At 63.3% G+C, this 113362-nt stretch carries 107 protein-coding genes and 1 tRNA gene (1 of these 108 cut by a window edge); 60 read left to right on the top strand and 48 right to left on the bottom strand.

The window, feature by feature from the left end; translation table 11 throughout:
- The 6 genes from BLR25_RS07405 to BLR25_RS07430 form a co-directional block, all read right to left on the bottom strand.
- The coding region (locus tag BLR25_RS07405) for an ABC transporter permease (RefSeq protein WP_143009799.1) at nt 1-488 on the bottom strand (488 nt) is incomplete at its 3' end.
- Between the two features lie 181 nt (nt 489-669).
- Nucleotides 670-1614, bottom strand: a complete 945-nt coding sequence (locus BLR25_RS07410; RefSeq protein WP_091936093.1) for a sugar ABC transporter substrate-binding protein — start codon at nt 1612-1614, stop codon at nt 670-672.
- A 130-nt stretch (nt 1615-1744) separates the two neighbouring features.
- Nucleotides 1745-3007 carry a Tm-1-like ATP-binding domain-containing protein gene (locus BLR25_RS07415; RefSeq protein ID WP_091936096.1) on the bottom strand — a complete coding sequence of 421 codons (1263 nt, stop codon included), beginning with the start codon at nt 3005-3007 and terminating at the stop codon, nt 1745-1747.
- Between the two features lie 20 nt (nt 3008-3027).
- The gene (locus tag BLR25_RS07420) at nt 3028-3831 is read right to left on the bottom strand and encodes an N-acyl homoserine lactonase family protein (protein ID WP_091936099.1); all 804 of its coding nucleotides are present in this window, start codon (nt 3829-3831) and stop codon (nt 3028-3030) included.
- Between the two features lie 50 nt (nt 3832-3881).
- Complete coding sequence (locus BLR25_RS07425; RefSeq protein WP_176785796.1) at nt 3882-4493, bottom strand: class II aldolase/adducin family protein; 612 nt, start codon at nt 4491-4493, stop codon at nt 3882-3884.
- A gap of 169 nt (nt 4494-4662) precedes the next feature.
- Nucleotides 4663-5397, bottom strand: a complete 735-nt coding sequence (locus BLR25_RS07430) for a FadR/GntR family transcriptional regulator (RefSeq protein ID WP_091936104.1) — start codon at nt 5395-5397, stop codon at nt 4663-4665.
- Nucleotides 5398-5523: 126 nt separating this feature from the next.
- On the opposite strand from BLR25_RS07430, the gene BLR25_RS07435 reads away from it, so the two are divergent.
- Together BLR25_RS07435 and derI are read left to right on the top strand one after the other, a co-directional pair.
- Nucleotides 5524-5817, top strand: coding sequence for a YciI family protein (locus tag BLR25_RS07435; protein ID WP_091936106.1), 294 nt, complete (start codon nt 5524-5526; stop codon nt 5815-5817).
- A 41-nt stretch (nt 5818-5858) separates the two neighbouring features.
- Nucleotides 5859-6317, top strand: a complete 459-nt coding sequence (gene derI, locus BLR25_RS07440; protein ID WP_091936109.1) for a D-erythrulose-4-phosphate isomerase — start codon at nt 5859-5861, stop codon at nt 6315-6317.
- A gap of 93 nt (nt 6318-6410) precedes the next feature.
- Here the strand turns inward: derI and BLR25_RS07445 are convergent, their stop codons facing one another.
- A complete protein-coding gene (locus BLR25_RS07445; RefSeq protein WP_143009800.1) occupies nt 6411-7070 on the bottom strand; it encodes an aspartate/glutamate racemase family protein in 660 nt (219 codons plus the stop codon).
- A gap of 37 nt (nt 7071-7107) precedes the next feature.
- On the bottom strand, nt 7108-8139 hold the full coding sequence (locus BLR25_RS07450; protein ID WP_091936114.1) for a zinc-dependent alcohol dehydrogenase: 1032 nt from the start codon (nt 8137-8139) through the stop codon (nt 7108-7110).
- Nucleotides 8140-8411: 272 nt separating this feature from the next.
- Here BLR25_RS07450 and BLR25_RS07455 point away from each other — a divergent pair, with 272 nt between their 5' ends.
- Nucleotides 8412-9377, top strand: coding sequence for a LysR family transcriptional regulator (locus BLR25_RS07455; RefSeq protein WP_091936116.1), 966 nt, complete (start codon nt 8412-8414; stop codon nt 9375-9377).
- A gap of 16 nt (nt 9378-9393) precedes the next feature.
- On the opposite strand, the gene BLR25_RS07460 is transcribed toward BLR25_RS07455, so the two are convergent.
- Nucleotides 9394-11622: a PAS domain-containing hybrid sensor histidine kinase/response regulator gene (locus tag BLR25_RS07460; RefSeq protein WP_091936119.1), complete on the bottom strand. Its 2229-nt coding sequence runs from the start codon at nt 11620-11622 to the stop codon at nt 9394-9396.
- 48 nt (nt 11623-11670) lie between these two features.
- Entirely contained in the window at nt 11671-12822 is a 1152-nt protein-coding gene (locus BLR25_RS07465; RefSeq protein WP_091936121.1) for an FIST N-terminal domain-containing protein, read from the bottom strand.
- A gap of 197 nt (nt 12823-13019) precedes the next feature.
- Between BLR25_RS07465 and BLR25_RS07470 the strand changes: the two genes are divergently transcribed.
- The 8 genes from BLR25_RS07470 (at nt 13020) to BLR25_RS07505 (ending at nt 22322) form a co-directional block, all read left to right on the top strand.
- Nucleotides 13020-13343: a HesB/IscA family protein gene (locus BLR25_RS07470; RefSeq protein WP_091936538.1), complete on the top strand. Its 324-nt coding sequence runs from the start codon at nt 13020-13022 to the stop codon at nt 13341-13343.
- 131 nt (nt 13344-13474) lie between these two features.
- On the top strand, nt 13475-14392 hold the full coding sequence (locus BLR25_RS07475) for a ketopantoate reductase family protein (RefSeq protein WP_091936123.1): 918 nt from the start codon (nt 13475-13477) through the stop codon (nt 14390-14392).
- A gap of 52 nt (nt 14393-14444) precedes the next feature.
- A complete protein-coding gene (locus BLR25_RS07480; RefSeq protein WP_218122661.1) occupies nt 14445-16010 on the top strand; it encodes a sigma-54 interaction domain-containing protein in 1566 nt (521 codons plus the stop codon).
- Nucleotides 16011-16218: 208 nt separating this feature from the next.
- The gene (locus tag BLR25_RS07485; RefSeq protein WP_091936132.1) at nt 16219-17046 is read left to right on the top strand and encodes a beta-keto acid cleavage family enzyme; all 828 of its coding nucleotides are present in this window, start codon (nt 16219-16221) and stop codon (nt 17044-17046) included.
- A complete protein-coding gene (locus tag BLR25_RS07490; protein ID WP_218122662.1) occupies nt 17043-17990 on the top strand; it encodes a 3-hydroxyacyl-CoA dehydrogenase family protein in 948 nt (315 codons plus the stop codon). The genes BLR25_RS07485 and BLR25_RS07490 overlap by 4 nt, the downstream gene beginning before the upstream one ends.
- A 78-nt stretch (nt 17991-18068) precedes the next feature.
- Nucleotides 18069-19391: a short-chain fatty acid transporter gene (locus tag BLR25_RS07495; protein ID WP_091936135.1), complete on the top strand. Its 1323-nt coding sequence runs from the start codon at nt 18069-18071 to the stop codon at nt 19389-19391.
- Between the two features lie 235 nt (nt 19392-19626).
- Nucleotides 19627-21054, top strand: coding sequence for an SLC13 family permease (locus tag BLR25_RS07500; RefSeq protein ID WP_091936137.1), 1428 nt, complete (start codon nt 19627-19629; stop codon nt 21052-21054).
- A gap of 128 nt (nt 21055-21182) precedes the next feature.
- On the top strand, nt 21183-22322 hold the full coding sequence (locus tag BLR25_RS07505; protein ID WP_143009801.1) for an FIST C-terminal domain-containing protein: 1140 nt from the start codon (nt 21183-21185) through the stop codon (nt 22320-22322).
- A gap of 27 nt (nt 22323-22349) precedes the next feature.
- On the opposite strand, the gene BLR25_RS07510 is transcribed toward BLR25_RS07505, so the two are convergent.
- Together BLR25_RS07510 and nosP are read right to left on the bottom strand one after the other, a co-directional pair.
- Nucleotides 22350-23498: an ATP-binding protein gene (locus BLR25_RS07510; RefSeq protein WP_218122663.1), complete on the bottom strand. Its 1149-nt coding sequence runs from the start codon at nt 23496-23498 to the stop codon at nt 22350-22352.
- A 2-nt stretch (nt 23499-23500) separates the two neighbouring features.
- Nucleotides 23501-24652, bottom strand: a complete 1152-nt coding sequence (nosP, locus tag BLR25_RS07515; RefSeq protein ID WP_091936142.1) for a nitric oxide-sensing protein NosP — start codon at nt 24650-24652, stop codon at nt 23501-23503.
- 399 nt (nt 24653-25051) lie between these two features.
- On the opposite strand from nosP, the gene BLR25_RS07520 reads away from it, so the two are divergent.
- Both BLR25_RS07520 and BLR25_RS07525 read left to right on the top strand, forming a co-directional pair.
- A complete protein-coding gene (locus BLR25_RS07520; RefSeq protein ID WP_091936145.1) occupies nt 25052-28090 on the top strand; it encodes a PAS domain S-box protein in 3039 nt (1012 codons plus the stop codon).
- A 173-nt stretch (nt 28091-28263) separates the two neighbouring features.
- Entirely contained in the window at nt 28264-29001 is a 738-nt protein-coding gene (locus BLR25_RS07525; RefSeq protein ID WP_091936147.1) for a substrate-binding periplasmic protein, read from the top strand.
- A gap of 2 nt (nt 29002-29003) precedes the next feature.
- Here BLR25_RS07525 and BLR25_RS07530 read toward each other — a convergent pair whose 3' ends face one another.
- Nucleotides 29004-30734, bottom strand: coding sequence for a methyl-accepting chemotaxis protein (locus BLR25_RS07530; RefSeq protein WP_091936150.1), 1731 nt, complete (start codon nt 30732-30734; stop codon nt 29004-29006).
- Nucleotides 30735-30739: 5 nt separating this feature from the next.
- Here BLR25_RS07530 and BLR25_RS20940 point away from each other — a divergent pair, with 5 nt between their 5' ends.
- Entirely contained in the window at nt 30740-30976 is a 237-nt protein-coding gene (locus BLR25_RS20940) for a hypothetical protein (RefSeq protein ID WP_143009802.1), read from the top strand.
- Here BLR25_RS20940 and BLR25_RS07535 read toward each other — a convergent pair.
- Nucleotides 30954-32369 carry an ATP-binding protein gene (locus BLR25_RS07535; RefSeq protein ID WP_091936153.1) on the bottom strand — a complete coding sequence of 472 codons (1416 nt, stop codon included), beginning with the start codon at nt 32367-32369 and terminating at the stop codon, nt 30954-30956. The two genes, BLR25_RS20940 and BLR25_RS07535, sit on opposite strands and share 23 nt — an antisense overlap.
- Nucleotides 32370-32753: 384 nt before the next feature.
- On the opposite strand from BLR25_RS07535, the gene BLR25_RS07540 reads away from it, so the two are divergent.
- Together BLR25_RS07540 and BLR25_RS07545 are read left to right on the top strand one after the other, a co-directional pair.
- Nucleotides 32754-33143: a hypothetical protein gene (locus BLR25_RS07540; RefSeq protein WP_218122677.1), complete on the top strand. Its 390-nt coding sequence runs from the start codon at nt 32754-32756 to the stop codon at nt 33141-33143.
- A gap of 108 nt (nt 33144-33251) precedes the next feature.
- A complete protein-coding gene (locus BLR25_RS07545) occupies nt 33252-33875 on the top strand; it encodes a LysE family translocator (protein WP_091936155.1) in 624 nt (207 codons plus the stop codon).
- A 60-nt stretch (nt 33876-33935) separates the two neighbouring features.
- On the opposite strand, the gene BLR25_RS07550 is transcribed toward BLR25_RS07545, so the two are convergent.
- Nucleotides 33936-35246: a caspase family protein gene (locus BLR25_RS07550; RefSeq protein WP_176785797.1), complete on the bottom strand. Its 1311-nt coding sequence runs from the start codon at nt 35244-35246 to the stop codon at nt 33936-33938.
- Nucleotides 35247-35792: 546 nt separating this feature from the next.
- Between BLR25_RS07550 and nhaD the strand changes: the two genes are divergently transcribed.
- Complete coding sequence (nhaD, locus tag BLR25_RS07555; protein WP_091936160.1) at nt 35793-37076, top strand: sodium:proton antiporter NhaD; 1284 nt, start codon at nt 35793-35795, stop codon at nt 37074-37076.
- 127 nt (nt 37077-37203) lie between these two features.
- On the opposite strand, the gene BLR25_RS07560 is transcribed toward nhaD, so the two are convergent.
- Both BLR25_RS07560 and xseA read right to left on the bottom strand, forming a co-directional pair.
- Nucleotides 37204-37788 (bottom strand): superoxide dismutase, encoded by a 585-nt coding sequence (locus tag BLR25_RS07560; protein ID WP_091936163.1) that lies wholly within the window; start codon nt 37786-37788, stop codon nt 37204-37206.
- Between the two features lie 50 nt (nt 37789-37838).
- Complete coding sequence (gene xseA / locus BLR25_RS07565) at nt 37839-39215, bottom strand: exodeoxyribonuclease VII large subunit (protein ID WP_091936165.1); 1377 nt, start codon at nt 39213-39215, stop codon at nt 37839-37841.
- A gap of 316 nt (nt 39216-39531) precedes the next feature.
- On the opposite strand from xseA, the gene BLR25_RS07570 reads away from it, so the two are divergent.
- The 7 genes from BLR25_RS07570 to BLR25_RS07600 all read left to right on the top strand — a co-directional run bounded on the left by BLR25_RS07570 (nt 39532) and on the right by BLR25_RS07600 (nt 45492).
- Nucleotides 39532-40140, top strand: coding sequence for a MotA/TolQ/ExbB proton channel family protein (locus BLR25_RS07570; protein WP_091936545.1), 609 nt, complete (start codon nt 39532-39534; stop codon nt 40138-40140).
- 9 nt (nt 40141-40149) lie between these two features.
- Nucleotides 40150-40566 (top strand): ExbD/TolR family protein, encoded by a 417-nt coding sequence (locus tag BLR25_RS07575; protein WP_091936167.1) that lies wholly within the window; start codon nt 40150-40152, stop codon nt 40564-40566.
- Between the two features lie 18 nt (nt 40567-40584).
- Nucleotides 40585-41625: a tetraacyldisaccharide 4'-kinase gene (lpxK, locus tag BLR25_RS07580; RefSeq protein ID WP_091936169.1), complete on the top strand. Its 1041-nt coding sequence runs from the start codon at nt 40585-40587 to the stop codon at nt 41623-41625.
- Entirely contained in the window at nt 41606-41782 is a 177-nt protein-coding gene (locus tag BLR25_RS07585) for a Trm112 family protein (protein WP_091936171.1), read from the top strand. The genes lpxK and BLR25_RS07585 overlap by 20 nt, the downstream gene beginning before the upstream one ends.
- Nucleotides 41783-42568: a 3-deoxy-manno-octulosonate cytidylyltransferase gene (gene kdsB / locus BLR25_RS07590; RefSeq protein WP_091936175.1), complete on the top strand. Its 786-nt coding sequence runs from the start codon at nt 41783-41785 to the stop codon at nt 42566-42568.
- A gap of 18 nt (nt 42569-42586) precedes the next feature.
- Nucleotides 42587-43237, top strand: a complete 651-nt coding sequence (adk, locus tag BLR25_RS07595; protein WP_091936177.1) for an adenylate kinase — start codon at nt 42587-42589, stop codon at nt 43235-43237.
- 194 nt (nt 43238-43431) lie between these two features.
- Entirely contained in the window at nt 43432-45492 is a 2061-nt protein-coding gene (locus tag BLR25_RS07600) for a sodium-translocating pyrophosphatase (protein ID WP_176785798.1), read from the top strand.
- Nucleotides 45493-45597: 105 nt separating this feature from the next.
- Here the strand turns inward: BLR25_RS07600 and BLR25_RS07605 are convergent, their stop codons facing one another.
- Together BLR25_RS07605 and murJ are read right to left on the bottom strand one after the other, a co-directional pair.
- Nucleotides 45598-46227: a YbhB/YbcL family Raf kinase inhibitor-like protein gene (locus tag BLR25_RS07605; RefSeq protein WP_091936183.1), complete on the bottom strand. Its 630-nt coding sequence runs from the start codon at nt 46225-46227 to the stop codon at nt 45598-45600.
- Nucleotides 46228-46257: 30 nt separating this feature from the next.
- Nucleotides 46258-47796 carry a murein biosynthesis integral membrane protein MurJ gene (gene murJ, locus BLR25_RS07610; protein WP_091936185.1) on the bottom strand — a complete coding sequence of 513 codons (1539 nt, stop codon included), beginning with the start codon at nt 47794-47796 and terminating at the stop codon, nt 46258-46260.
- Nucleotides 47797-47956: 160 nt separating this feature from the next.
- Between murJ and rpsT the strand changes: the two genes are divergently transcribed.
- Both rpsT and BLR25_RS07620 read left to right on the top strand, forming a co-directional pair.
- The gene (gene rpsT, locus BLR25_RS07615; RefSeq protein ID WP_091936188.1) at nt 47957-48223 is read left to right on the top strand and encodes a 30S ribosomal protein S20; all 267 of its coding nucleotides are present in this window, start codon (nt 47957-47959) and stop codon (nt 48221-48223) included.
- A gap of 165 nt (nt 48224-48388) precedes the next feature.
- Complete coding sequence (locus BLR25_RS07620) at nt 48389-48625, top strand: hypothetical protein (RefSeq protein ID WP_091936190.1); 237 nt, start codon at nt 48389-48391, stop codon at nt 48623-48625.
- On the opposite strand, the gene BLR25_RS07625 is transcribed toward BLR25_RS07620, so the two are convergent.
- Nucleotides 48622-49428, bottom strand: a complete 807-nt coding sequence (locus tag BLR25_RS07625) for a ParA family protein (protein WP_091936193.1) — start codon at nt 49426-49428, stop codon at nt 48622-48624. The two genes, BLR25_RS07620 and BLR25_RS07625, sit on opposite strands and share 4 nt — an antisense overlap.
- Before the next feature lie 201 nt (nt 49429-49629).
- Here BLR25_RS07625 and BLR25_RS07630 point away from each other — a divergent pair, with 201 nt between their 5' ends.
- The 7 genes from BLR25_RS07630 (at nt 49630) to rquA (ending at nt 57031) form a co-directional block, all read left to right on the top strand.
- Nucleotides 49630-50802 (top strand): aspartate aminotransferase family protein, encoded by a 1173-nt coding sequence (locus BLR25_RS07630; RefSeq protein WP_091936195.1) that lies wholly within the window; start codon nt 49630-49632, stop codon nt 50800-50802.
- Nucleotides 50803-50816: 14 nt separating this feature from the next.
- On the top strand, nt 50817-51752 hold the full coding sequence (argF, locus tag BLR25_RS07635) for an ornithine carbamoyltransferase (protein ID WP_091936197.1): 936 nt from the start codon (nt 50817-50819) through the stop codon (nt 51750-51752).
- Between the two features lie 42 nt (nt 51753-51794).
- Nucleotides 51795-52004 (top strand): DUF2788 domain-containing protein, encoded by a 210-nt coding sequence (locus tag BLR25_RS07640; RefSeq protein WP_091936199.1) that lies wholly within the window; start codon nt 51795-51797, stop codon nt 52002-52004.
- A gap of 2 nt (nt 52005-52006) precedes the next feature.
- Nucleotides 52007-52318: a pyrimidine/purine nucleoside phosphorylase gene (ppnP, locus tag BLR25_RS07645; RefSeq protein WP_091936201.1), complete on the top strand. Its 312-nt coding sequence runs from the start codon at nt 52007-52009 to the stop codon at nt 52316-52318.
- 110 nt (nt 52319-52428) lie between these two features.
- The gene (locus tag BLR25_RS07650; protein WP_091936204.1) at nt 52429-52923 is read left to right on the top strand and encodes a YajQ family cyclic di-GMP-binding protein; all 495 of its coding nucleotides are present in this window, start codon (nt 52429-52431) and stop codon (nt 52921-52923) included.
- 50 nt (nt 52924-52973) lie between these two features.
- On the top strand, nt 52974-55988 hold the full coding sequence (locus tag BLR25_RS07655) for a DEAD/DEAH box helicase (RefSeq protein WP_218122664.1): 3015 nt from the start codon (nt 52974-52976) through the stop codon (nt 55986-55988).
- A 332-nt stretch (nt 55989-56320) separates the two neighbouring features.
- A complete protein-coding gene (rquA, locus tag BLR25_RS07660; protein WP_091936206.1) occupies nt 56321-57031 on the top strand; it encodes a rhodoquinone biosynthesis methyltransferase RquA in 711 nt (236 codons plus the stop codon).
- Nucleotides 57032-57105: 74 nt separating this feature from the next.
- Here rquA and BLR25_RS21240 read toward each other — a convergent pair whose 3' ends face one another.
- Nucleotides 57106-57342, bottom strand: a complete 237-nt coding sequence (locus BLR25_RS21240; RefSeq protein ID WP_176785795.1) for a hypothetical protein — start codon at nt 57340-57342, stop codon at nt 57106-57108.
- Nucleotides 57343-57359: 17 nt separating this feature from the next.
- On the opposite strand from BLR25_RS21240, the gene BLR25_RS07665 reads away from it, so the two are divergent.
- The 3 genes from BLR25_RS07665 to BLR25_RS07675 are packed head-to-tail and all read left to right on the top strand — an operon-like array spanning nt 57360 to nt 58875.
- A complete protein-coding gene (locus BLR25_RS07665; protein ID WP_245715494.1) occupies nt 57360-57983 on the top strand; it encodes a retropepsin-like aspartic protease family protein in 624 nt (207 codons plus the stop codon).
- Nucleotides 57984-57994: 11 nt separating this feature from the next.
- The gene (locus tag BLR25_RS07670; protein WP_091936209.1) at nt 57995-58255 is read left to right on the top strand and encodes a hypothetical protein; all 261 of its coding nucleotides are present in this window, start codon (nt 57995-57997) and stop codon (nt 58253-58255) included.
- Complete coding sequence (locus BLR25_RS07675) at nt 58252-58875, top strand: CoA pyrophosphatase (protein ID WP_091936211.1); 624 nt, start codon at nt 58252-58254, stop codon at nt 58873-58875. The genes BLR25_RS07670 and BLR25_RS07675 overlap by 4 nt, the downstream gene beginning before the upstream one ends.
- Before the next feature lie 31 nt (nt 58876-58906).
- Here BLR25_RS07675 and BLR25_RS07680 read toward each other — a convergent pair whose 3' ends face one another.
- Together BLR25_RS07680 and BLR25_RS07685 are read right to left on the bottom strand one after the other, a co-directional pair.
- Nucleotides 58907-60115 (bottom strand): exo-beta-N-acetylmuramidase NamZ family protein, encoded by a 1209-nt coding sequence (locus BLR25_RS07680; RefSeq protein ID WP_091936213.1) that lies wholly within the window; start codon nt 60113-60115, stop codon nt 58907-58909.
- Between the two features lie 18 nt (nt 60116-60133).
- Entirely contained in the window at nt 60134-60700 is a 567-nt protein-coding gene (locus BLR25_RS07685; RefSeq protein ID WP_245715495.1) for a DOMON-like domain-containing protein, read from the bottom strand.
- A gap of 282 nt (nt 60701-60982) precedes the next feature.
- Here BLR25_RS07685 and BLR25_RS07690 point away from each other — a divergent pair, with 282 nt between their 5' ends.
- Complete coding sequence (locus BLR25_RS07690) at nt 60983-63139, top strand: methyl-accepting chemotaxis protein (protein ID WP_091936218.1); 2157 nt, start codon at nt 60983-60985, stop codon at nt 63137-63139.
- Between the two features lie 15 nt (nt 63140-63154).
- Here BLR25_RS07690 and BLR25_RS07695 read toward each other — a convergent pair whose 3' ends face one another.
- The 6 genes from BLR25_RS07695 to BLR25_RS07720 all read right to left on the bottom strand — a co-directional run bounded on the left by BLR25_RS07695 (nt 63155) and on the right by BLR25_RS07720 (nt 68289).
- On the bottom strand, nt 63155-64417 hold the full coding sequence (locus BLR25_RS07695; RefSeq protein ID WP_091936221.1) for an EAL and HDOD domain-containing protein: 1263 nt from the start codon (nt 64415-64417) through the stop codon (nt 63155-63157).
- 146 nt (nt 64418-64563) lie between these two features.
- Nucleotides 64564-65523, bottom strand: coding sequence for a hydrolase (locus BLR25_RS07700; RefSeq protein ID WP_091936223.1), 960 nt, complete (start codon nt 65521-65523; stop codon nt 64564-64566).
- Nucleotides 65523-65963, bottom strand: a complete 441-nt coding sequence (locus BLR25_RS07705; protein WP_091936225.1) for a YybH family protein — start codon at nt 65961-65963, stop codon at nt 65523-65525. The genes BLR25_RS07700 and BLR25_RS07705 overlap by 1 nt, the downstream gene beginning before the upstream one ends.
- A complete protein-coding gene (gene waaF / locus BLR25_RS07710; protein ID WP_091936227.1) occupies nt 65960-67009 on the bottom strand; it encodes a lipopolysaccharide heptosyltransferase II in 1050 nt (349 codons plus the stop codon). The genes BLR25_RS07705 and waaF overlap by 4 nt, the downstream gene beginning before the upstream one ends.
- Before the next feature lie 23 nt (nt 67010-67032).
- A complete protein-coding gene (locus BLR25_RS07715) occupies nt 67033-67227 on the bottom strand; it encodes a zinc-finger domain-containing protein (protein WP_091936230.1) in 195 nt (64 codons plus the stop codon).
- 60 nt (nt 67228-67287) lie between these two features.
- The gene (locus tag BLR25_RS07720; protein WP_091936232.1) at nt 67288-68289 is read right to left on the bottom strand and encodes a branched-chain amino acid transaminase; all 1002 of its coding nucleotides are present in this window, start codon (nt 68287-68289) and stop codon (nt 67288-67290) included.
- Nucleotides 68290-68416: 127 nt separating this feature from the next.
- Here BLR25_RS07720 and BLR25_RS07725 point away from each other — a divergent pair, with 127 nt between their 5' ends.
- From BLR25_RS07725 to BLR25_RS07735, 3 genes are all read left to right on the top strand, one after another.
- Nucleotides 68417-68869: an NUDIX hydrolase gene (locus BLR25_RS07725; protein WP_091936551.1), complete on the top strand. Its 453-nt coding sequence runs from the start codon at nt 68417-68419 to the stop codon at nt 68867-68869.
- Nucleotides 68870-68871: 2 nt separating this feature from the next.
- Nucleotides 68872-69978, top strand: a complete 1107-nt coding sequence (gene mnmA, locus BLR25_RS07730; protein WP_091936553.1) for a tRNA 2-thiouridine(34) synthase MnmA — start codon at nt 68872-68874, stop codon at nt 69976-69978.
- A gap of 1220 nt (nt 69979-71198) precedes the next feature.
- Nucleotides 71199-71504 (top strand): hypothetical protein, encoded by a 306-nt coding sequence (locus BLR25_RS07735; protein WP_091936234.1) that lies wholly within the window; start codon nt 71199-71201, stop codon nt 71502-71504.
- Nucleotides 71505-71567: 63 nt separating this feature from the next.
- Here BLR25_RS07735 and BLR25_RS07740 read toward each other — a convergent pair whose 3' ends face one another.
- The 3 genes from BLR25_RS07740 to BLR25_RS07750 form a co-directional block, all read right to left on the bottom strand.
- On the bottom strand, nt 71568-73106 hold the full coding sequence (locus tag BLR25_RS07740) for an ArnT family glycosyltransferase (RefSeq protein WP_218122666.1): 1539 nt from the start codon (nt 73104-73106) through the stop codon (nt 71568-71570).
- A gap of 11 nt (nt 73107-73117) precedes the next feature.
- The gene (locus BLR25_RS07745; protein WP_218122667.1) at nt 73118-73501 is read right to left on the bottom strand and encodes a DMT family transporter; all 384 of its coding nucleotides are present in this window, start codon (nt 73499-73501) and stop codon (nt 73118-73120) included.
- A 192-nt stretch (nt 73502-73693) separates the two neighbouring features.
- Nucleotides 73694-74545 (bottom strand): 3-hydroxybutyryl-CoA dehydrogenase, encoded by an 852-nt coding sequence (locus tag BLR25_RS07750; RefSeq protein ID WP_091936236.1) that lies wholly within the window; start codon nt 74543-74545, stop codon nt 73694-73696.
- A 292-nt stretch (nt 74546-74837) separates the two neighbouring features.
- Between BLR25_RS07750 and BLR25_RS07755 the strand changes: the two genes are divergently transcribed.
- From BLR25_RS07755 to BLR25_RS07780, 6 genes are all read left to right on the top strand, one after another.
- Nucleotides 74838-75935 (top strand): branched-chain amino acid ABC transporter substrate-binding protein, encoded by a 1098-nt coding sequence (locus BLR25_RS07755; protein ID WP_091936238.1) that lies wholly within the window; start codon nt 74838-74840, stop codon nt 75933-75935.
- A 140-nt stretch (nt 75936-76075) separates the two neighbouring features.
- Nucleotides 76076-76990 (top strand): ABC transporter permease subunit, encoded by a 915-nt coding sequence (locus BLR25_RS07760; RefSeq protein ID WP_091936241.1) that lies wholly within the window; start codon nt 76076-76078, stop codon nt 76988-76990.
- The gene (livM, locus tag BLR25_RS07765; protein ID WP_091936243.1) at nt 76990-78291 is read left to right on the top strand and encodes a high-affinity branched-chain amino acid ABC transporter permease LivM; all 1302 of its coding nucleotides are present in this window, start codon (nt 76990-76992) and stop codon (nt 78289-78291) included. The genes BLR25_RS07760 and livM overlap by 1 nt, the downstream gene beginning before the upstream one ends.
- Nucleotides 78288-79133, top strand: a complete 846-nt coding sequence (locus BLR25_RS07770) for an ABC transporter ATP-binding protein (RefSeq protein ID WP_091936246.1) — start codon at nt 78288-78290, stop codon at nt 79131-79133. The genes livM and BLR25_RS07770 overlap by 4 nt, the downstream gene beginning before the upstream one ends.
- Nucleotides 79133-79864 (top strand): ABC transporter ATP-binding protein, encoded by a 732-nt coding sequence (locus BLR25_RS07775; protein ID WP_091936559.1) that lies wholly within the window; start codon nt 79133-79135, stop codon nt 79862-79864. Before BLR25_RS07770 ends, BLR25_RS07775 begins: the two co-directional genes overlap by 1 nt.
- Nucleotides 79861-80763 (top strand): DMT family transporter, encoded by a 903-nt coding sequence (locus BLR25_RS07780; RefSeq protein WP_091936248.1) that lies wholly within the window; start codon nt 79861-79863, stop codon nt 80761-80763. The genes BLR25_RS07775 and BLR25_RS07780 overlap by 4 nt, the downstream gene beginning before the upstream one ends.
- On the opposite strand, the gene BLR25_RS07785 is transcribed toward BLR25_RS07780, so the two are convergent.
- The gene (locus BLR25_RS07785) at nt 80760-83747 is read right to left on the bottom strand and encodes a PAS domain-containing hybrid sensor histidine kinase/response regulator (RefSeq protein WP_091936260.1); all 2988 of its coding nucleotides are present in this window, start codon (nt 83745-83747) and stop codon (nt 80760-80762) included. The genes BLR25_RS07780 and BLR25_RS07785 overlap by 4 nt on opposite strands.
- 231 nt (nt 83748-83978) lie before the next feature.
- Nucleotides 83979-84587, bottom strand: coding sequence for a glutathione S-transferase (locus BLR25_RS07790; RefSeq protein WP_091936262.1), 609 nt, complete (start codon nt 84585-84587; stop codon nt 83979-83981).
- A 150-nt stretch (nt 84588-84737) separates the two neighbouring features.
- Here BLR25_RS07790 and purB point away from each other — a divergent pair, with 150 nt between their 5' ends.
- From purB to BLR25_RS07805, 3 genes are all read left to right on the top strand, one after another.
- Nucleotides 84738-86105, top strand: coding sequence for an adenylosuccinate lyase (gene purB, locus BLR25_RS07795; protein WP_091936561.1), 1368 nt, complete (start codon nt 84738-84740; stop codon nt 86103-86105).
- A gap of 10 nt (nt 86106-86115) precedes the next feature.
- Nucleotides 86116-86433, top strand: coding sequence for a DUF2322 family protein (locus tag BLR25_RS07800; protein ID WP_091936264.1), 318 nt, complete (start codon nt 86116-86118; stop codon nt 86431-86433).
- Nucleotides 86434-86737: 304 nt separating this feature from the next.
- Nucleotides 86738-87193 (top strand): c-type cytochrome, encoded by a 456-nt coding sequence (locus BLR25_RS07805; protein ID WP_091936563.1) that lies wholly within the window; start codon nt 86738-86740, stop codon nt 87191-87193.
- A 61-nt stretch (nt 87194-87254) separates the two neighbouring features.
- Here the strand turns inward: BLR25_RS07805 and BLR25_RS07810 are convergent, their stop codons facing one another.
- From BLR25_RS07810 to queA, 10 genes are all read right to left on the bottom strand, one after another.
- A complete protein-coding gene (locus tag BLR25_RS07810) occupies nt 87255-87944 on the bottom strand; it encodes a cytochrome b/b6 domain-containing protein (protein WP_091936566.1) in 690 nt (229 codons plus the stop codon).
- An 86-nt stretch (nt 87945-88030) separates the two neighbouring features.
- On the bottom strand, nt 88031-88759 hold the full coding sequence (locus BLR25_RS07815) for an amino acid ABC transporter ATP-binding protein (RefSeq protein ID WP_091936568.1): 729 nt from the start codon (nt 88757-88759) through the stop codon (nt 88031-88033).
- Nucleotides 88760-88796: 37 nt separating this feature from the next.
- Nucleotides 88797-89492, bottom strand: coding sequence for an amino acid ABC transporter permease (locus BLR25_RS07820; protein ID WP_091936266.1), 696 nt, complete (start codon nt 89490-89492; stop codon nt 88797-88799).
- 27 nt (nt 89493-89519) lie between these two features.
- Entirely contained in the window at nt 89520-90272 is a 753-nt protein-coding gene (locus BLR25_RS07825; protein ID WP_091936269.1) for an amino acid ABC transporter permease, read from the bottom strand.
- 71 nt (nt 90273-90343) lie between these two features.
- Nucleotides 90344-91255: an amino acid ABC transporter substrate-binding protein gene (locus BLR25_RS07830; RefSeq protein WP_091936271.1), complete on the bottom strand. Its 912-nt coding sequence runs from the start codon at nt 91253-91255 to the stop codon at nt 90344-90346.
- Nucleotides 91256-91532: 277 nt separating this feature from the next.
- Complete coding sequence (gene secF, locus BLR25_RS07835) at nt 91533-92477, bottom strand: protein translocase subunit SecF (RefSeq protein WP_091936273.1); 945 nt, start codon at nt 92475-92477, stop codon at nt 91533-91535.
- A gap of 12 nt (nt 92478-92489) precedes the next feature.
- Nucleotides 92490-94367 (bottom strand): protein translocase subunit SecD, encoded by a 1878-nt coding sequence (gene secD, locus BLR25_RS07840; protein WP_091936275.1) that lies wholly within the window; start codon nt 94365-94367, stop codon nt 92490-92492.
- A 90-nt stretch (nt 94368-94457) separates the two neighbouring features.
- Complete coding sequence (gene yajC, locus BLR25_RS07845; protein ID WP_091936277.1) at nt 94458-94784, bottom strand: preprotein translocase subunit YajC; 327 nt, start codon at nt 94782-94784, stop codon at nt 94458-94460.
- A gap of 60 nt (nt 94785-94844) precedes the next feature.
- The gene (gene tgt / locus BLR25_RS07850; RefSeq protein WP_091936279.1) at nt 94845-95954 is read right to left on the bottom strand and encodes a tRNA guanosine(34) transglycosylase Tgt; all 1110 of its coding nucleotides are present in this window, start codon (nt 95952-95954) and stop codon (nt 94845-94847) included.
- Nucleotides 95951-96985 carry a tRNA preQ1(34) S-adenosylmethionine ribosyltransferase-isomerase QueA gene (gene queA / locus BLR25_RS07855; RefSeq protein ID WP_091936281.1) on the bottom strand — a complete coding sequence of 345 codons (1035 nt, stop codon included), beginning with the start codon at nt 96983-96985 and terminating at the stop codon, nt 95951-95953. The genes tgt and queA overlap by 4 nt, the downstream gene beginning before the upstream one ends.
- An 86-nt stretch (nt 96986-97071) precedes the next feature.
- Between queA and BLR25_RS07860 the strand changes: the two genes are divergently transcribed.
- Nucleotides 97072-97156: transfer RNA gene (locus BLR25_RS07860), tRNA-Leu, on the top strand.
- Nucleotides 97157-97262: 106 nt separating this feature from the next.
- On the opposite strand, the gene BLR25_RS07865 is transcribed toward BLR25_RS07860, so the two are convergent.
- Nucleotides 97263-98147, bottom strand: a complete 885-nt coding sequence (locus BLR25_RS07865) for a LysR family transcriptional regulator (protein ID WP_091936283.1) — start codon at nt 98145-98147, stop codon at nt 97263-97265.
- Between the two features lie 179 nt (nt 98148-98326).
- Between BLR25_RS07865 and BLR25_RS07870 the strand changes: the two genes are divergently transcribed.
- The 3 genes from BLR25_RS07870 to BLR25_RS07880 are packed head-to-tail and all read left to right on the top strand — an operon-like array spanning nt 98327 to nt 101023.
- Complete coding sequence (locus tag BLR25_RS07870; protein WP_143009803.1) at nt 98327-99049, top strand: sulfite exporter TauE/SafE family protein; 723 nt, start codon at nt 98327-98329, stop codon at nt 99047-99049.
- 12 nt (nt 99050-99061) lie between these two features.
- Nucleotides 99062-100549 carry a pyridoxal phosphate-dependent decarboxylase family protein gene (locus BLR25_RS07875; protein WP_091936287.1) on the top strand — a complete coding sequence of 496 codons (1488 nt, stop codon included), beginning with the start codon at nt 99062-99064 and terminating at the stop codon, nt 100547-100549.
- A 30-nt stretch (nt 100550-100579) separates the two neighbouring features.
- Nucleotides 100580-101023 carry a hypothetical protein gene (locus tag BLR25_RS07880; RefSeq protein ID WP_091936289.1) on the top strand — a complete coding sequence of 148 codons (444 nt, stop codon included), beginning with the start codon at nt 100580-100582 and terminating at the stop codon, nt 101021-101023.
- A gap of 33 nt (nt 101024-101056) precedes the next feature.
- Here BLR25_RS07880 and ubiG read toward each other — a convergent pair whose 3' ends face one another.
- The 3 genes from ubiG to BLR25_RS07895 form a co-directional block, all read right to left on the bottom strand.
- On the bottom strand, nt 101057-101755 hold the full coding sequence (gene ubiG, locus BLR25_RS07885) for a bifunctional 2-polyprenyl-6-hydroxyphenol methylase/3-demethylubiquinol 3-O-methyltransferase UbiG (protein ID WP_176785799.1): 699 nt from the start codon (nt 101753-101755) through the stop codon (nt 101057-101059).
- A 76-nt stretch (nt 101756-101831) separates the two neighbouring features.
- Entirely contained in the window at nt 101832-102509 is a 678-nt protein-coding gene (locus BLR25_RS07890) for an OmpA family protein (protein ID WP_091936293.1), read from the bottom strand.
- An 81-nt stretch (nt 102510-102590) separates the two neighbouring features.
- Complete coding sequence (locus tag BLR25_RS07895; protein ID WP_091936295.1) at nt 102591-103931, bottom strand: TRZ/ATZ family hydrolase; 1341 nt, start codon at nt 103929-103931, stop codon at nt 102591-102593.
- Nucleotides 103932-104144: 213 nt separating this feature from the next.
- Here BLR25_RS07895 and gyrA point away from each other — a divergent pair, with 213 nt between their 5' ends.
- The 7 genes from gyrA to lapB all read left to right on the top strand — a co-directional run.
- Nucleotides 104145-106757: a DNA gyrase subunit A gene (gene gyrA / locus BLR25_RS07900; RefSeq protein ID WP_091936297.1), complete on the top strand. Its 2613-nt coding sequence runs from the start codon at nt 104145-104147 to the stop codon at nt 106755-106757.
- Nucleotides 106758-106789: 32 nt separating this feature from the next.
- Entirely contained in the window at nt 106790-107881 is a 1092-nt protein-coding gene (gene pheA, locus BLR25_RS07905; RefSeq protein ID WP_091936299.1) for a prephenate dehydratase, read from the top strand.
- Between the two features lie 10 nt (nt 107882-107891).
- Nucleotides 107892-108779 (top strand): prephenate dehydrogenase, encoded by an 888-nt coding sequence (locus tag BLR25_RS07910; protein ID WP_245715496.1) that lies wholly within the window; start codon nt 107892-107894, stop codon nt 108777-108779.
- Between the two features lies 1 nt (nt 108780).
- Nucleotides 108781-110718 (top strand): bifunctional 3-phosphoshikimate 1-carboxyvinyltransferase/cytidylate kinase, encoded by a 1938-nt coding sequence (locus BLR25_RS07915; RefSeq protein ID WP_091936304.1) that lies wholly within the window; start codon nt 108781-108783, stop codon nt 110716-110718.
- A gap of 127 nt (nt 110719-110845) precedes the next feature.
- Complete coding sequence (rpsA, locus tag BLR25_RS07920) at nt 110846-112543, top strand: 30S ribosomal protein S1 (RefSeq protein ID WP_176785800.1); 1698 nt, start codon at nt 110846-110848, stop codon at nt 112541-112543.
- 9 nt (nt 112544-112552) lie between these two features.
- On the top strand, nt 112553-112846 hold the full coding sequence (locus BLR25_RS07925; RefSeq protein WP_091936308.1) for an integration host factor subunit beta: 294 nt from the start codon (nt 112553-112555) through the stop codon (nt 112844-112846).
- A gap of 194 nt (nt 112847-113040) precedes the next feature.
- Nucleotides 113041-113362, top strand: the start of a protein-coding gene (lapB, locus tag BLR25_RS07930; protein ID WP_091936570.1) for a lipopolysaccharide assembly protein LapB. The gene runs 845 nt beyond the window's last position; 322 of the gene's 1167 nt are visible here — the first part of the coding sequence; its start codon is at nt 113041-113043; its stop codon lies off the right edge, out of view.

Below are 113362 nucleotides of genomic sequence, written 5' to 3' on the forward strand. Positions count from 1 at the left end.
ACCGGCCCGACCGTCTCGCCGAAGGAGAGAAAGACCTCGTCCTGGATGAAGACGTTCTTGACGAAGCCCTGTTCGTCCTTGACCGCCGCGATCAGCGCCAACCCCGCGAGAATGCCCCGCGTCGCCAGCGTGACAATGAATTCAGGCAGCTCGAAGTAGGTGATGAAGAAGCCGTTCACCCAGCCGATCAGGCAGCCTCCGGCCAGCGCGATCGGAATGTAGATATACGCCGGCAGTTGCGTGTAGGAAATGAAATTGATGCAGACCATCGAGGTGATGGCCACCACGGCGCCGATCGACATGTCGATCCCCGCCGTGATCAGCACCAGCGTGAAACCGATCGCGATGATCCCCGTCAGCGACGCTTCCTGCAGCAGCGTCATGATGTTGTCCAGCGTCAGGAATGCCGGCGTGATGACCGACATGGCAAGCGAGATGACCAGCAGCAAGCCGATCAGGATGAGTCGTCGTATGGCACTGACCGACACGATGGGTTCTCCTGTGTTTCGAGGACGTCGAAGGTGACCGGGGGCGTTCCCGGCAGCGCGTGTGCGCGCCGGGCCGCGTGTCACCGCGTCGTCGCGATGAATGCGTTCAGCATGAGTAGCGCGGCGGCGTGGGTGTCGGGCGGGCGGCGGCACCGGCCGGTGCCGCCGCGTGCGCCGTGGCTTACCAGCGATCCTCGCTCTTGATCTGGGCGACCGTGTCGCGCGTGGCGGCGAACGGCGGGACGGTGATCACCTCGGTCTTGGCCGCTTTCTTCTTGGCGCCGGTCAATAGATCAAACGCATATTGCGCGGCGGTGGCGCCCTGGTTGTAGGCGTTGGTGTAGGCAGTGCCGGTGATCTTGCCCTGCTCGATCAGCGCCAGCGTGCTCTTCTGCCCGTTGAAGCCCCAGATCTGGATCTTGCCAAGGCGGCCGGCGGCCTCGGCGGCAATCATCGCGCCTTCGGCCATGTTGTCATTGACGGCGAAGACGGCGTCGAGATCCTTGTTGATCTGCAGGAAGCTGTTCATGATTTCGATGCCCTTGTCCTTGATCCACATGCCGTTCTGGGCGCCGACGATCTTGATGCCGGGGAAGTTTTTCGTCATCACGGCGCGGAATCCCTTCTCGCGCTCGACGCCGGCCTGTGCGCCCGGAGGCGACTGGATCAGCGCGACGCTACCTTTGCCACCGAGCGCATTGCCGATGCGCTCGCCGACCATGGCGCCGGCGCCTTCGTCGTCCATCGTCACGCAAGCGGCATGAGGCAGCAGCGTGTCGGTATTGAGCGTGATGACGTGAATGCCCTTGCCTTCGGCCTTCCGGACGCTCGCGGTGAGCGCGGCGGCGTCGGCCGGTTGCAGGATGATGGCGTTGTAGCCCTGGTTGATCAGGTCGTCCATCAGCGTGACCTGAATCTCGGCTTTCATCTGCGCATCGAAGGACTGCAGCGTCGATCCCGGATAGCTCTTCATGACATTTTCGACGCCGGTTTTCCAGGCCTGCGTCAGCGCCTGGCCGATCGATGTCGGTACATAGCCGACTTTGTAAGCGGTTTGCGCATAGCTGCAGCCGATCGATGAAAACAGCAGACCCAGGCCCAGCAACATCAACTTCGTTCTGTTCATTGCGACCTCCCAAGGGTGAATGGAATTTACCTCATTACTGCGTTCGTTCTACATCCGGATTGCATTGGTGCTGCGACGACAATTCCTTGTGTCTGATTTGTGTCTGATGACTGTCTGACGTGTGCCTGATTCATGCCGAGTCCATCGCCAGCGCGACCGGCTGAGCTTGCAGGTAGGCCTGCAATTCGGCGGCGGCGAGTTCGCCGAACTCGGGCTGGCTGATGTTGAGATCGGCCTCGACCCAGCGGATCGAGCGCTTGAGGCCGCGACGCAGCGTGTCGATGAAGGCGGCGTCGATGGCTGCGTCATGGAGCGGCCGTCCGGGTGCGCCGGCCTCGCAGAAGCCGCGTTTCGGGATCAGCACCGTCAGCGGTCCGGTCGCCTGGTTGAGGCGTTCGGCGATGACGGTGGCAACCTGGGCGATTTCGGCGGCGCTGAGCTTGACGTGATACAGGCTGGCGTTGTGCGCGATCGATTTGCGTGCGCGCCAGTTCGACGGAAAGCTGTCGACGCCGAAGTCGGTGCTGCAACTCAGGATATCCACGGCGCCCGGTGCGACGACCTGCGGAATGCCGGCCGCCGCCGCGGCGAGCAGCCGGTCGTTGGCGCCGGCGCAGTAGCCGCCGAACACTTCCGACGAGATCTCGTGCAGCGTCAGGTCGAGCGAAGCGCCGATCACCTTGTCGGCGATGAAGTGCTCCATGGCGCGACCGCCGACGCCGGTGGCATGAAACGAGATCGTTTCGTAGCCGGCGTCTTGCAAGCGCGCTGTTGCCGCCGAGACGCCGCCGCTCGTCACGCCGAGCATCGTTGCGCCGATGACGAGCGCATCGGACGCCTCGATGCGCCGGTTGCCGTACATCGCCATGCCGACGATGGCGCCGACGGCGTTGGCGATGACGCTGCGGGTGATGCGGTTGATGCCCGAGATGTCGGCGACCGAGTGCATGACGACGATGTCCTTGGCGCCGACGAAGGGACCGAACAGGCGCTTGCCGCTGGCCATCGTCGACAGGATCAGCTTCGGCACGCCGACCGGCAGCGCGCGCATCGCGGTTGCCGCCATGATCGTGTTCTGGATGCCCCCGAGCGAGAGGATCGCGTCGAAGTCCTTGCGTTTGAAACATTCGGCGACGGCGATCGCCGCCGCGCTGGCCATGGTTTCGATGCGCGCGCCCTTGTCCATGCGCGTCAGCGTTTCGAGGCTCAGGCCGGCCGCGTGCAACACCTCACCGGCCTGGATTTCGATGGCTCCGGCGCCCTCGGCAGGCTTGCCCGAGACGCCGATATCGATGACGCGGACGGCGTGGCCGAGCGTTTCGATCAGGTTTCTGGCATAGGACACCTCGATGTGCTTGGTGTCCATTGTCGCCAGGATGGCGATGGTTTTCATCGTGCCGGCCCCGATCGCGCTCAGGCCTTCTTGCCGAGGACGATGCCCTTCTCGTAGAGCTCGATCATGGCGGCCTCATGCGTGAGCAGGATGAATTCCTGGCTCTTGGCGCGGCGCTTGATCGTCTCAATGCTGCGCCACGATTCGGTGATGTTCTCGAAGCGGGCCGGCGGCGTGATCGTGTAGTGGATCTTCGGGATCGGCTTGAGATTGTCATAGGTGAACATCGCGTCGCCGCAGCAGTGGTACTCACCGGCCTCGGTGTTGACGACGACGACCTGGTGGCCGATCGAATGGCCCGGCGTCGGATAGACGCTGATGCCGTCGATGATTTCGGCCTCGCCGTCGAGCAGCTCGAACTTGGTGTCCTTGAATTGCGGTTCGAGACCGAGCACCGGGTATTCGTAGGACTTGTAGTAGAGCGGAATCGGATTCATCGCGAATTCGTATTCGGCGCGCTGCACGTAGAACTTGGCATTCTTGAATTTCGCCAGGTGATAGACGTGGTCCCAGTGCAGGTGCGTGAAGATGACGATGTCGATTTCCTCGGGCGTGATGCCCATCTTCGCGAGCTGCTCATGCACGGCGTAGCCCTCGGGCTGGTAGGAGCCGGGGTGATGGTATTTGTGCGCGATCTCGGTGTTGCTCATGCCGCTGTCGACGAGGATCTTCTTGCCGGCACCTTCGATCAGGAAAATCGTCACCGGCAGTTCGGCATAGCCTTCGGTGTCGTAATAGGCATGCGTGCTGTGGTGGTAGATGTAGGTGCCTTTGTGGGTATGGGTGAAACCGGTGACGATGGCGCGGAGGGTATAGGTGTTCATGGTGTGGACCTGTGGGTGAAAAAGTGAGTTGAAGCGTTTTGAATAAGGCGTCAGGCGATGAGGCCGGCATTGCGGCCGATGGCGGCGAGCCAGGCGACCTGCGCCGTTTCCTCGACGAATTCGGCGAGGTGTTCGGCTTCGGCAGCGCTGCGGCCGAGGGCGACGATGCCGTGCCCCTGCAGCACGAAGGCGAGGCGCTTGGGGTTTTCCTTCAGCAGCGCGCAGATCTTCGGAATGTCGGCCGTCGTCACTTCGGGCGTGTCGACCGGGACGACCGGGATCGGCCCCGGCAGCTTGAGCAGCGACTGCTTGGTGATCGGCGGGATGTCCTTGCCGCTCAGCGACCAGGCGATGGCATAGGGCGAATGGGTATGCACGATCGCGTCGAAATGGCTGAACTCGCGGTACAGCACGCTGTGCAGCAGCAGTTCGCGGGTCGGCGAACGATCGCCTTCGATGACACGTCCTTCGAGGTCGGTGACGACCACCGTGTCGGGCGCCGAGTCGACGAAGCTGACGCCGCTGGCCTTGACCACCATCATGCCGGTGTTGCCGATACGCACGCTGAGATTGCCGCCGTTGCCGGTTTGTATTCTTGCGTCATAGGCGCGGCGGGCGGCGAGGATGAAGTCGGCGATGGCTTTTTCGATCAGGTCGTTCATGGGTTCTCCTGTTGAGGCGATGTTTGGCGCGATACTTGACATGACTTGAGATATGACGAACTCAGAGATCAGGAGGTCTGACAACAGAAATTAAAAGACAGTGGCGACATGCCGGATCTCTCTTGTTGAACTTGAAGGATGCGTGGCCCGAGGGCGTCGGGATGCGTGCCTATTTCTTTCTTGGCTTCTGTTCCGCCTTGGCCTTCTTGGCGCTTTCGGCGACGAGTTCCTCGACGCGGCGGATGTGGCTTTCCATGACATTCGCCGCCTTGACCGGGCTGTGCTCGGCGATGGCAGCCAGGATGCCCTGGTGGAAGTCCATGACCTCGTCGTGATGCACGGATTCGCGGAGGCTCAGGAACTGATGGAAGTGCAGCGTCTGGTGGATCGAGTGGATGAACTTGACATAAATGCCGTTGTGCGAGGCTTCGGCGACGGCCAAGTGGAACTTGAGGTCGGCGGCGAAGAAGGCGTTGTCCTTGCCTTCGCGGTGCTTGAGGATTTCGGTGCGGGCGAAGGCTTCGCTCTCGCGGATCCTGGCGATGTCGGCCTCGCTCGCATGCTCGGCGGCGAGTCGCGCCGCTTCGCCTTCGATAAGACGGCGCAATTGCAGGATCTCGATCAGCGACTGGTCCTGGAAGAACATGAAGGTGTCGAACTCGTTGCCGAGGATGTCCGGGCTCACCACATTGACGAAGGTGCCGATGCCATGTTTGGTGACGAGAAAACCGGCCTGGCGCAGCGCTCGCAGCGCTTCGCGCACCGGTGCGCGGCTGACGCCGAACATCTCCGCCAGCTGGGTTTCCGTCGGCAGGCGTTCGCCGACCTTGAAGGACCCCTTGACGATCAGGTTCTTGATTTCCTCGGCTACCTGGTCACAGGCGTTCGTGCGGTTGATCACCATGAAATTCGCGTCGCGTCTCGATGTTGTTTGTGGATGTTATGTTGTCTAACAACTAGGCTTGGGTGTAATGTATCCGCGTTTATTTCAAAAAACAAGTCTTTCGACATTTTCACGGAGAAGATCCGAATGTTCATCGTTTTGCTCGATTATCTCAAGCCCCTGTCGGAGGTCGATCGCTTCGTCGCCGAGCACCGGGCCTATCTTAAAACACAGTACGACGCCGGCCGATTTCTGCTCTCGGGCCGGCGCGAACCGCGCACCGGCGGCGTCATCATCGCCCGTGCGGCGACACGTGCCGAACTCGAAGCCCTTCTCGCCGGCGACCCATTCTGGCGCGAAGGCATTGCGCATTATGACATCGTCGAGTTCGTGCCGTCGATGGCCAGCGCCGGTCTGGCGCATCTCGTCGACGGCGCCTAGCGCGGCAGCGCTGCAAAGTTTCCAACCCAGGGAGAATCCCAATGAAAATCGCGATCGCCGGCGACAGCGTCGGCATCAGTCTTTCCGAAGTCCTGGCCAAGCACCTCAGCGATGTCCCCGGCATCGAGGTGTCCGAACTGAGCCGTTCGCCGGCCGGCAGCGGCGAGTATTACGCCAACATCGCCGAACGGGTGGCGAAGGCCATCCTCGCCGGCGAGTATGATCGCGGCATCCTCTGTTGCGGCACCGGCATCGGCATGGCGATTTCGGCCAACAAGGTGCCGGGCATCCGCGCGGCGCAGACGCATGACACGTTCTCGGCCGAGCGTGCCGCCAAGAGCAACAATGCGCACATCATCACGCTGGGCGCGCGCGTGGTCGGGTCGGAGCTGGCGAAGACGATCGTCAATGCCTGGCTGTGTTCCGAGTTCGATCCGAAGGGCGCGTCGGCGGCGAATGTCGCCGCCATCGACGCGCTCGACGCGTCTTATCGCCGCTAGTGTCTGCAGCAAGGCGCCCCGTGCGGGGCGCCATTCGCTTCAAGACATTGTCACGATACGGGCTGCGCCCCGGTTATCGATGACGAACCGGTATCAGTTGCCGAGAAGGAGCTGACGCGCCTTGATGACGCCGCGTTTCGGGCTGGTCAGGACCGGCACCTTGATCTCGCCGAGGAGCGGTTCGATCGTCACCATGCTGCCCTGTGCCAGGACGATGACATCGTTTTCCTGTTCTGCACGCTTGAGCAGGTCGATGATCAGGCGGTCGTGCTTGTCGCGGTTGCGCTCTTTCATCAGCACGTCGAGGGCGCCGTCGGCGAGGTAGGTCTTTATTTCGATGTCCTTGCCCTGCGCCGCGGCCGCGCTTCTCAGCGCCGCCGACGTCGGTTTCAGCGTTGCCGCTGCGGTGGCGGCAACGCCGATCCGGCTGCCCGCAGCGACGGCCTGTTCGGCCATGGCGTCGTCGACCATGAGGATCGGGATGTTCACCATCTTGCGCGCGCATTCGATGCCTTCGCGCGTCGACGAACATTGGCTGAAGATCAGGTCGGCGCCGGCCGCTTCGGCGGCGACGCAGTACTGGCAGATGCGCTGGATGATCGACGGCGTGATGCCGCGGTTGCGGTTCAGCGTGTCGAGCAGATCTTCGTCGACCAGATTCGAGACCTGCGCTTCCGGGATGATTTCCTGAAACAGGCGGTTGAACACGTCGAATGACACCATGCTGGTTTGCAGCAGTACGATCTTTTTCATGTTTGTCTCCTTGGCCATGCGGGGTTCGCGGTTTGCGTCAGTTCACCAGGAATGCCTTGAGGATCTTGCCCTCGCGGTTGTTTTCCTGATCCCGGAAGGCTTGCACGCCGTCGCCCAGCGGGTATTCGTCGGTCATCACCGGCGTGATGTCGATGCGCCTTTCCTCCAGCAGTCGGAGGCATTCCTTGAAGTCCTCTAGGCCATAGACATAATTGCCCTTGACGGTGAGTTCGGTGGTGACGATCTTCTGCATATTCACGCTGACCATTTTCTGCGCATTGCCGATCCAGATGACTGTGCCGCCGATGCGCAAACAGTCGATCGAATTCGAGGCCGTCGCTTCGATGCCGACGGCTTCGATGGCGAAGTCGCACATCTTCCCGCCGGTGATTTTCCTGACCGCGTCGAGAAAGTCTTCCTGGCGCGGATTGATGCTGAAATCGGCGCCCATTTGGCGCGCAACGCCGAGGCGGTGGTCGCTGGCGTCGCAGGCGATGATGTTGCGCGCGCCGCGCAGTTTCAGCACCGCGATCGTCAGCAGGCCAATCGGCCCGACGCCGATGACCAGGCAATGCTCGGCCTCGGCGAGTTCCCGGTCGCTCAGCTTGTGCGCGGCGCGGTAGGCGACGGCGAGCGGTTCGGTCATCGCCGCTTCGTTGTAGGACAGCGTCGCGGCGAAGGGCAGGAGGTACTTTTCGTCGACCGCGACGAACTCCGTCATGCTGCCGGGCTGGTCAAGGACGCCCATGCAGACGCCGGCCGGGCAGACGTTGACGAGGCCCTTGCGGCAGTACTCGCATTCGCCGCAGAACGGCTTCGGGAAAATGACGACGCGCTCGCCCTTGCCGAATTTTCCCAGCGCCGGCGCTTCTTCGATGATGCCGGCGACTTCGTGTCCCATGATCATCGGCGGCAGGCGACGGCCGGTCTTTCCGAGATAGCCCTCGAAGTCGGAACCGCAGATGCCGTTCGATCGGGTACGGATCAGGTACTGGCCGGGTTTCAGCGTCGGCAGCGGGATGTCCCGCAACTCCATGGTCTTTTCGCCGAGGTAATACAGGGCTTTCACAAGACGCTCCCGCTCAAATGCCGGGATGGCCTTCCTTTACCGGCGGCTACCCACGCCGCGTCGGGTCGGGCCGTCATTCTCAATTCATGCGTCATCGTGTCGTCTCCGTCGTGAATCGGTGCTTCTAATCGCTGACTGCCAGAGTAAAATGCGCTGACTTACTAAACAAATGAATTTTTACGTTTTTCATATACGTATTTTGGTATCGGTTTCGATGCGCCCGCCGGGTCGATGCCGATACCGATGCCGATAACAACGCCGGAGGTCGTCCGATGGGTTCCGCCGAAATTTCCCGCCGCCTGAAAACGCGGCTCAAGACGCGGCACATGCTGCTGCTCGTCGCGCTCGATGACGCGCGCAACATGCACGAGGCGGCGAGCCTGACGGCGATGACCCAGCCGGGCGCCTCGAAGATGCTCAAGGACATCGAGGAAATGCTCGGCGTGAGCCTGTTCGAGCGTCTGCCGCGCGGGGTGCGTCCGACCGTCTACGGGGAAGCGTTGATCCGCCATGTCCGCCTGGCGCTCGAGCATCTGGTCCAGGGACAGGAAGCGCTGGCCGCGGTCGGCGCGGGCGTGTCGGGACAGGTGACGATCGGCGTCGTCGTCGCGCCGGCGCTGACGCTCGTGCCGCAGGCGATCGCCGCCGCGAAGGCGGAAGCGCCGGGCCTGTGCATCGGCGTCGAAGTCGGTACCAGCGACGATCTCGTCGCCCAGCTCAAGCAGGAGCGGCTCGATTTCCTGATCGCCCGGATTCTCGAAAAAGAGGACGAGCCGGGCTTGCTCTACGAGGAAATCGGCGAAGAAAGCGAATGCATCGTCGCCCGGACCGGTCATCCGCTCTGTCAGCGCAAGGATCTTGCGCTCAAGGACCTGTCGACGGCGAAATGGATTCTTTCACCGCAGGGCAGCATCCTGAGAAATTACTTTGACATGATGTTCCGGCGCGCCGATCTCGAGATGCCGTCCAATGTCGTCGAGGTGACGTCGATTGCGATCATCACCAGCCTGCTGCGGCAATCGGATTTTCTCAACATCATGCCGTCCGACGTGGCCCGCCACTATGCGAAAACCGGCGAGCTCGCCATCCTGCCGATCGATGTGCCCTGTCAGGTCGGCGGCTACGGCATCATCTGGCATCGCGACCAGTTGCTGTCGCCGGGTGCCGCGCTGCTGATGCGTCATGTCCGCGCCGTGGCGCGGGCGATGAAGGCGGAAGAGGGCCGGTCGGCAGTCTGAGGGCGGAGCGTCCGGATCAGGCCGGTGCGCCCGGCGCTGCCGCCTGTCCGTTGCGCAGCCAGGTCAGCAGCGTCTCGAACAGCCGCTCCGGGTCGAAGGGCTTGCCGATGTGGTCGTTCATGCCGGCGTTGAGGCAGGCCAGCCGGTCCTCGGGAAAGACGTTGGCCGTCATCGCCAGGATCGGCACGACGGCGCCCTGCGGCAGCGCGCGAATGAGTCGCGCCGCCGTCGGGCCGTCGGTGTCGGGCATCTGCATGTCCATCAGGATCAATGCATACGGGGTGGCGCGCACGCAGTCGACGGCGATGCGACCGTTGTCGGCGACGTCGACCGTCAGGCCGACGCTTTCGAGCTGCATGCGGATGATCTGCTGGCTCAGTTCGTCGTCTTCGGCGACGAGAATGCGCGCCCCCGCGAACTGCTCGCGCAGGAGTTCCCGGGCGGGACGCGCCGGTGCCTTCGTTTCGGCCGGCTTGGCACCTTCGCTTTCCTTCCTGAAGCGGGCCGTCACGGTGAAGGTGCTGCCGACGTCGAGGGCGCTGCGAACGCTGACGTCGCCGCCCATCAGCCGGGCCAGTCGGCGCGATATGGCGAGGCCCAGGCCGGCGCCGCCATAGCGCCGTGTCATCGACGAGTCGACCTGAATGAAAGGCGCGAAAAGCCGGCTCTGCTGCTCCGGCGTCAGGCCGATGCCCTGGTCGCCGACGTCGATGCGCAGCAGCACGCTGGATGCGTCGCTGCTCGCCTCCGATGCTTCCAGCGTAATGACGCCGTGATCGGAGAACTTGACGGCGTTGTCGATGAAGTTGAGGAGCGTTTGCCGGAAGCGGACGGCATCGCCGCACAGCCTGGCCGGCAGGGCGTCGTCGATACAGGCGACGAGGCGAAGTCCTTTCGTCGCCGCCCGTTCCTCGTAAAGCGCCAGGCAATCGAGCAGCAGCGGCCGCAGCTCGAAGGGGCTTTCAACCAGTTCGATGCGGTCGGCCTCGATGCGCGAGATGTCGAGGATGTCGTTGATGATCGCGAGCAGGTGCTTCGATGCTTTTTCGCTCTTGGCGAGGAATTCGCGCTGGCGGGGATCGCTGGCCATGCGCATGGCCAGTTGCGTCATGCCCATGATGCCGTTGAGCGGCGTGCGCAACTCGTGGCTCATGTTGGCGAGGAAGGCCGTCTTGGCGCGGCTGGCGGATTCGGCGGCGTCGAGCGCGCGGGCGAGTTCGGCCGTACGCGAATTCACCAGCGCCTCGAGATTGTTGCGGTGCTCGTGCAATTCCTCGAGCATGGCCTTGCGTTCCGAGATGTCGGTGAAGGCCCAGATCGACTCTTCTCCCGAGGCCGAGAGCGACTCGCCGTCGAACTCGTACCAGCCGACCGACCCGTCCTTGCGCCGCAGGGGAACTTCGCCGTGGAAGATCCTGCCTTGTGCGAAGGCGGCCTCGGTCTCGCGGCCGAAACGTTCGTAGGTCTGGTCGTCGGCGAACACGATGCGTGTCGCTTGTCCGATCAACTCCTGTTGCGTATAGCCGACGATCCGGGCCGAGGCCGAGTTGATCCAGGTGAAGGTATGGTTCCTGAGCTTGATGAAGCTGACGATGCGACTGTTCAGGATCGCATGCTGATCGCGTACCAGCGCCTCGATCATGCGTTCGCTGGCGACGCGCTGGGTGACGTCGCTGACGACGCCGATGATCGCCCGTCGCGTGCCGATCATCAGCGTGCTGCTGTTGACCTCGATGTCGATGACGGCGCCATCGTGGCGGACGCCGCGACAGAGAAAATACTGGCCGCCGATTTCGAGATTGCTCTGGTGCTTGAAGCGTGCGAGCACGTTCGGCACTTCTTCCGGGACGACCAGCGTGGCCGGACGGTTGCGCGGAAGTTCGTCGGCCGAATAGCCGAAGATCGCGTTGAATTTATCGTTCGAGTAGCTGAGGTTACCGTCCTCGATGATGGCGATGCCGACCATCGACTGGTTGGCGAGGCCGCGGAAACGTTCTTCCGAATCGCGCAGCGCTCGCGTGATGCTTTCCTTTTCGGCCAGCAGCGCCTGGAGTTCGGCGGTTCGTTTGCCGACCTGGCTTTCGAGCAGGATCGCCGTCTGGAAAATGCTGAAGTCGGAGTTCTGCAGGCTGGCGCTGCGTTCGACGTGATCCATCAGCGCCGTGATCGTCTTCTTCAGGCGCGCGTTTTCGGCCTGCAGCGCTGCCGCTTCGGCCGGATCGATTCGGACGCCTTTATCGTTCACGGGCGGTCTCCGCGAGAGTGGCAGTTGGCAGAGGCTGGGTGGCGGCGATCAAGGCAATGTCCCGCCCGAACCGATCGCCACGCCGACGAAGGTCTGGTTGATGTGGATGCCGCGGTACTGCTCGCCGTAGGTCCCGAAACCGGTGACATGATGCCGCTGCAATAATTCCTCGACGCGCTGCCGGTCCGGACTGCAGGCCATTTCGAGTTTGCGGTGTACGCAGTCGCCGGCAAGGATGATCTGCGGGGTGCCGATGTCGGCGTCGATGGCGGCGAGTTCGCTGTCGAGATTGTCGGCGAGTCCGGCGCAGCGGCCGACCCGCAGGACCAGGCCATTGTCGATGGCGCAATAGAGTTGCAGCGATCCGTCGGCATTGACCCGCTGGATCGAGCGGGCGTAGCAGACGCCGTTGATCATGGCGACCAGCGGATGTTGCATGAAGATTTCATCGGTCAGCCTGCTCACCGCCGTATCCAGCACGCGGGCATATTCGCCGGCGGCCGGCAGGCCGTTGATCTCCTTGACGATACGCTGTTCCGGCAAGGCTTCGGTGACGACCAGCCGCTCTTCGGTCGCTTCGATGCCCTGCGTCTTGATCAGGCGGAACGGCAGATCGGTGGCGATCAGGGCGAAGACGGCACGATCGCTGCGGAAATATCCGTCGCAATAAATGGCGGTGCGGCCGAAACGTCCGCCGTCGCCGGCCGAACCGCCGAGCAGCGGGATATTGCCGAAGGCGCTTTGCATGAAGCGGACGATCGATTCCTCGCGCACCGACAGGCCGTCGATCATCGTCCAGGCGAAGCAATGGTTTTCGTCGGCCGTGCCGCCTTGTCGTTCGAGTTGCCGCATCAGTGTCGATGTCAGCGCCTGGCAGCGCGACGGCGTCGCCGCGTGCAGTTCGTCGAGACAGCCGCAGGCCACCCGGAAATCGGCAGCGGCGAAGCTGGCGCCGCTGAGACTGTGTTCGCAATAGCCGGCGGGGCCGATTTCACCGGCGGTGGTGCAGCCGATCACCGGAACACCGGCGAAGCGTTGGCGCATCTCGGCGGCGATGGCGTCAAGGTCATAATCGCTGGCGCAGAAAAAGACGACCAGCGCCATCTTCGCTTGTGCGACGCCGGCATGAAACGCCTCGACGGCTTCGCGCGCGCCCTCGGCGCAGGATTGCGCCCGGCGTATGCTCAATTGCATCGGCATGCTGCTCCCCCAAGGCAACGTCCTGAACGCCAGAAGTCAGGCAAATCGTGGTGTTGGCGTGCCAAACTGTTATAAGTTACAGGTCCAGTATAGTCGCGCTCCCGAAAGCGCGTCCACCGCTTTGGTGGGGGGCTGTATTTCGGGGGGGCGGGTTTTTTCGACGGCATATGCCAGTAACGAGGAAGAGGATGGTTGGCATGACGATGAGCTTTACCGAACGGGCGGCGGCCGAGATTCGCAATCATCTGGTGGCGCGTGGCGGTGGGCAGGGCATCCGGGTGGTCGTCGAGACGTCGGAGTGCTCCGGCCTCGCCTATCGTCTGGAGTACGTCGATGCCGGCGAGGACGGAGACCTCGTCTTCGACAGCCACGGCGAGAAGATCTTCGTCGACCCCAAGTCCCTGGTCTGGCTGGCCGGAACCGTCATCGATTTTCTCGAAATCGGCGATGACAGCGGCTTCGCCTTTATCAATCCGAATGTCACGAGCCAGTGCGGTTGCGGCGACAGTTTTTACGTCTGAGCCGCCTGTGACGGCATCAATGCGGTCGGAATAGGCGCGTGCCGCTTGAAATGATTGCCGGTTGATCGGAGAATCGGCGGCGGTCACGAACCGTGGCGCATCGCACTTCTTCTCCTCGCAGAGCGAAAACCATGAATTCCTTGCAGCGCATCCATTTTTGCGGGCTCGGCGCCTTGGGCGGCATGTATGCCGCCCGACTGGCGACCGTTCCCGGCCTTGATTTGAGCGTCATTGCCGATCCGGCACGCATCCGGCGTTATGAGGACGACGGCGTCGTCGTCAATGGCGAGCGGCTGCGTTTGTCATTTCTGCGTCCCGACGATGCGGCGCCGCCGGCCGATCTCGTCATCGTCGGCGTCAAATGGCACCAGTTGCCCGAGGCGATCGGGCAATTGCGCCCCTTCGTCGGGCCCGATACCCTGATCCTGTCGCTGCTCAACGGCATCGAGAGCGAGAAGGTCATCGCCGCCGAACTCGGCGTGCAGCCGCTCTATTCCTTTGTCGTCGAGACCGATGCCGGTCGCAAGGGTCAGTGCATCGAGTACCGGACGCTCGGCACGATCGTCTTCGGCGAGGCGCGCAACGACGAGATTTCGCCGCGCGTCGCGGCGGTGCGCGATCTTCTCGAACGTGCCGGCATCCCGTATCGCATTCCGGTCGATATGCTGCGGGATTTGTGGTGGAAGTTCATGCTCAATGTCGGCATAAACCCGACCTCGGCGATCATGAAGGCGCCGTACGGCGTCTTCCAGACGAGCGAGGCGGCGCGTGAATGCGTGCGCATGGCCTGTCGCGAGGTGCTCGCTGTCGCCGCGCCGGAGGGCATCGCCCTGAGCGAGGCCGATATCGAGGCCTTCTTTCCGATCTTCAGCCGCCTTTCGCCGGAAAAGAAGACGTCGATGCTGCAGGACGTCGAGGCCGGGCGCAAGACCGAGATCGAGATCTTTGCCGGTACCGTCGTCGCGCTGGGACGGCGTCATGGCATTGCGACGCCGGTCAACACGATGCTGCTCAACATGATCACGACGATCGAAAACAACTACCGCTGAGCCAGGGGGCACGGCGGGGCCGGGTCGGCCGCTTTTCTGCAAGGGATCTTCGATGTCTTCGTTGTCCGAAATGAAATGCCTGCTGGCCGAAGCGGCCGAAAGCCTCGCGAACGCGCCGTCCGGCGCCGCGACGCAACGTGCCGTCGGCATCCGCCTGAAGGAATTGCTCGCCCGCTTCGAGTCGCCGACGGTCCTCGATTTCGAGGAGATCGGCGACCATCTCTATGACGGCGTCTATCTCGCCGACGGCACCGGGCGGACGCTGTATGTCAACAAATCCTACGAACGGATCACCGGCTTGCTGTCGCATGAAGTCGTCGGCCGCAGCGTGCAGGAATTGCTCGACGCCGGCTTCTATTCCAATGCGGTGACGCCCGAAGTGCTGCGCCTGAAGAAGCGTGTCGATTCGGTCGGCCAGAGTCTGCGCAATGGCGCGCGCATGCTGATCACCGGCAACCCGATATTCGATCGGGATGGCAACATCAAGCTGGTGGCCGTCATCGAGCGCGAAATCACCGATCTCGACACGATGCTGGTCGAGTTGGAGGCGACCAAGCACAAGATCCGCAGCGTCGAGGCCGTCGATCAGCGCCACCGGCGCGAAATCGAGCATCTGCGCAAGGACTGGTTGAATGCCAAGCTGATCGGCGAAAGCCGTCAGGTGCGCGAAATTCTCGTGCTGGTGCGGCGCGTCGCCGATTTCGACGTGACCGTGCTGATCCAGGGCGAAACCGGCGTCGGCAAGGAGATTGTCGCGACCGAGATCCAGGAGGGCAGCACGCGCCGCGACAAGCCGTTCATCCGCGTCAATTGCGCGGCGATTCCGGCGAACCTGCTCGAAGCCGAGCTGTTCGGCTACGAGAAGGGCGCCTATACCGGCGCGTCGGCCAAGGGCAAGATCGGCCTGTTCGAATTGGCCGACAAGGGGACGATCCTGCTCGACGAGGTCGGCGACATGCCGCTGGAATTGCAGGGCAAGCTCCTGCGCGTGCTGCAGCAGAAGGAACTGACGCGTATCGGCGGTTCGCGGCCGGTGCCGCTCGACGTGCGCGTGATCGCCGCGACCAACTGCGACCTGCAGGCGCTGACCCAGGCCGGGAAGTTTCGCGCCGATCTGTATTTCCGGCTCAATGTCTTCCCGATCACCATCCCGCCGTTGCGCGAACGCCCCGATGACATCGCTGTACTCACCGCGCATTTTCTCGATCATTACAACGTCAAATATTCGAAGAAAGTGCGCATCAGCCGCGACGGCATGGATATTCTGGGCGGGTATGCATGGCCGGGCAACGTGCGCGAATTGCAGAACGTCATCGAGCGGTTGGTGCTGATCTCGGATCAGTCGTCCATCATTGCCGGCGATTGCCTGCTGCCAATGCTGCATCCGGGTGAGGTCCGGCGCTTGGCCGAGGCGTCACCGGCGGCGACTGTCGCGAGCGAGGGGCGCTCGCTCAAGGCGATCGTCGAGGCCGTCGAACGCTCGGTCATCGAGGACGCCTTGCGTGCGCATGGCAGCACGCGCAAGGCGGCAAAGGCGCTCGGAGTCGATCAGTCGACGATCGTCAAGAAGGCGAAGCGACTCGGTCTTTGTCTGGGTGATGACGTTTTGCATCGCTAGATGAATTTTTTCATCTGTGGCAAAACGTCCGCCGTTACTGGGGATATGACGGTTTTCACGATCGCCGAAAGGTTCGCCGGGCTCGCTGTGTCGACGAGACCGATGACATATTTCATCGATATGGATGCGGTGTATTAAGAATCAATGAGTTAGCTGATGGCCGGTTTCTTGCTCAATGCCTCCCGCCAAAAACACAAAGGAGGATTGAATGGCAAAGACCATGATTACCGTCGCCCCGACCGGCGCCTTTCCCACCAAGGAACACAACCCGGCCGTGCCGCTGACGCCGCGCGAGATCGCCGACGACGTGTTCGAATGCTGGCAGGCCGGTGCGGCGATCGCCCACCTGCACATGCGCGACGAGGAAGGCAAGGGCACGATGAACAAGGACCGTTTCATCGAGACCGTCGGCCGTATCCGCGAGAAGTGCGACATCGTCCTCAACCTGACGACGTCCGGCGATCTCAACGCCACCGATGAAACGCGCATGGCCCACATCATCGAACTCAAGCCGGAACTGGCCTCGTATGATGCCGGCACGATGAACTGGGGGCACTCGACGCTGTTCGTGAACCATCCGGCATTCCTCGAAAAGCTCGGCCGGACGATGATCGAGAACGGCGTCAAGCCGGAAATCGAGGTCTTTGACGCCGGCATGTTCTATAACGCCGCCTATTACATGAAGCAGGGCGTCATCAAGTCGCCCGGGTACTACCAGTTCGTGCTCGGCGCGCCGGGTGGCACGGCGGCGACGGTCGAGAACCTCGTCTATCTCAAGAGCCTGTTGCCGGCCGATGCCGTCTGGTCGGCCTTCGGCATCGGCGCCGGGCACATGCCGATCCTCTTCGCCGCCTTGTCGCTCGGCGGGCATGTGCGTGTCGGCATGGAAGATAACGTCATGTACGCGAAGGGACGCCTGGCCAAATCGAACGCCGAATTCGTCGAGCGCACCGTCCGTCTCGTCAAGGAGTTCAACAACGACCCGGCGACGCCGACCGACGCCCGCCAGATCCTCAATCTGAAAGCGAGGGCATGATGATCAACAAGATTGCCGTCATCGGCGCCGGCACCATGGGGCACGGCATCGCCGAAGCCTTCGCGCTGCACGGTTTCGACGTCAGGCTCTATGACGTCGACGAAGCCCAGCTGACGAAGGCGCGCGGGGCGATCCGCGACGAACTCAACCTGCTGGTCGAGGAAGCCTATATCACCGCCGACAAGGTCGAGGCGACGCTGGCGCGGATCTCGACCTCCACCGACCTTGGCCTCACCGTGGGCGACCGCGAGTACGTCATCGAGGCGGCGCCGGAAAAGATCGAGCTCAAGCGCGATCTGTTGCTGCGCCTGGACATGCTGGCGCCGAAAGAGGCGATTTTCGCCAGCAATACGTCGAGCCTCAGCCTCGAGTCGATGCTGGTCGCCTTGTCGCCCGAGCGCAAGTCGCGCTTCATGGTGTGCCATTGGTATAACCCCGGTCACCTGATGCCGATCGTCGAGTTGTCATTCTTCGGTAATATGCCGGCGGAAACTTATGCCGAGGTCGAGGCGATGTACGTCGCCATCGGCAAACAGACGGTCAAGGTGCTCAAGGATGTGCCGGGACTGGTGGCCAACCGCATCCAGCAGGGGGTGGCGCGCGAAGTCTTCTCGCTGATCGAGAACGGCGTCGCCGAACCGGCGGATATCGACAAGGCGCTCAAGTTCGGCCCGGCCTTCCGCTATGCGACGACCGGCCAGCTCGAAGTCGCCGATTTCGGCGGCCTCGATATCTGGTGCGTGGTCGGCGACAACCTGCTCAAGGAGATGGACAACGCGAAGGAAGCCAATCCGGCGCTGCGACGCAAGGTCGAGGAGGGGAAACTCGGCCTGAAGACGGGCGAAGGCTTTTTCAAGTATCCGCCTGAAGAGGTCGCCGCAATCAAGCGCCAGTTCATGCGCAAGCTGATCCATCAGCTCAAGGCGTCGTCGTTCTACGCCTGAGCGTCGCAGCAACACGGACAATGCACGCGGGACCGGCGCCTGGCGCCGCCCGCCTCACGAAGAACAGGAAGGTCATTCATGATTAATAAAATTTTGATGTTTTTCGTCAATCTGATGCAGAAGTATCTGCCCGATCCCTTCACGATCGCCTGGCTGATTACGCTGACCGTCATTGGCATGGCGCTCGGTTTCACCAATACCTCGGTGGTCAAGATCGTGCAGGATTGGGGCGACGGATTCTTCGGCATCCTCTCGTTCGCCATGCAGATGGCCATGGTCATCGTCACCGGCTACGCGCTGGCGGCGGCGCCGCTGGTGCAGCGCGGGCTGCAGAAGATCGCCTCGATCCCGAAGACGCAGGTGCAGATGGTCATGTTCATCGGCGTCGCGTCGATGGCCTTGTATTACCTCAACTGGGGGCTCGGCCTGATCGCCGGCGGCCTGATCGCCCGCGAGGCGGCCAAGAACAACCCGACCTATGACTTCCGCATTCTGGTCGCCGCCGCTTTCTCGGGCATCATCATCACGCACGGCGGCCTGTCGGCGTCGGTGCCGCTGCTGATCAACACCAAGGGTCACTTCCTCGAGAAGGACATGGGGCTGATCCCGCTGTCGCAGACGATCTTCCATCCGCAGGCGCTGTTCATCACCATCACTCTTGCAATCGTCATCCCGCTGGTGCTGGTGCTGATGATCCCGAAGAAAGAGGACACGCTGACGGCCGATCCCAGCCTGTTCGAGAAGGATGCCATCGAGACGAAGAGCGTCGAGGGGACCGAGATCTCCGACAAGCTCGATACCAGCCGCTTCCTCAACTGGACGCTCGGCCTGATGGGCGCCGGCTACATCGCCTATTACTTTGGCAAGGGCGGTTCGCTCAACATCAACATCCTGATCTTCATCTTCCTCATCCTTGGCGTCTGGGCGCACGGCTCGCTGATCAATTACGTGCGTGCCACCAACAAGGGCGCCGCGACGGCCGGCGGCATCATCCTGCAGTTCCCGTTCTATGCCGGTATCCTCGGCATCATGAAGGGCAGCGGCCTGGTCGAGATCATCTCGAATGTGCTGCTCAACATCTCGACCTACGACACTTTCGAGCTGTATTGCTACCTGTCCTCGCTGATCATCAGCATCTTCGTGCCGTCGGCCGGCGGGCACTGGGTCGTGCAGGCGCCGATCATGCTGCCTGCCGCCGCCAAGCTCGGCGTCGAGCCGTGGAAGGTGGCGATGGGCGTTGCCTGGGGCGAGAGCATCTGGAACATCGTCTGTCCGTTCTGGGCGTTGCCGCTGCTGGCCATCGCCAAGATCAGCATCCGCGATCTGATCGGCGTGTCGGTGCTGCTCTTCATCGTCGGCAACATCGTTGCCATCACCGGCATCATGCTGATTCCCCACTGACCCCCCGGTGGTGTTTGGGCGCCCCCGCGCGGGGCGCTTTTTTTTGACGTCATGCGCACCGGCACCGGTCATGACAGAGTAATGCCCGGCGTGGACGTTGGTGTTCCCGGATCCGGCAAGTGCGTCAGGAAAGTCATCGCCTTGCCCATCATCATCGCGCATCCGCACGAGAGGTGGTGCCGTCCTTCCGTGCCGGCGGACGCTGCGGTACGCTTGCGTTTTCGGGAGAAACGTCTTGCGTAGCGAATTTTCGGCAAAGCATCTGTTCATTCTGGTTGCCGTACTGGCGGCGGTCTGGGTTGCCTTCGGTCCTTTTGCAGCGAGCGTCGGTGCGCGCACCGCGCAGTGCGCCGCCGTCGTCATGGTGACGCTGGCGCTGTGGAGCACCGGCGTTCTGCCGCCCTTTTTGACGAGCCTGATCTTTTTCAGTCTGGTCGTGGTATTCGGCCTGGCGCGGCCCGATCTGATCTTTTCGGGCTTTGCCTCGACGGCGGTCTGGCTGATCGTCTCCGGCTTCGTCATCGGTTCGGCGATCGGCGTTTCCGGACTCGGCCAGCGCCTCGCGGCGATACTGGCGCCCTTGCTCGCCGGCAGCTACGCGCACATGATCGCCGGACTGGCGATTTCGGCCAGCCTGCTCGGCTTTCTGATGCCGTCCTCGACCGGCCGGGCCGTGGTGATGTTGCCGATCGGCATGGCGCTGGCCGAACGCGTCGGCTTCCGTCCCGGCTCGAACGGCCGCATCGGCATCGCCGTCACCTTGGCGCTGGCGTGCAACATGCCGAGTTTCGCCATTCTGCCGGCGAACATCCCGAACATGATCCTCGCCGGCGCCAGCGAGACGCTCCATGGCATCAGCCTGAGCTATGCCAGTTACCTGAGCCTGCATTTTCCGTTGCTCGGCATCCTGAAGTCGGCCTTGCTGATCGCGCTGGTGCTGCTGCTCTTTCCTGATCGCCTTCCCGATCGCCTGACGGAGTGCGCCGAGGCGCAGCCGAAAGCCGCCGATCCGGCGGCGAAGGCCGGAGAGCCGCCCGTCGATGCCGGCGCGCAGCGCCGCGTCGCGACGATCCTGCTGGTCATGCTGGCCTTCTGGATGACCGACAGCCTGCACGGCATCAACGCCGCCTGGGTCGGCCTCGTTGCCGCCGTCTGCCTGCTCTTGCCGCGGGTCGGCGTGGTGGCGCCGAAAGCCTTCAATACCTCGGTCGATTTCGGCATCGTCCTGTTCGTTTCGGCCGCCCTCGGCCTCGGGGCGCTCGTCCATGACTCCGGTCTCGGCACGCTGGTCGGCAAAGGCTTGCGCTATGTGCTGCCGCTCGAAGCCGGCCATGCCATGCTGAACTTCTATTCGCTGTCGCTGATGTCGATGCTGACCGGCCTGATCACCACGATTCCCGGCGTGCCGACGGTGCTGACACCGATGGCGCCGGAGCTTGCCGCGGCCTCGGGGTTCAGCCTGACGGCGGTGCTGATGACCCAGGTGGTCGGCTTTTCGACAGTGATCTTTCCCTATCAGGTCGGGCCGCTGGTGGTGGCGATGCAGTTGTCGGGCGAGAAGCTCGGGCACGTGCTGAGGATCACGATTCCGCTCGGCGTCCTGAGCTTTGCGCTGATCGTGCCGCTCGATTTCCTCTGGTGGCGTCTGCTCGGCTGGATCTAGGGGCGCCGGAAGCGCCGGCACTATGACGTCGGCAATACGTGCAATCGCGTATTGAATCCAGGCTGGCTGTCACATACGCTGAAGGGCGTGGCCCGTTGTCTTGGGTCGGCAGCATTGCTTGGAGATTCGTGGTGAAGCGGTATCGCTATTTTGCGCCGGACGCCGTCGACACGCTCGGGGCCCGCCTGACGGCGTGGCGGCAGAGCGCGGCGGACATGGGCGTGTTCGTCCTGCTGGCGGAGAAGGACCAGGGTCGGATCGGCGAGATCCAGTCGACGTGTCGCGCGCTTGGCGTCCCGGTCGTCGGCGGTGTTTTTCCGGCGCTGGTCACCGAAGGCGGGATCGTCGATCGCGGGCTGGTGGCCTTCGTTCTGGATCCGATGCCGCCGTGGTGTCTGATCGGCGATCTCGATGCGGCCGGCGACGATGCAGCGGCCCGTTTGGCCGACGAAGTCAGCGCGCGCCTGATGACCGGTACGCCCGCCACCGAACGGCCGCAGCTCTTTCTCGCCTTCGACGCCCTGATTCCCCATATCGGCACGATTCTCGACGGGCTGTACGAACGGCTCGAGAACACGGTCTCGTACAGCGGTGTCAATGTCGGCAGCGAATCCTTCGAACCGATCGCCAGCCTGTTCGACGGCGAGCGCAGCGTCACGCACGGCGTCCTCGGATTTTTCTGGCCGGCCGCGACCGAGGTCGTCGCCCGGCACGAATACACCGCGTCGCCGAAGCGCATGCAGGCGACGACGACCTGCGGCAATTGCGTTGATACCATCGACGACCGGCCGGCCATCGAGGCCTATCGCCAACAGATCCTGGCCGAATACGGCGTGGACGTGACGGCCGAGAATTTCTACCAGCATGCCGTTCATTTTCCGCTGGGGATGGCATCGGCATTCGATTGCCTGGTGCGCATTCCGGTTGCGCTCGATGCCGACGGCAGTCTCCGCTGCGTCGGCGAAATTCCCGAGCGGACGGCCTTGCAGGTGCTCAAGGCGCCGGCGCTCGAGGATAGCCGCTGCGTCGCGGCGATCGGCGAAGCCCTGGCCGGCGGGGATGCCGCCGGCTCAGTGCTGGTGTTCTATTGCGCCGGGCGTTGCCTGCACTTCGGGCGGGAGGGCGCCGATGTCGAATTGGCCGGCTTGCGCGAACGCGTGGCGGTCGGCGGCATGTGCGGCGCGCTCAGCCTCGGCGAAATCGTCAGCGATGACGATCAGTTCGGCATGCCGCGTTTCCACAACGCGGCGATCGTCTGCATTCGCTGAGGGGGAGGGCGATGCGTTCCCGTTCGTTCACGCCTGCGGGGGCTTCGGCCGGACCGGCAGGGTGATGCGGAAAGTCGATCCCTTGCCGACCGTGCTGCGCACGTCGAAGCGCCCGCCGTGGCGTTCGACGATACCGTAGGATACCGACAGGCCCAGCCCCATTGCGGTGCCGACCGGCTTCGTCGTAAAGAACGGGTCGAAGATGCGCGGCAGCGTCTCTTTGGCGATCCCCGCTCCGTCGTCCTCGACCTCGACCCAGACCGAGTCCTCGTCGCCGCCGGTCCGCAAGGTGATCGTGCCGTGTCCGTCGATGGCCTGGGCGGCGTTACGGATCAGACTCATGAAGACCTGGTTGAGCTGGAACGGCATGCAGGTGATGACCGGAATCCGGCCGTAGGCGCGGACGATGTCGGCCTTCGGGCGGAGTTCGTTGGTGACGACGTTGAGCGTGCTGTCGAGGCAGCGGTGCAGGTCTACGCTTTGCCATTCCGATTCGCCGACACGCGAGAAGTCCTGGAGGTCGGCGACGATACGCCGGACCCGTTCCAGTCCATCCAGGCTCTGGTCGAGCAGGATGGCGACGTCTTCGCCGAGAAAGTCGATATCGATCCGCGTGCGCAGCGCGTCGAGCGCGCTTCGCTGCGCAGCCGGCAAGGCCGGCTGTGTCGCGTGGTAGGCCTCGATCAGGGCGAGGAAATCCTCGGTGTAGCGCTTGAGCGTGCCCAGGTTCGAGGTGATGAATCCGATCGGATTGTTGATTTCGTGGGCGATACCGGCGGCCAGCTGTCCGACCGCCGACATTTTCTCGGCCTGGATCAGGCGGTTCTGCGCATCCTCGAGCTTGCGGATCAGGATGCGCTGTTCTTCCTTCTCGTGCTCGAGCGCGACCAGGGCGCGTTTGCGCTCGACGATCTCGGCCTCCATCTGCTCGGTGGCGATCTGCAGGTCGCGGTTGATCTTTTCGTTGTCGCGCAGCGCCGAGTCCAGTTGCACCGTGCGTTCCTGCACCTGCTTTTCCAGCACCAGCGCCGTCTGGAACATGCCGAACTGCGAGTTCTGCGCGCTGGTACTGCGCTCGGCGCGATTCATCAGCGCCAGATTGATCTTGTTCAGCCGCGCGATTTCAGCGCGTAGCGCCTGCTCGTCGCCCGGAGGCGTCGTGTCCGCGATCGACATGGCTAGCGCCGGGCGATGTCGCTGCCGATGGCGATGCCGGTCAGGGTCTGGTTCATGTGAACACCGCCGTATTGTTCGCCGTAGGTGCTGAAGCCGACCGCATTGTGCTGTTGGAATACCTGCCCGACCCGGGATTTCTGTCCCTTCTGGGTGATTTCGAGATTGCGCAGGATGCAGTCGCAGGTGAGGACGGTTTGCACCGGGCCGAGCGACTCGCTCAGGCTGTCGAAGGCGGCGTTCAGGTTGTTCATCAGGTCGATGCCCTGGGCGACGCGCAGGACCAGGCCTTCCTCGATCGCGCAGAAGAAGGTCAGGCTGCCGTCGGGATTGACCTTCTGGATCGAGCGCACGTAGTCGGTGCCGTCAATGACGACGACCACCGGCGAACTGGCGAAGTGGAAGGATTTGAGATCGTCGAGCGGCACACCGATGACGCGGGCGTATTCCCGGGCGGCCGGGAGACCGTTGATTTCGCGGACGACGCGGCTTTCCGGGTCGGCTTCGGTGACGACGAGGCGCTCGTCCTTGCGCGTGAAATGCTGCGTTTTGAAGGGTTGGAAGGGGAAGGGCGTGCTGATCAGCAGCAGCGCGGCGCAGTCCGAGTGGAAGGCGCCGTCGTGGAAAATCCGGGTGCGGGAAAAGCGCTGGTCGTCCCCGGCCGAACCGCCGACCAGGGGAATTCGGCCCAGCGCAGTCTGCAGGAAGCTGGCCACCGCTTCCTCGCGCACCGACAGGCCGTCGATCAGCATGAACGCGAAGCTGTTGTCGCCGGTGGCGGCGGGGTTCGCCATTTCCAGGCGCTTGAGCTGGGTCTGCAGGAAGGCGTGGGCGCTGGCGAACTCGAAACACTTCAAATCCTGCAGCAGACCGACGACGACGCTGAACGAATCGGACGGGAAACTGGCGCCGGAAAGACTGTGGCTGCAATAACCGGCCGGCCCGATCTCGCCGGCCGTGGTGCAGCCGACGACGGGAATGCCGGCGAAGCGTCGGTTCATTTCTTCGGCCAGTACGTCGAGGTCATACTGGCTCGAACAGAAAAACAGGATGCAGCCGACGTTCTCCTGCATCACCTGGGCATGGAATTCGGCGACGGCCTGACGCGTGTCGGTGGCGGTCGATTGGGCGGTTCGAATCGAATGATGCTCGCTCATGGCGATCCTCTATGTGCGGGGGGTATGGCGTCGGCGCGGGGCCGAATGGATCGTGCGGTGCCAATGGCGTCGCCGTGTTGACTCCCTTGAGGGCGAATGGTTGCCTTGCGCGGGGAGCGGTGAGTGATTGGGGTGAATACTGGCCTTCGTGCTGAGGGTAATCGTTGGCGGTTAGATGCGCATTACCAATTTTATCATATAATACGAATTAATCATTTTATTGAAAGGCTGGTGTCGTGTGTCCTGGCCCGTCGTGGACGGACGCTGCGGTGTGCTGCGCCCAAGCCTTCTGCAAAAACTATCTGTCCGGCGTTGTTCGGGCGGATCGATATATGTTGTTTGTATGAAAAACCTGGATTGAATAACATTAGGTCAACGCCAACCGACAGGGCAAGATAAATGGCAAACGAGCAGCATCCGGGATTCGCGGCCTTTCGTTTTTCGGGAGGGCGTGCGGCTTTGCTGGGCCTGGCGATGGAGATCGTCGTCGCCTATGCCGATTTTTCCACCGGGACGGCGCCCTTGTTCGAACTGTTGTACATCGGCCCGCTCTTTCTCGTCGCCTGGTATGCCAATACGACGGCCGCGCTGGCGGTCGCCGTGGTTTCCGGAATCGTTCGCGCGACGGCGCATACCGGTGGCCTGGGTGAGGGCTATTCGCTGGTGCTGCATGTCTATAACACGATCGAGGCGGTGGGGCTGTTCCTGTGCATCAGCTTCCTGGTCTCCCGCTACAAGGCGCAGCTCGTTCGTCTGATGACGGCCAACGAGCAGTTGCGGCAATCGATGACTGAGCGTAACCGGTTGCTGGCCAGCGCCGGTCAGGATGCGGGCGAGCTTTTCAGCGCGAATCGCTCGCTGGAGCAGGAGCGGACCTTTCTGCGCACGCTCATCAACACCATTCCCGAGATGATCTGGCTGAAGGATCAGGACGGTATTTTCCTGGCATGCAACCCTGAATTCGAACGCTTTTTCGGTGCGCCGGAGAGCGAGATCGTTGGCAAGAGCGACCACCATTTCATGCCGAAGGCCTTGGCCGATTTCTTCCGGGAAAATGACCGCAATGCGATTGCGGCGGGCAAGCCAAGTGTCAACGAGGAGTGGGTAACCTATCGTAGCGACGGGCACGAGGCCTTGCTGCTGACGATCAAGACGCCGATGTTCCGGAGCGATGGCGGCGTCATTGGCGTCCTCGGCATCGCACACGACATCACCGAGCAGCGCCGGACGCAGGAAGAACTCGAACGACATCGCGAACGGCTCGAAGAACTCGTCGCCGGGCGCACCGAGGCACTCGATCGGGCGAACCGCGCCTTGCGCGACACGCAATTTGCCATGGACAAGGTCGGGATCGGCATCACCTGGGCGGACCCGGTCACGGGACGGTTTCTGTATGCCAACGACACCCATGCCAACATACTCGGCTACAGCGTCGAGGAAATGCTGGGTCTCGGCATTTCCGACATCGATCCGAACGTCCCCGCCGACCGGTTGCCGCAGGTGGCGGAGCAGATTCGCCGCCAGGGCGTCGTCAAGTTCGAGACCGAGCACCGGGCCAAGAGCGGCGCGCTGATTCCCGCGGAAATGACGATTTACTATCATTCCGACGAGGATGGCCAGGCGCCGCGCTACATCGCGTTCATGACCGATATCACGAGGCGCAAGGAAAACGAGGCGGCGCTGATCGCGGCCAAACAGTCGGCCGAAGCCGCTGCCGAATCGATGGGCATATTGGTCAGGCAGCTGGAGGCCGCCAACCTCCGGCTGTCGAAGAGCGACCAACGGTTGACCGCGCTGTTCGAGATGAGTCAGAAGGCGCCCATGCTGGGCGAAATCGAACTGTTGAGAATGGGCGTCGACGAGGCCGTGCGGCTGACCGACAGTCAGATCGGTTATGTGCATTTCGTCAATGAGGACCAGGAGACGATTGCGCTGCAGACCTGGTCGAGCGGAACCCTGGAAGCCTGTTCGGCCGCCTATGACGATCATTACCCGGTATCGGCGGCCGGTGTGTGGGCCGATACGGTGAGATTCCTGCGGCCGGTCATTCACAACGATTATCCGGGACTGGCCAACAAGAAGGTCACGCCGGAGGGGCACGCGCCGCTGCTGCGGCATGCCGGTATTCCGGTCGTCGACGGCGGCAAGGTGCGTCTGCTGATGGGCGTCGGCAACAAGACGAGCGAGTATGACGACGCCGATGTCAACCAGTTGCAGTTGATCGGCAACGACCTCTGGTCGATCGTCGTCCGGCGCCGTGCCGAACGGGCGCTCGAGGAAGCGAGGCGATTGGCGGAATCGGCGACCGTCGCCAAGAGCGCCTTCCTCGCCAATATGTCGCATGAAATCAGGACGCCGCTCAATGCGATCACCGGCATGGTCCATCTCATCCGTCGCTCGGGCGTGTCGGCGCTGCAGGAGGATCGCCTGAACCGGATCGAACGCGCCGGACAGCACTTGCTCGAAATCATCAACGACATCCTCGATCTGTCGAAGATCGAAGCCGGCAAGTTCACGCTCGAGGAGGCGGAAACACAACTCGGCTCGGTCATCGAGAATGTCTCGTCGATCCTCGGCATGCAGGCGCAAAAGAAGAATCTCAGGATTGTCGTCGATAACCGCTTGCCCGATCGTTGCCGTTATCTCGGCGATGCCACCCGCTTGCAGCAGGGATTGCTCAATTACGGGTCGAACGCCATCAAGTTCAGCGAGCAGGGAGAGGTCACCGTGCGCGTTTTCGTGACGGAGTCGGGGCGGCAGGCAGACCTGATCCGTTTCGAGGTCGAGGATCGCGGCATCGGTATCGAGCAAGAACGGCTGCGCCGGCTGTTTAACGCCTTCGAGCAGGCCGACAACTCGACGACGCGACGCTATGGCGGCACCGGCCTGGGGCTTGCGATCACCCGGAAGCTGGCGCAGCTGATGGGCGGCGAGGCAGGCGCCACCAGCGAAGCCGGCAAAGGAAGCCTGTTCTGGTTCACCGCCCGGTTGAAGAAGATGGAGGCGCCGACGGCCATGCCGGCGACGGTTGCGGGGGTTGCCGCCGAGCTCGTGCTCGCCCGCGACCACACGTCGGCCAGGGTGTTGCTGGTCGAGGACGAGCCGATCAATCGCGAAGTGACCCTGGCCATGCTCGAGGATATCTGGCCGGCCATCGATGTCGCCGAGGACGGCGAGGCGGCGGTTCGGCTGGCAACCGAAAGGCGCTATGACCTCATCCTGATGGACATGCAGATGCCGGTCATGGATGGACTCGAAGCGGCGCGCCGGATTCGTCTGCTGCCGGACCGCGCGCAGGTGCCGATCGTGGCGATGACCGCCAACGTCTTTTCGGAAGACCGGCAGCGCTGCTTTGCCGCCGGCATGAACGATTTCCTGCCGAAGCCGGTGGTGCCCGAAGCCCTCTACGAGATCGTTCTCAAGTGGTTGCGGCTTTGATCGGGGTCTTCCCGGTCTGATCCTGCGCCGTGCCGGCGGGCGAGCGCCGAGAAAGACGATGTCGGCGAAGCATTGAGCGATGCGTCTAGCGCCTTCGCGCCTGGCGTCTATAGTGTGAACAACATCCCTGCGATCAATGCCGAAAGCATCCACCTGGCTTGGCGAAAACGTTCATGCTGATGCGCTTCCTCCTGTTGTTTCTGCTCTGCGTCCCGGTTCGTACTGACGCGCAGGAGGTGACACGCCTCGCGACCTTCGAGTTCGCCCCCTATGTCCGCATCGACAACGGTCGGCCGGTCGGATTTTCGGTCGATGTCGTTCGCGAGGCATTCGCGCGCATCGGTGAGCCGCTCCGGATCGACGCGTATCCGGTGGCGCGGGCGATTGCCTACTACGAGGCGGGCAAGGTCGACGGCCTGTTTACGATCAAGCCGACCGAGGCGCGGCGGGCGCGGATGCTGTTTACGCGTCATCCGGTCCTGAAGCAGGATTTCGTCTTGTTCGGCTTGCGCGAGTCGGACCCGGCGTATGTCGATGACTTGAGCGCGCTGGCGGGGATGACGGTCGGTGTGGTGACCGGGCTGACCTATGGCGAGCGGTTCGCGCAGGCGGTCCGCGCCGGCGTGCTGCGGGCCGACGATGCGACAACCCTGGCGCAAAGTTTGCGGAAACTGCTGGCCGGGCGGGTCGATCTTGTCATCAGCAGCCGTGCCGTCGGCCAGCAGGCGATCCGCGATCTCGGCCTTGAGGCGCGGGTCGAGGTCAAGGGGGCGCCGGTGGAAAGCGCGTATTCCTACCTGGCGCTACAGCCGGGCATCCACGAAGATATCGCCCGTCGCTTCGATCAGGCGCTCGACGACATGCAGCGGGACGGCACGCTGCGCCGCATCGAACGCGCGCACGGGCTGTGACCTCAGGCGCCGGTGACCCGGAAGCGTGAGGCCTGACCCTTCAGTTCGTCCGCCGTGCGATCGGCCTTGGCGGCAATGCTGGCGGCGCCCTCGACCATGCAGACGGCCTGTTCGGTGACTTCGATCGACTGGCCGACCGTGTCGACGACGTTGCGCGAGTTCTCCACCTCCTGCCCGACGATGACGCTGAGCTGCGTCATCTTGCCGACGGCATCTTCGGCGGCCTGGCGAAAATCGTTGAGCATGGCGACCGTCTTGTCGGCGGTGTCGACGCCGGCATGCGCCACCGGCGTTGCCGATTGCATTTCGGCGACGACGTCGAGCACCTTCGTCTGTATCTGCCCGACTGTCGTCGAGATGTCCTTGGTGGCGCTTCCCGTGCGTTCGGCCAGCTTGCGGACCTCGTCGGCGACGACGGCGAAACCGCGCCCGGATTCGCCGGCGCGCGCCGCTTCGATGGCGGCATTGAGGGCGAGGAGGTTGGTCTGGTCGGCAATCTCATGGATCAGGCTGACGATCCTGCCGACGTTCTGCGCCTGTTCTGAAAGCAATCGCACTTCGCCCGAGGATTTCTCGATGATACCGGCGATAAGGCGCATGTCGCGCATCGTCTCGGTCATCAGGCTGACGCCGTCGACGCTGCGTTGAGCGATCGACTGCGTGCTGTTTTCCGTGTCCTTGGCCATTTCCGCCATGAGCAGCAACTGCGCCTGCATCCGTTCGACCAGGTTGCGGACCTCGTCAAACGCCGATTTCTGAGCGGCCAGGCGGCCGCTCATGCTGGAGGCATCGTTTGTCAGCGTCGACATGTCGTCGGAGAGGACATTCGAGTTGCGAATGATGGCGCTCGCCAGCGTGTTCAATTGGGAACGCATCGACTCGATCGAGGCGAGCATGCTGGCCGGCGGCGTGCGTTCGTCGCCGATAGCCGTGGCGAGATCGCCCGAGGCAATGCGGCCGATGGCGGCGAGGGCGCCGTCAAGTTCGCCGCCGATCTCGTTGATCAATGTGCGTCGCACGCGCAAGGCGACGATCAGCGTCAGCGCGCCGACGGCGAGCAGACCGGCGACGACGCCCCAGGCGATGCGCCAGTAGGCGGTGCGCAGATCGTCGATATAGACGCCCGAACCGACGATCCAGCGCCACGGCTCGAAGCCCTTGACGTAAGAGAGCTTCGGATAGAGCGCGGTGGTGACGCCGCCCGCCGGCAGGGGCTTTGGCCACTCGTAGGCGACGAAGCCCTGGCCGTGCTTGGCGACGATGCGGACGAAGGACGAGAACAGATTGCCATGCGCCAGCGGTTCGTCGGTGGCGCCGTCCGGGCTGTACATGCGCGTCGCCTTGTTGAAGCTTTCCTTGTCGAGTACCTGCCCGTCGAGGGCCGGGACCGTCGGGTGCATGATCATCGTCGCATACGGCAGCGTCTGGTCGTTGACCCAGAGGTACTCGGTGCCCGAATAGCGGATTTTCTTCAGGGTTTGCAGCGCCGCTTTCTGCGCCGCTTCGCGCGACAGCGAACCGTCGGCTTCCAGTGCCTGGTAGTGCTGCAACACCCCCGACGCGACTTCGACGACCGAAACGAGCTGCAGTTCGCGATCGCGACGCAGGCTCGTGTCGATCAACTCCAGGAACAGCAGGCCGAGTGCGGCGAAGCAGATCAGCGAGGCGACCGGAGCGACGAGCAGGCGCGTTTTCAGCGAGCCTTGCCTTGGCGAAATCCAGGATAACAGCATGGTGCATGACCCCCGTGGTTATTTCGGTTGCAGTGTCCGACGGCTTTCCTGTTCCAAGCAGCGCCGCCAGCGGCCCCTGTGTCCCGATTCAAGGGTTGGAGATCGAAATGCGTGAAAAGTTTAGGGAAATCGCTGCCGGCGCCGCCCTTTTTCGGCATATTCCATTGGATTTCGATGGGTCGCCGGCGGCGCGAAGCGGCCGACCGGCAAATGCCGGGATCATTCGCCGCGCGGCAATGTGACGCGGAAAACCGTTCCGGATCCGGGCGAACTGCGCACTTCGATGCGCCCCCCGTGTTTGCGCACGATGCCATAGGCTCTTGCCAAGCCCATGCCCGTACCGGCGCCAACCTCCTTGGTGGTGAAGAAGGGGTCGAAGATCTTGTGAATGTAATCGGGCGGAATCCCCTTGCCGTTGTCCTCAATTTCCATCCAGGCGTCATCGGTGCCACTGCCCGTCCGCAGAATGATGCGGCCGCGATCGTGTGTGATGGCGTCGACGGCATTGTTGATGATGGCGCTCACGACGTCGGCGATTTCCGCCGACACGCAGCGGATTTCCACCGGCGCCGAGTCGTTCCGGGCCAAGGTGACACGGCCCGAGACCAGGGCCGGATGAAGGCGGGCGACGCCGTCCATGAGCACGGACAATCGGGTCCATCCCGGGACGCCGGATTCCTGGATCTGGGCGAAGGAACGAAGATCGTCGGCGATGCGGACCACCCGGGTGATCCCGTCCTGCGATTCGCGGATGAGTTCCGGGATGTCTTCCTGCAAGGACTCCAGGTCGATGCCCTTGAGTTGCACGCCGTCGCGTTCGATGGCGGCGAGCAGGGCTTTCAGGCTTGAGGCGAGCTGACCGAGGTTCGACTTGACGAAGCCGATGGGGTTGTTGATTTCATGCGCGACGCCGGCGGCCAGGCTGCCGATCGAGGCGAGCTTTTCCGCCTGGAGCAGTTGTTGCCGCACTTCGGCAAGTTGTTTGTTGAGCGTGAGCAGTTCCTCGTTGCGAAGGCGAAGATCGTGTACCGCATGGGTGAGCTTGGCGGTTCTTTCTCTTACCGTGGCTTCGAGCTGCGTGGTCAGTTCGGTCAGTTGCTGGTTGCGCTGAGAGATGATGCCGGTCAGGTTCTGCATCGCGTTGAGCAGGCTCGACGTGGCCGGGTCGGAGACGTGCGACTTTTCTTCCTCGAATGCCCGCGCCGGCGACATTCCGCCGGCGATCTTGCGCAACTGGCGGCCGACCGACTGATCGATGCCGAGGATATGGTAGGCCAGCCAGCTGCTGAGGAAACGCAACAGATATTCGATGGCGCTCGACGAGGAGTCGGACAGCCGGATCTTCTCCAGTTCCCAGAGGAACTTGCGGTGGAGCACCTTGTGCTGCATGACGAAGCGCGTATCGCAGACGCCGTCCATGACCTGCTCTTCGTGCGAGAAGTGCTCGCCGGTGAACGCGATCAGCTCCTCGAGCATCGCGCGCGCCTCGGCGCTGTCGGCCGAGGTGCCGTGCAAGGTCGCCACCCGGTTGATGAGATGAACGAGGCGCTGGTGCTCGTCGTCGATCAGGTCGACACCGGTCAGGAAGCGGTCATTCCACGCGAACAGTTCGAGCGATTGGGTGGTAGCAGTCATGCGGTCGATGGCGCTCCGGGCGGCAGGCCAGGGCTTGCCGGTGCATGGGGTTTCTTCTCACGCGTCGGCTCTCGTTTCGGCAGACGCAGTTCTTATTGGCCTAGCCTATCGCCGGCGCCGGCGATGCGCCTATACGTGCGCGTACGGATAGGGCTTGGCAGTGTTGCCGCAACCGCACCGGGCGATCCGGAGCACTTGCCGGGACGTGTTCCGATCGCGGAAAAGGTCGGATGTGATGACGACGGGGTCATGACAAAAAACTCATTTTTCCATGATTTCGGATTCGCAATAGCATTACAAACGTGGCGTGACGGCAGTCCTGCCGTTCGCGCGACGGCGAGGCGCGAGCCCGCCATGGCATGGCGATTGGAGAAAGGAAAGACGATGAGCAACACTGCCGGCGCAACACAGTCTCGTGTGGGAACCTCGCGTTCCGGCGGCGATTTGGCGGTCAATGAAGGCGGGGCCGGGCGTCACGCGACGCGAGCCTTGCGGCGCGCGCGAAAACCGGCCGATGTCTTGTCGGCGCCGCGATCGAAAGCGCCGGATGCGGCACGGCAACGTCATGGACTCGGCCTCGTCGCCGCTGCTTTCGGTGCCAGCCTGAGGGTCGAGGTGCTGGAAAGCGCAGAAGGTTTCTATCTCGGCACGCGCCAGGACGGATTGCCGTTTACGCGGGAGTCGGTCGAGTATTTCCCGAGTCGTTCGGCGGCCGAGTCGGCGCTGATGCGAGGGGCATGGACGCAGCGACGGCCGGTGGCGCCGACGGCCTGAACGCGTCGGATTTGTTTCGCCCCGCCGTCTCCCGTATATTCCAGTGTCGCCTGTTCCCGTCGCGAACGGGCGGTCTCTCCGGCTCAACCCCATAGACGAAGGATTCCCATGGTGCCCGTGTCCGATCTCCTGCTCTTCTCAGGCGCCGCCCTGCTGATGGTGCTGACGCCGGGGCCGAACATGATCTATCTCGTTTCGCGCTCGATCTGCCAGGGCAGAAAAGCCGGCGTGATTTCCCTGTTGGGTGTGGTCGCCGGTTTCCTCATCCACATGTTCGCCGCCGCCTTGGGACTGACCGCGCTGTTCATGACCGTGCCGCTGGCTTACGAAACGCTCAAGTGGGCGGGTGCCGCCTACCTGGCCTATCTCGCCTGGCAGGCGGTCCGGCCCGGGTCCCGCTCGCCGTTCGAGGCGAAGGACCTGCCGATCGACACGCCGCGCAAATTGTTTGCGATGGGTTTCGTCACCAACCTGCTCAATCCCAAGATCGCGGTGTTCTATCTTTCCATCCTGCCGCAGTTCGTCTCGCCGGCGCATGGCGACATGTTCAGCCAGAGCATCGAACTCGGCCTGACGCAGATCGTCATCAGCTTCTCGGTCAATCTGACGATCACGCTGTCGGCGGCGCGCCTGGCGGCCTGGTTCAGCCACAACCCGAAATGGCTGGCGACCCAGCGCTATGTCATGGGCACGGTGCTGGCCGCGCTGGCTTTTCGGCTGGCGCGGGAGTAGGGGGCACGGGGAGTCGTGGCATGACCCGCACACGGGAGTCGTGGCATGCCCGCACTCGGGTCAGCGACTGCGCGTAAAAGCCACCGGGTCACCGACGTTGTTTCTGCCGATCAGTCGCTGACCGTCGCTCGATAGCGTCATGGTGTCGGTATAGCCATGGTTCCAGACGATGACGAATTCGCGCTTGTTCGCATCGGGTCGGCGCCATTGGCAACCGATGCTGATGATGAGAAAGCCCTTGTAGGTACAACTCCCGTCCGAAAAAATGTAGACCTGCCCGGGGGCATGCTCGGGGTTCCAGGTGCCGGACAGGTCGATCGGATCCGCGCTCTGTGCCGGCTGGGCTTGCCGCTCGCCGTCGGCGACCTCGCGTGCCGATGTTGCACTGCCTTGTGCCGTCGCCTGAGTCGTTGTCGGTGTTGCGGCGTCGCCCTGCAGCTTTTGCTGCACCGCTTTGGCCAGCGTGGCGTAGCGGCTGTTCGGGAAACGCTGCAGATACTGCTCGAAGTCGGTGACGTCGGTGCTGTGTTCGATGTTTCGCCATTGTGCGATTTCATCCGCGGCCGGATCGGTCGGAGCGGCCTCCGGTATTGGCGGTGGCGCGCTGCCGCTGCCCGGACGGAAAAAGAAATCGCCGGTCAGCGACGAGGTTTCCCACGGCGTCTGTGCGTCGCCGCTGGCGGCCATGACGCCGATCCGCACCCGTTTGAAGACGGTTTCCAGCGGCAGGCCGGGCGTCTGGATATGCTTGAGCAATTCCTGCGTGTAGAGGCCGTTGCGGTTGTCGCCGTCGGCGGCTGTCTTGCCTGGGGCGGTGGCGTAGGCGATCAGGCTGCCCTTGGGCGCGTCCATCTGCGCCAGGCCGCCGCCGACACTGCGGAAGCGACGCTCGAACGGGTTGTTGCGGCAGGCGTCGAGGATGACGATGTTCAGCGGACTGATCGTCAGTTGGTCGAGGACGCCGTCCACATCGACGGCCTCGACGCGGACCGAGGCCTCGGACTGGATTTGCGCATCGACCGGGATGAGGTAGTTCTTGCCCCGGACCTGCATGCCATGGCCGGCGTAGTAGAAAAGCGCGACCGTGTCGGCGCGCAATTTTTCGCCGAACTGGACGATGGCCCGATTCATCTCCTTCTGCGGCACGTTCGTTTTTTCGATGACCTCGAAGCCGAGCTTTCGCAGCGCCGCCGCGACGTCGCGTGCGTCATTGGCCGGATTCTTGAGCGGGGCATCCTTGTAGGCAGAATTACCGATCACCAGCGCGATGCGCTTCTCGCCGGCGGCAGCTGACATGCCGGTGTTACGGGGCGGTTCGGCGGCCACGGCGATACCAATGCAGGCGGCCAGGAAAAGCATCGGGAGTTTCATGGCGGACTCCAGGCAATCGAGCCAGACCTTCGCTTGACTTGAGCATAGACTCATTCGTCCGCTGGCGCTTTCTGTGCCTCCTGCCCGGACCGCCGATCCCGCAACGAATGCACGCTCGTCCGGAATGGGCGCGCGCTTCCCGTCGTCATGCTCTCCACATGACGGATCGATTCGGGTAGTATTCAGGTCAATGGGTGTCCGTGACTCACAGCGCTTTCCGCTGATTTTCTTCGTCATCACGGGCAGGTAGTCGTGCTGGTCGGGCCGCCGCACGAGCGTGCGACTGCCCATGTCTCGACGAAATGGCCGGCAGCCTGTTCGGCTGCGCCTCGAATACCCCTTTCCGCGCCGGTCTCCGCGACCGGCCTGCGCTCGGCTCCTCGCCTTCATACGCCGGCAAATCGTGCGCCGCTCCCGTCTGCCGCCTGTCTGCTGCCGCCCGGTGTGTTCCGGGTCCGGCGCCGTCGGATGCGCGATCGCGATTCCGGCAGCTACCGCTTCCTTTGTCCCACCCATTGCCACCCCTGTTTGCGGAGGATCTGTCAGATGTTGATGTCGCTCGTCATGATTTTCGTGGTCTCCTATGCCGCCATTGCGCTGGAGCACCCTCTTCGGATCAACAAGTCGGCGTCAGCCCTGGTCGGGGCGGGACTCCTATGGACCATTTATGCGCTGGCGGGAGGTGATGCTCACCGGATCGGCGAGGAGTTGGGCGAATCGGTCATGGCGACGGCGCAGATCGTCTTCTTCCTGATGGGGGCGATGACGATCGTCGAAGTGGTCGATGCCCACAACGGCTTTGAAGTCATCACCAAGCGCATCCGGACATCGAAGCTGTCGTCGTTGATGTGGCTGGTCGGCTTCGTGACGTTTTTCCTGAGTTCGGTGCTGGACAACCTGACCACCACGATCGTCATGATTTCGCTGATGCGCAAGCTGCTTGCCAGGCACGACGATCGCCTGTTCTTTGCCGGGATCATCGTCATCGCCGCCAACGCTGGCGGCGCCTGGTCACCGATTGGCGACGTGACCACGACCATGCTCTGGATCGGCGGGCAGATCACGACGCTGGCGATCATGAAGTCGGTCTTCGTCGCCTCCATCATCAGCATGGTCGTGCCCCTGGCCGTGACCGCCTATTGCTTGCGCGGCAGACTGGTTGAGGCACCCGGCTTCGATGGCGGCGATGATGGCAGGCAGACCAGCGTATTCGAACGTAATCTGATGTTCTTCATGGGAATCGGCATCCTCGTCGCCGTTCCCGTCTTCAAGACCGTGACCCACCTGCCGCCGTTCATGGGCATCCTTTTCGGTCTCGGTATCCTCTGGCTGACCGGTGATCTGGTGCATCGCAAGAAGGCCGAGGAAAGCAAACATCGCCTGACGCTGGTTCATGCGCTCAGCCGCATCGACATGAGCTCGATCGTTTTTTTCATCGGCATCCTGCTCGCCGTGGCGACGCTGGAGCATACTCATATCCTGACGTCATTGGCGCAGTGGCTGGATCTCGCCGTTGGGCGGCAGGATGTCATCGTCCTGATCATCGGCCTCGTCAGCGCCGTGGTCGACAACGTGCCCCTGGTCGCCGCGGCGATGGGGATGTACGGCCTTGAGCGCTATCCGACCGATCACTTTCTCTGGGAATTCCTCGCCTACTGCGCCGGGACGGGCGGTTCGATCCTCATCATCGGCTCGGCCGCCGGCGTTGCGGCGATGGGCCTCGAGAAGATCCACTTCTTCTGGTACATGAAGAAGATCAGCTGGCTGGCCTTGATCGGCTATTTCGCCGGTGCGGGGGCCTATCTGTTGCAGTACCGGATGTTCCATTGAGCGGTGCCAGCCCGGACGGTGAATGTCCCCGGGATGTTCGCCGTCGGGGTCGGTGGTCGCACAATGAAAAGAGGGCGCCGGAAGCACCCTCTTTTGTCTCGGAATTGCGTGTTGTCAGTGGCGTCGCTCAGCCGAAGTTCTTCTCGGCGAAGCTCCAGTTGGCGAGGCTGGTCAGGAAGGTTTCGACGAATTTCGGACGCAGGTTGCGGTAGTCGATGTAATAAGCATGTTCCCAGACGTCGATGCACAGCAGCGCCTTGTCGCCGGTGGTCAGCGGCGTGCCGGCGGCGCCCATGTTGACGATGTCGACCGAGCCGTCGGCCTTCTTGACGAGCCAGGTCCAGCCTGAGCCGAAGTTGCCGACCGCGGAAGCCTGGAAGGCCTTCTTGAACTCGTCGAACGAGCCCCACTTCTTGTTGATCGCTTCGGCCAGCGCGCCGCTCGGGGCGCCGCCGCCGTTCGGCTTCAGGCAGTTCCAGAAGAAGCTGTGGTTCCAGACCTGGGCCGAGTTGTTGTAGATGCCGCCGGCCGGCGCCTTCTTGACGATGGCTTCGAGGTCGAGGGCTTCGTATTCGGTGCCTTTGATCAGGTTGTTGAGGTTCGTGACATAGGCCTGGTGGTGCTTGGCATAGTGATATTCGAACGTTTCCTTGGACATGTGGGGCGCCAGCGCGTCGATGGCATACGGCAGTTGCGGCAGTTGGTGTTCCATGGTTTCTCCTTGATGATGGCGGGTTATTCTTGTCGGCGGGTCGGGCCGAATCAATGGTCCTCCGGTTCAGTTGCGTGGCTGAGCGTTTCGATGCGCGCGTCCAGCCGGCCACTGTGCAAGCAGACAGTGATGCGTTCGTTTGGTTCCAGTTGTCGGCTGTCGCGCACGATTTTGCCGTTGGCATCGCTGACGATGCCGTAGCCGCGTGCCAGCACGGCGTGCGGATTGAGGTGGTCGAGGCTCGCGCCGAGGCGGGCGAGCGCGGCGGCGCGTTCGGCCCGGAGCTTGGCCCAGTTGCCGTGCAAGCGTGGCGGCAACGCGTCCAGCCGTCGGGCGGCGTCGGCGGTGCGCGGACGCGCCAGCAGCAGGCGTTGCGTCAGGTCGCCGAGCGCCTGTCGGCTGCGGTTGGCGCGATTCCTGAGGGCCGAGGCCAGGCGGCGCTTGAGGTTGTCGAGCGCCTCGCGCTGATTGGCGAGGCGTTGCGCCGGGTGCTGCAGGCGTCCGGCCATCAGGTCGAGGCGCTGGGCGCGTCGTTCGAGATCGCGGCGCAGCTGACGCGTCAGGGCGTTATGCAGCGCGTCGATCCGGGCGATCAGCGCGGCGCGTTCCGGCGCCGCCATTTCCGCCGCGGCCGTCGGCGTGGCGGCGCGCCGGTCGGCGGCGAAGTCGGCGATGGTGAAATCGGTTTCGTGGCCGACGCCGGCGATGACCGGTCGGCGGCTGGCGCGGATCGCCCGCGCCAGCCCTTCGTCGTTGAAAGCCCAGAGGTCTTCGAGACTGCCGCCGCCGCGGCAGAGGATGATGACATCGCAGACGTCGTGGCGGTCGGCCTCGCCGAGGGCGGCGGCGATCTGCTCGCCGGCGCCTTCGCCCTGCACCGGGGTCGGGTAGGCAATGACCTTGACGTGCGGCGCGCGGCGGCTGAGCGTCGTCAGAACGTCACGCAGGGCGGCGGCCTGCAGCGAGGTGACGACGCCGATGACGGTCGGGAACGCCGGCAAGGGGCGCTTCGCGTCGGTAGCAAACAGCCCCTCGGCCTCGAGTTTGGCTTTGCGTCGCAGGAATTGTTCGTAGAGCGAGCCGAGTCCGCTCTGTCGCATCGTCTCGACATTGAGCTGGAAATCGCCGCGCGCCTCGTACAGCGAGACCAGCACGCGAGCCTCGACGCGCTGTCCGTTGGCCGGGCGCCAGCCGAGCAACTGGACACGGCTGCGGAACATCACACAGCGGACCTGGGCCTCGGCGTCCTTGAGCGAAAAATACACATGTCCCGAGGCGGCGTGGGTGACGTTCGACAGTTCGCCCGAGACCCAGAGGAGCGGGAATGAGGATTCGATACACTCGCGTACCCGTCTGTTCAGAATCGATACCGGGATTGCGCTGTTAGGATCGGCGGGGCTTGCCGGGGAGAGGGAGGCTTCAATCATGCGCCAATTCTACCCGCTTGTCTTTTCATGCACATCCTGCAAGACTTTCCGGGCTGCGCCCCGGGTGTTGCCTAACACAAGCCGGTGAATAATTGCAAGGTACTGATTTTTAATCATAATTTTGGCTTGCTGATTTTTTCTGCAAAGTGTTAAAAAGCCTTTCGGCAAGAGGACTTAGCGGCGAATCCACGGGGCTGTTCACAGAGTTATCCACAGATATTGTGGAAAAGAAAATTGCCTATGACTTTAGTTAGGGGTTGCCCGGGGGGCGCCCACAGGCTAAAGTTCGAGCCTGAAAAAATCCCCGGAGATGCGTGTGTTTTCGATCATTCTTGCCGCCGGTTGGCCGATCTGGCCGCTGCTTCTGGCCTCGATCATTGCCGTTGCCCTGATCATCGAGCGTCTGGTCGCCTTGCGGCGCGTCAAGGTTTTGCCGGCGGGCGTCCTGCCGCGTGCCATTGCCGAATACCGTGAAAACGGCGTCAACGACGCCTTCCTTGTCGAACTTGAAAGCCAGTCTCCTCTGGGGCGTGTACTGGCCGCCGGCCTGCGCAACATCGGCAGTTCGCGCGAAGTGATGCGCGAATCGATCGAGGAGACCGGCGCGGTCGTCGCGCACGAGCTCGAGCAGTATCTGACGACGCTCGGCACCATCGCTTCGATCAGTCCGCTGATGGGGCTATTCGGCACCGTCGTCGGCATGATCGAGATCTTCGGTTCGCAGGCACCGACCGGCAGCAACCCGATGCAGCTGGCGCACGGTATTTCGGTGGCGCTTTACAACACCGGTTTCGGTCTCGTCATCGCCATTCCGAGCATGATCTTCTGGCGGCATTTCCGCGCCCTCGTCAACGGTTATGTGATCGAGATGCAGCAACAGGCCGTGCGTCTCGTCGAAGTGCTCCACGGCGAACGCAGGCAGTAGGCGACCGTCATGAACTTTCAGCGCCGCCGCGGTTCCGACGAACCCGAAATCAACCTCATTCCGATGATCGACGTGTTGCTGGTCATCATCATCTTCCTGATGTTGACGACGACCTACGCGAAGTTTTCGGGGCTTGAGATCAACTTGCCGACCGCCGACGCGAGCAAGCAGGCCGAGATGCCGAACGAGGTCAATGTGGCGGTGATGGCGACCGGCCAGGTGCTGGTGAATAAGTCGCCGCTGGTCGCCGCCGACGTGCGTTCGATCAGCGAGGCCTTGCGCCGCGCTGCCGGCGACGCCAAAGACCCGGTTATCGTCATCAATGCAGATGCACGGGCCACGCACCAGAGTGTGGTCGATGTCATGCAGGCGGCACAGGGCGCCGGCTACCCGCATATTTCCTTCGCGACGCAGTCTCCGCGCTGACCTGACCGGACCCTTGGCATGAGTCGCTCCGGTCTCGCGCAACGCCTGCCGGTGCTATGGTACCAACGGCGCCCGGCGGCGGTGCTGTGGCCGCTGCTGCCGCTCTCCTGGCTTTTTCGTGCGCTGGCCGCGTTGCGGCGCGGACTCTACCGGATCGGCGTGCTGCGCGCGCAGCGGCTGGCGGTGCCGGTCATCGTCGTCGGCAACCTGACCGTCGGCGGCAGCGGCAAGACGCCACTGGTCCTCTGGCTGGTCGACGCCTTGCGCGCGCGTGGTCTTCAGCCGGGAATCATCAGCCGTGGTTATGGCGGGTCGGGCGAGGGCGTCCGTTGCGTCGATCCCGATGCACCGGCCGGCGACGTTGGCGACGAACCCTTGCTGCTCGCCCGGCGCAGCCGCGCCCCCGTTTTCGTCGGGCGCGATCGTGTCGCTGCCGGTGCCGCCCTGCTGGCCGCCTGTCCCGCCTGCGATGTCATCATTGCCGACGACGGTCTGCAGCATTACCGTCTGGCGCGCGATGCCGAGATTGTCGTTTTCGACGGTCGTGCCGCCGGCAACCGTCTGGCGCTGCCGGCCGGCCCTCTGCGCGAGCCGCTCGCCCGCCTGCGTTCGGTGACGGCGGTCGTCTGGAATTCGGCGCCGGCCGAAGCGCGTTTCGCGGTGCCGGTGCCGGCCTTCTCGATGCGTCTGGAATCGGCGTCCTTCCATGCCCTCGGCGATCCGTCGCAGCGCTGCACGGCCGAAGCGTTTCGCGGCCGCCGGCTGTTCGCCCTCGCCGGGATCGGCGATCCCTCGCGTTTTTTCGCCCAGCTGGCGGCGCTGGGCTTGAGCGTCGAGCCGCGCGCTTTTCCCGATCACCACGCGTATACCGCCGAGGATCTGGCTTTCGCACGGGACGGCGTGCTGCTGATGACCGAGAAGGATGCAGTAAAATGTGCGGCACTCTGCGTGCCGGATGCCTGGGTGCTGCCCGTGACGGCGCACCTCGACGCGGCCCCCGACGGCCGTTCCCTGCCTGATCATATTTTGGAGAAACTGAATGGATGCGCGTCTGCTTGACATCCTCGTCTGCCCGCTCTGCAAGGCCAACCTCGAATATCGCAAGGCCGAGTCCGAACTCGTCTGCAAGCCCTGCAAGCTGGCGTTTCCGGTACGGGATGATATTCCCGTCATGCTCGAGGACGCGGCGCGTCCCCTTGGCGAAGGAGAACTGTGAATGAGCCAGGAGACCGCCTTCAAGGTCGTCGTGCCGGCGCGTTACGCCTCCACGCGCCTGCCCGGAAAACCGCTGCTCGATCTCGGCGGCAAGCCGATGGTCGCCCGTGTCGCCGAGCGCGGTGTGCTCTCCGGGGCAGAAGAAGTCTGGGTTGCCACCGATCACGCCGATGTCATCGCGGCGGCGGAGCAGTTCGGCTTGTCTGCCTTGCTGACGCGCGCCGATCATCCGACCGGGACTGACCGTCTCGCCGAGGTCGTCGAGTTGCGCGGCTGGAGCGACGACACCATCGTCGTCAATGTCCAGGGCGACGAACCGCTGATCGACCCGGCCCTGATCGCGCAGACGGCGCGCCAGCTCGCCGAGAGCGGTGCCGATATCGCCACGGTCGGCCATCCGATCGGCGACCCGGCCGATTTCTTCAAGCCTAATGTGGTCAAGGTGGTATGCCGGGCAAATGGCGATGCCATGTATTTTTCGCGCGCGCCGATTCCGTTCGCGCGCGATCATTTCGCCCTCGAAGATGGACGCGAATCGCTGCCGGCCGGATTGCCCGCCTATCGCCATGTCGGCCTCTACGCCTATCGCGCGCGCTTCTTGCGCGCCTATGCCAAGCTGGCGCCGTCGGCGCTCGAACAGTTCGAGGCACTCGAGCAATTGCGTGCGCTGTGGCACGGTTTCCGTATCAGCGTCGTGATTTCCGACCATCTGCCGATTCCCGGCGTCGATACGCCCGAGGACGCGGTGCATATGCAGGCGTGGTTTTCGCAGGCCGGCCGTGCTTGAAGCGAGCGGAATCCCGGCATGAGAATTGTCCTCCTCGGAGCGCCCGGCGCCGGCAAGACGACGCAGGCGCGCTTCATATCTGATGCTTTTGGCATTGCTTCGCTGTCGACCGGTGACATGCTGCGCGCGGCGATGCGTCAGCGCACGCCACTCGGCCTGCGCATCGAGGACGACATGAAGGCCGGAAATCTCATTTCCGACGCGATTGTCATTGAACTCGCGCGTGCCCGTTTGCTTGAAGCCGATTGTCGTGCCGGCTGGATTTTCGACGGCTTTCCGCGCACGCTCGCGCAGGCCGAGGCGATGCGTGCCGAAGGCATCGATGTCGATCATGTCTTCGATTTCGATGTGCCCGATGCCGAGATCGTCACGCGCATGAACGGGCGCCGCGTTCATCCGGCATCCGGCCGCAGTTATCACGTGCGCTTCAATCCGCCGCGCGTCGACGGTATCGACGACGTCACCGGCGAAGCGCTGGTGTTGCGCGATGACGACGCCACCGAAACGGTGCTGCGGCGATTGGCCTTGTACCGGCGCGAAAGCTATCCGCTTGGCGCGTTCTATTCTTCGTGGGCCGACGCCGATCTCCGGGCGCCGCGTTTCACTCGCATCGACGGCGTTCGCGATGTCGATGCCGTTCGCGCCGAGGTTTTTTCCGTCTTGTCATAAGTGGCCTGACAGCCTGACCGGCGCGCGAAACCTGTTCGATAAAAGCATGGTGCTCGCGCGTTCGAGTGGTGTAGGATTTAACCCGCAAACAAAATTCACGTCAGAGTCTGGATGCGTATTGATCTGGTATACCAGTTCGATACGTGTCCTTTCATCTATGACGATAAGATAATTCAACTACATCGAGGAGTATTATGTCGTCCGGTCTTTTATTCGCGCTCGTCTGCGCGGTGATAGCCGTTGTATATGGTATTGTCATGACGCGGTGGATTTTGTCGTTGTCTTCCGGCAACGACAAGATGCAGGAAATTGCCAAGGCAATCCAGGTGGGCGCTTCGGCCTACCTCAACAAGCAGTATTCGATGATCGGCGGGGTTGGGATCGTTCTCGCGCTGTTGATCGGTGCCTTTCTCGGCAAGCTGATGGCGATCGGTTTCGTCATCGGTGCCGTGCTTTCCGGTGCCACCGGTTATGTCGGCATGAACGTGTCGGTGCGTGCCAACGTGCGCACGGCCGAGGCAGCGCGCCACGGCATCGCGCCGGCGCTCGACGTGGCCTTCAAGGGCGGTGCGATTACCGGCATGCTCGTCGTCGGTCTCGGCCTGCTCGGCGTCGCCGGGTACTACACCTTCCTGCGCGGTGGTGCCGGCGGTGATTTTCAGCGTGCGGTCGAGCCGCTCGTCGGTCTCGCTTTCGGCGGTTCGCTGATCTCGATCTTCGCGCGTTTGGGCGGCGGCATCTTCACCAAGGGCGCCGACGTCGGCGCCGACCTGGTCGGCAAGGTCGAGGCCGGTATCCCGGAAGACGATCCGCGTAATCCCGCTGTCATCGCCGACAACGTCGGTGACAACGTCGGCGATTGCGCCGGCATGGCCGCCGACCTGTTCGAGACCTACGCCGTCACCGTCGTCGCGACGATGGTGCTGGGCGCCATGATGCTCAAAGGCGTTGAAGGTGCCAATGACAATCTGGTGATCTATCCGCTGATTCTCGGCGGTGTGTCGATCATTGCTTCGATCATCGGTTGCTTCTTCGTCAAGGCGAACGAGGGCGGCAAGATCATGAACGCGCTCTATCGCGGTCTCGCCGTCGCCGGCGCACTCGCGCTGATTGCGTTCTATCCGGTCACGCGCGCCGTTCTTGGTGATGGCATTGTCATGGTCGACGGCACGACGATCGCGTCGATCAATATCTTCGGATGCGCGGTTGTCGGCTTGGTGCTGACCGGATTGCTGGTCTGGATCACCGAGTACTACACCGGCACCGATTTTGCGCCGGTCAAATACGTGGCCGAAGCGTCGACGACGGGACACGGAACCAACATCATCGCCGGCCTGGGCGTGTCGATGAAGGCGACGGCGCTGCCGGTGGTCTGCGTCAGCCTGGCGATCTATGTTGCCTATGCCTGGGCGGGACTCTTCGGTATCGCGATCGCCGCGACGTCGATGCTGTCGATGACCGGCATCATCGTTGCGCTCGATGCCTACGGGCCGATCACCGACAATGCTGGCGGTATTGCCGAGATGTCGGGGCTGCCGCAGGAAGTGCGCGACGTGACCGACCCGCTCGACGCCGTCGGCAACACCACCAAGGCGGTGACCAAGGGCTACGCGATCGGTTCGGCCGGCCTTGCGGCACTGGTGTTGTTCGCCGATTACACGCACGCGCTCGCAGGTCGCAATTATGTGACGGCCTTCGATCTTTCCGATCACATGGTCATCATCGGCCTGTTTATCGGCGGCATGATCCCGTATCTCTTCAGCGCCATGGCGATGGAAGCCGTCGGCCGCGCTGCCGGCGCGGTCGTCATCGAGGTGCGTCGCCAGTTCAAGGAAATTCGCGGCATCATGGACGGTACGGCGAAGCCGGATTATTCGCGTGCTGTCGGCATGCTGACGACCGCTGCGATCAAGGAAATGATCCTGCCGTCGCTGCTGCCGGTGCTGGTGCCGGTGCTGGTCGGTCTGCTGCTTGGTCCGAAGGCGCTGGGCGGTTTGCTGATGGGGACGATCATTACCGGTCTCTTCGTCGCCATTTCGATGACGACGGGCGGCGGCGTCTGGGACAACGCCAAGAAGTACATCGAGGACGGTCACTTCGGCGGCAAGGGCTCGGACGCCCACAAAGCCTCGGTGACCGGTGATACCGTCGGCGATCCCTACAAGGATACGGCCGGTCCGGCCGTCAATCCGCTGATCAAGATCATCAACATCGTTGCCCTGATGATCGTGCCGGTGCTGCCGCTGGTGCCGTAAGCGGGTGTCCTGGATGACCGGGTGGCTTGTCGTCGCCCGGTTTGCCATTCTTGCGATAGACAAAGCCTCCCGGAATGGGAGGCTTTGTTGTTTTCGCTGCCGGGATCAGATACGGACGGTCGGGTTCAGGCTGTAGATGCCGGTCAGTGACGCCTCGGCAAGGATGTGGCCGACGAGTGCGGCGCGGACCTGGGCGCCGGTGAAGGCGCCGCTCAGTGGCAGGCGTTCGATATCGAGGGCGTAGAGCGTGAAGATGTAGCGGTGTGCGATCGCATCGTTCCACGGCGGGCAGGGGCCGTCGTAACCGAAATAGTCACCGCACATGTCCGGGTCGCCGGCGAACCAGCCGGTGTAGTCGTTGATTCCGTGGCGGGCGCCGTTCCGGCTGTCCGGGCCGGGTTTTCCGCGTGCGGTGACGCCGGCCGAATACTCCCCGGCGCCGATCTCGCGGAGGTCTGCCGGAATGTCGATCAGCGTCCAGTGAAAGAAATCGACACGGGGAAGGCTGGCCGGGACGGTTTTTCCTTCCTGGTTGACGTCGTCGCCCCGGCTGGGAACGTCGGGGTCGTGGCAGACCAGCGCGAATGAGCGCGTCCCGGCGGGGGCGTCGCTCCAGCGCAGGTGCGGGTTGCGGTTATCGCTCAGGCGGGCGTGATTGGCCGGGTCAATGACGCAGAAGGCGAACTCGCCGGGGATGGCCGAGCCGTCCTTGAAGCTGCTGCTGTCGAGTCTCATGACGTTGTCTCCGTGGTGGGATTGAAGGCGTCAGACGGCCGCCTTTCGCTTGAAGTCCTTGAACCGGAAACCGGCGATGGCGAGCGTCACGAAATAAGTGATGGCGCCGAGTCCGACGACCAGCCCCAGCCGGAGCAGCCGTTCGCTCAGGTGCCAACGCAGCCAGTCGGCCGGATCGCCTGCGGTCAGCCAGAGGACGACGCCCATGGCCGCCAGTGCGACGATCAGCTTGAGGGTGAATGACATCCATCCGGGTTGAGGGGAATAGATGCCGTGGCGTCGCAGTCCGCGATAGAGCAGCGTCGCGTTGATGCAGGCGGCGAGGCCGATCGACAGGGCGAGGCCGGCGTGTTGCAGCCAGCCGATCAGGGCGAGGTTGAGCGCTTGCGTGATGCATAGCGTGAGTATCCCGATCTTGACCGGCGTGCGGATGTTCTGGCGGGCGTAAAAGCCCGGGGCGAGCACCTTGACGAGAATCATGCCGAGCAGTCCGACGCTGTAGGCGACGAGGGCGTTGCGCGTCATGAACACGTCATGCGACGTGAAGGCGCCGTGATGGAACAGCGTGGCGATCAGCGGTACCGCGATGATCGCCAGCGCCAGTGCTGCCGGCGCGGCGAGCAATAGTGTCAGGCGCAGCCCCCAGTCGAGCAGTTTCGAGTATTCGTCGTAATTGTCGTTGGCATGGTACTTGGCGAGCGAGGGGAGCAGGATGGTGCCGAGCGCGGCGCCGAGCATGCCGGCCGGGAATTCCATGAGCCGGTCGGCGTAGTACAGCCACGAGACGCTGCCGGTATCGAGGAAAGACGCAAAGATGGTGTTGATCAGAAGGCTGACCTGCGATACCGAAACGCCGAGCACGGCCGGTGCCATCAGCCGCAGGATGCGGCGCACGCCTTCGTCATGCCAGTCGAAGACGAAGCGCGGCAGCATGCCGATACGCTTGAGGCTCGGCAACTGGAACGCCAGTTGCAGCAGGCCGCCGAGGAAGACGGCCCAGGCGAGTGCGAGCACCGGTTGTTGGAAGTACGGCGCGGCGAACAGGCTCAGCGCGATCATGCTGACGTTGAGGAGCACCGGCGTGAAGGCCGGGACGGCGAAGCGGTTCCAGGTGTTGAGGATGCCGCCCGAGAGCGCGACCAGCGACATGAACAGGATATAAGGAAAGGTGATGCGCGTGAGTTGTACGGTCAGGTCGAATTTGTTCGGGTCGGTGCTGAAGCCGGGCGCCGAGAGGTAAACCAGCAGCGGCGCGCCGGCCATGCCGATCAGGGTGACGACGAGCAGGACGAGGAAGAGCATTGTGGCGACGCGGTCGATCAGGTGCTTGGCGTCGTCTTCGCTATGCCGGTTCTTGGTTTCGCCGAGGATCGGCACGAAGGCTTGCGAGAAGGCGCCCTCGGCGAACAGACGGCGCAGCAGGTTGGGCAGCTTGAAGGCGACGAAGAAGGCGTCGGTCATCATGCCGGCGCCGAAAATGCGGGCAATGACGAAGTCCCGGACGAAACCGAGGATGCGCGATAACAGGGTCATGCCACTGACGGTGGCGAGGGCTTTGAGCAGGTTCATGGGGGTGTGGGTCGATGGCAAGCCGTCATCTTAGCCGCATTGTGTGTTCGACAAAAACCGCCGATCTATTCTCGTGCGGAAAATTCTTGCACCGCACGGTCGAAGTCTGTAGAATCCCGCGTTTTCGATCAACGCATTAGCTTTTTTAGGGACAACATTCATGGCCAACAGCGCACAAGCGCGTAAGCGCGCCCGCCAAGCCGTCAAGCAACGCGCCCACAACGCCAGTCTGCGCTCGAGCCTGCGTACAGCAGTCAAGCGTGTGCAGAAGGCGATTCTCGCCGGCGACAAGGCAGCGGCTCAGAGCATTTATCAGGAATCGGTTTCGGTCATCGACCGCATCGCCGACAAGAAGATCGTTCATAAGAACAAGGTTTCGCGTCACAAGAGCCGTCTGTCGGCTCAGATCAAGGCGCTGGCTGCCTGATCACGGCTGGTTTTCAGAGCGAAACGGCGCCTGTGGGCGCCGTTTGTTTTTTGCCGTTCCGCCGGACATTATTGGGGCGTGTTTCCTGAAAAAATAGACACTTGCCTTGAATTCAGATAATTTCCTCGCTATTGATGAAATATCTCGTTGATATCGGGGCGGTTTATGCAGCAATTGGTTTCGGCAAAATACTGTTTTCGCATCCGGACGCGGAACGGCGCGATCGTCGATAATCTTTCCATTTTCGGGCGGGATGAGGACGAGGCGGAACGCAAGTTGCGCCAGATCTATCAGGGCTGCGAGATCCTCGAACTGCGCCAGCAGGCCGCTGCGCTGCGCGCGGGGCCGCTGAACTACGAAGACGTCGTCGATATGATCTCCGGCGGACCGGCGCGCAGTTAGTGTTCCGGTGCGCCGCCGGTCGGTGCCGGTGCGGTGAGTAATTCCTTTTCCTGCAACTCGGCGTAGAGCGTCTGGTAGTCGCGGGCACCTTGGCTCGTGGCGTTGTGGGTGAAGACGTCGCGGTTGCGGGCGGGGCTTTCGGCAACCGTGACGTTCTCAGAGATGACCGAAGCGAGTACTTCGTCTCCGTAGCGCTCGCGCAGTTGCGATTCGACGTCCTCGCTCATCTTGCGGCGACGATCGCAGCGGGTCAGCAGGTAGCGCCGTTCGAGGCGGCGCTTGAGGACCGGTTCGAGGATCGCCAGCGTGCGCGTCATCTGGTCGGCCGCCTGTAGCGACAGGTAGTCGGTCGAGATCGGGATGATCAGCAGATCGCAGGCGAAGATCGCGTTGAGCGACAGGACGCCGACATAGGGGCAGCAATCGATGAAGGTATTCTGCGCCGCCTGGCCGGGAATCGCTTCTTCGAGCGCATCGAGTCCGGTGCGCAGCTTGTTGAGGATCGCCGGCCCCTTGCCGAAGATCGAGTCGACCTTGATCAGTTGCTGGTGCGAGGGGATCAGGCGTCCGAGTCCTTCCCAGCTCAGTGTCAGCGCTTCAAGCGGCCGGACGCCCTGGAAAAAGCCGAAGAGGCTGCGACCGGCGTCAAGCGGCACCGCGTTCGGGATGTGGGAGAGGTGGCATTGCGGATCGAGGTCGAGCAATAAGGGTTGGCCCCCGGCACGAAACGTGGCGGCGGCGAGATTGAGCGTTGTCGTGGTTTTCCCGACGCCCCCCTTTTGGTTGAAGACGGCGATACGCATGCCGCATTGTAACGTGCCTGCACGATCTCGAATACGCCTGTTTTCGCCTGTACAAGCGGGCCGATTTCTCTTAGAATTTCACCCCTTGCCGAACGGTTTTTTCGCTGTGCGAGTACCTTCGGTTTCATGCGTAGTTCATCATCCGGCGGCGCTAGCCGCCGTTTCAATTTAGGAAGCCCGTTCCGGGGCGCTGGGGGTGCAATGTCTCATCTGATGAATACCTATGCCCGCTTGCCGGTGGCATTCAGCCATGGCGAAGGCAGCTGGGTGACCGATGTTGACGGGAAGATTTATCTCGATGCCCTGTCGGGCATCGCGGTGTCGACGCTGGGTCACAATCATCCGGATCTGGTGGCGGCAATTTCCGCCCAGGCCGGGCGTTTGCTGCATACGTCGAATCTGTATCGCATGCCGCAGCAGGAACAACTGGCCGACAAACTGGCGGCGCTTTCAGGGATGCAGGAAGTGTTTTTCTGCAATTCCGGCTGCGAGGCGAACGAGGCGGCGATCAAGTTGGCGCGCTTCTACGGCCATCAGCGCGGCATCGACAATCCGCATATCGTCGTCATGGACAAGTCTTTCCACGGGCGCACGCTGGCGACGCTGTCGGCGACCGGGAATCGTAAGGTCCAGGCCGGATTCGAGCCGCTTGTCTCAGGCTTCATCCGCGTGCCGTTCAACGATCTCAATGCCATTCGTTCGCTGGTCGAGCATCAGTCGGGCATCGTCGCCGTCATGCTCGAGGCGGTTCAGGGCGAGGGCGGGCTGCATCCGGCGGATGTCGAGTATCTGCGTGGCGTCCGCGCCCTCTGCGATCAGCAGGGGTGGTTGCTGATCTGCGACGAAGTGCAGTGCGGCATGGGCCGGACGGGTACCTGGTTCGGTTTCCAGCAGGCCGGCATTGTGCCGGACGTGGCGACGCTGGCCAAGGGGCTTGGCGGCGGCGTTCCGGTCGGCGCCTGTCTGGCGGCGGGCAAGGCGGCGGGACTGTTCGGTCCGGGTAATCACGGCTCCACCTTCGGCGGCAACCAGCTGGCGATGGCGGCGGCATTGACCACCTTGCACGTTGTCGAGCGCGACAATCTGCTCGGCAATGCCGTCGAGATCGGCGACCTGATCCGTCGTGGAATGACCGAGGCGCTGTCCGGTGTGAAGGGTTTCGTCGAGGTGCGCGGCCAGGGCCTGATGATCGGCATCGAACTTGACCGGCCGTGTGCCGAGCTCGTTGCGCAGGGCTTGGCAGAAGGCCTGTTGATCAATGTGACGGCCGACAAGGTCGTGCGCCTGTTGCCGCCGCTGACTTTCAGTGCCGAAGAAGCGAGCGAACTGGTGCTGCGCCTGTCGGGCCTGATCAAGGCGTTCCTGAAGGGTTGAGCAAAGGAGCCAATATGACGAATAGCGTTAGGTCGGTACGGCATTTTCTGCAGTTCAGCGATTTTACGCGCGAGGAATTCGATTACCTGTTCGAGCGTACGCGCTGGATCAAGGAACAATTCAAGGCATACAAGCGTTACTGGCCGCTGGCCGACCGGACGCTGGTGATGATTTTCGAGAAGGCGAGCACGCGCACGCGGCTTTCCTTTGAGGCCGGTGTGCAGCAGCTCGGTGGCGCCGCCATCTATCTCAACACCCGCGATTCGCAACTCGGGCGCGGCGAACCGGTCGAGGATGCGGCGCAGGTGATGTCGCGGATGTGCGACGTGATCATGATCCGCACCTTCGAGCAGACGATCGTCGAGCGGCTGGCGGCGAATTCGCGCGTACCGGTGATCAACGGCCTGACCAACGAGTTCCACCCGTGCCAGATCATGGCCGACATCTACACCTATATCGAGCAGCGCGGTCCCATCCAGGGCAAGACGGTGGCATGGATCGGCGATTCGAACAATATGTGCTACACCTGGTTGCAGGCGGCCGAGGTGCTCGGTTTCAAGGTCAATGTGTCGACGCCGGCCGGTTACGAAGTCAAGCCGGAACTCGCCGGTCTCAAGGATTGCAGCCATTTCGAGTGGTTCGCCGATCCGATGGAGGCGGCACGCGGTGCCGATATCGTCACCACCGACGTGTGGACGTCGATGGGTTTCGAAGCCGAGAACGAGGCGCGGATGCGCGCGTTCGCCGACTTCCAGGTCGATGCCGAGATGATGCAGGCGGCCAAGGACGATGCGATCTTCCTGCATTGCCTGCCGGCGCATCGCGGCGAGGAAGTCTCGGCCGAGGTCATCGACGGGCCGCAGAGCAAGGTGTGGGACGAGGCGGAGAACCGGCTGCATGTGCAGAAGGCTCTGATGGAGTTCCTGGTGATCGGTCGGGTCGAGGCCTGACCGGTTTTCATTTAGCGCACGCGATGCGAAAGACGAGGGTCGATGTTCGGTCTGAGTGAGGAGCAGGTGGCGGCGTTCGGCATGAGTTTCGGTGTCGGCGCCTTCATGCTCTACATGCTCTTCATCATCGGCGAGCTGGCGTGGAAGGCGCGGGCTGGGAAGATGGGAACCGCCATCCTGTTTTTCGTTCTTTCCTTTGGCATGCTCGGTTTCGTTGCCAAGTTCATCATTCAGAAATTGTGGGGAATGTAATCATGTCGCAATTCGATAATGTCAGTGTCGTCAAGAAGGCCAACGTCTATTTCGACGGCAAGTGCGTCAGCCACACGGTGCAGTTCGCCGACGGCACGAAGAAGACGGTCGGCGTCATCCTGCCGTCATCGCTGGTCTTCAATACCGGCGCGCCGGAAATCATGGAAGGCGTCGGCGGCAGCTGCAAGGTTCGCCTCAAGGGCGAAAGCGACTGGAAGGTCTACGGCGAGGGCCAGTCGTTCAACGTGCCCGGCAACTCCTCCTTCGAGATCGCCTGCGACGCGCCGTATCACTACGTCTGCCACTTCGGCTGAAAACCGGCGGCCAACCGGTGTCGCGACCATTTCGGGCGCACGCCGGTGGCCGGTGTACATTCATCGTCGCCCCGCGGTCCGACGAGTCCTAACGCGAACAAGGAGCAAGCATGCCCAGCTTTGATTTTTCTTCCGAGGCCGACATGGTGGCGCTGAAAAACGCCATCGACGTCGTCGGCCGACAGATCGACGCGCGCTACGATTTCAAGGGTACGTCGGCCAAGATCGAACTGAACGAGAAGGACAAGGTGATCACCCTGTTCGGCGATTCCGATTTCCAGCTCGACCAGATCAAGGACATCCTTTTCCCGGCGATGGAAAAGAAGGAAAAGGAAAGCGTCAAACGCCTCGACGCCCAGGACGTGCAGAAGGTGTCGGGCAACAAGGTCAAGCAGGAACTCAAGATCAAGGTCGGCATCGAGAGCGAACTCGCCAAGAAGATCGTCAAGCTCGTCAAGGATTCGAAGCTCAAGGTGCAGGCGTCGATCCAGGGCGATGCGGTGCGCGTCACCGGCGCCAAGCGCGACGAATTGCAGTCCTGCATCGCGCTGATCAATAAATCGATCACCGATTTCCCGATCAAGACCGGCAACTTCAGGGATTGAGCGAAGGGATGTGGCGGAGGCGGACAGTCCTCAACTGCGAAACGTGATTCATGGCCTCCGAAATCGTCGATAAGCCCGCAGAAGCGGAAGAAACCATCAGACCCGGCGCATTTTCCTGGACTGAAGAGTTGCGTCGCGTGTCGAACGCGGTCAGCAAGACGACGATCCGCGTCGCTGCCGGGCGCAGTCAGCTGTTCTATCTATTGCACTGGAATATCCAGGCGACGGCTTTCGGCATTTCCGTCGTCAAGGGACGCGATCCGGAAAACAGCGAAGAGTGGTGGGACTTCGACCGGGCTTTCGGCAAGCTGCCGCCCTTCGTCGGCGAGGAAGACGCGGCCATCCTGCGCCTCATCTGGGAAAGTCGCGGTTATGCCAACGGCCTGCGTGCTTTCGCGCTGACCTCGGCGACCGGCGGCGAGATCCTGCGTCGCGCATCGCTGACCGGGCGCTTGTGCCCGGCCGGTGACCGTTCTCCGCTGGCCTGGGCCGAGCCGCGGCCGGGAACGTTGCGCTGGTGTCCGGATGGTCACGGGTGTTGTGCGGCGACGCTGGCGGCGGTCCCCGAAGCGGCGTTGGTCATTCCCTTTGCCTCACCCTGGTACGTCGATCTGGACGACGGGCTGATCGGCGAATTGACGCTTGATGTCGCGCCGGAACGTCTGGCGCAGGTGCTGGCCTTGCCGCCGGTGCCGGTGACCGAGGCGGCGCGATTGTCCGACGTGCTGGCGCTGCCCGATGCCGAGGCGCAACTCTCGGTCCTGCAGGCCGGCGTCTCCCTGCGTCGCGTCGATGCGACGCCAGTGGCCGTGTTGCGCCTGCAGACCGTGCCGGTGGCCGGGCACCAAGCCTGGCGCGCCTATCCGGAAGTGCGCAGCGGCGGCATGTTCGACGCCGCCTTTCCGTCGTTCCGCTATCAGGATGTCGAACTTCGCCCGGATGAAACCCGCGATTTTCTCCGCTTGCCCGACGGCGAGACCGTCGCGCTCGTGCGGCGTCGCGAACGCGAGCAGGCGCTGATGACCGCCTTGCAGGCGTGCGGACTCGAAAAGCTGCCGGCCGAGGTGCTGTTCGCCTATGGCAGTCCGCCCGACGATGCCTTTGCGCTGGCGCGCGAGGCCGATTGGGATGTCTTCATGCAATCTGCCGTGCCGCGTTTGCGGGAAAGCGGCTGGCAGGTCGAGTTCGACGAAGATTTTCGGCATCACGCGCTCGAAATCGAGGCCTGGGATGCGCAACTGATCGAGTCCGACAGCGGTTGGTTCGATCTTGACATGGGGATCGTCGTCGAAGGCGAGCGCCTGCCTTTGGCGCCGCTTCTCGCCTCGCTGTTCCGCCGCGATGCGCGCTGGCTCGATTCGTTCGCCCTGCATCAGATCGACGACGCCGAGTTGATCGATCTGATGACGCCCGCCAACCGGCGCATCCGCGCACCGGCGGCGCGCATCAAACCCCTGGCGGCGACACTGATGGATCTTTTCGAAGGACTGTCGGGTTCGGCGACGCTGCGCGTCTCGCGTTTCGATACGACGCGCTTGCGCGAACTCGGCGATACCAGTCGCTGGCAATTCCGCGGCCAGAACGATGTGCTGGCCCTGGCCGAGCGCCTGGTCGCCGCCCAAGGTGTCGGCGAGATCGTGCCGCCGGCGGGGCTCGGTCTCGAATTGCGCGGCTATCAGCGCGAAGGCGTCGCCTGGCTGCAATTTCTGCGCGAACATAATTTGTCCGGCATCCTCGCCGACGACATGGGGCTTGGCAAGACGGCGCAGGCGCTGGCGCATCTGCTGATCGAAAAAGAGGCGGGACGGCTCGACCGTCCGGCGCTCGTCGTCCTGCCGACCTCGCTAATCTTCAACTGGCGCAACGAGGCGGCGCGTTTTGCCCCTGGCTTGTCGATCCTGTCCTTGCACGGGGCTGAGCGCAAGGCGCGTTTCGACGAGATTCCGAATCATGACGTCGTCTTGACGACCTATCCGCTGCTGTGGCGCGACGCCGCCGATCTCAAACGGCATCGCTACCATCTGCTGCTCCTCGACGAGGCGCAGACGGTCAAGAACGCGCGCAGTCAGGGCGCCGAGGTGGTGCGCAAGATCGACGCCCGGCATCGCCTGTGCCTGACCGGCACGCCGCTCGAGAACCATTTGGGCGAGTTGTGGAGCCAGTTCGACTTCCTGCTGCCGGGCTTTCTCGGAACCAATTCCAATTTCATGCGCTACTGGCGTGTGCCGATCGAGAAGCAGGGCGACAACGGGCGCCGCGGACTGCTGGCCCGGCGTGTGCGTCCTTTCGTCCTGCGGAGGCGCAAGGAGGAGGTGGCGCGCGAGTTGCCCGAGAAGACGGTGATCGTGCGCAAGGTGGAGTTGTCGGGCGGTCAGCGCGACCTCTACGAAGCGGTGCGCGTGGCCATGGACGCGATGGTGCGCGAGGAAGTGGTGAGCAAGGGCTTCGGCCGCAGCCAGATCGTCATTCTCGACGCGCTGCTAAAGTTGCGGCAGGTCTGTTGCGATCCGCGCCTGGTGCGCACGCCGCTCGCCCAGCGCGTCAAGGAGCGCGCCAAGCTCGATCTGCTGATGACGATGTTGCCCGAGCAGGTCGAGGAAGGTCGCCGCATCCTCCTCTTCTCGCAATTCACGCGCATGCTGGCCCTGATCGAGAGCGAGTTGAAGCGGATCGGGCTGAATTACGTGATCCTCACCGGCGACACCGTCGACCGCGAGACGCCGGTGCGGCGTTTTCAGGCCGGCGAGGTGCCGATCTTCCTGATCAGCCTGAAGGCGGGAGGCGTCGGTCTCAATCTGACAGCGGCCGATACGGTGATCCATTTCGATCCGTGGTGGAATCCGGCCGTCGAAAACCAGGCGACCGACCGTGCCCACCGGATCGGCCAGGACAAGCCGGTCTTCGTCTACAAGCTGATCGTCGCCGGCAGTATCGAAGAACGTATCCTGGCGTTGCAGGAGCGCAAGGCCGAACTCGCCGACGGGATTCTCTCCGACGATCGCGGTATCGAACTCAAGTTCGGCGAGGAGGATATCGCCGCGCTCTTCTCGCCACTCCCGGACTAACGCGCCCTCGCCATTGACTTGGGGCGGGCGTCGCCGCCTGCGCTGATGCGGCTGTCAGGCAAATATTGCGGCCGAAACCTGTTTTCCTTGCCGCCGATTCATAATCCAATGCGCTTGTCAGGGGCTTTCATTTTTCAGCAAGTGTTTGACCTGTAAGGCGATGACGGGGATAATTCTGGGTTTCGCGGTTGTTGTCCCTGCTATCGTCGTTGTCACGTCGTGCCGTTCCGTCTGCATCCGTTCGTGCTTGCCCGTGCAGGTTTCCGCCTCAGGTTTCTCATTGCTTTGAATCGCTTCGCGGGTGCCTTATCCAGGAGCAGACAGGACTTATTATGACCAACAATCATCCGACCCTTGCCGTCGATCCCTATTACGACGGTGTTCCGGCCTATATGACCGAGGTATATGACTGGGCGTACGTCGATCCCAAATGGGTACAAGCCCTGGATCGCAATATCGTCGTGCGCATCCTGCTGTTCCTCAACGACCAACGTCTGATGCGCGCTTACCTGAATGAGATCGAGCCGGGCTCGAAGGTCTGGCAGGTCGCGCATGTGTATGGCGACCTCGTCACCCGTGCTGCGCAGAAGGTCGGTCCGAAGGGCGCGTTCCACCTGACCGATGTGACGCCGGTGCAGATCGAGCATGGCACGCGCAAGCTCGCCGGAATGGACTGGACGCGCGTGATGCGCGCCGACGCGGCAGAGTTCGGCGGTCACGGCGAGGGCAGCTACGATCTTATCTGCAGCTTCTTCCTGTTGCACGAAGTGCCCGAAGGCAAGAAGTTCGAAATCGTCGATAACCTCCTGAAGCAGGTGCCGCGCGGCGGCAAACTGGTCTTCGTCGATTACCACAACCCGGCCAAGTGGCAGCCGATCCGCTACATCCTGAAGCTCGTCAACCGCCTGCTCGAGCCGTTCGCCGAGGCGCTCTGGCATAACGAGATCAGCCACTACGCCAAGAATCCCGAGCGCTTCACCTGGGAGAAGAAGACCTTCTTCGCCGGCGTCTATCAGTGCGTGGTAGTCAAGCACAAGGACTGAGACCTCTTCAGCCAAAAAAAAGCGCGGCGCCGCCGCGCTTTTTTTTATGTGCGTCGCGTGCTCGCCGGAGCTGTTCACGACTGTTCGTTCGCCAGGTCGAAACGCATTTTTCCGAGTCGATTGCGCAGACCGGCGGTGGTATGCCAATGGCACTTATCGGGGCGGTTTTGCGGGGCGGTGCGCTGGTGACGCAGTGACGATTTTTCCCGGAACCGGGAGCGGGTGCCGGAATGTGGCAAAATAGCCATGTCCTTCGGTTTTGGCAAAGCAGATGATGGCGACAGGCTTATTGCGCGATAGTCGTTTTGCAAGGCGAAGCGCGTGTTCGATGCTTGTCGCGCTGGCCTGCCTGTGGGGCACGCCGGGGTGGGCTGTCGATGTCGGTGTGTCGGGCATGTTTCCCGGCAAGGCCTTGCTGGTCATCAATGGTGGCGAGCCGCGCATCGTTCCGGTCGGCGTTCGCACGGCAGAAGGCGTTCAGGTGCTGGCGATCGACGGCGACAGCGTGGCGATCGAGATCGATGGGCGTCGACGGCAGTTGCGTGTCGGCGAGAATGTCGTGCAGCGACCGCAGGCCGACGCCAGGACGGTGGCGGTCATCACCGCCGATACCGCCGGCCATTTTTTGGCGAACGGCAGCATCAACGGAATGACGGTGCGCTTCATCGTCGATACCGGCGCGTCGCTCGTGTCGATCGGCGCATCGGAGGCGCGGCGCCTTGGCATCGATCCCTCGTCCGGATCGAGCGGTGTCGCGCAGACGGCCAACGGCCTGACCCAGGTGTCGCGGGTCAGGTTGAAGACCGTCAAGGTGGGAGAGATTGTCCTCAATGATGTCGAGGCAGTGGTCCATGCCCAGGACATGCCCGTGGTATTACTGGGCATGAGTTTCCTGAATCGAATGGAAATGCAGCGAAATGGCGATACCATGACGCTCAAGAAAAATTATTAGGAGAACGTATCATGCCGCATCGCGAGCAGGAAATTTTGATGTTACGCCGGGAGTTGGAAATCCTGATGGGAGAGCGGCAGACCCTGTTGCGCGTCGTTGGCGCGGCCGCCGCCCTGATCGCCAGTCTCGAAAGCAAGCACCTGCCGGTCCGGGCGGTGGAGTCCGCCGATCTGGTGGCGACCTCGATCAATTCGCTGACCGAGGACACCTTGCAGGACGCGCTCGACGCCGTTCGCGCCGAGATCCAGGAAGACGATGACGACAGCAAATGACGTCTGAACTTGCACTGACGGCAGAATCGGACATCGGCGCTGCAGCCGGGCAGCTCCGGCGCGTGCTGCTGTCGGTGCCGGTCGCCTGCGAATTGCACGTCGGTGATGATGGCAGCTCGCCGGAGTCCCTGACGCCGGCGTCGGTGTTGTTCCCGATTGTCCGGCGCGACGCCGGCTGGTTCGTGTTGCTGACGCAGCGTACCGACCATCTGCGCGATCATCCGGGTCAGATCAGTTTTCCTGGCGGACGGGTCGAGCCCGAGGACCAGTCGCCTGTGCACACCGCCTTGCGCGAAACACAGGAGGAAATCGGGCTGTCGTCCGAGCACATCGATGTCATCGGGTTTTTGCCGGACTACTGCACGATCACCGGCTATCGCGTCACGCCGGTCGTCGGATTGGTGACGCCGCCCTTCGAGTTGTCGCCGGACGCGCACGAGGTCGCGCAGGTCTTCGAGGTGCCCTTCGATTTTCTCATGGACCCGGCCAACCATCAGGAGCATGTCATCCAGCGCAACGGACGGCCGCGCAAATTCTACGCCGTGCCGTACCAGGACTATTTCATTTGGGGCGCGACAGCCGGCATCATCCTGTCCTTGCACCGTGCGCTGACGGCCTGAGGCCGCCGGGGCAACGGCGGCAGGGCCTCGTTCAGTAGCGCAGAAAGTCCCGCCGCCGCTCCAGCCAGGCCGATTCGTCGGGCGCGCAGAGCGCGTCGAGATCGCCCGGCGTCGCGTCGGGATCATCCACCCATTGCCGCAGCAGCGGACTGCCGTTGATGAGATCGATGGCCAGTCGGTCGTGCTCGTATTCGTAAGGGAAATCGCGCCAGAGCGGGTAGTCGGGCATCTCGGCGCGGATCGCCTTGAAGGCGAGCGCCATCAGGCGCCAGGGATGGAAGCGTTGATGCTGGTAGCTGGCGTCCTCGACGTGAATCTGCACGCCGTTGCAGAGTCGCCCGCTATGCTTGTGGAATGTCGGCTCGAAGTGGCAGTCGCGCAGTCGGCACCCCGCCAGCCACTGCGGTGCCAGTGCGTGCATGCGGGCGATCAGGCGACGGGCGTCGAGGTCGGGGGCACCGAAGAGTTCGAGCGGTCGTGTCGTGCCGCGGCCTTCCGACAGCGTCGTGCCTTCGAGCATGACGGTGCCGGCATAGCAGCGTGCCATCGAGAGGTTGGGGGCGTTCGGGCTCGGGTTGATCCAGTTGCGTTCGCCGAGCGGCCAGCCGAAGCCGGGCGCTTGCTCCGGTTGCCAGCCGTCCATGGTAATGACGTCGCAGTCGAGGTCGAGTTTGAGTTCGGCGATGAACCAGGCGGCCAGTTCGCCCATGGTGAGGCCGTGCCGCATCGGCAAGGGTCCGGCGCCGACGAAGCTTTCCCAGCCCGGGCGTAGCAGCAGACCCTCGACCGGCCGTCCGGCCGGGTTCGGGCGGTCGAGGATGAGGACGCGCTTGCCATGCGCGGCGGCGGCTTCGAGCAAATAGCGCAGCGTCGTGATGAAGGTGTAGATGCGGCAGCCGAGGTCTTGCAGGTCGATCAGAAGGCAGTCGCAGTGCGCCATCATTGCGTCGGTCGGTCGCCGCACCGTGCCGTAGAGGCTGAAGACCGGGATGCCGTGTTGCGGGTCAAGATAGTCGGGCGATTCGACCATGTTGTCCTGCTTGTCGCCGCGCAGGCCGTGTTGCGGGCCAAAGGCCGCGCTCAGGCTGAGTTCGGGCTGTTGCGCCAGCGCGTCGAGCGCATGCGTGAGGTCGGCGGTTACCGAGGCGGGGTGGGCGACGAGCGCCAGGCGCTGGCCGGTCAGCGGACGGCGCAGTTGCGGATCGTTGAGCAGGCGGTCGAGACCGAAGGAAATGGGCATGGCGGGGCCTTCAGAAAATCATGCGATGGCGGCGAGTCGGAAAGCGAAACCGTCACGGCGGTGGAAATCGGGGCGTTCGCCCGGGTGGTGCAGCGCCCAGTAACTGAGCGCGTCGTCGAGCATGTCGACGCATTCGATGACGGCGCAGAGGCCGATCTCGAGGTCGGCGGCGAGGGCGTCCGGCGGCAAGTGCGCGGCCGTCAGCGTGACGGCGAGTTCGAGGCGGCCGGCCGAGCCTTCGCTGTCGATCGATGGCGCTGTCGTCACTGGCGTGGCGGCCGGCTGGCGCGTTGCCGAAAAATCATAGACGGCCCAATGACCGGCGGGCGAGAAATTGAATTCCCGGTAAGCCGATTGACCGGCGACGGCGATGAAGGCTTCGAAGCAGGTGTGTTCCCACAGGCCATCGCGGCGCTCGGGCGATTCGTGTCCCGGTACGCGCAGGCGCGCGATGTCGCCGCGCAGGCAATAGCGGAGTTCGAGCGCGTCGGCGCGACGCGTGACGACGACGTCGAGGCTGCCGACCATGGGCGCTGGCGTGGTCGGGTGCGTTCCGAGCGGAAGATGATGAACGGTGGGATGCATGCCGAAGGGGTCCGTGGGGCGTGCCCGCGATTTTAATCCACTTCCAATTTAGAGCCTATTTCGGCAGGGATCGCGGCCCGCGAGCCCTGCCGAAATAGGCTCTTATTCCGGCGCCTTCGTGGCGAAGCGAACAGCATAGTCGCGCGACATTTTGTCGGATGTCGCTCCGGCGCCTTCATTGACAGGGGCTGGAGGCTCCTTGATACTTGCGGTGGATCGCATGGCTTGGACGTGCCGTGACTGCGGCGACGGCGTCGCGCCGGATGCGGCAAGGAGAATCGAATGGCATTTTTCGGCAGGATTGCGGCTGTGCTTTCGCGCATGAAGGCAGGCGCGTCCTCGGAAAAAGGGGAGGCGCGTGAGGCTTGGCGCGACGCCGAACGCAGCGGCAAGACGCTGGCGATCGACGCCGCCGATCAGCGCCTGCTCAAGCCCTTGCCCTGGATCGGCCATATGCCGCCGCGTTCGCAAATGACCCTTTTGCTTGCCGTCATGATCGCCGCGACTGTCGCACTGGTGGTGCTGGCCTCGCTGGCATTCCGGTTGTCGGCGCGCTACAGCGAGATGCGTGCCGTGTCGACCGAAATGCAGATGTTGTCGCAGCGCCTCACCCGCGGCATGAATCTGGCATTGCTTGGCGATGTCGAGGGTTTCGACGTCATGGAAGACGCCTATGTGCGCTTCGGCAACAACCTGTGGTCGATCGAGGCGAAAACCGGGTTCCTCATGGAGGTGCCGGCCTCGCTCGAAACCGTCAGCCAGATCTGGATCCGGACCTTCGTGCCGGCGGCGGGAAAGCCGTCGATTCACTCCCTGCTCGATCAGAAAGGCAATCTCGTGCTGCTGGCCGAGCGGGTCAATCAAGCCAACTCGGCCGATGGCATGCTGAGCCTGCTGGCGCGCGATTTTGCCCAGGTGGCGGCGGCGCGCTTGCCGGCACGGGAATTGAGTACGGCCTATCAGGTGCCGCTGGCCGTGTCGCAGATGTCGCGCTATACCAATAGCCTGCTGTCGGGCGAGTCCTACAATCCGGAGTGGGTGCCGCAACTGCTCAACAGCATCAAGCGCTTCCGCCAACTGGTGAACGCCTTCATTGCCGGCGATGCGGCCCTGGGCATCGCTCCGGTCGGTGACACCGATCTCGTGCGTCTGCTCCGGCGCATGTCGGAACAGAGCGAGGCATACTCGCAGTTGCAGCAAATCGTCGAAAGAAACAACGAAGGACTCGTCGATGCGCGCGTCGCCAGCCTGGCCATTCAGCGCGACGCCGAAGTCCTGCTGATGGAGGCGATCAATCTCGCCGATTTCTACGAGCGCAACACGCAGATGCGGTTGTCGGCGATCGGCGAGGTGCTGCTGGCGATGCTGGCGTTGACGGCGCTCTATCTGCTGGTACGCGTTTTCAACCAGGAAACGGTGCGTCGCCGTCTCGCTTCCGAGGCCGAGAACAAGGCCAACCAGGAGGCCATCCTGCGCCTGCTCAACGACATGGCCGATCTCGCCGATGGCGATCTGACCGTACGGGCGATGGTGACCGAGGACCTGACCGGGGCGATCGCCGATTCGATCAACTACACGATCGAGGAATTGCGTTCGCTGATCATTGAAATCAACCGAGCGACCGAGCAGGTGACGCGCACGACGAGCGAGGCGCAGCGTATTTCCCAGGAGCTTCTCGACGCCGCCGGCAAGCAGTCGAGCGAAATCGAGAACACCAACCGCACGGTCAGTCTGATCGTCGATTCGATCCAGGGCGTGTCGGCGTCGGCGGCCGAGTCCTCGAAGGTTGCCAATGCGTCGCTGGCGGCGGCCGAGCAGGGGGCATCCGCCGTCGATAATCAGATCCGCGGGATGGGCGAGATTCGCGTCCAGATCCAGGAGACGGCCAAGCGCATCAAGCGACTCGGCGAATCGTCGCAGGAGATCGGCGAGATCGTCGAACTGATTTCGGATATTACCGAGCAGACCAATGTGCTGGCGCTCAATGCGGCGATCCAGGCGGCGGCGGCTGGCGAGGCCGGACGGGGCTTCTCGGTGGTTGCCGAGGAAGTGCAGCGACTGGCCGAACGCTCGGGCGAGGCGACCAAGCAGATCGCGGCGCTCGTCAAGACAATTCAGGCCGATACGCGTGATGCGGTGGCGGCCATGGAGCTGTCGACGCAGGGTGTCGTCGAAGGCGCGAAACTCTCGGACGCGGCCGGTTCGGCGCTGTCTGAGATCGGCAAGGTGTCGGGCGAACTGGCGCGGCTGATCGAGTCGATTGCGCGCGAAACCGAGGATCAGAACCGCCTCGCCGAGTGCGTCAACGCCTCGATGCGCGACATTCTGGCCATCACTGAATTGACTTCGCGCGGGACGAAGTCCTCGGCCGAGACGGTCGGCCAGTTGTCGACGCTGGCGGCGAGCCTGAAGGGCTCGGTCGCCGGTTTCAAGATCTGAACGTCGGTCAGTCGTTCAGGTCGATTCCTCGTTGAGGTGATTGGCCCAGGCGAAGGCTTCGGCCAGCGCCGTTTCGAGTTGCTGCGGCCGGATCGACGGCAGGCGGTCGAGCGCTTGCTGGACGATGGCCGGATCGAGTTGCTCGGTCGCTTCGACGAGTTGGAGCAGCAGGCCGAGCGGGCCGCCTTTGTTGATCAGTGCGTCGCTGACCCGCGGTGCCACCGGCAGTTGCGCGAGGATATCGGCGATCGCCATGCCGAGCAGCGCCGGCATCAGCGACATGATGCCGACCATGAAGGCCTGGTCGGAAAATTCGCGGTCCTTCGTCTGCAGGTGCTCGGCGAGCAGTTCCATCAGGCGACCGCGCGTTGCCGCGAGTTGCAGCAGCGGGCTGCCGGTCTTGACGCCGCCTGCCTGCGGGTTCGTATAGACGAGCAGTTGCAGCCAGCGCTGGATCTGCCGACGTCCGAGGATGGTGATGGCGTGGCGCAGCGAGGTGACGCGCGTCGCCAGGCCGCAGCCGACCGAGTTGGTCAGACGCAGCATGTTGACGGTGAGGCCCGGTTCGAGCTTGAAGGCGTTTTCGATTTCCGTGGTCTCGGCATCCTGCATGACGAGCGCCAGCAGCTTGAGCAGGATCACCTGCGAGGGATTGAGCTTGCGTCCGCTGATGATCGTCGGCTTGGCGAAGAAATAGCCCTGGAAGTAATCGAATCCGAGTTGCTGGCAGACCGCCAGCTGTTCGGCTGTTTCGACCTTTTCCGCGAGCAGCTTCTTGCCATGCTGTTTGAGTTGGGCGACGAGTGGGGCGAGCCGCTCCGGCGGTGTGCCGAGCAGGTCGACCTTGATGATGTCGGCATGGTCGACGAGCGGCAGGAAGGCGGGCGTGACATCAATGACATCGTCGAGCGCGATGGTGAAGCCCTTGTCATGGAGTTCCTTGCAGCGTTCGATGACTTCCGGAGTCGGCTGGATCGTCTCGAGGATTTCAAGGACGACGAGTTGCGGCGGCAGGGCCTCGATCAGGTCGCTGAAGAGGAAGTCCTCGTCGACGTTGATGTAGGCGCGGTAAGGGCCGAGCGAATCGCCGATCGACAGTTCGGCGAAGGCGTTGGCGATGACCGTGGTGGTGGCCTGCGTGGCGTCGAGCACTTCGGCGCTGTTGCCGGTGGCGATGACGCCGTTGCGAAACAGGAGTTCGTAGGCCAGCAGTTGCTGTTCGCGCCCGAGAATCGGTTGTCGGCCGAGGAAAACTTGGGGGGATTGCGCGTCGGACATGGCGGATCTCCGGGCTGGTCAGGCGTTCGACGGGTATCTTAACATCAACACGAACGTCGGAGCGCGCCGCCTTGCTATGCCAATGTTATCGGGAGGGGATTAGGGATTGGAGGGCGATACAATCAAGCGCTCGACGGTGAATTCCCCTAGCTGCCGTCGCGGAAAAATCGCAGCAGGCGTTGCGGCATCCAGTCGAGATGGCCGGGCAGATAGCCAGTGACGAAGCCGACGTGGCCGCCCTGTTCGGTGAAATCGAGGCACACCTGCGGCGAGACCTGGTTCGGCAAGGGCAGCGCGTGCGCCGGCAGGAAGGGGTCGTTGCGGGCGTTGAGCAACAGGGTCGGGACGGCGATGCCGCCGAGCCAGGGCTTGCTCGAGGCGCGGAACCAGTAGTCGTCGGCGCCGGCGAAGCCGTGCAGCGGCGCCGTGACCGCGTCGTCGAAATCGTACAGCGTCCGGGCGCGGCGGATGCTGCGCTCGTCAAGCAGGCCGGGAAAGCACTTCAGCTTGGCGAGCGAGGTCGGCTTCAGCGTATAGAGAAAATGCTGCGTGTAGAGTGCGTTGAAACCGCGGGCGAGATGGTGGCCGCAGGCGGCGAGGTCGATCGGCGCACTGACGGCCGCTGCCGTATCGACCAGCGCGGTGGCGGCCTGGCCTTGTTCGCCGAGCCATTTGAGCAGGGCGTTGCCGCCGAGTGAAATGCCAACAGTATGGAGTCTGCGGTGCGGATGCAGCGCGCGCAGGCGTCGCACGATCCAGTCGATCTCTTCGCTATCACCCGAGTGGTAGGCGCGCGGCAGGCGGTTCGGTTCGCCCGAACAGCCGCGGAAATGGACGACGACGCTGCTCCAGCCGATGGCGAAGGCCGCCCGTACCAGCGAGCGGGCGTAGTGGCTGTCGGAGCTGCCTTCGAGGCCGTGGAAGAGCAGCAACAAGGGATTGTCGCCGTCGGTCTCGGTAGCATTCTTCCAGTCGAGGTCGATGAAGTCGCCGTCCGGGGTTTCCCAGCGCTCGCGTCGGAACGCCGGGGCCTCCGGCTTGATCAGCAGCGGATACAGCGTCTGGGCGTGACCCCCGGGTAGCCAGCGAGGCGGCGTGTAGCGCATCAGTGCAGCGTGTGCGTCGCCGCGCCGGCGGCGCCGGCATCGTCGTCGCTGGCGTCTTCGTTGCCGCTTGATGTGTGGCGCAGCAGCAAGCGCCAGCCATTGGCGCCGCGCTGGTAGATGTTGGTCGACAGGATCGGACCGTGCGGCGTCGGGTCGTTGCCGAGGTAGAGCATCTCGACGACGTTGTGCACGGCATGCAGGACGCCTTTCCAGCGCATGCTGTGCTTGAGGTGGACGCGAAAGCGCGCGTTGCCCTCGAAAATGTTGCGCCAGCTTTCGCGCACGCCGGCATGGCCGCACAGTCGCTGGCCGGTCGGGTGGATGCAGACGATCTCCTCGTCTTCCGACCAGACGCTCATCAGGGCGTCGAGATCGGCGCGGCTGATGGCATCGTAGAACGCCTCCTCGGCGTCTTCAGGGGTGGTGAAAATCGTGGTCATGGCGTGACCTCCGGCGGGGTGGCATTCAGGCAGGCGGCGAGTACCCGTTCCGGGTCGAGCCGGTTCAGGCAGTCGAGGTGGCCGAGCGGACACTCGCGCTTGAAACAGGGGCTACAGGCGAGTTCCAGGGAAAGAATCTGTGCCCGCGGCGTCAGCGGCGGCGTGAAGCCGGGCGATGAGGAGCCGTAGAGAGCGACGAGCGGACGGCCGACCGCGGCAGCGACGTGCATCAGCCCGGAGTCGTTGCAGACGACGACATCGGCGAGCGCGATGAGGTCGATGGCCTGGGCCAGCGAGGTGCTGCCGCACAGGTTGGCCGGCGGCGTGGCGGCGAGGTGGACGATCTCGTCGCCGACGACGCGGTCCTTGCCCGAGCCGAGCAGCCAGACGCCGTAGCCAAGTGCGGCCAGGCGGTCGCCGAGGGCGGCGAAATGGGCGGCGGGCCAACGTTTGGCCGGGCCGTATTCGGCGCCGGGACAGAAGACGGCGAGTTTGGCCGGACGCGAAAGCGCCAGCGCCGCCAGCGTTGCATCGGGCGTGGCGGCAAGTTTCGGATCGGGCACCGGGCGCGGTAGCGGTGCACCGGGGGCTTCGGCCAGTTGCGCGAAACGCTCGACCATCTTCGGCAGCGCCGCTTTGTCGAGCGTGTGGCGCCGGTTGATCAGCCCATAGCGCGATTCGCCGGTAAAGCCGATGCGTTCGGGAATCCCGGCCAGCCAGGGAATCAGCGCCGACTTGAGCGAATTGGGCAGGATGTAGGCGGCGTCGTAACCGCGCTGGGCCAGCTTGCGCGCCAGCCGATAGCGGTCGGTCAGCGCCAGTTCGCCGTGGGCGAAGGGATTGTCGATGACCTCGGCGATTTCCGGCATGCGTCGCAGCACCGGTGCCACCCAGGGCGGAGCCAGTGCGTCGAGGCTGAGGTCGGGATGACGTTCGCGCAGGCGCATGAACAGCGGCTGCGCCATGACGGTGTCGCCAATCCAGGCCGGCGCGACGATCAGCGCGCTGCGTTTTCCGGGTGGTCCGGCATTCCGTTCGTCACGCATCGGGCCGGTTCCTGGCGAGGCGGTCAATGCCCTTTGGGCGCCTCGCCCTTGAGAACGTAGCGGGTGCTGCAGTAGGGGCAGACGGCTTCGCCAGTGTGAACGACGTCGAGAAAAACGCGCGGATGCAGATTCCAGGCCGGGGCTTTCGCCGGCGGGCAGTGCAGCGGGAGGTCGTCGGCGGTGACTTCAACGGCGGGGCGTGCGGAGGTCGTGGTCATGATCGTTCGGGCGCGTGCGGTGGAGGAGACCGGGGAAGGCCGGCGGCCTTCCCCAAGGCATCAGTGCTTGGTCACCGATTCGGCGAGGCCGTCGAAGCTGACGACGCCGTTGGTCACCGCCTCGACCGGCGCCTTGTCGAGCGCCACGTACGACAGCCAGTCTTCGTGCGCCGGCACGCGGCCGTTGACGCAGTCGAAGAAGAGCGTCTGCAGTTGGGTCGTGATCGGGCCGCGGCGACCTTCGCCGATCTGGCGGTTGTCGAGTTCGCGGATCGGCGTGATTTCCGCTGCCGTGCCGGTGAAGAAGGCTTCGTCGGCGCAATAGACTTCGTCGCGCGTGATGCGCTTCTGGATGACCTGCAGGCCGAGTTCGTCGGCCAGCGTCAGCACCGACGAGCGCGTGATGCCTTCGAGGCAGGAAGTGAGGTCCGGGGTGTAGAGCTTGCCGCCCTTGACGATGAAGATGTTCTCACCGGCGCCCTCGGCGACGTAGCCGTCGACGTCGAGCAGCAGTGCTTCGTCATAGCCGTCCTGCGCCACTTCCTGGTGGGCCAGGATCGAGTTGGTGTAGGTGCCGACCGACTTCGAGCGGCACATGTTGATGTTGACGTGGTGGCGGGTGAAGGACGAGGTCTTGATGCGGATACCCTTTTCCATACCCTCGGCACCGAGGTAGGCGCCCCACGGCCAGGCGGCGATGGCGACATGCACCGACAGGGTGCTGGCGGCGATGCCCATGGCTTCCGAACCGTAAAAGACGATCGGGCGGATGTAGCAGGATTCGAGCTTGTTGGCGCGCACGACTTCCTTCTGCGCTTCGATGATCGTCGCCTTGTCCCAGGGCATCTTCATCTGGAAGATCTTGGCCGAATTGAACAGACGGTCGGTATGCTCTTCGAGACGGAAGATGGCCGTGCCCTTGGCCGCCTTGTAGGCGCGGACGCCCTCGAAAACGCCCATGCCGTAGTGCAGGGTGTGGGTGAGGACGTGGGTGGTGGCTTCGCGCCACGGAACGAGTTTTCCGTCTTGCCAGATGAACCCGTCGCGATCGGCCATGGACATGGTGCGTTCTCCTGAATGATTGTCGGTATAGTGGGTTTGGCGGGGTGCCAAAAGCTCAAATTTTAGCCGATTTCAGAGCGTTCTTGGCGGTAAAATGTGGGTTTTCGAGTCGTTGCAGGAGCCCGTCATGAACTGGAAGCCGAATGTTACCGTTGCCGCTGTCATCGAGAATGACGGCAAGTTTTTATGCGTCGAGGAAGTCACCGACGACGGCGTCCGCTTCAACCAGCCGGCCGGGCATCTCGAGTGTCGCGAGGCGCTGACCGAGGCGGTGATCCGCGAGGTGCTGGAGGAAACCGGCTACAGCTTCGCGCCCGAGGCGCTGGTCGGCATCTACAACTGGCGCAACGAAGCCCGCGACATCACCTATTTGCGCTTTGTCTTCACCGGCCGGGCGACCGGCCATGATGCCGCGCGTCCGCTCGATGAGGGCATCATCGCCGCGCGCTGGCTGACGCTGGCCGAACTGCGCGAGCGACAGGCGCAGCTGCGTAGCCCGATGGTGCTGCAATGTGTCGAGGACTGGTGCGCCGGCAAGCGCGCGCCGCTCGATCTGATCACCCACTATCCGTGCCGCTGACGATGGCGACGGGCACGGGAAAAACGGTCGTCGTCGGTCTTTCCGGCGGCGTGGACTCCTCGGTTGCCGCCTTGCTGCTCAAGCAGCAGGGCTGGAACGTCGTCGGCCTGTTCATGAAGAACTGGGAAGACGATGACGACGACGAATATTGCTCCTCGCGACAGGACCTGATCGACGTCATGAGTGTCGCCGACCGCATCGGCATCGACGTCGAGGTGGTCAACTTCGCCAAGGAATACAAGGAGCGCGTCTTCGCCGAATTCCTCAAGGAATACCAGGCCGGGCGCACGCCCAATCCGGACGTGCTGTGCAATTCGGAGATCAAGTTCAAGGCCTTTCTCGACCACGCCATGCGCATGGGGGCCGAGAAAATCGCCACCGGGCACTACGCCGGCGTGCGCGAATTCAATGGCGGCTTCCAACTGCTCAAGGCCGAGGACGGCACCAAGGACCAGAGCTATTTCCTGCATCGGCTGAACCAGCAGCAGCTCTCGAAGGCGCTCTTTCCGCTGGCCGACATCTACAAGCGCGACGTGCGTCGCATGGCCGAGGACGCCGGCCTGCACGTCGCCGTCAAGAAGGACTCGACCGGCATCTGCTTCATCGGCGAGCGGCCGTTCAAGGAATTCCTGATGCGCTATCTGCCGCCGAAGAAAGGCGAGATACGCTGTCTCGATGACGATCGCGTGCTCGGCGAGCACGACGGGCTGACCTATCACACGCTCGGTCAGCGCAAGGGCTTGCAGATCGGCGGTATCAAGGGCGGCAAGGGCAGCGAGACGGGCGAGCACGCGGCCTGGTTTGTCGCCGGCAAGGACATGGCGCGCAACGTGCTGTATGTCGTCCAGGGCCACGATCATCCGGCCCTGTTGCGCGAGGAGTTGCAGGCCGGGCAGCTGTCCTGGGTGTCCGGCACGGCGCCGCACACGCACTGGGTCTATGCGGCCAAGACACGTTATCGCCAGGCCGACGCGCCCTGCGAAATCGAAGCGGTGGACGGCGACGCCTGCCGCATTCGCTTCGCCGCGCCGCAGTGGGCGGTGACGCCGGGACAGTCAGTCGTGGTGTACGAAAGCCGCGTCTGTCTCGGCGGCGGTATCATCGACTGATATTCCGATGGAGTGGTCGCCCCCGGCCGTGGCCGAGGGGCTTGCGCGTTCCGGCGCCATCTTTTCTTGGCCCGGACTGGGCCTGGGTCGCCGACATCGCCGGAATTTCGCGATGCAGCGTTGACTGTCGCCCATCCGCGTGCGTCCTCGCTTCTCGCGCCGGTGGCGGCGCGGTAACGCCGTGCCCGCAACGCGCAATAAGAATAATTTCAACACCGTTAACCATGTCACGCAGAAACATGCTGAGCGGCCGGCCTCTTCGGAAGCGCTGAACCTGTCATGGAGGTGTGCGGAAAGCAACGGTGTGTCGCGTATGGATATGCAAAAGGTATGACTACGCCGGGCGATGAAAGTCCGGAGAAGCTGCCGTTGAAAGCGATGAAATAAATTCAAGTCCATGAAAAATGCCACATAAAAACGTGAATGGCTATTCGATAATGGCGTCACAAAAGATGGTCATTGCTTGGGCAGCAAGAACACTTCGGGTTGTCGGTGTCAGGAATCAGACGGCAGAAATCCGGGCGCAATAACAAGCATGTCGGCATGTGCCGGATTCCTTTCCGGCATGCGAGACCGGCGGCGTCCTGCGGTGTCGGTGAGGGTGTTTGTGTCGTTGTTGAGTGCGAAAAAAAACAGTGTGAGGGGCATCTGTCGAGCCGAAAAAGAACCATAGAAATGGCTTTTCGGCCAGTCCTTGGGCTAAAAATTCAGAGATCGAAAAGATGCCAATAGCGTTTCGCTATCGTTCACCGGTCTTCGAACAAGTCAAAACCGAAAGACGAGATGGCTGATCGTAGGGTGGGTTAAGGGGGGCTGTCGTGCGTGTTGCAAGGCGTCGTAGCAATAAGAACGCTGGTGGTCAATCCAGCCGAACCGCGCACGGGGAGTGAGCATTTATCGTGGTTGGCGATAGCAGCAGGAGCATGTCATGGTGCGGACGGTATCGGGGGGGCATCGTTCGCCACAATCCGCGGTCGTCGATTCCGTTCGGACCCGGTCTGGCGAATACACTTCACGAGTGATGCTGGCGAGCAAGGTCTCGTCGTGCTTGGTGGCGTGGTGCAGCCCGCCAATACAGACGTCTGTGACCCGTTCGAGAAAAGACGAGTGTCCAAGCGCGCACTCGTCCGTCGGATTCGTCCGCGCTACGGTCGTCTCGGCTGGCCATAGTCGTGTGGCCTTCGGTGTCATCCAACGCGGCAACCGCGGTGCTTGTCGTCATGGCGTCAGGCGAACCGGCGACGGCATCGGGTCACGACAATAGTCGCTTGATCGATTTAGAGGGGCAGAGCGGGAACAGCGAGATTGAACGCTTCGTGATCAAAGATGGCTATGTGCTGAAAGGAACCGATGGCATGTTGCAGAATCCTTACTTCGGGGGTGGAACGGGCGGGAGTCCCGATGCCAGCGCCGACAAACTGATCACGGCGTTGGCGCAGTTCGCTCTGCCCGCAGTCGGGCCGACGCTGACGGCGGCCGACTATAACAACCGCATCCAGGCGGTCTGCGCAGCGAACGTCATATGAACTAGTGGCAGGCCCTTTTGCGCGCGCGCACGGCGGTGCCAGTATGGGCCGCCGCCTTTTTGCTTATTGCTTGTCGGGAGCGGTCGGCGTCGGGCAGGGAAAATCGTAGCGCGTCAGGAAATCGCAGCCGAGCACCGGCAAGTACGACGGAATCCGGTAGAAGTGTTCGGCGACGCGCTTCAGCACGCCTTCGCGATAGGCCGGATAGTTGAAGTTGTCGCCGTCGGCGAACCAGTAGGTGACGCCTTCGATCGAGAAAGTGCTGACCTTGACGCGGTCGAAGTAGGGTGCCAGCGCTTCGGCCTCGATCGGCTTGCGGTCGAAGATGCGCAGCGGCCGGCCGGCGTAGGTACGAAAGTCGACGACGACATCGTCCTGACGTGCGTGGAAGCGGCCCTCGCCGAAGACCGGCCAGTATTCGCCGGCGTAGTAGGAGAGGATCGACGCCGGCGTGTAGGCGCGCGCCATGATCGCGCCGCGTTCGGGCAAGTTCTTGCGCAGTGCAGCGACGATCTCGCCGGTCTTTTTGTGGAAAACGACGTCGTCATGGAAGGCGCGGCCTTCCCAGACGCTGATCGGCGCCACGATGACAACGGCAATGGCGACGAGGTGCGGTGCCGACAGCCACAGCGTCCAGCGGAAGTAGCGGCGCAATGAGGCGCCGTCGGTGACGGCGCCGAGAGCGAGGAAAGCAAAGGGAACGAAGCCGAGCACCCAGTGCAGGCCGACGACCTTGCGCGTCGATACCACCAGCATCAGCGCGAAGGCGACGAGGAAGAGCGCGACGATCGGGCCGTGCTGTTGCAGGCTGCGGCGTTCGCGGATCAGGCGCAGGCTGGCCCAGGGCGTCAGCAGGTAGAGCATCATGCCGAGGTAGAGCGCGACGTAGCCGGCCGACCAGTGCGTGTTCTCGTTGCGGTTGAACACGTTGAACATCACGTTATTCCAGCAGTGCGTGGCGTTGTACCAGACGTTCTCGGCGAAGAAGGGCAGCGCGCAGAGGGCGATCAGCAGCAGGCGGGCGCGCTCGCCGCGGCGCCGGATCAGGTAAACGGCATAGGCGAGGGCGAGCAGCGCGGCGAAGAACTTGGAGAGCAGCGCCAGGCCGAGGCAGACGCCGGCGGCGGCGTCCCAGCGCCAGCCGCCGCCCAGGCGGGCGCGCAGGAAAGCGTAGCCGGAGAAGAAGACGAAGAAGATCAGCGGCGTGTCGGTGGTGACGATGTTGAGTGCCCAAGCGAAAGGCTGGACGAGCAGCAGGCCGCCGAGCCAGTAGGCGCGCTCGGGCGTGTCCGGCGCCCAGCGCAGCAGCAGGTCGACGAGGCCGAGCGCGATCAGGCTCCAGAGCGCGACGGTGGCGCTGCGCAGGACGAGTGGGTCGAGCGAAATATGGCTGAGCCCGTAGAGGATCCAGCCGATCATCGGCGGGTGGTCGTAGTAGCCCCAGTCGGGGATCAGGCCCCATTGCAGGAAGAAGGCCTCGTCGCCGGTCATCGGGAAGGCGGCGGCGAGCCAGAGCTTGAGCAGCAGCGTCAGGGCGAAGGTCGCGAGGAAGACGCGGCGGGCGTCGGCGACCGACGCGCGGCCGGAAAAGGATGAGGTCAAGACGGACTCCTTCAATGCTTGAGGCTGAGCACCAGCACGCCGGCAACGATGAGCAGGATGCCGAGCACTTTCTGCGTGCTGATCGATTCGCCGAGCAGCAGCACGCCGGCGCAGGCGGTGAGTACAAGGCCGAGCGAGGTGAGCGGGTAGGCGACGCTGACTTCGAGCTTGGCGAGCACCGGCAGCCAGAGCGCGACGCTGGCGCCGAAACAGGCCATGCCGCCCCAGATCAAGGGCGAGGCGAGCGCCTGGCGGTAGAGGTCGAGCGAGAAGAGGCCCTGTGCCATCGCCTGTTGCAGCGCGGCCGAGGACATGCCGGCGCGCAGCATGACCTGGGCGGCGGCAGTGAGGCAGACGCAGAAGATCGCCAAGCCCATGGCAAAGGGATGACTCATGTGTCGGTTTCCTGTGTTCGGGACGGGAGCGGCCGCGTGTTGTCGAGCGGACCGGGCAGGACGGTCCGGCCGCCGGGCCGTGCGGGGGCGATTATACCCGCCGGCGAGCCGGGTCGGCGTGTCCGGCGCGTGTGCGGAAACCGACGAATCCACCGCGCCCGGCGTGGCGGGGGCGGTGGGGGCGCTTGCCGTTCAGCTGTAGGTGAAGAAGCCGCGGCCGGTCTTGCGGCCGAGGTAGCCGGCTTCGACCATTTCGACGAGCAGCGGCGCCGGCCGGTATTTCGGGTCCTTGAAGCCGTCGAAGAGGACTTGCAGGATCGCCAGCTGGACATCGAGGCCGATCAGGTCGCAAAGCGCCAAGGGGCCGAGCGGGTGGGCGGCGCCGAGCTTCATCGCGTCGTCGATTTCGGCGGCGCTGGCGAGTCCCTCGCCGAGCGCGAAGATGGCTTCGTTGATCATCGGGATGAGGATGCGATTGACGACGAAGCCGGGGTTGTTGCGCACCTTGACCGGCGTCTTGCCAATGCGTTTGGCCAGCGCTTCGGTGGCTTCCTGGGTGGCGTCGCTGGTCTGCAGGCCGCGGATGATTTCGATCAGCGCCATCATCGGCACCGGATTGAAGAAGTGCATGCCAATGACTTGGGCCGGGCGCTTGGTGACGGCCGCCAGCTTGGTGATCGAGATCGACGAGGTGTTGCTGGCGAGGAAGGCCCCGGGTTTGGCGATCTCGTCGAGTTGCTTGAAGATCTTGAGCTTGAGCGGTTCGTTCTCGGTCGCCGCCTCGATGACGAGGTCGCAGTCGGCGATCGCGCCCATGTCGCTGCTGGTGACGATCTTGGCGAGCGTGGCGGCTTTCTGCGCTTCGGTGATCTTCTCTTTCTTGAGCTGACGGTCGAGACTGCCGGTGATCGTCTTCATCGCGCTCTGCAGCGCGCTTTCGGCGATGTCGGTGAGCACCGTCTCGATGCCCGCCGCGGCGAGCGCCTGCGCGATGCCGTTGCCCATGGTTCCGGCACCGACGATGCCGACTTTTTCGATAGTCATGTTTGCCTCTCCTGTCATGGTTATGTCATGCGAGCGATCGTACTGCCAAGCCTCACGGAAGTAAATCCGCGAAGCACGTCGGGATAAGTCCGGGAAGAGCGCGGGAAAGAAGGCGCCGGAAATAGCGCCGGAAAAATGCACCGAAAAAGTGCCTGGGAAAAATGCCCCGGAAAACGCGCGTGGTGGCCGCCGGTGCGGGTAGAATGTCGCCTTTTGCACGGTCGCTGCAGCCTTTCGGCATATGCTGCGCCATTGTTGTCCGTTACGCCCACTCAACCTGAGGAGAGAGTCCATGCGCAAGAACTTCCTGCTGGCCGGCTTCAGCCTGCTGGCCTTGGCCGTCCCAGCCGCCTATGCCGATCACTTGGTCGCCATCGCCGGTCCGATGACCGGGCAATACGCCTCGGCCGGCGATCAGATCCGCAAGGGCGCGGAACTCGCGATCGCCGAGATCAACGCCAAGGGTGGCGTGCTCGGACAGAAGCTCAAGCTCGAAGTCGGCGACGATGCCTGCGATCCGAAGCAGGCAGTGTCGGTGGCCAATGCCATGGTCAACAAGAAGATCGTCTTCATGCACGGCCACTGGTGTTCGAGTTCGACAATCCCTGCGTCCGATGTGTATAACGAAGCGATGATCCCGATGGCGACGGTGTCGACCAATCCGCAGGTGACCGAGCGCGGCCTCAAGAATGTCTTCCGCATCATGGGTCGCGACGACCAGCAGGGTATCGTCGCCGGCACCTATCTCGCCGACACCTTCAAGGCCAAGAAGATCGCCGTCGTCGACGACAAGAGCGCCTACGGCAAAGGCCTCGCCGACGAGATCGCCAAGGCGATGCAGGGCAAGGGCGTGAAGCCCGCGCTGCGCGAGTCGATCACCGCCGGCGAGAAGGATTATTCGGGTCTTGTCAGCAAGCTGAAGTCGGCCGGCGTCGAGGTCATGGCTTACGGCGGTTATCACACCGAGGTCGCGCTGATCCTGCGTCAGGCGCAGCAGGCCGGTCTCAAGCTGACGATCATGGGCGGCGACACGCTGACCAACTCCGAACTCGTCACGGCCGCCGGCGCGGCCGCCGACAACGTGCTGTTCACCTTCTCGCCGGATCCGCGCAAGAACCCGGCGGCGGCCCCGATCGTCAAGAAATTCCGCGACGCCAAGATCGAGCCGGAAGGCTACGTGATGTATGCCTACGCGGCGATGCAGCTGTTCGCGCAGGCGGCCGAGCAGGCCAAGAGCACGAAGTACGCCGATCTTGAGAAGGCGATGCGCGGCGGCAGTTTCGACACCGTCATCGGCAAGCTCTCGTTCGACGCCAAGGGCGACAACAAGCTGCCGGGCTTCATGGTCTATCAGTGGAAGGGCGGCAAGTACGACTACGTCGCCAAGTAACCGTTCTTGCCGTGCTTCGGCCGTCCGGCAGTGTGGCGGGCGGCGTGGCGCGGCAGGGGGTTCGGCAGACCGGGGCGCAGCGCGCCCCGGCGTTTCGTTGATGTTTCGGTTTTAGTAGGTTTTCGTTTTCGGGGAGTGGCATGGCCCTCGCATTGCAACAGCTGATCAACGGTTTGACGCTCGGCGCCGTCTATGGCCTGATCGCGATCGGCTACACGATGGTGTACGGCATCATCGGCATGATCAATTTCGCCCACGGCGACATCTACATGGTCAGCGCGTTCATCGCGGTGACCGCCTTCACGCTGCTCGCCGCCGCCGGCATCACGTCGGTGCCGCTGGCCCTGGCCGTCGTGCTCTTCGTTTCGGTGTTGTTCACCTCGGTCTATGGCTGGGCCGTCGAGCGCACCGCCTACCGCCCGCTGCGCGGTTCGACGCGCCTGGCGCCGCTGATCTCGGCGATCGGCATGTCGATCTTCCTGCAGAACATGGTCCAGCTGACGCAGGGTGCGCGTGTCAAGCCGATCCCGCCGGTGCTCGTCGGCGGCTTCGATATTTTCGAGGCCGACGGCTTCACCGTGCATTTGTCGTATTCGCAGGTGCTGATCATCGTCGTCACGGTGTTGCTGATGAGCGGCTTCACCTGGATGATTTCGCGCACCTCGTTCGGGCGCCAGCAGCGCGCCTGCGAGCAGGACATGACGATGACCGGCCTGCTCGGCATCCATGTCGATCGCATCATCTCGCTGACCTTCATGCTCGGCGCGACGCTCGCTGCGGTCGCCGGGGTGCTGGTCACCGTCTATTACGGCGTCGTCGATTTCTATATCGGCTTCGTTGCCGGCATCAAGGCGTTCACCGCCGCCGTGCTCGGCGGTATCGGCTCGATGCCGGGCGCGATGCTCGGCGGCGTGCTGATCGGCCTGATCGAAGCTTTCTGGGCGGCCTACCTGTCGCCCGAGTACAAGGATGTGGCGACCTTCTCGATCCTCATTCTGGTGCTGATGTTCCGTCCTTCCGGCCTGCTTGGCCGGCCTGAAGTGGAGAAAGTCTGATGCGCGCGCCGGTTCTCGTTCATGACGCGCTGACGCTGGCCGAACGCTGCAAGGATGCGGCATCGGTGGCGCTGATCGGTCTGCTGCTCGGCGTGCCGATGGTCGGCCTGACGACCGTCGATCAGGGCGGTGCGTTGCAGGTGGCGACGCGCTGGCCGCTGCTCGGCGCTTTCGTGCTGGCAGTGTTCGTCGGACGCCTGGTGCTGCGCTATTCGATCGATCGCGTCAGCGCCGGCAAGCGGCTGCGCGAACGCGCCGAGGGCGCGGCGACGGCCTCTTCGGCGGGCGGTGCGGGCTGGGTGCGGCAGTTGGGTATCGCCGCCCTCGTGCTGGCACTGCTCATGCCGATTGTCTTCTCGGATAACCGCTACGTCGTCGATACGGCGACGACCGTGTTGATTTACGTGATGCTCGGCTGGGGGCTCAACGTCGTTGTCGGCCTCGCCGGTCTGCTCGATCTCGGCCACGTCGCCTTCTACGCCGTCGGCGCCTATGCCTATGCGCTCTTGTCGACGCAGTTCGGTTGGGGCTTCTGGGCGGCACTGCCGGTCGCCGGCGGCATCGCCGCGCTGGCCGGCCTGCTCGTCGGCTGGCCGAGCCTGCGCTTGCGCGGCGACTACCTCGCCATCGTCACGCTCGGCTTCGGCGAAATCATCCGCGTCGTGCTGGTCAACTGGACCGATTTTTCCGGCGGGCCGAACGGCATCGCCTCGATTCCGCGTCCGAGCTTCTTCGGCCTGCCGTTCCGTCCGCCCGGCGACACGCCCAGCTTCGCCGGTTTCTTCGGCCTCGAATTCTCGCCGATGCATCGCATCGTCTTCCTGTATTACGTCATCCTGCTGCTTTGCCTGATCACCAACCTGCTGGTCACGCGTCTCCGCAAGCTGCCGATCGGGCGCGCCTGGGAAGCCGTGCGCGAGGACGAGATCGCCTGCCGGGCGCTCGGCATCAACGTCACCGGCGTCAAGCTCTCGGCCTTCGTCTTCGGCGCCATGCTCGGCGGCGTCGCCGGCGTCTTCTTCGCCGCGCGGCAGGGCTTTATCTCGCCCGAATCCTTCACCTTCAACGAGTCGGCGATCATCCTCGCCATCGTCGTGCTCGGCGGTATGGGCAGCCAGCTCGGCGTCGTCCTCGCCTCGTTGGTGCTGGTGCTGCTGCCCGAACTCGGGCGCGATTTTTCCGAATTCCGCATGCTGCTGTTCGGCGCCGCGATGATCCTGATCATGATCTGGCGACCGGGCGGCATCCTCTCTCGGCGCGAGCCGACCTTGCGGGTGGCGCGCAAGGAGGGCGGGGCATGAGTGATCTGTTGCAGCCCATCCTCACGGTCGACCGGCTGACCATGCGTTTCGGCGGCTTGACGGCGATCGACGACCTCTCGCTCGCCGTGCCGGCACGCAAGATCACCGCGGTCATCGGTCCCAACGGTGCCGGCAAGACGACCTTGTTCAACTGCATGACGGGCTTCTACAAGCCGACGCTCGGCAGCGTCCGCCTCAACCACCCGCAGCGCGGCGTGCTGGCGCTCGAAGGTTTGCCGAGCCACGCGGTGGCGCACCGGGCGCAGGTCGTGCGCACCTTCCAGAACATCCGCCTGTTCCCGCGCATGACGGTGCTCGAGAACCTGATCGTGGCGCAGCACAATCCGCTGCAGGCGGCGTCCGGCTTCTCGCTCGCCGGTCTGCTCGGCCTGCCGGCGTACCGGCGCGCCGAAGCCAAGGCGCTGGAGACAGCGGTCGGCTGGCTGACCCGGCTCAAGCTGATCGACAAGGCCGATGTCGCCGCCGGCGACCTGCCCTACGGCACACAGCGGCGCATCGAGATCGCCCGCGCGCTCTGCGTCGATCCGGTCCTGCTTTGCCTCGACGAACCGGCCGCCGGCCTCAATCCGCGCGAATCGGCCGAACTCAACGAACTGCTGCAGTCGCTGGTCGCCGACGACGACCTGTCGATCCTGCTCATCGAGCATGACATGAGCGTGGTAATGAACGTCTCCGATCATATCTGCGTGCTCAATTACGGCCGCAAGATCGCCGAGGGCACGCCCGAGGAAATCCGCAACAATCCAAGCGTCATCCAGGCCTATCTCGGCGAGGAAGAAGACGAGAACATGGACGCAAGCACGGAAGGGGCGGCGCCATGATGCTGGAATTGTCCGGGGTGCATGCCCATTACGGCGCCATCTCTGCGCTGCGATCGATCGACCTGTCGGTGCAGGTCGGCGAGGTGGTGACGCTGATCGGTGCCAACGGTGCCGGCAAGTCGACGCTGATGATGTCCTTGTTCGGCAAGCCGCGCGCGTCGGCGGGCCGCATCGTTTTCGACGGCGAGGATATCACCGGCCTGCCGGCCCACGAGGTGGCGCGGCGCGGCATCGCGCTGGTGCCCGAAGGCCGGCGCATCTTCCCGCGCATGACGGTGATGGAAAACCTGCAGATGGGCGCGGTGCTCGCCGATCCGCTCAATTTTGAGGCCGACCTGAAGCGCATGTTCGCGCTCTTCCCGATCCTCGACGAGCGGCGCCAGCAGCGCGCCGGCACCTTGTCGGGCGGCGAGCAGCAGATGCTGGCGATCGCTCGTGCCCTGATGGCGCGGCCGAAACTGCTACTCCTCGACGAACCCTCGCTTGGTCTCGCGCCGCTGATGATCCGCCGCATCTTTCAGGTGATCCGCGAACTCAACCGCGACCACGGCATGACCGTGCTGCTGGTCGAGCAGAACGCCCACCACGCCTTGCGCGTCGCGCACCGCGGTTACGTGCTCCAGCACGGCCGCATCGTCCTCTCCGGCAGCGGCCGCGAATTGCTCGCCAGCGCCGAGGTGCGGGCGGCGTATCTCGAGGGCGGGCAGCCGGCCGGTCGTCGCGCGGAATGATCGGCGAGGGGCCGGTGTCGCGCCGCCTGCCGTTCTTCGTGCTCGGCCTCGGCGTGCTGGTCATTTCCTTCGGCGCGATCCTGGCGCGGCTGGCGCAGGAAGGCGGCTTGCCGTCGCTGGCCATCGCCGCGCTACGTCTCGGCATTGCCGCGCTGGTCGTGACGCCGCTCGCCTGGGGGCAATCGCGGACGGTGCTGCAGTCCTTGACGCGACGTCAGCTGGCGCTGGCTGCCGGCGCCGGTTTCTTTCTCGCCCTGCATTTTGCCGCCTGGATCAGCTCGCTCGAAACCACCTCGGTGGCCAGCAGCACGGCGCTGGTGACGACCAACCCGGTGTGGATCGCGTTGGCGTCGTTCGTGTTGTTCGGCGAGCGGACGAGCCGCCTGACGCTGGCCGGCATCGTCGTTTCGCTGGCCGGCAGCCTGATGATTTTCTGGAGCGACGCGAGTGCGGACAGCGGCGGGCGTGCCGCGCTGCTTGGCTGTGCGCTGGCGCTGGCGGGTAGCTGGTGCTTTTCCGCCTATCTGCTGATCGGTCGGCGCCTGCGCGCCGGCATGCCGCTGACCGCCTATATCTGGCTGGCCTATGGCATGGCGGCGCTGTTCTTGCTGGCCGGCTGCGGCATCGCCGGCGTTCCGCTCTCCAGTTACCGTCTGCCGGCGTATCTCGCCGCACTCGGTATGGCGCTCGGGCCGCAACTGCTCGGACACACGGCCTATAACTGGTCGCTTCGCCATGTGTCGACCACCTTCGTCGGTGTTGTCACCCTCGGCGAGCCGGTCGGCAGCGCCTTTCTCGCGTGGTGCCTGTTCGGCGAGGCTTTCGCCCCGCTACAGGCCGCCGGTTTCGTCCTCTCGCTGAGCGGCGTCTACCTGGCGGCACGCGGCGAAGCGCGCTAGTTTTCTTCCTTGCGCGAGTTTTCTTCTTTTTCCTCGGATCGGCGGTTTCGTGTCTGCTCGCGGATGAGTGCACGCAGTTGGGTGAAATCGATCGGCTTGGCGATGTGTGCGTCCATACCCGAGGCGAAACACTGCGCCTTGTCTTTACCGAAGACGTGCGCCGACTGGCCGATAACCGGCAACTCGGGGGCGAGACGCTTGATCTGCCGCGTGGCTTCGTAGCCGTCCATCTGCGGCATCTGGATGTCCATCAGGACGAGATCGAAGGTGTTGGGCGGCACGTCCCGGAAGGTATTGACCGCGTCGACGCCGTTGCTGACGAGCACGATCGTCGCGCCGTCTTCGCGGAGGTTGTACTCGAGCAAGGCGGCGCTGGTCGCGTCGTCTTCAACCGCGAGGATCGACAGCCCGCCGAGGTCGTCGCCACACGCTTCGGGGGGCGCGCTGAATGCTGGCGCTGCCGCCTGGAACGGAATGCTGAACTGGAAGGTGCTGCCGACGCCCGGTTGGCTGCGGGCGCTGATGTTGCCGCCCATGAGTTCGAGGATATGCTTGCAGATCGCCAGTCCCAGGCCGGTGCCGTCGAAACGGCGGGTGGCGCTGCCGTCGGCTTGGTGGAAGGGGTTGAAGATGCTGTCGATTTCGTCTTCGGCGATGCCGATGCCGGTGTCGGTGATGCTGAAGTGGAGCCAGTCGTCCTCGCGCCAGGTGGAGAGACGGATGTGGCCGGCTTCCGTGAACTTGACGGCGTTCGAGAGCAGGTTCAGCAGCACCTGCTCGAGTCTCAGCGCGTCGCTGCTGCAGGCCGCCGGCAAGCTGGGCGCCTGATCGACGATCAGTTGCAGCTTCTTGCCGTGCGCGCGTTCGGCGATCAACTCAATGGCATGGCCGATGACGTCCGCCAGCACGACGGTTTCTTCGGCGACGCTCAGCTTGCCGGCTTCAATCTTGGAGAAGTCGAGCACATCGTTCACGATACCCAGCAGCCGATTGCCCGAGGCCAGGATCTTGCTGAAGGCGTTGTGCGATTTTTCCGCGTCGGCGAAGGTGCGTAGCCCGATCTGGGCGAAGCCGATCACGCCGTTGAGCGGCGTACGGATTTCGTGGCTCATGTTGGCGAGAAACTGGCTCTTGACGCGTGCCAGGTTTTCCGCCACCAGCAGCGCCTTTTCGCGTGCCTGTTCGGCGGCGCGTTGTTCGGTGATGTCGACGAAGCTGATGACGGCGCCGGTGATCTCGCCGTTGCGCGAGGTCGGATGCAGCGCCGACATGACCGGAATGGCATAGCCGTCGGCATGCCAATAGACTTCGTTGTTGCAACGCAGCGCTTCGCCCCGGGCCACGGCGAGACCGATACGGCATTCTTCGGCCGGGTAGGGACTGCCGTCGGCATGCTGATGATGGAACAGCATGTGTGCGTTCTTGCCGATGGCGTCCTTTTCGGTGACGCCGAGCATCCGGCAGGCGGCCGGATTGATGAAGGTGATCGCACCGTCGACGCCGACACCATAGAGGCCGTCGGCCGTCGATTGCAGAATATAGCTGGCGCGCAGCTCGGTTTCGAGCAGGGCGTTGGTGCGCAGGTCGACGAGCTCTTCCAGATGCTGGCGGTGCTCTTCGAGTTCGTCCTCGATGCGACGGCGCTCGGTGATGTTGCGGGCGCAGCCAACGGTGCCGAGGATCTCGCCGTCCGGCGCGACGAACGGCGATTTGTGGACTTCGAGACACAGATGCTCGCCCTTGACGTTGCCGGATTCGATGAAGACCGAGGGTTTGCCGTTTTCCAGCGTGATCGCGTCGCTGTCCTGGCAGAGCTCGCCGAAAGTGTGCCACTCGGCGTTCTCGGGATGCCGGATGCGTTCGCGTTCGGCGAAGAAAATGTCGGTCTTGCCCATCGGCTCCCGGACGTCGACGGCGTTGAGCAGGTCACAGCACAGCGCCTTGTTGGCGAACAGGTAATTTTTGTTGAGATCCTTGGCCCAGATCATGTCGGGCACGTTGTCGCACATCAGGCGCAGCATTGAGGCGAGATGGCGCGAGCGGTCCTCGGTGCGTTGCCGTTCGGTGACGTCGTGGCCGATGCCGAGAACGCCGATCAGCTGTCCGTTGGCGTCGTGGATGGCGGTCTTCGTCTTTTCGAGGAGTTCCGTGTGGCCGTCGTCAGCGAAAACGGTCCATTCTTCGTTGGTACACGGCTTGGTGCTGGCGATGGCCGCGGCGTCCGTTTGGCGGAAGCTTTCGGCGATGTCGCGGTCGAGCAGTTCATCGTCGGTGCGTCCCAGGATACTGGCGGCCGGTTTGCCGATGAAGCGTTCAAAGCGCCGGTTGCAGGCGAGATAGCGGCCGTGGATGTCCTTGAACCAGACAAGGTTGGGCAGCGCGTGAATGAGCGCTTGCAGGAGCACCAGATTGATCTCCGGCAGCATTTCCTTGGTCAGTTGCGCGATGTCGTCTGCGGGCACTGGCTCGGGGCGCTCAAGTTTTTCGTAAGCGAGGTTGCCCTGGAGCGCGATCGCCAGGCGCCCGAGCATGTCGTGGAAGGCCTGCGTTCGCAGAGGGGCAAGGGCGATACGCGTCGGCGAGAAAACGACGAGCAGACCCTGTTTGCAGAGCGGGAAGAGCGCCACGTAGTCGATCAGCGACGGGTTATCGATCTCCGCCCGGAGTGCGTGGAATTCGGCGTCGGCGGCCGAGAGTACGCGGGGCATGTCCTGGTGGCGGCAGCGGTCGTAAAAATGGCCGGCGGCGACGCCGTTCTTGCGCGTCCTCTTGGTCGGTAGCGCGGCAAGCAAGCTCAGCGCGTCTTTTTCATCCGGGTCGTTCCACCACAGCGCGGCATCGGCCAGGCATTGGCTGGCGCACAGGATTTCCAGGAAACCTCTGGCGGTTTTCCGGGCGTCGAGGCTGTGACAGAGGCTTAGGGAAAGTGCGTGGATCAGTCCTGTGTCAGTCTCGAAATTGGCGTTGATGGCTTCGATCGACATGGTATGGGCGCTCCAGTTGCACGGGTCGGTATCGTCTGGCCACGGGGCGGCAACGTACAGGCATCGCCCCCCGACGATGTCTGGCTTTTTAACAACGATACTAACGGGTTCGCTTCCGGCAGACTGTGCGATATTTCCTGTTTTGCATAAAAAATCCCCGGAGCATTGGGGAATGTCCGGGGATCTCGGCGCCGGGTCGATGGACACGGCGCAGTGTTTCGGGGGGCGGCGTCAGACTTGCGGGATCGTCTCCGCGAACGCCGGCCGCTGCATCAGCTTGTCATAGAGGCGGGCGAGGTTGGCATGCGACTCGCGCCAGTCGATTTCCTGGAAGCGGAGCAGCAGGTATCCCAGGGCGCAGCCGACGCCGACGTCGGCCAGGGTGAAGTGATTGCCCATGCAGAACGCGTTTTCGCCGAGTTCGGTCGACATGAAGTCGAGGCTGCGGCGGATCTTGTCGATCTGGCGGTCGATCCATTCCGGATTCTGCTGCATGGCCGGACGCTTGCGCTCGAGGAAGATCAGCGCGGCCGAATCGCAGATACCGTCGGCGACGGCCCCCCAGCGCTTGACTTCGGTGCGCTCGCGGTTGGATTCAGGCATCAGCTTGTTGTTCGGTGCGACGCTGTCGATGTATTCGACGATGACGCGGGAGTCGAAAAGCACGGTGGAATCGTCGAGTACCAGCACCGGAATCTTGCCGAGCGGATTGACGTTCGGGACGTTCGAGTCGGCGTTCCAGGGCGAGTCAATCGCGAATTCGTATTCGATCTTCTTCTCGGCCAGAACGACCCGCACTTTGCGGACGTACGGACTGGTCAGCGATCCAATGAGCTTCATCTGCTTTTTTGCGGGAGTAATCATGGGGAAGCATTATAGCATTGCGATATCGCCGCTGTGCCCCCGATTTCCAGTCCTGTCGCTGGACGGGGCGGGCGTCGGTCCTCGCCATCGGGTAAAATATCGCGGCTATCAACCAGGATGAATACCATGTCTTTCGACGTTCTTACCGCCCTTTCCCCGCTGGACGGCCGTTATGCCGCCAAGGTCGACGCCCTGCGCCCCCAGTTTTCCGAGTATGGCCTGATTCGCCGCCGTCTTGAGGTCGAGATCGAATGGCTCAAGGCCCTGGCCGCTGAACCCCATTTCGCCGAGATCCCGGCTTTCTCGCCGGCGACCGTGGCGGCGCTTGACGCGCTCGTCGCCGGTTTCGGTCCGGTCGAGGCGGCCGAGGTCAAGGCCATCGAGGCGGTCACCAACCACGACGTCAAGGCGCTCGAATACTGGATCAAGAAGAAACTTGCCGATAATTCGGAAGTCATGAGCGTGTCGGAGTTCATCCATTTTGCCTGTACCTCGGAGGACATCAACAACCTGTCGCATGCGCTGATGCTCAAGGCGGGACGCGACGAGGTGATGCTGCCGGCGATCGACCGCGTCATTGCGCGACTGCGCGATCTCGCCCACGAACACGCGGCGCTGCCGATGATGGCGCGCACGCACGGTCAGCCGGCGACGCCGACGACGCTCGGCAAGGAAATGGCCAACGTCGTCGCGCGCCTCGACCGCGCCCGTCGCCAGATCGCCGGCGTCAGCCTGCTCGGCAAGATCAACGGCGCCGTCGGCAACTACAACGCGCATCTGGCCGCTTATCCCGACTACGACTGGGAAAGCTTCGCGCGGCGCTTCGTCGAGAGTTTCGGTCTCGAATTCAATCCGTACACGATCCAGATCGAGCCGCACGATGCGATGGCCGAACTGTTCGACGCCTTCGCCCGCGCCAACACCATCCTGATCGATCTCGACCGCGACGTCTGGGCCTACATCTCGCTCGGTTTCTTCAAGCAGAAGCTCAAGGCCGGCGAAGTCGGTTCGTCGACGATGCCGCACAAGGTCAATCCGATCGACTTCGAGAACTCCGAAGGCAATCTCGGCCTGGCCAACGCCTTGCTGCGTCACCTCTCGGAGAAGCTGCCGATCTCGCGTTGGCAGCGCGACCTGACCGATTCGACGGTGCTGCGCAATATGGGCGTCGCGCTCGGCTATGCCCTGCTGGCCTACGAATCGCTGCTGCGCGGCCTCGGCAAGCTGGAAGCCGACCCGGATCGCTTGTGCACCGATCTCGATGCCAACTGGGAACTGCTGGCCGAGCCGATCCAGACGGTGATGCGCCGTTACGGCGTCGCCAATCCTTACGAGAAGCTCAAGGAATTGACCCGCGGCCAGCGCGTTTCGCGTGACGGCATGCAGGCCTTCGTTGCTTCGCTCGACATTCCGGAAGCCGCCAAGGCCGAGTTGCTCAAGCTGACGCCGTGGGATTACACCGGCAAGGCCGCCGAACTCGCGCGCCGTATCTGAGGAGTCCCGCATGTCGTTTTCGGATAACCTCAAGAAGCTGCCCGGCATCTCGCATCTGGCGGCGATCAACCTGCTCGACGCCGAAGGCAATCTTGTCGTCGCCATCGAGAACAAGGCCGGCAGCCAGGGCTCGTTGGCGGTCTATAACCATCTGGCCCAGACCTACGGCGCGATCACGCCAGAGGCGGCGAAGAAGGGGCTCGAACTTTATGCCGAGCACACCGACGATGCGCGCGCGCATCCGGGCAAGCACCCGAATATCGATCGCCTGATCGAACTCGTCGAGCAGAAAAAGAGCCTGCGCATCAAGCACGTCTTCGCGGTCTAAGAGCCTATTTCGGTAGGGATCGTGGGCCGCGCCGGCGGCCCCTTCGGGTTGCCGATAGGGGCGGTGTCTGCGGCGTTGCTCCGCTTGCGCATGGAGCAACCCTGCGCTGCGTCTCGCGCCTTGCATCCCTCCGCCCCTATCGACAACGCGGCCCGCGAGCCCCGCCGAAATAGGCTCTAACGCCGGGCCTGAACTTTTGGCGCCTGGCGCTGACCAACACGCCAGCATGTGGGTCGGCGCGTCGCCATCGCGCCGGCATTTTTTCCGGCGCCGGCGCCGGTTCCTGTTCCTGAAGAGGTGTGTCATGAAAAAAATGTTCGTCATAGCCTTGCTCGCCGGTTTTGCCGGGAGCGTGCTCGCCCAGCAAAGTCTCAAGCCCGAGGATGCGATCAAGACGCGCAAGGCGGCGTACAGCTTCATGTCCTGGAACATGGGCAAGATCAAGGCCAACGTGGACGGCACCTTCAACAAGGAGCAGGTGGTGGCGGCGGCGAACGCCGTCGCGGCGGTTGCCAATTCGGGCTTGGGCGCGCTGTTCGTGCCGGGGACCGACAAGGATATCGGCGATCAGAAAACCCGCCTCAAGCCGGAATTCTTCCAGCAGCCCGACAAGGTGAAGGAAGTCGGGACGAACTTCAATCGCGAGGCGAACGAACTGGCCAAGGTGGCGGCGACCGGTGACGTGGCCGCGATCAAGGCGCAGTTCGGCAAGACCGGCGCGACCTGCAAGGCCTGTCACGACAACTTCCGCAAGGATTGATCGGCGCAGCGCTGCCGAGCGCATGAAAAAGCCGCCTGCGGGCGGCTTTTTGTTTGGGGTGTCAGAAGCTTGGCGTCGGTGCTGCTGCGGCGACGGGCGGCGGCGCGATCCAGCTGCCCGAACCGGCATAGATGGCGGCACAGGCCAGCAGTAACGCGACGAGCAGCGCCAGAGGGCCGCCGCCGACCGGCGTCTTCGGTGCCGCGGCGGTTTCCTTCCAGCCGGTCAGCATCGGCTTGACGAGATTCTCGCGCTTGACATGGGCATAGAACATGATCGCCGCGAGGTGCAGCGCGATGAGCCCGATCAGGCCGTTGATGAGCAGGCGGTGCAGGCTGCTCAGGGTGTCGCTGAGTTCCTTGGCGACCAGCGGTGCGAGGTGGCCCTGAAAGGCGATGTCGTCGTTGGCGAGCAGTCCGGTCGCGAGCTGCGCACCGATCAGCGCCAGCAGCGCCAGCACCGACAGCGCGCCGAGCGGGTTGTGGCCGAGCCCGTCCCATTCGCCGCGCAGATAGGCGCGCAACCGCGACGGGGTCGGCACGAAGCTGGCGAAGCGTGCATGCGTCGAGCCGAGAAAGCCCCAGGCGAGGCGGAAGACGACCAGCCCGACGAGCGCGAGACCGATGCGGCCGTGCCAGACGATGGCGTTGCCGCCGATCTTGCCGCTGATGATGGCACCGGCGACGAGCGTCGCCAGCGACCAGTGGAATATGCGGGTGGGAAGATCCCAGACGGGGGTGCGATGGGCCATGAGCAATCCTTTGCGGGTGATGCGAATATGCGATGCGTGCTGCATAGACCCCGCGGCGGCGCCCAAGTTCAGGCGTTGCGGTGCGCTCAGTGCAGCAGGATCTTCGACAGGAATTCGCGCGCCCGCTCGCTTTTCGGCTGGCTGAAGAACTGCTCCTTGCTGTCGTCCTCGACGATCTCGCCGGCGTCCATGAAGATGACGCGGTCGGCGACGCGCCGGGCGAAGCCCATTTCGTGTGTGACGACCATCATCGTCATGCCTTCCTGCGCCAGTTCGACCATGACGTCGAGGACCTCGTTGATCATTTCCGGATCGAGCGCCGAGGTCGGCTCGTCGAAGAGCATGGCGATCGGATCCATCGCCAGCGCCCGCGCGATCGCCACGCGCTGCTGCTGGCCGCCCGAGAGCTGGCCGGGATACTTGTCCTTGTGCGCGGAGAGGCCGACGCGATCGAGCAGCTTGAGGCCGCGCTCGACGGCCTCGTCCTTGTTGCGGCCGAGCACTTTCATCTGCGCGATGGCGAGGTTGCGCGTGATCGACAGGTGCGGAAACAGCTCGAAATTCTGGAAGACCATGCCGATGCGCGAACGCAGCTTCGGCAGGTTGGTGCGACTGTCATGGACGCTGTAGCCGTCGACGAGGATCTCGCCCTGCTGGATCGGTTCGAGCGCGTTGACGGTCTTGATCAACGTCGATTTGCCGGAGCCGGACGGGCCGCAGACGACGACGACCTCGCCCTTGTTGACCTTGGTGCTGCATTCCTTGAGGGCTTGGAAGGAACCATACCATTTGCTGATTTTGTGAATTTCGATCATGGGCATTGTGTTTCTCCCGAGGGGGAACTGGCGTTGTTCAATGGGTGGCGACCGCGAGGCGTGTCTGCAGGCGCTTGACCACCTGCGAGAGCGTCAGGCAGACGACGAAATAGACGAGGGCGACGAAGACGTACATCTCGACGAGCCGGCCGTCGCGCTGGGCGATCTTGCTGGCGAGCGTGACGAAGTCGGGCAGGGAAATGATGTAGACCAGCGAGACATCCTGGAAGAGCACGATCGTCTGTGTCAGCAATACCGGTAGCATATTGCGGAAGGCCTGCGGCAGGACGATCTGCGCCATCACCTGCCAGTAGGTGAAGCCGAGCGCATAGCCGGCGTTGGCCTGGCCGCGCGGGATGCTCTGGATACCGGCGCGCATGATCTCGCAATAGAAGCAGGCTTCGAAGAGGATGAAGGTGATCAGCGCCGAGGCGAAGGCGCCGACCCGGATCGGCTGGCTGGCGCCGGTGACCCAGGCGCCGATGTAGGGCATCAGGAAGTAGAACCAGAAGATGACGAGCACCAGCGGCAACGAACGCATCGCATTGACATAGCCGGCGGCGAGTCGCGAGAGCGCCATGTTCGATGATAGGCGCATCATCGCCAGCAGCGTGCCGAAGACGATGCCGCCGAGCATCGACAGCGCGGTGACCTGGAGCGTGAAGACGAGTCCCTGGAAGAGCAGCACCTGCCAGGTGCGGGCGATGACGTCGAAATCGAAATGGGCGAGCATGGCGTAGTTTCCTTTTTCCTTCTCCGCTCAGTGGGCCGCCGCGACGGCATCACGGGCGGCGGTGAAACCGGGCACGGCGACGAAACGTTCGAGTCGGCGCATGAACAGCACGATGGCGAGGTTGAGCGCCAGGTAGAGCAGCGTCGCGGCGGTGAAGGCCTCGAAGACCTGGAAGCTGAATTCCTGCATCGCACGCGCCCTGGCGGTGAGTTCCATAAGCCCGATCGTCAGCGCGACGGCGCTGTTCTTCATGACGTTCATGAATTCCGAGGTGAGCGGCGGCAGGATCAGGCGGAAAGCCATCGGCAGCAGCACGTGGCGGTAGGTCTGTGCCGTCGTCATGCCGAGCGCCGTGGCGGCCATCGTCTGGCCGCGCGGCTGCGCGCGGATGCCGGCCTTGACCTGCTCGGCGACGCGCGCCGAGGTGAAGAAGCCGAGCGCGAAGACGGCGGTCCAGAAGGAAGAATTCGGCAGTTGCTTGACCCAGGTGCCGAGGCCGGTGGGCAGGAGTTCCGGCACGACGAAGAACCAGAGGAACATCTGCACCAGGATCGGCATGTTGCGGAAGAGTTCGACGTAGGCATCGCCGAGGCGGACGACGGTGGGATTGCGCACGGTGCGCAGGGTACCGATCAGGCTGCCGAGCACGAGCGCCATCAGCCAGGCCGACAGGCCGGTGGCGATGGTCCAGCGCAGGCCCTGGAAGAGCGTGGCGAGATAGGTGCCGGTGGCGTCGGGGGAGAGCTCCCAGAAAATGCCCCAGTTCCAGTTGTACTTCAAGGTGGTCTCCCGTGGTCGGTGGGTGGGTCTCTGCCGCCGGAACCGCCGGGCGACGGTTCCGGCGCGGCCGGTCAGTTCGCGTAGAAGGCGGGGTCGGCGGTGTCGGTCGGATGTGCGACGACCTTCTTCATCGCTGCGCTCATCGGGATCGACAGCGTGATGCCGCGCGGCGGGATCGCCTTGACGAACCATTTGTCATAGATCGCGCTGAGCTGGCCGCTCTTGTAGATCTTTGTCATGGCGTCGTCGACGACCTTCTTGAAGGCGGGATCGTCCTTGCGCACCATGATGCCGTAGGGCTCGACCGAGAGCGCGTCGTCGGAGATCGTGTAGCCGCCGGCGTTCTGCGCATTGGCGACGAGGCCGGCAAGCAGGATGTCGTCCATGACGAAGGCGGCGGCGCGCCCGGTCTCGACCATCAGGAAGCCTTCGGCGTGATCCTTGGCCGGCAGGATCGTCAGGCCGAGGTTGCGCGCGGCGTTGAGTTCGGTGATTTGCTTGATGTTGGTGGTGCCCGAGGTCGAGGTCACCGTCTTGCCCTTGAGATCTTCGAGCTTGTGCAGCTTGTCGGCTTTCTTGGCGACAAAGCGGTTGGCCGTGACGAAGTGCGTGATCGTGTAGGAGACCTGCTTCTGGCGTTCGGCGTTGTTGGTCGTCGAGCCGCATTCGAGGTCGATCGTGCCGTTGGCGAGCAGCGGGATGCGGGTCGCCGAGGTGACCGGCTGATAGACCACCTTCAATGACGGCAGCTTGAGTTCGGCCTTGACCGCGTCGACGACCTTCAGGCAGAGGTCCATGGCATAGCCGATCGGCTGCTGCTTGTCATCGAGATATGAGAATGGAATCGAGGAATCGCGGTTGCCGAGCGTGATGCTGCCGCTGGCCTTGATCTTGTCGAGAGTGCCGGGTTCGGCGAGGACCGGCGTCGAGAGGGCGAGTCCGAGGGAAAGCCCGGCGAGGGCGAGAGAGGCGCCTGGTTTCATCGTGTGCTCCTGAGCATGAAGTGATTGAGAGGAATTCGTTTCATGTCAGGGAAACAGCAATAAGCGTTCCAACTATCCGATATTGTTGGAATGTTAAGGTAAATCAACGTGTTGAAAGTGATATAGCAACCGCTGTGCGCGGCGGTCGAAGGACGGGGATGCACCAGCGACGGGCGCGGCGGCGCCCAAGGCGTGGGCGTGCCGCGTCTTTTTTTGGCGACCGAGGGACGAAAAAAAGCGGAGCACGCGGCTCCGCTTTTCGAGGTGTACGCTTGGTTTAGACGACCGCGCCTTCGTCGTTGGCGCCTTCGATCTGCTTTTTCGGCTTGATGAAGTGTTCGCGCGAGACGCCGAGCCACATGACGAGCGGGCTGGCGACAAGCACCGACGAGTAGATGCCGAAGCAGATGCCGATGGTCAGCGCCAGGGCGAAGTAATGCAGCGTCTCGCCGCCGAAGATCAGCATCGACAGCACCATCAGCTGCGTACAACCGTGTGTGATGATCGTCCGCGAGATCGTGCTGGTGATCGCGTGGTCGAGCACTTGCGGCGTCGTCAGGCCGCGGACTTTCTTGAAGGTTTCGCGCACGCGGTCGAAGACGACCACCGACTCGTTGACCGAATAGCCGAGCACGGCCAGCACGGCGGCCAGCACCGAGAGCGAGAATTCCCATTGGAAGAAAGCGAAGAAGCCGAGAATGATGACGATGTCGTGAAGGTTGGCGATGATTGCCGACACCGAGAAGCGCCATTCGAAACGCATCGCCAGATAAAGGACGATGCCGACGATGACGAGCAACAGCGCCATCGAGCCGTTCTCGGCGAGCTCCTTGCCGACCTGCGGACCGACGAATTCGACGCGGCGCAGCGTCGCGCCCGGTGCTGCGGTGTCGAGCGCCGCCATCACCGATTCGCCGATCTTGGCCGAGTTCTGCTCTTCCTTGAGCGGCAGGCGGATCATGACGTCGCGGCTGGAGCCGAAGTTCTGCACGGCGATGTCGGTATAGCCCGACTTGGTCAGTCCTTCGCGAATCTTCTCGAGGTCGGCGGCCTGGCTGTAATTCACCTCGATCAGCGTGCCGCCGGTGAATTCGACCGAGAAGTGGAGGCCGCGGTGGGCGAGGAAGAACACGGCGAGCAGGAAGGTGATCAGCGAAATGACATTGAACACCAGCGCATGCCGCATGAACGGGATGTCTTTGTGGATGCGGAAAAATTCCATGGTTCTGATCCCTTAGTTGACGGAGCTTGTCGGCGTATTGCCCGGCTTCCAGATCTGGCCGATGGCGACCGATTCGAGCTTGCGGCGGCGACCGTAGATGAGGTTGACCAGCGCACGCGAGACGACGACTGCCGAGAACAGCGAGGTGAGAATGCCGAGGCAGTGCACGACGGCGAAGCCGCGCACCGGACCGGAGCCGAAGACGAGCAGCGCGATGCCGGCGATCAGCGTCGTGATGTTCGAGTCGAGAATGGTGCCGAAGGCGCGGTCATAACCGGTATAGATCGCCGCCTGTGGCGACGCGCCGTTGCGCAGTTCCTCGCGGATGCGTTCGTTGATCAGCACGTTCGAGTCGATGGCCATGCCGAGCGCCAGCGCGATGGCAGCGATGCCCGGCAGGGTCAGCGTCGCCTGCAGCAGTGACAGGAGCGCGATCAGGAAGAGCAGGTTGGACGCCAGCGCGAGGACCGAGACGAGGCCGAACATCATGTAGTAGCCGATCATGAACAGCGAGATCGCGGCAAAGCCCCACAGGGTCGAGTGGAAGCCCTTGGCGATGTTCTCGGCGCCGAGGCTCGGGCCGATCGTGCGTTCCTCGATGATTTCCATCGGCGCGGCCAGCGAGCCAGCGCGCAGCAGCAGTGCCGTGTCGTTGGCTTCCATGGTGCTCATGCGGCCCGAAATCTGCACGCGGCCGCCGCCGATTTCGGTGCGGATCACTGGGGCGGTGACGACTTCGCCCTTGCCCTTTTCGATCAGCAGGATGGCCATGCGCTTGCCGACGTTTTCGCGCGTGATTTCCTTGAAAATGCGCGCGCCGGCCGAATCGAGCGTCAGATGGACGGCCGGTTCCTGGCTCTGGTTGTCGAAGCCGGCTTGGGCGTCGGTGAGACGATCGCCGGTGAGGACGACCTGCTTCTTGACGAGCAGGGGTTGGCCGCCGCGTTCGACGTACATTTCCGCACCGAAGGGCGCCTGGCCGGCTATCGCCGCCTCGAGCGCGCCCGGGGTGTCGTCGACCATGCGGATTTCAAGCGTCGCCGTGCGGCCGAGGATGTCCTTGGCCTTGGCCGTGTCCTGCACACCCGGCAGTTGCACGACGATACGGTCGGCGCCCTGCTGGGTGATCACCGGCTCGGCGACGCCGAGTTCGTTGATCCGGTTGTGCAGTGTGCCCATGTTCTGCTTGACCGCGAGTTCCTGGATCTTTTTCAGCGCCGTCGGCTTGAGCGTGGCGAGCAGGCGCAGGTCGGTGCCTTCGCCCTGTTCGGTCAGCAGCAGGTCGGGCTGGTTGTCTTCGAGGATGTTGCGGGCTTTGATGCGCGTGTCGGTGTCGCGGAAGCGGATGACGATGCGCTCGCCTTCGCGGTTGATGCCGCCGTGGCGGATCGTCTTGTCGCGCATCAGGCTGCGCAGGTCGGCCGAGAGGGAGTCAAGCCGCTTGGTGACGGCGCCTTTCATGTCCACCTGCAGCAGGAAGTGCACGCCGCCGCGCAGGTCGAGGCCGAGGTACATCGGCAGCGCGTGCAGGTTGGTCAGCCACTGCGGCGAGCTCGACAGCAGGTTCAGGGCGACGACGTATTGCGGATCGCTGGCGTCGGGGTTGAACTGCTTCTCGAGGATATCGCGCGCCTTGAGCTGGGTGTCGGTGTCCTTGAGGCGAACCTTGACGCCGTTGGTGTCGAGGAAGAGGCCGTTGGTGTCGACGCTGGCGCCCTTGAGCGCCATTTCGACGCGTTCGAGCGTCTTGAGGTCGGTCTTGATCGTGGCCTTGCCGCTGGAAACCTGGACGGCCGGCGATTCGCCGAAGAAATTCGGCAGGGTATAGATGAAACCGGTCAGCAGCGCAAAGGCGACGATGACGTACTTCCAGAGCGGATAGCGATTCATGGGGTCTGTCGAACGAGGATGGGGCGATGCAGCATCGCCGGGAAGGTCGCTGCGGGGCGTCACGCCCCGCAGGACCCAAGCCTGGGCTTCTTAATTCTTGTTGAGCGTGCCCTTGGGCAGAACGACGGCGATCGATGCCTTTTGGAACTGGACTTCGACGTTCTCGGCGATGGCGATCGTGACGAAGTCGTCAGCGACCTTGGTGATACGGCCGGCCATGCCGCCCTGGGTGATGACTTCGTCGCCCTTGGCCAGCGCTTCGACGAGCGCCTTGTGTTCCTTGGCCTTCTTCTGCTGCGGGCGGATCATGAAGAAATACAGGACCGCGAACATCGCGATCATGATGAAGATCTGCTCGAAACCGCCTCCCGTTGCGGAAGCGGCGGCGGTTTGCGCGTGGGCGGAACTGATCAGCACAGTGTTCTCCTGAAATACGAATGGATAGTGAAGGGGGTAAAAAAACGACCGGTTATTGTATCACTCCTGCCCGGCGCGACCGGCATGGAAACGCGCCACCGTCTCGGCCAGCGTGCCGGCGGCGATCGCCTCGCGCAGTTCGCGCATCAGCGTCTGGTAATAGCGCAGGTTGTGGATCGTGTTGAGTTGCGCGCCGAGGATTTCGCCGACGCGGAAAAGGTGGTGCAGGTAGGCGCGGCTGAAGTTGCGGCAGGTGTAGCAGTCGCAGGAGGCGTCGAGCGGGCGCAGGTCGTCCTTGTACTGCGCGTTCTTGATGCGGACGTCGCCGAAGCGCGTGAACAGGTGGCCGTTGCGGGCGTTGCGCGTCGGCATGACGCAGTCGAACATGTCGATGCCGGCCTGGACGCCGTTGACGAGGTCTTCGGGCGTGCCGACGCCCATCAGGTAGCGCGGCTTGTGCGTCGGCAGGCGCGGCGCCGTGTGGGCCAGGATGCGCGCCATCTCTTCCTTCGGTTCGCCGACCGAGAGGCCGCCGATAGCCATGCCGTCGAAACCGATGGTGTCGAGGCCGGCCAGCGATTCGTCGCGCAGGTCCTCGTACATGCCGCCCTGGACGATGCCGAACAGTGCGTTGGCATTGCCGAGGCGCTGGTGTTCGTCATACGAACGTTTTGCCCAGCGCAAGGACATGCGCATTGAGTCGGCGGCCTGGACATGCGTGGCGGGAAAGGGCGTGCATTCGTCGAAGATCATGACGATGTCGGAATTCAGCGTGTGCTGAATCCGCATCGATTCCTCGGGCGTCAGGAAAAGCTTGCGGCCGTCGATCGGCGAGGAGAACTTGACGCCTTCCTCGGTGATCTTGCGCAGCGCGCCGAGCGAGAAGACCTGGAAGCCGCCCGAGTCGGTCAGGATTGGCTTGTCCCAGCCCATCAGCCGGTGCAGGCCGCCGTGCTTGCCGATAACGTCGAGGCCGGGGCGCAGCCAGAGATGAAAGGTGTTGCCGAGGCAGATCTGCGCGCCGATCTCGTCGAGGTCGCGCGGCGTCATCGCCTTGACCGTGCCGTAAGTGCCGACCGGCATGAAGACCGGCGTTTCGACGCAGCCGTGGGCGAGCGTCAGGCGACCGCGGCGGGCGCCGCCGTCGGTGGTGATGAGTTCGAATTTCATGGCTGTCGTTCCAGAAGCATGGCGTCGCCGTAGCTGAAAAAGCGGTAGTGCTCGTCGACGGCATGACGATAGGCGGCACGGATCGGTGCCATGCCGGCGAAGGCCGAGACGAGCATCAGCAGCGTCGATTTCGGCAGGTGAAAATTGGTGATCAGTCGGTCGATGACGCGGAAGCGGTAGCCCGGCGTGATGAAGATGTCGGTTTCCGCCGTGCCGGCGCGCAGCTCGCCGCCTTGTGCCGCGGCTTCAAGGGTGCGCAGCGTTGTCGTGCCGACGGCGATGACGCGGCCGCCGCGGGCGCGGGTGCGTGCGATCGCGTCGACGGTCGCCTGCGGCAGTTCGTAGGTTTCCGAGTGCATACGGTGCGCTGCGACGTCATGGACGCGCACCGGCTGGAAGGTGCCGGCACCGACGTGCAGCGTCAGCCAGGCGAGTTCGGCGCCGGCCTCTTGCAGGCGGGCGAGCATCGCTTCGTCGAAGTGCAGGCCGGCGGTGGGGGCGGCGACCGCGCCGACATGGCGGGCATAGACGGTCTGGTAGCGCGTCTCGTCCTCGGCTGCGGCAGCGTGCGTGATATAGGGCGGCAGCGGCAGGCGGCCGTGACGCTCGGTCAACGCGTAGAGGTCGCCGTCGCCATCGAGTTCGAGCGCGAAGAACTCGCCCTGTTCGCCGGTACGACCGGTGACGGTCAGGGTGAAGGCGTCTTCGAGCAGGATGCGCGAGCCCGGCTTTGGCGACTTGCTGGCGCGGATCTGCGCGATCGCATGACGCGCATCGACGACGCGTTCGATCATCACTTCGATCTGTCCGCCGCTTTCCTTGCGTCCGAACAGTCGTGCCTTGATGACCTTGGTGTTGTTGAAGACGAGCAGATCGCCCGGTGCGACCAGGGTTGGCAGCTCGGCAAAGAGGCGATCGTCGAGGCGCTCGCCGGCGACGTGAAGCAGTCGGCTCGATGTGCGTTCGAGCGCTGGGTGCTGCGCAATCAGTGCCGGCGGCAGTGGAAAATCGAAGTCGTCGAGGGTCAGCATGTCTGGATCATGAATAAGTGACTTGTCGGTTATGTCTGAATCGAGGATAATTCGCGCTCTTCCAGTTCGCCTCGTGCGAACTTCCTGCCCCGATGGCGGAATCGGTAGACGCAGCGGACTCAAAATCCGCCGCCGCAAGGCGTGCCAGTTCGACTCTGGCTCGGGGCACCATCCTCGATGGTTCTGAGGCAGCGCAGGAAGGCGCGCATTATACGCCTCTTTCCCCCTTCAATTAGCCGGTTTTCGATCGCTGCGAGCGCGGCATCGTTGCATCTGTTCATGGTGGCGATTCGCGCAGCATCCCCTTGAGCCAGCGGCAGAATCGTTCGCCCTGCTGCAAATGGCGGCTGGCCGGGTTGACGTAGGCCGTGTAGGCCGCGCCGGAAGCGATCGCCGTGTCGTCGGCGCGTCGCAGGATGCCGTTGTGCAGCGCGTCGCGGACGAGCATTTCGGGTATGACGAGAAAGCCGACGCCGCCGATCGCCGCTTCGACGGCGAGAAAATAGTGGTCGTAGCTCGCGACGGTGCGCAGCATGTCGGCGGCAATGTCGCGCGCCATCGCCCAGGCGGCGATCGCATCGGGGCGCAACCGGCACAGGATCATCGGCCACTGCTGCTGTGGGTCTGTGCCGCGGGCGGCAATGCAGGCTGGCGAGCCGACACAGACGAGTCGTTCGCGCACGAGTTCCCAGCTGGGCGCGTCCGGCAGCGCCATGTGACGCGTAATCAGCACGTCGAATTCGTCCTGTGCCAGAGGCGTCGCCAACGAGGTGACGAGGTCGATCTGGATGCCGTGGCGCTTGGAGAATTCGCCGAGGACGGGAACGACGACTTTCATCGCGAAACTCGGCATCGAGGTGCGGACGATCAGGCGGTCGTGCGCGAGACGTTTTTGCACCAGTTGCTGCGCCGTCAGTTCAAGCGTCGAAATCGCTTCCTTCAGGGCGTCGTGGAGTTGCCGGCCTTCCGAGGTGAAGGTCACGGACGCGCCACTGCGCTGGAACAGTCTTGCGCCGGCCAGCCTCTCCAGTCGGGCAACCTGGCGGCTGACGGCGCTCTGCGTGATGCCCAGTGCCGTCGCTGCCCGGGTGAAGTTGCCATAGCGACCGATGGTGACGAAGACGCGAAAGGCGGTGAGCGGAACGTCAATGGGGTTAGGCATGACTAAAACTCATGATTGATCGTCGCAAATGTGATGCGTTCATGTTGGATAAGCTCAATGAGGCTCGTGAGTTGAGCGCAATGGCGGTATTCTCTGCGGATGCAAAAATATCATGTCTGCGTTGCCCTGTCCGGGCTCTTGCGATGCCCCGTTGAAGCGCGGTGCGCGGGGTGGCGCCCGTGAGCGCTTATCTGATGCTCGGTTGCGTCGTCCTGATGACGCATTTTCTCGAAGGCATTACCGGCTTCGGTTGTACGGTGCTGGCGCTGCCCTTCGCCATCCTGCTGGTCGGCACCAAGCAGGCCGTACCGGTGTTGTTGGTGCTGGCGCTGTTTCTGGCCGCCTATATCGTCTGGATCGATCGCCAACGCATCGTCTGGCGCGAATTCGGTCGCATTGTGATCTGGGTCGGACTCGGCTTGCCGGTCGGGTTGTTCGCTTTCGGCGCGTTCGATGAGGGTGTGCTGCGTTCGATTCTTGGCGCTTTCATGGTGCTCGTGGCCGTACGCGGCCTGCTCTCCAAGTGGCTGGCGCTGGACGAAAAGCGCGTGCCGGCCTGGATTCTGCGCCTGATGCTGATCGCCGGCGGGTTCTTTCACGGCGCGTTTTCTTCGGGCGGGCCGCTGGTCGTGATCTATGCCCGTCACGCGCTGCCGCACAAGAGCCATTTCCGCGCGACCATCAGTCTGCTCTGGCTGAGCCTGAATTCGGTCATGCTCGTGCAGGGGGTCGTTTCCGGCCGGATGACCGCCGAGATCTGGGAGATCATCGGCGTCTGCGTGCCCTTTCTTGTCGTCGGGGCGCTGGCGGGCAACTGGGCGCACCGGCATATTCAGGATCGCTATTTTTCGCAGATCGTGTATGGCGTATTGTTCGCCTCAGGTCTGTTCATGTTTCGGTAGGGAGAGTCCGTCATGCAAGAACAAGGGAAGCGTTCCGCGCAGTTTTCGCCCTCGCCGCTCGATCCGGCCGACTGGCAAACGTTTCGGGCCGATGCGCACCGCTTGCTCGATGCCTGTATCGACCAGTTGAGTTCGGCCCGGCAACACCCGTGGCAACCTGTCGGCGAGGCCGACAAGGCGGCGTTGGCGCTGGGCGAAGCACTTGAGGGCGAGGAGAGCGGGGCGCTCGTCGATGAACTGGTGCGCAAGGTTCTGCCGTTCCACACCGGCAACACGCACCCGCGTTTTTTCGGCTGGGTGCACGGCACCGGCCTGGCCGCCGGCCTGCTTGCCGAGATGGTGGCGGCGACGATGAACAGCAATTGCGGCGGGCGCGATCATGGCGCCGTCTATGTTGAGCGCGAGGTGATCGATTGGTGCCGCCGTTGTTTCGGTTTTCCCGAGTCGGCGAGTGGCGTCCTCGTCGGCGGGACCTCGCAGGCGACGGTGATCGCGCTGGCCGCCGCACGCACGCGCGCGCTCGGGGCCGCGTCCCGGCGCGACGGTATACAGGGCGCCCAGCGACTGGCTGCGTATGCCTTGCAGGGCGTGCATAACGCGACCGTGAAATCCCTGGAACTGCTCGGTGTCGGGGCGGCGGCGCTACGGACCATTCCGGCCGGCGTCGATGGCGGCATGTCTCTCGAGCGCCTCGCCGAAGCGGTGGCGAAGGATCGCGCCGACGGCATGCTGCCGTTCTGCATCGTTGCGACGGCCGGGTCGGTCGATCTCGGTGTCTTTGACGACATCGACGCGATTGCCGATTTCTGTGCTCGCGAAGGCATCTGGCTGCATGTCGATGGCGCGTTCGGCGCCTGGTCGCGGTTGGCCGATTCGCCTTGGCGTGATCTGTCGCGCGGGATCGAGCGGGCCGATTCGCTGGCCTTCGATTTTCACAAGTGGATGTATGTGCAGTATGACTGCGGTGTCGTCCTGATCCGCGACGAAGCGGCGCATCGCCAGGCCTTCGCCGCGCGTCCGGCCTATCTCGCCAAACAGGATCAGGGGCTTGGCGGCGGCGAACCCTGGTACTGCGACTACGGTGTCGATCTGTCGCGCGGGTTCCGTGCGCTCAAGGTCTGGGCGGCCTTGCGGAACTATGGCAGCAAGGCGCTGGGCGCGTCGATCACAGACAATTGCCGTCTGGCCGAGCGTATGGGCGTGCTGGTCGGCGCGACGCCGGGTTTGCGCCTGGCCGCGCCGGTGCGCCTGAATGTCTGCTGTTTCAGCGCCGCGCCGTCGGATTGGGAGGGTGCGGCTCAGGATCGCCTGAACGAACGGATCACGCATGTCTTGCAATTGGCCGGCGACGTGGTATTTTCCACCACCCGCGTGGAGGGACGGACGGTGATCCGGGCTGCGATCACCAACCACCGGACCTGTGCCGCGGATATCGACGAGGCAATCTCGGCCGTGATGCGCGTGCGCTGCGGCGAGATCGCAAACGCTGGCACACAATGATCAGAAAATAGGGACAGGAAAGGGAAACGCATGCAATTTGAGTCGCGACTGGTGGCTGCCGATGACGACGAGATCGTCGAACTCGGTGAGTCGGCGCAACCTTTGGCGCAATGGAGCGGTGTCGTGCTGCCGGGCTTCGATACCGTTCGCCTGGCGACGCTGCACGCCCTCCTGACCGGTGAGCCGCTGCATGGGGTCCTGGATGCGTACGAGCCGGCCTACGTGTCGTCGGACGATGTGGCGGTGGTTCGTGTCGCCGACGAGTTGTGCGCGTCGCTGGTCGATCTGGACGACGATGCGGTTGTTGTCGCGGCGACCGAGCTGGCGGCGACCGAGGAATTCGAGAGCGCCGGCTGGAGCGAAGAGGTCGTTACCGACCTGCTCGCCGATCTTGCTGGTCTGGCGCAATTGGCCGATGCGCAGGATCAGGCGCTCTTTCTCATCATCCGGCCGCTGGAAATGACGGAAGAATAAGCGCCCCGCCATCGGAGGGGCGGGGCGGCGCGTTCAGCGGCGCCGTACGGTGTGCACCAGATAGTTGACGCTGGTGTCCCGGTTCAGGCGGTAGACGCGCGTCAGCGGGTTGTAGCCCATGCCGATGAGTTCGTCCGGTTCGAGGCCGGCGGCTTTGGCCCAGCGGCACAGTTCGGCCGGACGGATGAATTTCGCGTAATCGTGCGTGCCTTTCGGCAGCATGTTCAGGATGTATTCGGCGCCGATCACGGCCAGCAGGTAGGCCTTGGGATTGCGGTTGAGCGTCGAGAAAAACACATGGCCGCCCGGTTTGACGAGTTGCGCGCAGGCGGCGACGATGCTGGCCGGGTCGGGGACGTGCTCGAGCATTTCCATGCAGGTGACGACGTCGTAGCGCTCGGGCGCTTCGGCGGCATGCGCCTCGGCCGATTCCTTGCGGTAGTCGACGCGGCGCCCGCTTTCCAGCAGGTGCAGTTTGGCGACGGCCAGCGCCTTGTCGGAGAGGTCGATGCCGGTGACGTCGGCACCGCGCGCGGCCATGCTTTCCGAGAGGATGCCGCCGCCGCAGCCAATGTCGAGCACGGTTTTTCCTGCCAGGCCGGCGATCTGTTCGATCCACTCGAGGCGCAACGGGTTGATTTCGTGCAGCGGGCGGAATTCGCTGGTCGGGTCCCACCAGCGGTGCGCGAGTTCGCTGAATTTCTGGAGTTCGAGAGGGTCGGCGTTTTGCATGGCGATGGCGTCCGCAAAAAGAGTGGAGCAACAAAAAAGCCCTGCCGAGGCAGGGCTTTTCGTCCGTTCGGCCTTATTACTTCTTGGTGCCGATCAGTTCGATGTCAACACGACGGTCCGGTTGCAGACAGGCGATGACCTTGGCGCTCTTCGGGCCCTTGCACTGGTTCGGCTTCGTGACCGGCTGCTTGCTGCCCTTGCCTTCGGTGTAAACACGGTTGGCCGGGATGCCCTTGGCAACCAGGTAGTCCTTGACCGCGGCGGCGCGCTTCTCGGACAGCTTCTGGTTGTAAGCGGCGCTACCGATACGGTCGGCGTGACCGACGGCGATGACCACTTCGAGGTTCAGTTGGCCAGCCTTGGCGACGACGTCGTCAAGCTTGGTCTTGCCTTCGGGGCGCAGCGTGGCCTTGTTGAAGTCGAACAGGGCGTCAGCGGCGATCGTGACCTTCTCACCGAAAGCGGCAGCCTTCTGGGCAACTGCCGGAGCAGCCGGGGCAGCCTTCGGAGCGGGCTCGCACACTTCCTTGGCGATCAGATCCTTGTCGCAGCCGCAGCCGTTCTTGTCTTGGGCAGCAGCAGCCGGGGTCCAGTAGCCGGTGCGGACGCACAGGCCGGCGCCGCTCTTGACGACGTCGCCACGGCTGTCGAGAACGTAGACGCTACCAGCGGTTTGCGCTTGGGCGAAAGAAGCACAGAGACCAAGGGTAATGGCCAGGGCGGCCATCAAACTGTGTTTTGCCGTATTTTTCATCTGAAAATCCTCATTGGTTAAAGCCTGTGGAGCGAACTCCAGCAGGCCTGATACGCCTCAGTTAACTAATACAAAAACTTGTCAAGCATCGCGCGGACGAATTTGATTCTGCCATAAGGAAGCTAGGCTGATCAACTCAATTTCATTATCCGCAGTCAGTTTCCGGTGCTTGATACGTTGTATTCCTGCAACCCAGACGTCCGAAACCTGCTCTCGACTCGCGACGTAGACGACGTGGGATGCCGGGTCGTAGCACGGGGACAGGCGAAGATCCTGCAGGTCGATGGCGCACAGGTCAGCCGCCTTGCCGGGGCGCAGGGAGCCGATCTCTTCGTCCAGGCCGAGTGCCCGGGCGCCGCCGAGTGTCGCCATGTGCAGCGCCTGATGGGCGCCGACGGCGTCCGCCTGTCCGCTTTCGGCCTTGGCGAGCAGTGCGGCCAGTCGCATTTCGGCGAAAAGATCGAGCCGGTTGTTGCTGGCGGCGCCGTCGGTGCCGAGGCCGACGTTGGCGCCTTGCGCGAGCAAGGCCGTGATCGGGGCGATGCCGCTCGCCAGCTTGAGGTTGGAACTGGGACAATGCGCGATCGAGCAGCCGTGGCGGGCCAGGTGAGCGATTTCGCCGGGTTCGAGATGGACGGCATGGGTGGCGATCAGCGCCGGTCCCAAGAGGCCGAGCCGGTGCAGTCGTTCCAGCGGGCGGACGCCGAATTGCCGTTCGCTGTCGCGGAGTTCTTGCGTCGTTTCATGCAGGTGGAGGTGGATCGGCAGTTCACATTGCTCCGCCAGCGTCAGGACTTTGCCGAAGGCACGGTCGCTGACCGTATACGGAGCGTGCGGCGCCAGGCAGAAGTTGATCCCGGGTTGGTCGCGCAGGGTGTCACGGATGGCCATGCCTTTGTCGAGGTAGTCGTCGACGTCGGTGGCGTAGGCCGTCGGGGCGTCGATGACGATGAGGCCGATGGCCGCGCGCATGCCCGCCTCGACTGCCGCTTCGGCCGCTGCCTTGGGGAAGAAGTACATGTCGTTGAAGCAGGTGATGCCACCCAGCAGCATCTCGGCGCACGCGATTCGCGTGCCGTCGCGCACGAACTGGGGTGAGACATGGCGCGCCTCGGCGGGCCAGATGTGATGCTGCAGCCATTCCATCAGCGGTTGGTCATCGGCCATGCCGCGCAGGAGCGTCATCGCTGCGTGGGTGTGAAGGTTGACGAGACCGGGAATCAGGACATGGTGCGGACGCCGTTCGATGGTTTGCGGCGAAAAGCGGCGGTGTGCTTCCGATTGTTGCAGAATTGCAACAATCCGGCCTGCGTCGATGGCGATTGCATGGTTTTCCAAGGCGATTCCCGCCGGCTCGATCGGGATGATCCAGCGTGCTTCGATCAGAAGGTCGATTTTTGTGACTTGCGGCGTTGTGTCCATGTGCAGGGTATGGTTTCTTGGCGAAATAATCGGAGCGGCGCCTAGCTTACTTGGGATTTCGCCTGATTTCGAGCCTGCTGGCATGTTGGTGGTCGCCGATTCGTGCGGGGTTTGCGGGTCGGGAAGCGGTCGCTCGTGTTAAAATGACCCGTTTATCAGGGCGGCGCTACGACCGTCCGCCCCCGTGTTTGCTGGAATCTACGGACAATAAAAATGGATCAGGCCGCTGAGCAATTCGCCAAAGAAACCCTTCCCATCAGTCTCGAAGACGAGATGCGCCGTTCGTATCTCGACTACGCGATGAGCGTGATCGTCGGCCGGGCGCTGCCGGACGCGCGCGACGGCCTGAAGCCGGTGCATCGACGCGTGCTCTACGCGATGCACGAGCTTAGCAACGACTGGAACAAGGCTTACAAGAAATCGGCGCGTATCGTCGGCGACGTGATCGGTAAATATCACCCGCACGGCGATACAGCGGTGTACGACACGATCGTGCGGATGGCGCAGGACTTTTCGCTGCGTTACATGCTGGTCGATGGACAGGGCAACTTCGGGTCGGTCGATGGCGATAGCGCTGCGGCGATGCGATACACGGAAGTGCGCATGGCGCGCATCGGTCACGAGTTACTTGCCGATATCGACAAGGAGACTGTGGACTTCGGGCCGAACTACGACGGTTCCGAGCAGGAACCGCTGATTCTGCCGACGCGGATTCCGAACCTGCTGATCAACGGTTCGTCGGGCATTGCCGTCGGCATGGCGACGAACATTCCGCCGCACAACTTCAACGAGGTCGCCGACGCGTGCCTTGCGCTGCTGAACAATCCCGAACTCAGCATCGACGAACTCATCGACCTGGTGCCGGCACCGGATTTCCCGACCGGCGGCATTATTTACGGGGTGTCGGGCGTGCGCGAGGGCTATCACACCGGTCGCGGCCGGGTGATCATGCGCGCCAAGTCGCATTTCGAGGACATCAAGGGCAGCGCCGACCGTCAGGCGATCATCATCGACGAGTTGCCCTACCAGGTGAACAAGCGTTCGCTGCTGGAGAAGATCGGCGAACTCGTCAATGATAAGCGCATCGAAGGCATTGCCGACCTGCGCGACGAGTCCGACAAGTCCGGCATGCGCGTGGTCATCGAGTTGAAGCGCAGCGAAGTGCCCGAGGTCGTGCTCAACAATCTCTACAAGATGACCCAGTTGCAGGACACCTTCGGCATGAACATGGTGGCGCTGGTCGATGGTCAGCCGCGCCTCCTGAATCTCAAGCAGCTGATCGAGTGTTTCCTGTCGCACCGTCGCGAGGTCATCACGCGGCGTACGGTTTACGAGTTGCGCAAGGCGCGTGAGCGGGCCCACATTCAGGAAGGCCTGGCTGTGGCGCTCGATAATGTCGATGAGATCATTGCCCTGATCAAGGCCTCGCCGACGCCGGCCGATGCCCGGCGTGGGCTGATGTCGAAGCTGTGGAACTCGGCGACGGTCGCCGAAATGCTTTCGCGCGCGGCGCTCGATGCAACGCGTCCGGAAGGTCTCGGGCTGGAATACGGACTTTCGCGCAGCGGCTACCTCTTGTCGGAGACGCAGGCCCAGGCGATCCTCGATCTGCGTCTGCAGCGGCTGACCGGTCTCGAGCGCGACAAGATCGTCGCCGATTTCTCCGAGTTGCTCGAAAAAATCGCCGACCTGATGGATATCCTGGCGCGTCCCGAGCGCATCAACGAAATCATCACCGAAGAACTCGCCGGCGTTCGCGCCCAGTTCGGCGACAAGCGCCGCTCGGAAATCGTCGTCGATACGCAGGATCTCGGCATCGAGGACTTCATCACGCCGCAGGACATGGTGGTGACGCTGTCGCACACCGGTTACGTCAAGTCGCAGCCGCTCGCCGACTACCGCGCGCAGCGGCGCGGCGGGCGCGGCAAGCAGGCGGCGGCGATGAAGGAAGACGATTTCGTCGATCAACTGTTTGTCGCCAATACGCACGATACGATTCTCTGCTTCTCCAATCGCGGGCGGGTTTATTGGCTCAAGGTCTATGAAGTGCCGCAAGGCGCGCGTACCGGCCGCGGCAAGCCGATCATCAACATGTTCCCGCTCGAGGCGGGCGAGAAGATCAATGCCATCCTGTCGATCAAGGAGTTCGCCGAGGATCGCTTCATCTTCATGTGTACAGCGCAGGGGACGGTCAAGAAGACGCCGCTGTCGGACTTCTCGAATCCGCGCAAGGCCGGCATCATCGCCGTGGCGCTCGATGAAGGCGATTTCCTGATCGGTGCCGAGATCACCAACGGTACGCAGGACATCGTGCTCGTCTCGGATGCCGGCAAGGCAGTCTGGTTCGACGAGGAAGACGTGCGGCCGATGGGACGTACGGCACGCGGTGTGCGCGGCATGCGGCTCGGCGAAGGGCAGCAGGTGCTGTCGCTGCTGGTCGCCGACAACCATCAGGAGACGGTGCTGGTGGCGACCGAGAATGGCTTCGGCAAGCGCACGGTGCTCGCCGACTTCCGTCATTCGGGGCGCGGCAACCAGGGGGTGATCGCGATCGCTGCGAGCGAACGCAACGGCAAGGTCGTCGCTGCGCGTCTCGTCAAGGACGAGGACGAGATCATGCTGATCACCACCGGTGGCGTGCTGATCCGTACCCGCGTTCAGGAAATTCGCGAGCTCGGACGGGCGACGCAGGGTGTGACGCTGATCGCGCTCGATGACGGCGAAAAGCTGGCCGGGCTGGAAAAGATTGTCGAGACCGAGGACGATTCCGAGGCGCGCTCGGGCGATGCGCCTGCCGATGACGGGGCGGATGTCGACGCGCAATAAGGGGATCTGGATACGATGGGGTGGGGGCGTGCATGAATGAGGAATTGCAGCGCAGCCTGGCGGCGGTGCGCGGAGAAATCGACGCGATCGACGATCAGTTGCTCGATCTTTTGAACCGGCGCGCCCGCTGCGCCCAGCGTGTCGGCGAAATCAAGGCCGAACACGGCGAGGCCGGTTTCATCTACCGGCCCGAACGGGAAGCGCAGGTGCTGCGCCGAATCCAGGACGGCAATCCCGGACCGCTGTCGAGCGATAGCGTCACCTGGTTCTTCCGCGAGGTCATGTCGGCGTGTCTGTCGCTCGAAAAACCGCTCGGCGTCGCCTTCCTCGGCCCGCTCGGCACCTTTTCCGAGAGTGCGGCCGTCAAGCATTTCGGCCATGCGGCGCAGTTGTCGCCGCAGGTGTCGATCGACGATGTCTTCCGCGAAGTCGAATCGCGGCACGCCGATTATGCCGTCGTGCCGATCGAGAACTCGACCGAAGGCGCGATCGGGCGGACGATGGATCTGCTGATGGCGACGCCGCTGCAGATCTGCGGTGAAGTGGTGTTGCGGATTCATCAGCACCTCCTGTCGCGCGAGCCGTCGCTGGACAAGATCACCAAGGTTTATTCGCACGCGCAGTCGCTGGCGCAGTGCCATGAGTGGCTGAACCGCATGTTGCCGCAGGCGCAGCGGATTTCGATGGGCAGCAACGCCCAGGCGGCCCAGCAGGCCAGCGCCGAGCCGGGCGCGGCGGCGATCGCCGGCGATGCGGCGGCGGACCGTTACGGTTTGCCCAAGCTCGCCTCCAATATCGAGGACGAGCCCAACAACACGACGCGTTTTGTGGTTCTTGGCCACCAGCCGACCGGTCCGTCGGGACGCGACAAGACCTCGCTGATCATGTCGGCGCCCAATCGTACCGGTTCGCTCTGCGATCTGTTGATCCCGTTCTCCGAAGCCGGTGTGTCGATGTCGCGCCTGGAATCGCGGCCGGCCCGGCATACGCTCTGGGAATACGTCTTCTACGTCGATGTCGAAGGGCATCGCGACGAGCCGAAAATCGCTGCCGCGCTCGAACAACTCGCCCAGCGTGCCGCCTATTTCAAGGTGCTCGGCTCCTATCCCCTGGCGGCGTACTGAGGGACGATCCGTGGGGACCGAAGCAGAGTTTGGCAAGCTTGTGGTATTTGGCGTCGGGTTGATCGGCGGCTCGTTCTCGCTGGCGCTCAAGGCCGTCGGCCAGGTCGGTGAAGTCGTCGGTTTTGGCCGTAGCCTCGGCAGTCTGTCGCAAGCCATCGATCTCGGCATCATCGACCGTGTTGGCGCCAATCCCGGCGCCGAAGTCGCCGATGCCGACATTGTCCTGATTGCCACGCCGGTGGCGCAGATGCCCGATATCATGGCGAAGATCGCCCCTTATCTCGGGCCGGAGACGCTGGTCACTGATGGTGGCAGCACCAAGAGCGATGTCGTCGCGGCGGCGCGCGCGCATCTGGGCGATCGCATCGATCGCTTCGTGCCCGGCCATCCGATTGCCGGCGCTGAAAACAGCGGACCGGCGGCGGCCAGCGCGATGCTGTATCGCGGCAAGAAAGTGGTGCTGACGCCCCTGCCGGAGAATTCGACGCTCGACGTCGCCCGGCTGCGTTCGGCCTGGGAGTGGTGCGGCGCGCAGGTGCATCAACTGACGCCGGGCGAGCACGATCGTGTTTTCGCCGCTGTCAGTCATCTGCCGCATCTCTTGTCCTTCGCGCTGGTGCATGATCTTGCGCGGCGGGAAAACGGCGAGCAGTTCTTCAATTTCGCGGCGAGCGGATTCCGCGATTTCACCCGGATCGCGGCAAGCCATCCGGAGATGTGGCGCGATATCTGTCTGGCGAATAGGGCGGCGCTGCTCGACGAACTCGATCGCTATCAGACACAGCTCGGCGAGTTGCGCGCGGCCCTCGACCAAGGCGATGGCGCTGCGCTCGAAGAGGTCTTCGCCGTCGCCCGTGCGGCGCGGCGCGCCTGGGCCGACGGCAAACTCAAGGAATAGCATGGATTTCATCGATCTGCCGCAGGCCTGCGGCGCGCAGGGTAGCGTTCGCCTGCCGGGGTCCAAGAGTATTTCGAATCGCGTGCTTCTGCTCGCGGCGCTGGCCTCGGGCGAAACCGAGGTGCGCGACCTGCTCGCCTCCGACGACACCGAACGCATGCTCGAAGCGCTGCAGGCGCTCGGCGTCGGCGTCACGTCGCTGGGCGACAATGCCTGGCGCATTGCTGGCGTCGGTGGGAATTTCCCGTGCCGTTCGGCCGATCTCTTTCTCGGCAACGCCGGCACGGCGTTTCGTTCGCTGACCGCGGTGCTGGCGTTGGCCGGCGGCCACTACCGTCTCTCCGGTGTTGCGCGCATGCACGAGCGCCCGATCGGTGATCTTGTCGATGCGCTACGGCAGGTTGGCGCAGAAATCACTTATCTTGGCGAGGAGCGTTTTCCGCCGCTGGAAATTCGTCCGGCGTCGGTCCGGCCAGGCGGTGTCGTGCAAGTGCGCGGCGACGTCTCGAGCCAGTTCCTCACCGGCTTGCTGATGGCCTTGCCGCTGACCGGCGTCGAGACGACGGTGGAGGTGGTCGGCGAACTGATTTCCAAGCCCTACATCGATATCACGCTGGCGGTCATGGCGCGTTTCGGCGTCACGGTGACGCGCCAAGGCTGGCAGCGTTTCGTCGTTCCGGCGGCGAGCGCGTATCGTTCGCCGGGAGTGATCTATGTCGAAGGCGATGCCTCGTCGGCCTCGTATTTTCTTGCGCTCGGCGCGCTTGGCGGGCCAGTCCGCGTCGAGGGCGTCGGCGCCGATTCGATTCAGGGTGACGTGAGATTCGCCGAAGCGCTCGAATCGATGGGCGCCCGCATCACGCGTGGTCCGAACTGGATCGAGGCGCAGGCGCCCGCCACCGGACGGTTGCGCGGCATCGATCTCGATTGCAATGCCATTCCCGATGCGGCGATGACGTTGGCGACGCTGGCGCTGTTTGCCGACGGTGAAACGCGTTTGCGCAACATCGCCAGTTGGCGTGTCAAGGAGACCGACCGCATCGCAGCGATGGCGACCGAGTTGCGCAAGCTCGGTGCCGCCGTCGAAGAAGGTAGCGATTTCCTGCGCGTGGCGCCGCCGCCCGTTTTGCGCTCGCCAGCGGCGGGTATCGATACCTATGACGATCACCGCATGGCGATGTGCTTTTCGCTGGTGGCATTCGGCACGCCGCTGCGTATCAACGATCCGCGCTGCGTGGCCAAGACTTTCCCTGACTATTTCGAGCATTTCTCCATGGTGACAGAAGCTGTTCCGGTCATTGCCATCGACGGCCCGTCGGCCTCGGGCAAGGGCACCGTCGCCGCCCGCGTGGCGGCAGCGTTGGGTTGGCATTACCTCGATTCGGGCGCGCTCTACCGGCTGACGGCGCTGGCGGCGCAGCGCGCCGGCGTGGCCTGGGACGACGAAGCCGGTGTCGCGGCGCTGGCGGCGACGCTTGACGTCGACTTTACCGAAACGGCGATCCGCTTGGCCGGCGAGGATGTTGGCGATGCGATCCGGCAGGAAACGATTTCGGTCGGTGCTTCGCGCGTCGCCGCGCTGCCGGCCGTACGCGATGCCTTGCTCTTCCGGCAGCGCGCTTTCCGTCGGGCGCCCGGGCTGGTAGGCGATGGCCGCGACATGGGCTCGGTCGTCTTCCCCGACGCGACGACCAAGGTCTTTCTGACCGCGAGCGTCGAGGTACGTGCTGAACGTCGTTATAAGCAGTTGATCGAAAAAGGAATCGCTGCTAACATCCAACCTCTTTTGCAGGATCTGCGCGAACGCGACGAACGCGACAGCCAACGTGCTGTGGCGCCGCTCCGGCAAAACGAAGACGCCCGTCTCCTCGACACCACCGAGATGACCATCCAGCAAGCGGTGAATCAGGTACTGACCTGGAGCGGCAAGGTTTTGTAGCAAGCAAGGGCAGGGCGGCGTCAAGCCGTCGTGCAGGTGTCGTCCTCTCTGACCAGGCGCTGGTGCCGATGTCGGGAGGATGGCTTTTTTAAACTTAACTCCGCAGTCATGCGGATAGGTCACCATCATGTCATCCATCCCCACCACGCAAGAAAGTTTTGCCGATCTTTTCGAAGCCAGCCTGACGCGCCAGGAAATGCGCCAAGGCGAGGTCATCACGGCCGAAGTCGTGCGCATCGACCAGAACTTTGTTGTCGTTAACGCCGGACTCAAGTCCGAAAGCTACATCGAACGCGAAGAATTCCTCAGCGACCAGGGAGAACTCGAAGTCAACATCGGTGATTTCGTTCAGGTCGCTATCGAGCAACTCGAAAACGGTTTCGGCGAGACCCGTCTCTCGCGCGAACGCGCCAAGCGCGTTGCGGCCTGGAACTACCTCGAAGAAGCCCTCAACAAGGGTTCGCTGATCACCGGTACGATTACCGGCAAGGTCAAGGGCGGTCTCACCGTCATGGCCAACAGCGTGCGCGCCTTCCTGCCCGGTTCGCTCGTCGATATGCGCCCGGTCAAGGACACCACGCCGTACGAAGGCAAGACCTTCGAATTCAAGGTCATCAAGCTCGATCGCAAGCGTAACAACGTCGTCGTTTCGCGCCGTGCCGTGCTCGAAGCGACGGTGGGTGAAGAGCGCGAAGCGCTGCTGTCGAACCTCAAGGAAGGCAGCATCGTCAAGGGCGTCGTCAAGAACATCACCGACTACGGTGCATTCGTCGACCTCGGCGGCATCGACGGCCTCCTCCACATCACCGACCTGGCCTGGCGCCGTGTGCGTCACCCGTCGGAAGTGCTGGCGGTTGGCGACGAAGTGCAAGCCAAGATCCTCAAGTTCGACCAGGACAAGAATCGCGTCTCGCTCGGCCTCAAGCAGCTCGGCGAAGATCCGTGGGTCGGCATCGCCCGTCGCTATCCGCAAGGCACCCGCCTGTTCGGCAAGGTCACCAACCTGACCGACTACGGTGCTTTCGTTGAAATCGAACAGGGCATCGAAGGCCTCGTCCACGTGTCGGAAATGGACTGGACCAACAAGAACGTGCATCCGTCGAAGGTCGTCCAACTCGGCGACGAAGTCGAGGTGATGATCCTCGAAATCGACGAAGAGCGTCGTCGTATCTCGCTCGGCATGAAGCAGTGCGTCGCCAATCCGTGGGACGACTTCGCGATGAACCACAAGAAGGGCGACAAGGTGAAGGGCGCGATCAAGTCGATCACCGACTTCGGCGTCTTCATCGGCCTGCCGGGTGGCATCGACGGTCTCGTGCACCTCTCCGACCTGTCGTGGTCGACGCCGGGCGAGGAAGCGATCCGCAACTTCAAGAAGGGTGACGAAGTCGAAGCCGTCGTGCTCGCCATCGACACCGAGAAGGAGCGTATCTCGCTGGGTATCAAGCAGCTCGACAGCGATCCGTACACCAGCTTCATCGCCACCCACGAGAAGAATGCCATCGTCAAGGGTACGGTCAAGTCGGTTGACGCCCGTGGCGCCGTGGTCACGCTTGAAGGGGACATGGACGGTTATCTGCGTGCTTCCGAAGTGTCGCGCGATCGTATCGACGACCTGACCAAGGTTTACAAGGAAGGCGACGAGGTCGAGGCGATGATCATCAACATCGACCGCAAGACCCGTTCGATCAATCTGTCGATCAAGGCCAAGGATCAGGCTGAGCAGCACGAGGCGATGCAGAAGTTCTCGGCGGAAAGCAGTGTCAGCTCGGGAACGACGAACCTCGGCGCATTGTTGAAGGCCAAGCTGAACAGCCAACAATAAGGTTCCAGCATGACCAAGTCAGATCTGATCGCTCGTCTCGCAGAGCGCTTCCCGCAACTCGTTGCGAAGGATGCTGATTTCGCGGTCAAGATGATTCTCGATGCGATGGCTGAGGCGCTGGCCAAAGGCGATCGTATCGAGATTCGCGGATTCGGCAGTTTTGCGTTGAATTACCGGCCGCCACGCGTGGGCCGGAACCCGAAATCCGGGGACAAGGTGAGCGTTCCCGAGAAATGGGTACCGCATTTCAAGGCTGGCAAGGAATTGCGCGAGCGTGTCGATGGCACGCTCCTGGCAGGATAAGCTTGAACCAAAGCACCATGGGCGGCAACGCGAGTTGTCGCCCATTTTTTTAGCGGAAGCAACAGGGTACGGCAGCCGGACTTGCCCGATGGCCGACCTGGTGCGACCGATCAGCGGTTCGCGGTGGTCGATGCTCGATGCGCGTTTCCGGTTGAGGCACACGGCGCATTCTCTTCTTTCGATGGTGGATCATGATTGAATTCGAGTACTGGCAGTTGCTGTTTTTTCCGCTGTTCTTCGTGCTTGGCTGGGCCGCGGCACGAATCGATATCCGGCATCTTGTGCGCGAGTCGCGCGCCTTGCCGCGTTCCTATTTCCAAGGCCTGAATTTTCTGCTCAACGAGCAGCCGGATCGCGCCATCGAGGCTTTCGTCGATGCCGTGCGTGTCGATCCGCAAACCGTTGAGTTGCACTTCGCGCTCGGCAGTCTTTTCCGACGCCGGGGCGAAACCGAGCGTGCCATCCGCATGCACCAGACGCTGATCGAGCGCGAGGACCTGCCGCAGGACCTCAAGC

It is taken from the genome of Propionivibrio dicarboxylicus (assembly GCF_900099695.1).
Classification (GTDB): Bacteria; Pseudomonadota; Gammaproteobacteria; order Burkholderiales; family Rhodocyclaceae; genus Propionivibrio; species Propionivibrio dicarboxylicus.

Coding starts and splice junctions, on each gene's coding strand:
- BLR25_RS07410 (WP_091936093.1), bottom strand. CDS start 1,614: ATGAACAGAACGAAGTTGATGTTGCTGGGCCTGGGTCTGCTGTTTTCA.
- BLR25_RS07415 (WP_091936096.1), bottom strand. CDS start 3,007: ATGAAAACCATCGCCATCCTGGCGACAATGGACACCAAGCACATCGAG.
- BLR25_RS07420 (WP_091936099.1), bottom strand. CDS start 3,831: ATGAACACCTATACCCTCCGCGCCATCGTCACCGGTTTCACCCATACC.
- BLR25_RS07425 (WP_176785796.1), bottom strand. CDS start 4,493: ATGAACGACCTGATCGAAAAAGCCATCGCCGACTTCATCCTCGCCGCC.
- BLR25_RS07430 (WP_091936104.1), bottom strand. CDS start 5,397: ATGGTGATCAACCGCACGAACGCCTGTGACCAGGTAGCCGAGGAAATC.
- BLR25_RS07435 (WP_091936106.1), top strand. CDS start 5,524: ATGTTCATCGTTTTGCTCGATTATCTCAAGCCCCTGTCGGAGGTCGAT.
- derI (WP_091936109.1), top strand. CDS start 5,859: ATGAAAATCGCGATCGCCGGCGACAGCGTCGGCATCAGTCTTTCCGAA.
- BLR25_RS07445 (WP_143009800.1), bottom strand. CDS start 7,070: ATGAAAAAGATCGTACTGCTGCAAACCAGCATGGTGTCATTCGACGTG.
- BLR25_RS07455 (WP_091936116.1), top strand. CDS start 8,412: ATGGGTTCCGCCGAAATTTCCCGCCGCCTGAAAACGCGGCTCAAGACG.
- BLR25_RS07465 (WP_091936121.1), bottom strand. CDS start 12,822: ATGCCGATGCAATTGAGCATACGCCGGGCGCAATCCTGCGCCGAGGGC.
- BLR25_RS07470 (WP_091936538.1), top strand. CDS start 13,020: ATGACGATGAGCTTTACCGAACGGGCGGCGGCCGAGATTCGCAATCAT.
- BLR25_RS07475 (WP_091936123.1), top strand. CDS start 13,475: ATGAATTCCTTGCAGCGCATCCATTTTTGCGGGCTCGGCGCCTTGGGC.
- BLR25_RS07480 (WP_218122661.1), top strand. CDS start 14,445: ATGTCTTCGTTGTCCGAAATGAAATGCCTGCTGGCCGAAGCGGCCGAA.
- BLR25_RS07485 (WP_091936132.1), top strand. CDS start 16,219: ATGGCAAAGACCATGATTACCGTCGCCCCGACCGGCGCCTTTCCCACC.
- BLR25_RS07490 (WP_218122662.1), top strand. CDS start 17,043: ATGATGATCAACAAGATTGCCGTCATCGGCGCCGGCACCATGGGGCAC.
- BLR25_RS07495 (WP_091936135.1), top strand. CDS start 18,069: ATGATTAATAAAATTTTGATGTTTTTCGTCAATCTGATGCAGAAGTAT.
- BLR25_RS07510 (WP_218122663.1), bottom strand. CDS start 23,498: ATGTCGATCGCGGACACGACGCCTCCGGGCGACGAGCAGGCGCTACGC.
- nosP (WP_091936142.1), bottom strand. CDS start 24,652: ATGAGCGAGCATCATTCGATTCGAACCGCCCAATCGACCGCCACCGAC.
- BLR25_RS07520 (WP_091936145.1), top strand. CDS start 25,052: ATGGCAAACGAGCAGCATCCGGGATTCGCGGCCTTTCGTTTTTCGGGA.
- BLR25_RS07525 (WP_091936147.1), top strand. CDS start 28,264: ATGCTGATGCGCTTCCTCCTGTTGTTTCTGCTCTGCGTCCCGGTTCGT.
- BLR25_RS07530 (WP_091936150.1), bottom strand. CDS start 30,734: ATGCTGTTATCCTGGATTTCGCCAAGGCAAGGCTCGCTGAAAACGCGC.
- BLR25_RS20940 (WP_143009802.1), top strand. CDS start 30,740: ATGACCCCCGTGGTTATTTCGGTTGCAGTGTCCGACGGCTTTCCTGTT.
- BLR25_RS07535 (WP_091936153.1), bottom strand. CDS start 32,369: ATGACTGCTACCACCCAATCGCTCGAACTGTTCGCGTGGAATGACCGC.
- BLR25_RS07540 (WP_218122677.1), top strand. CDS start 32,754: ATGAGCAACACTGCCGGCGCAACACAGTCTCGTGTGGGAACCTCGCGT.
- BLR25_RS07545 (WP_091936155.1), top strand. CDS start 33,252: ATGGTGCCCGTGTCCGATCTCCTGCTCTTCTCAGGCGCCGCCCTGCTG.
- BLR25_RS07550 (WP_176785797.1), bottom strand. CDS start 35,246: ATGAAACTCCCGATGCTTTTCCTGGCCGCCTGCATTGGTATCGCCGTG.
- nhaD (WP_091936160.1), top strand. CDS start 35,793: ATGTTGATGTCGCTCGTCATGATTTTCGTGGTCTCCTATGCCGCCATT.
- BLR25_RS07560 (WP_091936163.1), bottom strand. CDS start 37,788: ATGGAACACCAACTGCCGCAACTGCCGTATGCCATCGACGCGCTGGCG.
- xseA (WP_091936165.1), bottom strand. CDS start 39,215: ATGATTGAAGCCTCCCTCTCCCCGGCAAGCCCCGCCGATCCTAACAGC.
- BLR25_RS07575 (WP_091936167.1), top strand. CDS start 40,150: ATGAACTTTCAGCGCCGCCGCGGTTCCGACGAACCCGAAATCAACCTC.
- lpxK (WP_091936169.1), top strand. CDS start 40,585: ATGAGTCGCTCCGGTCTCGCGCAACGCCTGCCGGTGCTATGGTACCAA.
- BLR25_RS07585 (WP_091936171.1), top strand. CDS start 41,606: ATGGATGCGCGTCTGCTTGACATCCTCGTCTGCCCGCTCTGCAAGGCC.
- kdsB (WP_091936175.1), top strand. CDS start 41,783: ATGAGCCAGGAGACCGCCTTCAAGGTCGTCGTGCCGGCGCGTTACGCC.
- adk (WP_091936177.1), top strand. CDS start 42,587: ATGAGAATTGTCCTCCTCGGAGCGCCCGGCGCCGGCAAGACGACGCAG.
- BLR25_RS07600 (WP_176785798.1), top strand. CDS start 43,432: ATGTCGTCCGGTCTTTTATTCGCGCTCGTCTGCGCGGTGATAGCCGTT.
- BLR25_RS07605 (WP_091936183.1), bottom strand. CDS start 46,227: ATGAGACTCGACAGCAGCAGCTTCAAGGACGGCTCGGCCATCCCCGGC.
- murJ (WP_091936185.1), bottom strand. CDS start 47,796: ATGAACCTGCTCAAAGCCCTCGCCACCGTCAGTGGCATGACCCTGTTA.
- rpsT (WP_091936188.1), top strand. CDS start 47,957: ATGGCCAACAGCGCACAAGCGCGTAAGCGCGCCCGCCAAGCCGTCAAG.
- BLR25_RS07620 (WP_091936190.1), top strand. CDS start 48,389: ATGCAGCAATTGGTTTCGGCAAAATACTGTTTTCGCATCCGGACGCGG.
- BLR25_RS07625 (WP_091936193.1), bottom strand. CDS start 49,428: ATGCGTATCGCCGTCTTCAACCAAAAGGGGGGCGTCGGGAAAACCACG.
- BLR25_RS07630 (WP_091936195.1), top strand. CDS start 49,630: ATGTCTCATCTGATGAATACCTATGCCCGCTTGCCGGTGGCATTCAGC.
- argF (WP_091936197.1), top strand. CDS start 50,817: ATGACGAATAGCGTTAGGTCGGTACGGCATTTTCTGCAGTTCAGCGAT.
- BLR25_RS07640 (WP_091936199.1), top strand. CDS start 51,795: ATGTTCGGTCTGAGTGAGGAGCAGGTGGCGGCGTTCGGCATGAGTTTC.
- ppnP (WP_091936201.1), top strand. CDS start 52,007: ATGTCGCAATTCGATAATGTCAGTGTCGTCAAGAAGGCCAACGTCTAT.
- BLR25_RS07650 (WP_091936204.1), top strand. CDS start 52,429: ATGCCCAGCTTTGATTTTTCTTCCGAGGCCGACATGGTGGCGCTGAAA.
- BLR25_RS07655 (WP_218122664.1), top strand. CDS start 52,974: ATGGCCTCCGAAATCGTCGATAAGCCCGCAGAAGCGGAAGAAACCATC.
- rquA (WP_091936206.1), top strand. CDS start 56,321: ATGACCAACAATCATCCGACCCTTGCCGTCGATCCCTATTACGACGGT.
- BLR25_RS07665 (WP_245715494.1), top strand. CDS start 57,360: ATGCTTGTCGCGCTGGCCTGCCTGTGGGGCACGCCGGGGTGGGCTGTC.
- BLR25_RS07670 (WP_091936209.1), top strand. CDS start 57,995: ATGCCGCATCGCGAGCAGGAAATTTTGATGTTACGCCGGGAGTTGGAA.
- BLR25_RS07675 (WP_091936211.1), top strand. CDS start 58,252: ATGACGTCTGAACTTGCACTGACGGCAGAATCGGACATCGGCGCTGCA.
- BLR25_RS07680 (WP_091936213.1), bottom strand. CDS start 60,115: ATGCCCATTTCCTTCGGTCTCGACCGCCTGCTCAACGATCCGCAACTG.
- BLR25_RS07685 (WP_245715495.1), bottom strand. CDS start 60,700: ATGCATCCCACCGTTCATCATCTTCCGCTCGGAACGCACCCGACCACG.
- BLR25_RS07690 (WP_091936218.1), top strand. CDS start 60,983: ATGGCATTTTTCGGCAGGATTGCGGCTGTGCTTTCGCGCATGAAGGCA.
- BLR25_RS07695 (WP_091936221.1), bottom strand. CDS start 64,417: ATGTCCGACGCGCAATCCCCCCAAGTTTTCCTCGGCCGACAACCGATT.
- BLR25_RS07700 (WP_091936223.1), bottom strand. CDS start 65,523: ATGCGCTACACGCCGCCTCGCTGGCTACCCGGGGGTCACGCCCAGACG.
- BLR25_RS07705 (WP_091936225.1), bottom strand. CDS start 65,963: ATGACCACGATTTTCACCACCCCTGAAGACGCCGAGGAGGCGTTCTAC.
- waaF (WP_091936227.1), bottom strand. CDS start 67,009: ATGCGTGACGAACGGAATGCCGGACCACCCGGAAAACGCAGCGCGCTG.
- BLR25_RS07715 (WP_091936230.1), bottom strand. CDS start 67,227: ATGACCACGACCTCCGCACGCCCCGCCGTTGAAGTCACCGCCGACGAC.
- BLR25_RS07720 (WP_091936232.1), bottom strand. CDS start 68,289: ATGTCCATGGCCGATCGCGACGGGTTCATCTGGCAAGACGGAAAACTC.
- BLR25_RS07725 (WP_091936551.1), top strand. CDS start 68,417: ATGAACTGGAAGCCGAATGTTACCGTTGCCGCTGTCATCGAGAATGAC.
- mnmA (WP_091936553.1), top strand. CDS start 68,872: ATGGCGACGGGCACGGGAAAAACGGTCGTCGTCGGTCTTTCCGGCGGC.
- BLR25_RS07735 (WP_091936234.1), top strand. CDS start 71,199: ATGGCGTCAGGCGAACCGGCGACGGCATCGGGTCACGACAATAGTCGC.
- BLR25_RS07745 (WP_218122667.1), bottom strand. CDS start 73,501: ATGAGTCATCCCTTTGCCATGGGCTTGGCGATCTTCTGCGTCTGCCTC.
- BLR25_RS07750 (WP_091936236.1), bottom strand. CDS start 74,545: ATGACTATCGAAAAAGTCGGCATCGTCGGTGCCGGAACCATGGGCAAC.
- BLR25_RS07755 (WP_091936238.1), top strand. CDS start 74,838: ATGCGCAAGAACTTCCTGCTGGCCGGCTTCAGCCTGCTGGCCTTGGCC.
- BLR25_RS07760 (WP_091936241.1), top strand. CDS start 76,076: ATGGCCCTCGCATTGCAACAGCTGATCAACGGTTTGACGCTCGGCGCC.
- livM (WP_091936243.1), top strand. CDS start 76,990: ATGCGCGCGCCGGTTCTCGTTCATGACGCGCTGACGCTGGCCGAACGC.
- BLR25_RS07770 (WP_091936246.1), top strand. CDS start 78,288: ATGAGTGATCTGTTGCAGCCCATCCTCACGGTCGACCGGCTGACCATG.
- BLR25_RS07775 (WP_091936559.1), top strand. CDS start 79,133: ATGCTGGAATTGTCCGGGGTGCATGCCCATTACGGCGCCATCTCTGCG.
- BLR25_RS07780 (WP_091936248.1), top strand. CDS start 79,861: ATGATCGGCGAGGGGCCGGTGTCGCGCCGCCTGCCGTTCTTCGTGCTC.
- BLR25_RS07785 (WP_091936260.1), bottom strand. CDS start 83,747: ATGTCGATCGAAGCCATCAACGCCAATTTCGAGACTGACACAGGACTG.
- BLR25_RS07790 (WP_091936262.1), bottom strand. CDS start 84,587: ATGAAGCTCATTGGATCGCTGACCAGTCCGTACGTCCGCAAAGTGCGG.
- purB (WP_091936561.1), top strand. CDS start 84,738: ATGTCTTTCGACGTTCTTACCGCCCTTTCCCCGCTGGACGGCCGTTAT.
- BLR25_RS07800 (WP_091936264.1), top strand. CDS start 86,116: ATGTCGTTTTCGGATAACCTCAAGAAGCTGCCCGGCATCTCGCATCTG.
- BLR25_RS07805 (WP_091936563.1), top strand. CDS start 86,738: ATGAAAAAAATGTTCGTCATAGCCTTGCTCGCCGGTTTTGCCGGGAGC.
- BLR25_RS07810 (WP_091936566.1), bottom strand. CDS start 87,944: ATGGCCCATCGCACCCCCGTCTGGGATCTTCCCACCCGCATATTCCAC.
- BLR25_RS07815 (WP_091936568.1), bottom strand. CDS start 88,759: ATGATCGAAATTCACAAAATCAGCAAATGGTATGGTTCCTTCCAAGCC.
- BLR25_RS07820 (WP_091936266.1), bottom strand. CDS start 89,492: ATGCTCGCCCATTTCGATTTCGACGTCATCGCCCGCACCTGGCAGGTG.
- BLR25_RS07830 (WP_091936271.1), bottom strand. CDS start 91,255: ATGAAACCAGGCGCCTCTCTCGCCCTCGCCGGGCTTTCCCTCGGACTC.
- secF (WP_091936273.1), bottom strand. CDS start 92,477: ATGGAATTTTTCCGCATCCACAAAGACATCCCGTTCATGCGGCATGCG.
- secD (WP_091936275.1), bottom strand. CDS start 94,367: ATGAATCGCTATCCGCTCTGGAAGTACGTCATCGTCGCCTTTGCGCTG.
- tgt (WP_091936279.1), bottom strand. CDS start 95,954: ATGAAATTCGAACTCATCACCACCGACGGCGGCGCCCGCCGCGGTCGC.
- queA (WP_091936281.1), bottom strand. CDS start 96,985: ATGCTGACCCTCGACGACTTCGATTTTCCACTGCCGCCGGCACTGATT.
- BLR25_RS07865 (WP_091936283.1), bottom strand. CDS start 98,147: ATGCCTAACCCCATTGACGTTCCGCTCACCGCCTTTCGCGTCTTCGTC.
- BLR25_RS07875 (WP_091936287.1), top strand. CDS start 99,062: ATGCAAGAACAAGGGAAGCGTTCCGCGCAGTTTTCGCCCTCGCCGCTC.
- BLR25_RS07880 (WP_091936289.1), top strand. CDS start 100,580: ATGCAATTTGAGTCGCGACTGGTGGCTGCCGATGACGACGAGATCGTC.
- ubiG (WP_176785799.1), bottom strand. CDS start 101,755: ATGCAAAACGCCGACCCTCTCGAACTCCAGAAATTCAGCGAACTCGCG.
- BLR25_RS07890 (WP_091936293.1), bottom strand. CDS start 102,509: ATGAAAAATACGGCAAAACACAGTTTGATGGCCGCCCTGGCCATTACC.
- BLR25_RS07895 (WP_091936295.1), bottom strand. CDS start 103,931: ATGGACACAACGCCGCAAGTCACAAAAATCGACCTTCTGATCGAAGCA.
- gyrA (WP_091936297.1), top strand. CDS start 104,145: ATGGATCAGGCCGCTGAGCAATTCGCCAAAGAAACCCTTCCCATCAGT.
- pheA (WP_091936299.1), top strand. CDS start 106,790: ATGAATGAGGAATTGCAGCGCAGCCTGGCGGCGGTGCGCGGAGAAATC.
- BLR25_RS07915 (WP_091936304.1), top strand. CDS start 108,781: ATGGATTTCATCGATCTGCCGCAGGCCTGCGGCGCGCAGGGTAGCGTT.
- rpsA (WP_176785800.1), top strand. CDS start 110,846: ATGTCATCCATCCCCACCACGCAAGAAAGTTTTGCCGATCTTTTCGAA.
- BLR25_RS07925 (WP_091936308.1), top strand. CDS start 112,553: ATGACCAAGTCAGATCTGATCGCTCGTCTCGCAGAGCGCTTCCCGCAA.